93 protein-coding genes are annotated in these 110,953 nt (G+C 42.6%); 40 read left to right on the top strand and 53 right to left on the bottom strand.

Annotation, left to right across the window (positions count from 1 at the left end; translation table 11 throughout):
• Positions 1–186 precede the first annotated feature (186 nt).
• Genes glmS through EIP89_RS05585 form a run of 3 tightly spaced genes read right to left on the bottom strand, consistent with a single transcriptional unit; the run spans position 187 to position 4,181 of the window.
• Complete coding sequence (glmS, locus tag EIP89_RS05575) at positions 187–2,031, bottom strand: glutamine--fructose-6-phosphate transaminase (isomerizing) (protein ID WP_124397681.1); 1,845 nt, start codon at positions 2,029–2,031, stop codon at positions 187–189.
• A 6-nt stretch (positions 2,032–2,037) separates the two neighbouring features.
• The gene (locus EIP89_RS05580; protein WP_124397682.1) at positions 2,038–3,354 is read right to left on the bottom strand and encodes a DUF4270 family protein; all 1,317 of its coding nucleotides are present in this window, start codon (positions 3,352–3,354) and stop codon (positions 2,038–2,040) included.
• On the bottom strand, positions 3,354–4,181 hold the full coding sequence (locus EIP89_RS05585) for a glycogen/starch synthase (RefSeq protein WP_124397683.1): 828 nt from the start codon (positions 4,179–4,181) through the stop codon (positions 3,354–3,356). The genes EIP89_RS05580 and EIP89_RS05585 overlap by 1 nt, the downstream gene beginning before the upstream one ends.
• A 122-nt stretch (positions 4,182–4,303) precedes the next feature.
• Here EIP89_RS05585 and panC point away from each other — a divergent pair, with 122 nt between their 5' ends.
• From panC to EIP89_RS05600, 3 genes are read left to right on the top strand one after another with little or no spacing between them, the layout of a single operon-like run.
• Positions 4,304–5,167, top strand: coding sequence for a pantoate--beta-alanine ligase (gene panC, locus EIP89_RS05590; protein ID WP_124397684.1), 864 nt, complete (start codon positions 4,304–4,306; stop codon positions 5,165–5,167).
• 11 nt (positions 5,168–5,178) lie between these two features.
• Positions 5,179–5,529: an aspartate 1-decarboxylase gene (gene panD / locus EIP89_RS05595; protein ID WP_124397685.1), complete on the top strand. Its 351-nt coding sequence runs from the start codon at positions 5,179–5,181 to the stop codon at positions 5,527–5,529.
• An 18-nt stretch (positions 5,530–5,547) separates the two neighbouring features.
• Positions 5,548–6,561, top strand: coding sequence for a lysylphosphatidylglycerol synthase transmembrane domain-containing protein (locus tag EIP89_RS05600; protein WP_218019333.1), 1,014 nt, complete (start codon positions 5,548–5,550; stop codon positions 6,559–6,561).
• 10 nt (positions 6,562–6,571) lie between these two features.
• Here the strand turns inward: EIP89_RS05600 and EIP89_RS05605 are convergent, their stop codons facing one another.
• The 5 genes from EIP89_RS05605 to EIP89_RS11695 form a co-directional block, all read right to left on the bottom strand.
• Positions 6,572–7,252 (bottom strand): SDR family NAD(P)-dependent oxidoreductase, encoded by a 681-nt coding sequence (locus EIP89_RS05605; RefSeq protein WP_124397687.1) that lies wholly within the window; start codon positions 7,250–7,252, stop codon positions 6,572–6,574.
• A 66-nt stretch (positions 7,253–7,318) separates the two neighbouring features.
• Positions 7,319–10,471, bottom strand: a complete 3,153-nt coding sequence (locus EIP89_RS05610) for a T9SS type A sorting domain-containing protein (protein WP_160160531.1) — start codon at positions 10,469–10,471, stop codon at positions 7,319–7,321.
• 71 nt (positions 10,472–10,542) lie between these two features.
• Positions 10,543–11,445 carry a lipoyl synthase gene (lipA, locus tag EIP89_RS05615; RefSeq protein WP_124397689.1) on the bottom strand — a complete coding sequence of 301 codons (903 nt, stop codon included), beginning with the start codon at positions 11,443–11,445 and terminating at the stop codon, positions 10,543–10,545.
• Positions 11,436–12,185, bottom strand: a complete 750-nt coding sequence (locus tag EIP89_RS05620) for a hypothetical protein (RefSeq protein ID WP_124397690.1) — start codon at positions 12,183–12,185, stop codon at positions 11,436–11,438. The genes lipA and EIP89_RS05620 overlap by 10 nt, the downstream gene beginning before the upstream one ends.
• Positions 12,182–12,307, bottom strand: a complete 126-nt coding sequence (locus EIP89_RS11695; RefSeq protein WP_262607415.1) for a hypothetical protein — start codon at positions 12,305–12,307, stop codon at positions 12,182–12,184. The genes EIP89_RS05620 and EIP89_RS11695 overlap by 4 nt, the downstream gene beginning before the upstream one ends.
• 72 nt (positions 12,308–12,379) lie before the next feature.
• Between EIP89_RS11695 and ung the strand changes: the two genes are divergently transcribed.
• Positions 12,380–13,060, top strand: coding sequence for a uracil-DNA glycosylase (ung, locus tag EIP89_RS05625; protein ID WP_174706046.1), 681 nt, complete (start codon positions 12,380–12,382; stop codon positions 13,058–13,060).
• The gene (locus EIP89_RS05630) at positions 13,048–14,649 is read left to right on the top strand and encodes a BamA/TamA family outer membrane protein (RefSeq protein WP_124397691.1); all 1,602 of its coding nucleotides are present in this window, start codon (positions 13,048–13,050) and stop codon (positions 14,647–14,649) included. Before ung ends, EIP89_RS05630 begins: the two co-directional genes overlap by 13 nt.
• Here EIP89_RS05630 and EIP89_RS05635 read toward each other — a convergent pair.
• Positions 14,646–15,335: a TrmH family RNA methyltransferase gene (locus tag EIP89_RS05635; RefSeq protein WP_124397692.1), complete on the bottom strand. Its 690-nt coding sequence runs from the start codon at positions 15,333–15,335 to the stop codon at positions 14,646–14,648. The two genes, EIP89_RS05630 and EIP89_RS05635, sit on opposite strands and share 4 nt — an antisense overlap.
• 74 nt (positions 15,336–15,409) lie before the next feature.
• Between EIP89_RS05635 and EIP89_RS05640 the strand changes: the two genes are divergently transcribed.
• Positions 15,410–15,928, top strand: a complete 519-nt coding sequence (locus tag EIP89_RS05640) for a DUF2892 domain-containing protein (RefSeq protein WP_124397693.1) — start codon at positions 15,410–15,412, stop codon at positions 15,926–15,928.
• Here the strand turns inward: EIP89_RS05640 and EIP89_RS05645 are convergent.
• The 8 genes from EIP89_RS05645 to cyoE are packed head-to-tail and all read right to left on the bottom strand — an operon-like array spanning position 15,925 to position 21,007.
• Positions 15,925–16,557, bottom strand: coding sequence for a YqaA family protein (locus EIP89_RS05645; protein ID WP_124397694.1), 633 nt, complete (start codon positions 16,555–16,557; stop codon positions 15,925–15,927). The two genes, EIP89_RS05640 and EIP89_RS05645, sit on opposite strands and share 4 nt — an antisense overlap.
• A gap of 23 nt (positions 16,558–16,580) precedes the next feature.
• Positions 16,581–16,832 (bottom strand): CAMCR motif-containing small membrane protein, encoded by a 252-nt coding sequence (locus tag EIP89_RS05650; protein WP_245966104.1) that lies wholly within the window; start codon positions 16,830–16,832, stop codon positions 16,581–16,583.
• Complete coding sequence (locus EIP89_RS05655; protein ID WP_124397696.1) at positions 16,829–17,380, bottom strand: DUF420 domain-containing protein; 552 nt, start codon at positions 17,378–17,380, stop codon at positions 16,829–16,831. Before EIP89_RS05655 ends, EIP89_RS05650 begins: the two co-directional genes overlap by 4 nt.
• Before the next feature lies 1 nt (position 17,381).
• Positions 17,382–18,140, bottom strand: coding sequence for an SCO family protein (locus EIP89_RS05660; protein ID WP_124397697.1), 759 nt, complete (start codon positions 18,138–18,140; stop codon positions 17,382–17,384).
• A 52-nt stretch (positions 18,141–18,192) separates the two neighbouring features.
• Complete coding sequence (locus EIP89_RS05665) at positions 18,193–18,495, bottom strand: cytochrome C oxidase subunit IV family protein (RefSeq protein ID WP_245966105.1); 303 nt, start codon at positions 18,493–18,495, stop codon at positions 18,193–18,195.
• A 43-nt stretch (positions 18,496–18,538) separates the two neighbouring features.
• Complete coding sequence (locus EIP89_RS05670; RefSeq protein ID WP_124397699.1) at positions 18,539–19,459, bottom strand: cytochrome c oxidase subunit 3; 921 nt, start codon at positions 19,457–19,459, stop codon at positions 18,539–18,541.
• Between the two features lie 34 nt (positions 19,460–19,493).
• Positions 19,494–20,114 carry a cytochrome c oxidase subunit 3 gene (locus EIP89_RS05675; RefSeq protein WP_124397700.1) on the bottom strand — a complete coding sequence of 207 codons (621 nt, stop codon included), beginning with the start codon at positions 20,112–20,114 and terminating at the stop codon, positions 19,494–19,496.
• Positions 20,111–21,007: a heme o synthase gene (cyoE, locus tag EIP89_RS05680; RefSeq protein WP_124397701.1), complete on the bottom strand. Its 897-nt coding sequence runs from the start codon at positions 21,005–21,007 to the stop codon at positions 20,111–20,113. Before cyoE ends, EIP89_RS05675 begins: the two co-directional genes overlap by 4 nt.
• Before the next feature lie 179 nt (positions 21,008–21,186).
• On the opposite strand from cyoE, the gene porU reads away from it, so the two are divergent.
• The 4 genes from porU (at position 21,187) to lon (ending at position 30,180) form a co-directional block, all read left to right on the top strand.
• Entirely contained in the window at positions 21,187–25,032 is a 3,846-nt protein-coding gene (porU, locus tag EIP89_RS05685) for a type IX secretion system sortase PorU (protein WP_124397702.1), read from the top strand.
• Positions 25,033–25,058: 26 nt separating this feature from the next.
• Positions 25,059–26,231 carry a type IX secretion system outer membrane channel protein PorV gene (gene porV, locus EIP89_RS05690; protein ID WP_124397703.1) on the top strand — a complete coding sequence of 391 codons (1,173 nt, stop codon included), beginning with the start codon at positions 25,059–25,061 and terminating at the stop codon, positions 26,229–26,231.
• A gap of 239 nt (positions 26,232–26,470) precedes the next feature.
• Complete coding sequence (locus EIP89_RS05695) at positions 26,471–27,640, top strand: GlmU family protein (RefSeq protein WP_124397704.1); 1,170 nt, start codon at positions 26,471–26,473, stop codon at positions 27,638–27,640.
• A 56-nt stretch (positions 27,641–27,696) separates the two neighbouring features.
• A complete protein-coding gene (gene lon, locus EIP89_RS05700) occupies positions 27,697–30,180 on the top strand; it encodes an endopeptidase La (protein WP_124397705.1) in 2,484 nt (827 codons plus the stop codon).
• Between the two features lie 27 nt (positions 30,181–30,207).
• Here lon and metG read toward each other — a convergent pair whose 3' ends face one another.
• The gene (gene metG, locus EIP89_RS05705) at positions 30,208–32,250 is read right to left on the bottom strand and encodes a methionine--tRNA ligase (protein ID WP_124397706.1); all 2,043 of its coding nucleotides are present in this window, start codon (positions 32,248–32,250) and stop codon (positions 30,208–30,210) included.
• Between the two features lie 186 nt (positions 32,251–32,436).
• On the bottom strand, positions 32,437–32,631 hold the full coding sequence (locus EIP89_RS05710; protein WP_124397707.1) for a hypothetical protein: 195 nt from the start codon (positions 32,629–32,631) through the stop codon (positions 32,437–32,439).
• A 136-nt stretch (positions 32,632–32,767) separates the two neighbouring features.
• Here EIP89_RS05710 and EIP89_RS05715 point away from each other — a divergent pair, with 136 nt between their 5' ends.
• Complete coding sequence (locus EIP89_RS05715) at positions 32,768–33,460, top strand: response regulator transcription factor (protein ID WP_124397708.1); 693 nt, start codon at positions 32,768–32,770, stop codon at positions 33,458–33,460.
• Between the two features lie 9 nt (positions 33,461–33,469).
• Here the strand turns inward: EIP89_RS05715 and EIP89_RS05720 are convergent, their stop codons facing one another.
• The 12 genes from EIP89_RS05720 to EIP89_RS05780 form a co-directional block, all read right to left on the bottom strand.
• The gene (locus EIP89_RS05720) at positions 33,470–34,246 is read right to left on the bottom strand and encodes a DUF4294 domain-containing protein (RefSeq protein WP_245966106.1); all 777 of its coding nucleotides are present in this window, start codon (positions 34,244–34,246) and stop codon (positions 33,470–33,472) included.
• Entirely contained in the window at positions 34,185–35,684 is a 1,500-nt protein-coding gene (gene accC, locus EIP89_RS05725; RefSeq protein ID WP_124397710.1) for an acetyl-CoA carboxylase biotin carboxylase subunit, read from the bottom strand. The genes EIP89_RS05720 and accC overlap by 62 nt, the downstream gene beginning before the upstream one ends.
• Before the next feature lie 9 nt (positions 35,685–35,693).
• Positions 35,694–36,515 (bottom strand): prohibitin family protein, encoded by an 822-nt coding sequence (locus EIP89_RS05730; RefSeq protein ID WP_124397711.1) that lies wholly within the window; start codon positions 36,513–36,515, stop codon positions 35,694–35,696.
• A 19-nt stretch (positions 36,516–36,534) separates the two neighbouring features.
• On the bottom strand, positions 36,535–38,577 hold the full coding sequence (locus EIP89_RS05735; RefSeq protein WP_124397712.1) for a hypothetical protein: 2,043 nt from the start codon (positions 38,575–38,577) through the stop codon (positions 36,535–36,537).
• A 23-nt stretch (positions 38,578–38,600) separates the two neighbouring features.
• Positions 38,601–39,347: a 3-oxoacyl-[acyl-carrier-protein] reductase gene (gene fabG / locus EIP89_RS05740; RefSeq protein ID WP_124397713.1), complete on the bottom strand. Its 747-nt coding sequence runs from the start codon at positions 39,345–39,347 to the stop codon at positions 38,601–38,603.
• A 210-nt stretch (positions 39,348–39,557) separates the two neighbouring features.
• The gene (gene murB / locus EIP89_RS05745) at positions 39,558–40,592 is read right to left on the bottom strand and encodes a UDP-N-acetylmuramate dehydrogenase (protein ID WP_124397714.1); all 1,035 of its coding nucleotides are present in this window, start codon (positions 40,590–40,592) and stop codon (positions 39,558–39,560) included.
• On the bottom strand, positions 40,592–41,788 hold the full coding sequence (locus EIP89_RS05750) for a pyridoxal phosphate-dependent aminotransferase (protein WP_124397715.1): 1,197 nt from the start codon (positions 41,786–41,788) through the stop codon (positions 40,592–40,594). Before EIP89_RS05750 ends, murB begins: the two co-directional genes overlap by 1 nt.
• A gap of 453 nt (positions 41,789–42,241) precedes the next feature.
• Positions 42,242–42,685: a DUF1573 domain-containing protein gene (locus EIP89_RS05760; RefSeq protein WP_124397717.1), complete on the bottom strand. Its 444-nt coding sequence runs from the start codon at positions 42,683–42,685 to the stop codon at positions 42,242–42,244.
• An 81-nt stretch (positions 42,686–42,766) separates the two neighbouring features.
• A complete protein-coding gene (locus EIP89_RS05765) occupies positions 42,767–44,881 on the bottom strand; it encodes a prolyl oligopeptidase family serine peptidase (protein WP_124397718.1) in 2,115 nt (704 codons plus the stop codon).
• Positions 44,882–44,943: 62 nt separating this feature from the next.
• Positions 44,944–46,596 (bottom strand): TolC family protein, encoded by a 1,653-nt coding sequence (locus tag EIP89_RS05770; RefSeq protein WP_124397719.1) that lies wholly within the window; start codon positions 46,594–46,596, stop codon positions 44,944–44,946.
• 4 nt (positions 46,597–46,600) lie between these two features.
• Positions 46,601–49,723 (bottom strand): efflux RND transporter permease subunit, encoded by a 3,123-nt coding sequence (locus tag EIP89_RS05775; RefSeq protein ID WP_124397720.1) that lies wholly within the window; start codon positions 49,721–49,723, stop codon positions 46,601–46,603.
• A gap of 15 nt (positions 49,724–49,738) precedes the next feature.
• Complete coding sequence (locus EIP89_RS05780) at positions 49,739–50,821, bottom strand: efflux RND transporter periplasmic adaptor subunit (protein ID WP_160160533.1); 1,083 nt, start codon at positions 50,819–50,821, stop codon at positions 49,739–49,741.
• Positions 50,822–50,922: 101 nt separating this feature from the next.
• Between EIP89_RS05780 and EIP89_RS05785 the strand changes: the two genes are divergently transcribed.
• Positions 50,923–53,238: a PAS domain-containing protein gene (locus EIP89_RS05785; protein WP_124397722.1), complete on the top strand. Its 2,316-nt coding sequence runs from the start codon at positions 50,923–50,925 to the stop codon at positions 53,236–53,238.
• Positions 53,238–53,639 (top strand): response regulator, encoded by a 402-nt coding sequence (locus EIP89_RS05790; RefSeq protein WP_124397723.1) that lies wholly within the window; start codon positions 53,238–53,240, stop codon positions 53,637–53,639. The genes EIP89_RS05785 and EIP89_RS05790 overlap by 1 nt, the downstream gene beginning before the upstream one ends.
• Here EIP89_RS05790 and EIP89_RS05795 read toward each other — a convergent pair.
• The 3 genes from EIP89_RS05795 to EIP89_RS05805 are packed head-to-tail and all read right to left on the bottom strand — an operon-like array spanning position 53,598 to position 56,868.
• Entirely contained in the window at positions 53,598–54,281 is a 684-nt protein-coding gene (locus EIP89_RS05795) for a uroporphyrinogen-III synthase (RefSeq protein ID WP_124397724.1), read from the bottom strand. The genes EIP89_RS05790 and EIP89_RS05795 overlap by 42 nt on opposite strands.
• Before the next feature lie 2 nt (positions 54,282–54,283).
• Positions 54,284–56,260 carry a TonB-dependent receptor plug domain-containing protein gene (locus tag EIP89_RS05800; RefSeq protein ID WP_160160534.1) on the bottom strand — a complete coding sequence of 659 codons (1,977 nt, stop codon included), beginning with the start codon at positions 56,258–56,260 and terminating at the stop codon, positions 54,284–54,286.
• Positions 56,257–56,868, bottom strand: a complete 612-nt coding sequence (locus EIP89_RS05805) for a 4'-phosphopantetheinyl transferase superfamily protein (protein ID WP_124397726.1) — start codon at positions 56,866–56,868, stop codon at positions 56,257–56,259. The genes EIP89_RS05800 and EIP89_RS05805 overlap by 4 nt, the downstream gene beginning before the upstream one ends.
• A 188-nt stretch (positions 56,869–57,056) precedes the next feature.
• Between EIP89_RS05805 and EIP89_RS05810 the strand changes: the two genes are divergently transcribed.
• The 3 genes from EIP89_RS05810 (at position 57,057) to EIP89_RS05820 (ending at position 62,138) form a co-directional block, all read left to right on the top strand.
• Positions 57,057–59,522, top strand: coding sequence for a lamin tail domain-containing protein (locus tag EIP89_RS05810; protein WP_218019334.1), 2,466 nt, complete (start codon positions 57,057–57,059; stop codon positions 59,520–59,522).
• 6 nt (positions 59,523–59,528) lie between these two features.
• Complete coding sequence (locus EIP89_RS05815) at positions 59,529–60,530, top strand: agmatinase family protein (RefSeq protein WP_124397728.1); 1,002 nt, start codon at positions 59,529–59,531, stop codon at positions 60,528–60,530.
• Between the two features lie 204 nt (positions 60,531–60,734).
• A complete protein-coding gene (locus EIP89_RS05820; RefSeq protein ID WP_124397729.1) occupies positions 60,735–62,138 on the top strand; it encodes an OmpA family protein in 1,404 nt (467 codons plus the stop codon).
• A gap of 49 nt (positions 62,139–62,187) precedes the next feature.
• Here EIP89_RS05820 and EIP89_RS05825 read toward each other — a convergent pair whose 3' ends face one another.
• The 7 genes from EIP89_RS05825 to EIP89_RS05855 all read right to left on the bottom strand — a co-directional run bounded on the left by EIP89_RS05825 (position 62,188) and on the right by EIP89_RS05855 (position 70,397).
• Positions 62,188–62,631, bottom strand: coding sequence for an Hsp20/alpha crystallin family protein (locus EIP89_RS05825; protein ID WP_245966107.1), 444 nt, complete (start codon positions 62,629–62,631; stop codon positions 62,188–62,190).
• A gap of 173 nt (positions 62,632–62,804) precedes the next feature.
• Entirely contained in the window at positions 62,805–63,746 is a 942-nt protein-coding gene (locus tag EIP89_RS05830) for an NAD-dependent epimerase/dehydratase family protein (RefSeq protein ID WP_124397731.1), read from the bottom strand.
• A gap of 53 nt (positions 63,747–63,799) precedes the next feature.
• Positions 63,800–64,816, bottom strand: a complete 1,017-nt coding sequence (locus EIP89_RS05835) for an NAD-dependent epimerase/dehydratase family protein (RefSeq protein ID WP_124397732.1) — start codon at positions 64,814–64,816, stop codon at positions 63,800–63,802.
• A 7-nt stretch (positions 64,817–64,823) separates the two neighbouring features.
• Positions 64,824–67,859, bottom strand: a complete 3,036-nt coding sequence (gene infB, locus EIP89_RS05840) for a translation initiation factor IF-2 (RefSeq protein ID WP_124397733.1) — start codon at positions 67,857–67,859, stop codon at positions 64,824–64,826.
• A 33-nt stretch (positions 67,860–67,892) separates the two neighbouring features.
• On the bottom strand, positions 67,893–69,128 hold the full coding sequence (gene nusA, locus EIP89_RS05845) for a transcription termination factor NusA (RefSeq protein WP_124397734.1): 1,236 nt from the start codon (positions 69,126–69,128) through the stop codon (positions 67,893–67,895).
• 11 nt (positions 69,129–69,139) lie between these two features.
• The gene (locus EIP89_RS05850; protein ID WP_124397735.1) at positions 69,140–69,604 is read right to left on the bottom strand and encodes an LSm family protein; all 465 of its coding nucleotides are present in this window, start codon (positions 69,602–69,604) and stop codon (positions 69,140–69,142) included.
• 115 nt (positions 69,605–69,719) lie between these two features.
• On the bottom strand, positions 69,720–70,397 hold the full coding sequence (locus EIP89_RS05855; protein WP_218019335.1) for an SIR2 family NAD-dependent protein deacylase: 678 nt from the start codon (positions 70,395–70,397) through the stop codon (positions 69,720–69,722).
• 159 nt (positions 70,398–70,556) lie between these two features.
• Here EIP89_RS05855 and EIP89_RS05860 point away from each other — a divergent pair, with 159 nt between their 5' ends.
• From EIP89_RS05860 to EIP89_RS05875, 4 genes are read left to right on the top strand one after another with little or no spacing between them, the layout of a single operon-like run.
• On the top strand, positions 70,557–70,925 hold the full coding sequence (locus EIP89_RS05860; protein ID WP_124397737.1) for a response regulator transcription factor: 369 nt from the start codon (positions 70,557–70,559) through the stop codon (positions 70,923–70,925).
• A gap of 7 nt (positions 70,926–70,932) precedes the next feature.
• Positions 70,933–72,174, top strand: coding sequence for a YaiO family outer membrane beta-barrel protein (locus tag EIP89_RS05865; protein ID WP_124397738.1), 1,242 nt, complete (start codon positions 70,933–70,935; stop codon positions 72,172–72,174).
• Positions 72,174–73,280, top strand: a complete 1,107-nt coding sequence (locus EIP89_RS05870) for a hypothetical protein (protein ID WP_124397739.1) — start codon at positions 72,174–72,176, stop codon at positions 73,278–73,280. The genes EIP89_RS05865 and EIP89_RS05870 overlap by 1 nt, the downstream gene beginning before the upstream one ends.
• Entirely contained in the window at positions 73,267–74,769 is a 1,503-nt protein-coding gene (locus tag EIP89_RS05875; RefSeq protein ID WP_124397740.1) for a glycosyltransferase family 2 protein, read from the top strand. The genes EIP89_RS05870 and EIP89_RS05875 overlap by 14 nt, the downstream gene beginning before the upstream one ends.
• On the opposite strand, the gene EIP89_RS05880 is transcribed toward EIP89_RS05875, so the two are convergent.
• The 4 genes from EIP89_RS05880 to EIP89_RS05895 form a co-directional block, all read right to left on the bottom strand.
• On the bottom strand, positions 74,766–76,772 hold the full coding sequence (locus EIP89_RS05880) for an alpha-ketoacid dehydrogenase subunit alpha/beta (RefSeq protein WP_245966108.1): 2,007 nt from the start codon (positions 76,770–76,772) through the stop codon (positions 74,766–74,768). The two genes, EIP89_RS05875 and EIP89_RS05880, sit on opposite strands and share 4 nt — an antisense overlap.
• 442 nt (positions 76,773–77,214) lie before the next feature.
• The gene (locus EIP89_RS05885; RefSeq protein WP_160160536.1) at positions 77,215–78,687 is read right to left on the bottom strand and encodes a tetratricopeptide repeat protein; all 1,473 of its coding nucleotides are present in this window, start codon (positions 78,685–78,687) and stop codon (positions 77,215–77,217) included.
• 38 nt (positions 78,688–78,725) lie between these two features.
• Positions 78,726–79,502 (bottom strand): zinc ribbon domain-containing protein, encoded by a 777-nt coding sequence (locus EIP89_RS05890; protein WP_124397743.1) that lies wholly within the window; start codon positions 79,500–79,502, stop codon positions 78,726–78,728.
• Between the two features lie 6 nt (positions 79,503–79,508).
• Entirely contained in the window at positions 79,509–80,606 is a 1,098-nt protein-coding gene (locus tag EIP89_RS05895) for a Nif3-like dinuclear metal center hexameric protein (RefSeq protein WP_124397744.1), read from the bottom strand.
• 145 nt (positions 80,607–80,751) lie between these two features.
• Between EIP89_RS05895 and EIP89_RS05900 the strand changes: the two genes are divergently transcribed.
• Positions 80,752–81,258: a hypothetical protein gene (locus EIP89_RS05900; protein WP_124397745.1), complete on the top strand. Its 507-nt coding sequence runs from the start codon at positions 80,752–80,754 to the stop codon at positions 81,256–81,258.
• Position 81,259: 1 nt separating this feature from the next.
• Here EIP89_RS05900 and EIP89_RS05905 read toward each other — a convergent pair whose 3' ends face one another.
• The 7 genes from EIP89_RS05905 to hemA all read right to left on the bottom strand — a co-directional run bounded on the left by EIP89_RS05905 (position 81,260) and on the right by hemA (position 88,932).
• Positions 81,260–82,519, bottom strand: coding sequence for an aspartate kinase (locus EIP89_RS05905; RefSeq protein WP_124397746.1), 1,260 nt, complete (start codon positions 82,517–82,519; stop codon positions 81,260–81,262).
• Complete coding sequence (locus tag EIP89_RS05910) at positions 82,516–82,992, bottom strand: GNAT family N-acetyltransferase (RefSeq protein ID WP_124397747.1); 477 nt, start codon at positions 82,990–82,992, stop codon at positions 82,516–82,518. Before EIP89_RS05910 ends, EIP89_RS05905 begins: the two co-directional genes overlap by 4 nt.
• 12 nt (positions 82,993–83,004) lie before the next feature.
• Complete coding sequence (lysA, locus tag EIP89_RS05915; RefSeq protein WP_124397748.1) at positions 83,005–84,240, bottom strand: diaminopimelate decarboxylase; 1,236 nt, start codon at positions 84,238–84,240, stop codon at positions 83,005–83,007.
• 96 nt (positions 84,241–84,336) lie between these two features.
• Positions 84,337–84,744 (bottom strand): hypothetical protein, encoded by a 408-nt coding sequence (locus EIP89_RS05920; RefSeq protein WP_124397749.1) that lies wholly within the window; start codon positions 84,742–84,744, stop codon positions 84,337–84,339.
• A 34-nt stretch (positions 84,745–84,778) separates the two neighbouring features.
• The gene (locus EIP89_RS05925; RefSeq protein ID WP_124397750.1) at positions 84,779–85,402 is read right to left on the bottom strand and encodes an OmpH/Skp family outer membrane protein; all 624 of its coding nucleotides are present in this window, start codon (positions 85,400–85,402) and stop codon (positions 84,779–84,781) included.
• Between the two features lie 63 nt (positions 85,403–85,465).
• Entirely contained in the window at positions 85,466–87,121 is a 1,656-nt protein-coding gene (pgi, locus tag EIP89_RS05930; RefSeq protein WP_124397751.1) for a glucose-6-phosphate isomerase, read from the bottom strand.
• 611 nt (positions 87,122–87,732) lie between these two features.
• Complete coding sequence (gene hemA / locus EIP89_RS05935; RefSeq protein ID WP_218019336.1) at positions 87,733–88,932, bottom strand: glutamyl-tRNA reductase; 1,200 nt, start codon at positions 88,930–88,932, stop codon at positions 87,733–87,735.
• Between the two features lie 192 nt (positions 88,933–89,124).
• Between hemA and EIP89_RS05940 the strand changes: the two genes are divergently transcribed.
• From EIP89_RS05940 to EIP89_RS05950, 3 genes are read left to right on the top strand one after another with little or no spacing between them, the layout of a single operon-like run.
• On the top strand, positions 89,125–89,904 hold the full coding sequence (locus tag EIP89_RS05940) for an alpha/beta fold hydrolase (RefSeq protein ID WP_124397753.1): 780 nt from the start codon (positions 89,125–89,127) through the stop codon (positions 89,902–89,904).
• Positions 89,891–90,508 carry a ribosome biogenesis GTP-binding protein YihA/YsxC gene (yihA, locus tag EIP89_RS05945; RefSeq protein WP_124397754.1) on the top strand — a complete coding sequence of 206 codons (618 nt, stop codon included), beginning with the start codon at positions 89,891–89,893 and terminating at the stop codon, positions 90,506–90,508. Before EIP89_RS05940 ends, yihA begins: the two co-directional genes overlap by 14 nt.
• Positions 90,505–91,263 (top strand): LamG domain-containing protein, encoded by a 759-nt coding sequence (locus EIP89_RS05950; protein ID WP_124397755.1) that lies wholly within the window; start codon positions 90,505–90,507, stop codon positions 91,261–91,263. Before yihA ends, EIP89_RS05950 begins: the two co-directional genes overlap by 4 nt.
• Here EIP89_RS05950 and EIP89_RS05955 read toward each other — a convergent pair.
• The gene (locus EIP89_RS05955) at positions 91,235–92,269 is read right to left on the bottom strand and encodes a ligase-associated DNA damage response exonuclease (RefSeq protein WP_218019337.1); all 1,035 of its coding nucleotides are present in this window, start codon (positions 92,267–92,269) and stop codon (positions 91,235–91,237) included. The two genes, EIP89_RS05950 and EIP89_RS05955, sit on opposite strands and share 29 nt — an antisense overlap.
• Before the next feature lie 143 nt (positions 92,270–92,412).
• Between EIP89_RS05955 and porW the strand changes: the two genes are divergently transcribed.
• From porW to EIP89_RS06035, 16 genes are all read left to right on the top strand, one after another.
• On the top strand, positions 92,413–95,073 hold the full coding sequence (gene porW / locus EIP89_RS05960) for a type IX secretion system periplasmic lipoprotein PorW/SprE (RefSeq protein WP_124397757.1): 2,661 nt from the start codon (positions 92,413–92,415) through the stop codon (positions 95,071–95,073).
• Positions 95,073–95,456: a bactofilin family protein gene (locus tag EIP89_RS05965; protein ID WP_124397758.1), complete on the top strand. Its 384-nt coding sequence runs from the start codon at positions 95,073–95,075 to the stop codon at positions 95,454–95,456. Before porW ends, EIP89_RS05965 begins: the two co-directional genes overlap by 1 nt.
• Positions 95,453–95,644 carry an AtpZ/AtpI family protein gene (locus EIP89_RS05970; RefSeq protein ID WP_245966109.1) on the top strand — a complete coding sequence of 64 codons (192 nt, stop codon included), beginning with the start codon at positions 95,453–95,455 and terminating at the stop codon, positions 95,642–95,644. Before EIP89_RS05965 ends, EIP89_RS05970 begins: the two co-directional genes overlap by 4 nt.
• The gene (locus EIP89_RS05975) at positions 95,641–96,009 is read left to right on the top strand and encodes a hypothetical protein (protein WP_124397759.1); all 369 of its coding nucleotides are present in this window, start codon (positions 95,641–95,643) and stop codon (positions 96,007–96,009) included. Before EIP89_RS05970 ends, EIP89_RS05975 begins: the two co-directional genes overlap by 4 nt.
• 91 nt (positions 96,010–96,100) lie before the next feature.
• The gene (gene atpB, locus EIP89_RS05980; RefSeq protein WP_124397760.1) at positions 96,101–97,237 is read left to right on the top strand and encodes a F0F1 ATP synthase subunit A; all 1,137 of its coding nucleotides are present in this window, start codon (positions 96,101–96,103) and stop codon (positions 97,235–97,237) included.
• 33 nt (positions 97,238–97,270) lie between these two features.
• Positions 97,271–97,486: an ATP synthase F0 subunit C gene (locus EIP89_RS05985; protein WP_124397761.1), complete on the top strand. Its 216-nt coding sequence runs from the start codon at positions 97,271–97,273 to the stop codon at positions 97,484–97,486.
• Between the two features lie 77 nt (positions 97,487–97,563).
• Positions 97,564–98,058 (top strand): F0F1 ATP synthase subunit B, encoded by a 495-nt coding sequence (locus EIP89_RS05990; protein ID WP_124397762.1) that lies wholly within the window; start codon positions 97,564–97,566, stop codon positions 98,056–98,058.
• A 15-nt stretch (positions 98,059–98,073) separates the two neighbouring features.
• Positions 98,074–98,628, top strand: a complete 555-nt coding sequence (atpH, locus tag EIP89_RS05995; protein ID WP_124397763.1) for an ATP synthase F1 subunit delta — start codon at positions 98,074–98,076, stop codon at positions 98,626–98,628.
• Between the two features lie 17 nt (positions 98,629–98,645).
• A complete protein-coding gene (gene atpA, locus EIP89_RS06000) occupies positions 98,646–100,220 on the top strand; it encodes a F0F1 ATP synthase subunit alpha (RefSeq protein ID WP_124397764.1) in 1,575 nt (524 codons plus the stop codon).
• A 27-nt stretch (positions 100,221–100,247) separates the two neighbouring features.
• A complete protein-coding gene (gene atpG, locus EIP89_RS06005) occupies positions 100,248–101,111 on the top strand; it encodes an ATP synthase F1 subunit gamma (RefSeq protein ID WP_124397765.1) in 864 nt (287 codons plus the stop codon).
• A 149-nt stretch (positions 101,112–101,260) separates the two neighbouring features.
• Positions 101,261–102,091, top strand: coding sequence for an OmpA/MotB family protein (locus EIP89_RS06010; RefSeq protein WP_124397766.1), 831 nt, complete (start codon positions 101,261–101,263; stop codon positions 102,089–102,091).
• Between the two features lie 156 nt (positions 102,092–102,247).
• Positions 102,248–105,523, top strand: a complete 3,276-nt coding sequence (locus EIP89_RS06015; RefSeq protein WP_124397767.1) for a VPS10 domain-containing protein — start codon at positions 102,248–102,250, stop codon at positions 105,521–105,523.
• A 542-nt stretch (positions 105,524–106,065) separates the two neighbouring features.
• Complete coding sequence (aspS, locus tag EIP89_RS06020; protein ID WP_124397768.1) at positions 106,066–107,817, top strand: aspartate--tRNA ligase; 1,752 nt, start codon at positions 106,066–106,068, stop codon at positions 107,815–107,817.
• Positions 107,814–108,542: a DUF4197 domain-containing protein gene (locus EIP89_RS06025; RefSeq protein WP_124397769.1), complete on the top strand. Its 729-nt coding sequence runs from the start codon at positions 107,814–107,816 to the stop codon at positions 108,540–108,542. Before aspS ends, EIP89_RS06025 begins: the two co-directional genes overlap by 4 nt.
• The gene (locus tag EIP89_RS06030; RefSeq protein WP_124397770.1) at positions 108,526–109,305 is read left to right on the top strand and encodes a lysophospholipid acyltransferase family protein; all 780 of its coding nucleotides are present in this window, start codon (positions 108,526–108,528) and stop codon (positions 109,303–109,305) included. The genes EIP89_RS06025 and EIP89_RS06030 overlap by 17 nt, the downstream gene beginning before the upstream one ends.
• Positions 109,306–109,450: 145 nt before the next feature.
• Positions 109,451–110,824: a pyridoxal-phosphate dependent enzyme gene (locus EIP89_RS06035; RefSeq protein WP_124397771.1), complete on the top strand. Its 1,374-nt coding sequence runs from the start codon at positions 109,451–109,453 to the stop codon at positions 110,822–110,824.
• Positions 110,825–110,953 lie beyond the last annotated feature (129 nt).

Here is a 110,953-nt window from a genome sequence, read left to right on the forward strand (position 1 = left end):
AAATTTTTGCCTCTAAATAAAATTAACACCCAAAATGACGAAAATGGATTTTATAAATCATTGTATAACAAATATTTATAATTACAACTAAGCAAAAAATAAAAAATCTGCGGAAGTCAGGAAAAAATAAAAAACCTGGCGATCAATGCCAGGTTTTAAATCCACTTTAATTCAATCAAATCCGAATTATTCCACTGTAACAGACTTAGCCAGATTTCTCGGTTGATCTACATTACAACCCCTTAGCAAGGCGATGTGGTAAGACAGTAGTTGCAATGGAATTGTATTGATTATGGGAGAGAAGATGTTTTCAGTTTCAGGTACTTCAATGATGTGATCGGCTATAGATGCGATATCTTCATCATCGTGATTTACAATGGCCAAGATTTTTCCTTTTCGAGCCTTTACTTCTTGAACGTTTGAGAAAATCTTATCGTATTGATCGCTCTTAGGCGCAATCACAATTACAGGCATGTTTTCATCGATCAATGCGATGGGTCCATGCTTCATTTCTGCAGCCGGATAACCTTCAGCATGGATGTAGGAGATTTCTTTGAGTTTAAGAGCTCCCTCGAGCGCCACAGGGAAATTGTAACCCCGACCCAAATAAAGAGCGTTGTTTGAATCTTTATAAATCTCGGCCAAATATCTGGTAATCGGGTCACACTTAAGCGTTTCCTCTACTTTTTCAGGTATAGAGTTTAGCTCTATCAATAAACGCATGTAACGCGATTCACTTAAGGTTCCTTTCATGTAGCCGAGCTTCAAAGCCATGAGGGCAAGTACGGTTATCTGCGCTGTAAATGCTTTGGTAGATGCTACTCCAATCTCTGGGCCTGCATGTGTGTAGGCACCTGCGTGAGTTTCGCGGGCGATTGATGAACCAACGACATTACAAATTCCAAAAATCGTTGCCCCCATTGATTTGGCCAGCTTTACTGCTGCCAAGGTGTCGGCTGTTTCACCACTTTGGCTTATAGCAATTACCACATCTTTTTCATTAATAAGCGGATTGCGGTATCTGAATTCAGAGGCGTATTCTACTTCAACGGGTATTCGAACCAAATCTTCGATCATGTACTCGCCAACAAGGCCTGCATGCCACGAAGTGCCACAGCCGACGATGATGATACGGTTGGCGTTAAGAAACTTTTCTTTATACTCGTCAATACCGCGCATGTTAATAAGGCCTTGCTCAGGCAAGAGACGGCCTCTAAGAGTATCTCGAATAGAGCGCGGCTGCTCATAGATTTCTTTTAGCATGAAGTGTTCAAAACCACCTTTCTCGATCTGCTCGATATCCATTTGAAGTTGTTGGATATATGGGTTGATCGGAAGGTTTGTTGAAATTTCTTTGATTACCAGAGGTGCACCTTTTTTAATTAAAGCCATTTCTCCATCTTGTAAATACACCACCTTTTTGGTGTACTCTAAAAATGGGGTTGCATCGCTGGCAATGAAGTATTCGTCAGGTGCAAGCCCTATTACCAGAGGGCTTCCCATTTTTGCTACCACAATTTCATTTGGATTTCGCTTGTCGAAGACACAAATTGCATAGGCACCGATCACTTGATTTAAGGCTTGGCGTACAGCCATCTCCAGGGAGCAATCTTCAGCTTGTTGAATGTCTTCGATGAGATTTACGAGTACTTCTGTATCGGTTTCGCTGTAAAATTTGAATCCCCTGCTTAGCAAGGCTTCTTTAATGGAATGAAAATTTTCGATAATACCGTTGTGGATCAGAAATAAATTGCCCGATTGAGAAGTATGAGGGTGTGAATTCGTATCGCTCGGTTCACCATGTGTAGCCCAACGAGTGTGAGCAATGCCCATTTTGCCATCGTGGGGGGCAACGTCCGATATGCTTTCGAGATCCGATACTTTTCCTTTTTTCTTGTAGTAATGAATTTCTTTACCGTTGTGAATGGCAATACCGGCAGAGTCATATCCTCGATATTCCAATCTTTTGAGACCTTTTATCAGGATGGGATAAGCGTCTCGATAACCTAAGTAACCGACTATTCCACACATAGGTCTTCAGAATTTTGTGTAATACACTTTAATAATAGGTTTGAGGTCAGGGTTAGCATTGCCCACAATCGCAGTTCGATTTGCTGTCGAAATGCCGTTTTGAGCTTTAATCGCGATTTTCAATGTTGAGGTGCTTTTTAAAATGGATTCAGACACTTGTCGTGTCAAAGTAATGGTGTAAGAAGCATATCGGAAGCGCCCTCTTGTTAAAACTCCTGAAAATTCAGGTGAAGTAAACGATTCGTCTTTGATCACCGTTTGTTTTCCTGTGCTATCAATGACTAAGGCTGAAACTCGAGGGGGCGATATGTGGTTGCCCTCTATACCCGGTTTAATAGGAAGAACAATTTCAAATTTATTGAGGACTACACCTGGCTGCCTCAGCAGTGAGAAATCGGTAAATTTCACAACGGTATATGGACCGTTCATTGCAGCTATGTAGGTGGTGGCTTCACCGTTTATTGTGTCCTGATTGAGTCTTATTTGACTACCTGAGTAATCGTTGCTAAATACATTAACGACTGCATTGATGGGCACAGGTGAATTGTCGCCTTGTAATCTAAAAGTTCTGAAAATGGTGTTGGTATCACTGTCTCTGAAGTACAATCGGATAGCCGTAGCTATTTGAAAGGGGTTGAAATACAATATAGAATTGCCGCTTAGCGCTTCCACATATATGCCTTTAAAGTAATTCATAAAGGCATCTTGGTTGGCAAAGTCAGAAGCATTCGTACGGGAATGGTCGATAATTGCAGTTTTGAAGAAGTCTTTGTCAAGCTTTATGATCAAGAGAGGGCTGATGGTGTCATTACCTCTCGGTACACGTGTATTCGGACGAGGCACTATGGTAGCTTCTCCTAAAAGCTGCCCTTTAGTAAACATGTGATTTGAATAATAGGTGGAGTCTAAGTAAAGGCGATCTTCCAGTTTGTACACTTTAATGTGCATAGGAACACTTGTATCGCCATAGTGGCCTAAATATCGAAGCGTAAGCTCGACAGAGTCTAATACAGCATTGGCAGGGAAAGTAGGGTTAATCTGTTCCAGTAAAAAATTTGTGGCAAATGCACTTTTTGATTCTCCAAACTCTGAACTGTACAAGCGCCCAAGTAGCAATCTGCCAGTTAGGGAAGTTGGAATGGAATCGTCAAAACCGGTGTATGTTACAAACGGAATGGAGTCAGTAAACAGAAAATCAGCCTTTTGATCTTGAATCTGATCTAATCCCAGAGAGCCAAGATCTTTTTCACAGCTGAAAAATAAAAAAGGACACATGATGATGAGTGTCCTTTGCAGCAATTGTGCTTTGCGAATGTTTTTCATCAACTTTCTACACTTTCTAATTTGTGTATTTGATCGTAATGTTCTTTAAAAAAAGACTCAAGGTCGGTTATATTATATAATTCGTACACATTAGCTTCTGGATTGATGCGGTCTTTAAGCTCTAATCCAGGAGGAGGTGGATTGAGATAGGTATAAGTATCACAATAAGGCGCTGCCATGGCATAGAACTTTTCTACGTCGATCGGTTTATCTGCCGGAAAATCGATCGAAAGACCGTCGAAAGCTAAGATTTCAGCAAGTTGATTCGGCGTTTTTAGCACTTGCTGGTAGGGGAAAGTATATCGAGTGTAAACGATTTTGCTTTCTGCAAACAGAGGTTCGTTGTTGTAATACTTTTTGATGTACATAGGTATGAGTGCTGGCAGCCAGCCTGATATATGAATGATGTCAGGCGACCAGGCAAGTTTTTTTACTGTTTCAATTACTCCTTTGCAAAAGAAAACAAAGCGCTCGTCGTTGTCGTCAAAAGGTTGACCTTCATCGTTGAAAAAAGTGTATTTTCTTTTGAAAAATTCGTCATTGTCAATAAAGTACACTTGCATGCGCGCATGTGGCACACTTGCCACCTTGATGATAAGGGGCATGTCCATATCATTTACCACGATGTTGATTCCACTGAGTCGAATGACTTCGTGTAGTTGGTGCTTTCTCTCATTAATGACCCCAAAACGCGGCATAAAAATCCGCACTTCATTACCGGCATCTATCATTTTTTTTGGGAGGCTGAGCGAAAGCTTAGAGAGTGGGTTTTCGGGTAAAAAAGGGGTGATCTCTTGTGAAATGTACAAGATGCGCTTTTTACTCATACAAAGTACATTGGAAGTTTGAAAGAAAAGTACAGTATAACATAGATTGTGCAAAGGTACGAAGTATAGGTTACATAAAAAAACGAACGCGTAGATTTGTTCCGCATTTTCAATTTGTTTGAATGATCTTAGCAAATACCTCAAAGCAGCTTAATGAGGCACTGAGCTCAGGAAGAAAACAGGGATTAAAAATTGGATTTGTACCCACGATGGGGGCACTTCATCAGGGGCACGTTTCATTGATTGATAAGGCAAGACAGTCAACTGATGTGGTAGTTGTAAGTGTTTTCGTAAATCCAACGCAGTTTAACAATCCAGAGGACTTACAAAAGTATCCCCGCACGGTAGATGCTGATATTTCACTTTGCAAAACTTCAGGATGTGATGTGATGTTTTTGCCTGATGTATCAGAAATTTATCCCGAGGGTTTACAGCTAACGAAAGTCGATCTTCCACTCGGAAATCTCGGCAAGGTGATGGAAGCGGCATACCGTCCGGGGCATTTCGAGGGGGTAATATCAGTAGTATATAGATTGTTTTCAATCGTTCGGCCGGATGTGGCTTTTTTTGGTGAAAAAGACTATCAGCAACTTTTGATTGTCACTGAACTGGCAAAAAAATATTTTCCCAATATTGTTATTCATCCAGTTGAAACTGTTCGACTTACAGATGGGCTCGCTTTAAGCTCCAGAAATCTGCGACTGGATGAACAGTCTCGCGCTCAAGCATCTCATATTTATCAAGGCTTCTTAAAGGTTAGAGATTTTCTCAATGACAATCTTTCATGGAATCAGGAAAATTGTTTTAAAATTTTTGAAAATCACTTAAATAGGCATGCTCCTATTTTAAAAATTGAATACTTTTTGATAGCAGATCAGCGCAATCTCTTTCCTGCATCACCCACCACACCAAAAGAAGAACTTAGAGCATTTGCCGCTGTTTATGCTAATAACATTCGATTAATTGACAATATGAAATTGTTTTAGAACTTTGCGCCATGCAAATACAAGTAGTTAAATCAAAGATACATAGGGTACGTGTTACAGGTGCTGACCTCAATTACATCGGCAGCATCACTATTGACGAGGAACTTATGAAGGCTGCCAACATTATTGAGGGGGAAAAAGTATCTATCGTAAATATCAATAACGGAGAGCGTTTAGAAACGTATGTAATTAAGGGCGTGCCCGGCAGTGGTGAGGTTACATTAAATGGGCCTGCTGCTCGCAAAGTTCAGAAAGACGATATTATTATCATCATTTCTTACGGAATCATGGATTTTGAAGAGGCAAAGAAATTTAAGCCTATTATAATCTTCCCTGACGAGACCACCAACAGACTCCGATAACTAAGTTTTTTAATCATTGTGAGCCGAATTCTATCCGTTTTTAAACAGATTTTAAGGGTCCTTTTTTTTGTTTCTATTGGTGGATTTCTTTTGTATTTAGCATTAAAGAATATAGATCTTTCAAAGCTTTGGTATGATCTGCTGAGTGCCCGATATGAATACGTCATTATCAGCATGATTTTGGGCTATCTCGCCTTTATATCGCGAGGTATTCGCTGGAATTATTTACTCGAACCGATGGGATACCGAGTGCCCGTTTGGAAGTCAATTCATTCCATTTCGATCGGTTACTTAGCTAATGCAGCCATGCCTCGTGCCGGTGAAGTAATCCGTTGCACAGCTTTGCATCAGGCGACAAAAGTTCCAATCAATCGCCTTGTGGGCACAGTAGTGGCAGAGCGAGTGGTCGATATGTTAATGCTTATATTGAGTTTGTTACTGTCTTTGATATTTAATGTTGGAAAAATAGTTGCTTTCTACAACCAGACTTTTAAGACAGATGCTTCACCAAAGGATGCTTCGCTTAGTCCCAAATGGTTTGTGTTTGGAAGTATCCTTTTACTTGGCATAATAGTTTTTGCCTTCAAAAATAAACTCAAAGCTCTACCTATGATGAGTAAAATCAGAGAGCTGTGGGCTGGGTTCAGAGAAGGTATTTTTTCTGTAATGAATACCCCGAAACGTATTCCATTTATATTACATACTTTGTTTATCTGGTTTTGCTACTATTTAATGGTTCATATTGTGGTATTTGCATTACCAGCTACTGCGCATTTATCACTTTCAGATTCGCTGTTTATTATGATAGTTGCTGGCCTTGGCATGCTGGTTCCTGCTCCTGCAGGTATTGGATCTTATCATTATGCAGTAGTTACAGGCATGGGTATTCTGGGCATAGCTGCCGATACAGGAATGGCGTTTGCCACCTTGGTACACACAGGTCAATTTATTATGACCCTTGTTGCTGGTTTTGTCAGTTTGATTGGCATGTACGTGTGGAAGAGCAAGAAATCTGTAGTTGCTGATTTTTAAAACCTGTAGCTCAAGGATTCGAAAGACTTACCGGAAGAATTTTACCCTTAAAGAATTTATGCCCGTTTAAGAGAAACCATGTGACGAATTCAGCCATTTCAGCTGCAGATATGGGTGCCTTATAGCCTGGAAATGCTTCGCTGAGCATCTCTGTTTGTACAGCTCCAAAGGCAAGACCATTAAAGGTGTAACCAGTATCTTGAAATTCAGCTTGGAGACATTCAGTCAGAATAGTAACTGCTCCTTTGCTCGATGAATAAGCAGAAAGTCCGGGAAATTTCTGGCTACCATGTAGTCCTCCAATACTGCTTACGTTTACGATGTGTGCCTTGGGAGATAAATATTTTAGTGCTGTTTGTACGATTTGTACTATTGAAAACACATTGATTTGAAACACATCTGAAAAGTCCTGTTTATTCAGTAATGCGAACGGTTTATTGATTAAAAATCCTGCATTATTGAAGATTACATCTATTGAGCTGAGTTGAGAAAAAGCATCCTCGAGCTTAGTAATATCAGGATTTTTTAGATCGAAAGGAATATGTGTAAAATTTCCTGTAATAATATAAATTTCATCTATTTCAGGCGTTTTTCTCGATAAATTAAGTACACGATGTCCTTTTTTGAGCAAGAGGTGAATGGTTTTTAATCCAATTCCTCTTGATCCGCCTGTTACTACGATTGTTTTCATATCACTCAATAAATAAAAAAGCCGCACCAAAAGTAGGTGCGGCTTAAAAGTTTTTTGTTTATGCGGTTATTTTACAATTACGAGTTTGGAGCTGCCATTTAGTTGGGTATTTATATAAAGCTCCACGATGTATGTACCTGCTTTAAGATCAAATACATCGATTTTGAGTGACTTGACTTCAGGATTTACTTGATCGAAGCGCATTCTCTTCACTGTTTTACCAGTCAAGTCTCTAGCCACAATTTCCACAGTTGATGGCTGTTGTAGAGTCAAGTCAACACTTGTATAGCCATTTGCAGGGTTTGGATAGAGCGATAGAGATTGTTTTTGATTTTTTAGTGGTTCTTCGTTTGGCTCTTTTACGCTGATAGTTGCAAGGTTATCTGTGCGCATTATACCACGGCCATGTGTACCTGCATAAATGCGGCCAGAGAGCCAATTTCCTGTTTTCTTGTCAATGCCTACTTGCTGCTGACGGAGCATAAATACGGGCACATTGCCCATTCCGTCATTTTCACGTGTCCAAACGACGTTTGTGGCAGTGATATCTGCAGTAGAATACACACCGTATTCAGTACCAACGATTACCTGATTTGGGTTTTGGAAGTTTATTACACTGGCATACACTGGAAATTTAGGCATGTTTCCACCTTTAGCAGTGAATGTAGGCGATGCAGATAGTGCATTGTTGGAGTAGAAAATGTAATCCTGGTTTCCGTAGTTTCCGAGTGTAACTACCACTCTATTGGGGTTGTTAGGGTTGATCGAAATAGAGGTGATATATCTACCCGGGAAGGTGCGAATAGTACTTTGCTGAAGTGCGCGGTTTGTATTGGCGAAATCTGCAGTCACACTGTCACGAGCATTTTTGAGGTTTGTGAATCGAATTAGTTGACCGTTGTTAGTACCTACATATAGCACATCTCCATCATTAGATACTGCTAATGCTGAAACTTGAGTGCCAGCTCCAAAGTGTGCAAGACGCACCCAACGAGGAGTTTTTGTGAAGTCAAGAGCCTCGCGGGTCATAAACAATCCACCCACTAAGTTGGCTTGTGAATTTAAACCTACAAAGAACATAGATTGTACAGGGTCCTGAATTTTTATCGAATCCAGTGGTTCGAGATTTTGTGTTAAAGTGTAGGTGAACTTCTGTTGCAATGTTTTGGATTCTACTTCAAGCTTTGAACCACTGTTGTAGCGCACATTACACATGGCAACTATTTCTGGTGTTACACCCTGTTTAAAGCGTACAGTAAACTCTCCGGTTTGTGCATTGAAGTTTCCACTTTCGATTAATGGGCTTGAGAGCACACCTTGTGCGTTCGATTTAATTGTGTCGAAGGCAACTATGATTTTAAAGGTATTAGCTACAAAGATTGATGTTGCTTGAGGTCTTGGAAGCACTCCAGAGAAATCTCTTTTGTTTTGACCAAAACCAAGAGAAAGAACAGAAGGATTAGCCACAAACCAAACAGAATCCCAGCTAAAGGGGTCATTTCTGTTTTCCCAAAGCATAAAAGGTGTAACAAATGGAGCGAAGGCCGGGCTCAGAGTTGAACTTTGGTTATTGGGGTCCATCTTGGGGAAATCGTAGAACTCAAAGAAGGTGAGCCCACCTGTATTCGAACGACCTAAGATACCATATTGCATGGCTTTAAACTGCACATTCTTGTCGAGCTGTGAAATTTCTGTATAACCCCCATCTCCATCGCGATTTGAGCCGCGGAATTCGATGCTGGTAGTTCTATAGCCTGACTTAGGTGTATTTCCTTCTAAGTTCACGTAAATAGTACCATTGTCTTGGGTACCACCCATTACTTCACCGTCAAAAGAGTAAGAAACTGAGTAAAATTGGGTTGTAATATAACCGATATTTACCTCTGTCCAGGTAAAGCCATCGTCTGTTGAGCGGAAGACGCCACCGTCATTGGTGGCGTAAACGATTGTACCGTTAAGGCGATTGCCCACCAGCCTGTGTTGATCTACGTGTACGTAATAAGGGTTATTTGGTGATTTAAATGAAGAAGAGATTTGAGACCATCCACCGGTGAGAGACCACTCCCATAGATGTAATCCACCGACGAAAATTTTATCTCTGTTAACGGGTGAGACGGAAAGCATCATAGCAAACTGACCCTGATCGATGGGATTAAAAGTCGTAGAGCGCTGGCCAATAACTGTCCAGGTTTGGCCCTTGTTTGTACTCCGATATGCCCTTTGAAAGTTGCGCTGGACATCACAAGTGATCACGTAAACATAGTTGGGATCTTGTGGTGATACAGCCACAATTGATCTTTCGCCATTATCTACGGGAAGATCATTCGGGCCAGCTTGATTGGAGGGCTTTGAAATCTCCGTCCAGTTGTTTATTCCATCGGGTGAATAGAAGGTACGCATACCGATGCTAGCCCATACTCCTCCATCTTTGTCTTGTGAGAGGTCAGTACAACGAATTGTACCTGTAGGTCCTGATATGGGGTTTGTCCAAGTTTGGCCTCCATCGGTTGAATATCTCAAACCTCTATTTGTTCCTACCAAAATTCCATCGGGATATCCTTTGAGCGGAACCATAGCACCTACTGCTACCCAGTCTGCTCCAGTGCTATTAGGTGTAGGTACAGTGGATGGTAGCTGAGTAAAAGTAAGTCCGCGATCGGTTGATTTAAAAATCCCCTGTCCAAGAATACCACCAGCCCCTGTACCAAAGGGTGAGTAATACATGCTCTCGCCGGTGCCGTAGTAAATGTTTCCGTTTTCAGTCTGACAAATGGATACAACGGCCAGATTTTCTTGCATGATGTTGACAGGAGTCCAACTTACACCTGCATTGGTTGAACGATAGAGACCTCCACTTACTCCTCCGGCAAACATTAGGCTTGCATTGTCTTTATCTTGTAAGAATGCCCTTGTACGACCACCTATGTTATCAGGTCCCATTTCTACCCAAGTTAGGCCAAGAGATGTTGTCCTCTGCATGAATTTTTGATGCTCGAGCATGGCTTGAATTTCATCAGCTGGATTTACCTCACCGGTAATCTGATTTGCACGGATCTGATGTAGCCATTGGGCAGCACCCAAGGCATTGTCAACACCTGTAGTCTTTACTCTTGGCTGATACTTGATGGTCGAATTGGCATCATGTAACACATTGATCATCAATATTCCACCCATCATCAATGCTCCACCGAGAGCACCGAGCCACATTTTCCTATTCATATCCCTGTAGTTTTTTTCCATGTTGAAAAATCGATTTTTCAAAAATATTAAAATTTTTCGTTTTAAAAGTTTTAGACCAAATGTTTTTCAGCGTGATATGATGAGCGTACCAGCGGACCACTCTCCACGTATATGAAGCCCATTTTCAGACCCTCTTCTTTGAGGTATTCGAATTCCTCTGGGGGCACAAATCGAGCTACTGGAAGGTGCTTTTTAGTAGGCTGTAAGTATTGGCCAAGGGTTATTACGTCTACATTGGCTGACTTTAAATCGCGCATAGTTTCCAACACCTCTTCAATAGTTTCACCTAACCCAAGCATGATGCCCGATTTTGTTCTTCTCTGGCCTTGCTCTTTGATGTATCTCAAGACTTCAAGGCTTCTGTCGTACTGGGCTTGGATGCGCACTTTTCGAGTAAGTCTGCGCACGGTCTCCATGTTATGGCTAATAATTTCTGGGGCAGCTTCGATTACGCGGTCGATGTTGCGCCTTTCTCCTTTGAAATCGGGTATTAAGGTTTCCATGGTAGTGCCTGGGCTTATTCGCCTGATGGCCCTGATGGTTTCAGCCCAAATAATGCTTCCTCCATCGGGTAGGTCGTCGCGGTCTACTGATGTAATAACGGCGTGCTTTACTTTCATTAGCTTTACTGACCGGGCCACTCGTTCAGGCTCATCCCAATCCACCGAATCGGGTCTGCCGGTGGCTACTGCACAGAAACCACATGATCTCGTACATACATTTCCGAGAATCATAAATGTAGCAGTGCCGGCACCCCAGCACTCTCCCATGTTCGGACAGTTTCCGCTCTCACAAATGGTGTGAAGTTTATAATTATCAACCAGTTTGCGAACTTTTTTGTACTGGTCGCCTGTCGGAAGCTTTACGCGTAACCATTTTGGTTTGTGAATCTTTTCATTACTTGCCTTCGGCTCAATAGTTACTGTTGATTCACTCACCTCGATCAATTCCATCTTTTGCCGAAATTAATGTTAATAAATAACTGAAAAAAGACTGAGGGGTTTACATAGTCATACAAAATTGGTATCTGACGCCTGAAAGCATCAGCTATCAATCCGATTTCAATAGATTTAATGACGTCATCAGTGCCGAAGTAATCGAATATAAAGGATGATTTAAGGTAAACTCCCGGTTCGATTGCTGTTTCGCCAAGGCCTTGAAAAAAACTTGCTTGTCCTAAAATATTTTGTTGAGGTTCGGCAGGGTTGTACCGCCTAATTAAAATTTTATCCGGCCCAAAAGTAGTTTCAGGATTTTCGACCTCGATGTACACCGGCTTCAGAAAACCAATCGATACACCACCAGCTATCAGCCACGATACGATTATTCCATTTTGATCGTAGCGGTCGTAAAGGATTTTTTCGCGAAAGTAGCCTGTTCTCAGTACGTAGAAACTGTTGATTTTATTCATTACGAAGCCCCTAGAATTACCAGGTAAAATGCCATAGGATTTTACTTCTTTTTCGTGTCGAAGATTAACTAAATCGGCTTCCAAACCATATTTTTTGAAATTCGTAGGGTAATAACTTCTCCTGAAACTTATTCCATATCCTCGTGTGTGTAATTGGAGGCCAACAGTGAAATCGTTGTCGTACACCAATCTTTTATAGTCAGCACTGTTGCTTTGCTGAGCTACAGATGCAATACTTGTCCATGCAAGTAAAATGACTGATGTACATCGGAGAAATTTCACACGTTGGCTTCAGATTTAATGGTGATTTGTGAATAGGCCGGACATTTTTCTTTCGATCTGCAAGAGGACAGGAGCAGTAGTATTGCTGAAACGAAGATCAAAGTGGCTAAGTGGCGCTTCATGTGGTTCGACTTTTTGCTTACTTAAATCAACCTACAAACATAGTACTTTTGTTTTCATTCATCAAACTGAAAGTGAAAAACCCATCTTTACAGATCTTACAAGAGTTGTATCCTGACTATTTCACCGACGAGGTAATACAAGCTGAATATTTTCAGAAGCTTGCGGAATTTGTGGCCGAAGAACGTAAGAAATACATTATTTATCCTGAAAAGAAAAACGTATTCAATGCACTTAAAGTGCCGCCTTCAGAGGTAAAGGTTGTAATTCTGGGACAAGACCCTTATCACGCGCCCGGTCAAGCGAATGGCTATTGTTTTTCAGTGCCCAAAGGCATTCCACTTCCTCCCTCACTGATTAATATTTTTAAAGAATTAAAAGATGATTTGGGAATTGATCGGGGAAATAATGGTGATTTGACTGGCTGGGCTCAGCAAGGGGTAATGTTGCTCAATGCCGTATTGACAGTGCGTCAAGGTCAACCTGGCAGCCATGCCAATAGGGGTTGGGAAATCTTCACCGATCATGTGATCAAGACAGTGCAGCGCAGTACAAAGAATGTGATTTTTGTGCTTTGGGGCGCTTATGCCAAGAAGAAACAAGCTTTGATTGACCCGTCGCGTCATTTTGTAATCACTGGCGCACATCCGTCGCCACTGAGTGCTTATCAAGGATTTTTCGGTGGAAAATACTTTTCTAGAATCAATGCGTTACTAATAGAAAAAGGAAAAATTCCCATTGATTGGAGCCGTTGATTGGAGCTTTTATGCTGTTTCGAATTTTGCTTGCTGATTCATGTTGCTTTGTTTCGGCTCAAGATTCTATATCTTACAGAGTGCTTGATGCGTTGAGCGACTCTGTATTTTCCAGTCGAGGTGTATTTTTCTCTAAAATTGACTCACTTTTTTTGCTTTACAACCATCCTTTTTACACATTCAAAGAAGTAAAAAGAGATTCTTGTGTTGTTTTCTACTTGAATTCTGGTATTGGCTTAACTGATTCTGTAATAGTGACTGAAAGTGGGTTGTTTATGCCCAATGAGAAGATTTCAATTACACAACTTAAAAATAAGTCCCGAGAAGTTGTACAAAAATGTACCAACAATGGGTATCCATTTGCTCGGGTAGTTCCGAGAGTTTTGTACTACAACACCAACATCCCGGTAATAAAAGTCGAAGTTGATTCAGGTCCACTTATAAAAATTGATAGTCTTATTATTAAATCTGAGAAATCGATCAACATTACTGTCATAAAAAGGATTTCTGGATTGCGTATTCCGATGGCTTATAGTCAAAAAAAAATAGATGAGGCACTAGAGCGAATTTCCGCATCAGGGTTTTTAGAGTTTAGCGCCCCTTCATCGGTTCTTTTTACCGAGGAAGGAAGTATTCTGTATTTGTATGCTAAACAAAAACAATCTGTTTTTGGCGATCTAATTATTGGTTTGAATTCTGACAATCAACAACGAACTGTTATAACAGGCGAAGCTCAGTTATCCCTCAGTAATTTATTTGGAAGTGCTGAAAAAATTTCTATTCAATGGCGAGCGCCGGCTACTTTTCAACAGTTTCTCCACCTCCGTGGGGATTTTCCCTTTTTATTTCATACGCCCATCGGTCTTAGTTTTGACTTTCAGGTATTTCGACAAGATTCAACGTTTGCCCGTTTTAGCTCACGCATTGGAGCCGCCTATTATTTTTCATCGACAGTGAGTGCCGGTCTTGGTTGGATGCGTGAAAGATCTTCATCTGTAAACTTGGTTGAAGTTGGTTTCATGCCCTTTTCGTCTACCTATCAGCTTGTTCACGTGCAATACAATGGTAAGAGGGGCAAAGGCTCAAGTAAAAAAGGGCTTCGAAATGTACTTGAAGTTGGGATTGGCACGATTAGAAAAAGTGAAACTCTGGAGAACCGCCTTAGATTGCTGTGGGAGGCAGATGCAGATTTGCCAATTTCAAAAAATCACAAAATTTTTGGATCATTTTTTTTAAAAAGCATTAACGGCCCGGGGATTTTGCTCAACGAATCTTACCGTACGGGAGGTTTCGGCAGCATTCGCGGTTTTAACGAATGGTCGTTTTTCGTCACTTCTGCCGCATTAGGTGTTTTGGAATACAGGATTTATTTGGACTACAATTCCTACATTAAAATGTTTTACGATGCGGGTTGGCAATCGATTACCGGCGGAAGCAAAGGGTATTATCAAGGTTTTGGTGCAGGGTTGGCACTACCGGTGTCGGTAGGCATGTTTCATGTTGATGTAGCTGTTGGAAAATTTCCCAATATGCCCATGGATTTTCGAAATACTCGTCTTCACATAGGTTTTAGGTCTGGGTTAGATTAGGAATTTTTAGCTTTTTCTTCAAACCATCGCTTTATCATTTTTTGAGCATTAGGCACTGTTTTTAAGGCCCATTCAAAAAGTTGTTCCTTTTCTTGTTCTGGGGTGAGTTGCCAAGGGATGTTTTCTTCTATGAGGCGTTTTCTGAGCCGGTACATCAGTATCCCTGCAGTCACTGACACATTGAGGCTTTCTGTAAAACCTACCATTGGAATCATCACAAATCCATCGGCCTGTTGAATGATTTCTGGGTGAAGTCCATGCCGCTCAGAGCCAAGAGCTATGCAAAGAGGTGTAGATAAGTCAAGGTCTTCTAAGGTATTTCCGCTGGCATGAGGGCTGGCAGCGATAATTCGGTAGCCTTTTGATTTAATGATTTTTAGAGCGCTTTCATATTTCCCATTTTCGGCGTGTAGAGCCTTTGGGCGAACCCATTTCTGTGCGCCCATAGCGATCTCCTCGTTTACCTTGTAACGATATTTGTCTTCCAAAACGTAAATCTCGCTAAATCCGAAGCAATCAGCTGAGCGAATAATGGCACTGGCATTTTGCTCGTGATAGAGGTTATCTGCCAGCCAAGAGATTCGGCGAGTACGTTCTTTTACAAGTTTTGAAAATAGTTGTTTTTTGTGATCGGTGAGTAAATCGTACAAACGGTCAAAGAATTCTATTCCTTCGATCTCTTGCATCTAAGCGTTAGTATTAGCAATGTGTTAGAAAAATCTTTCGTCTATTTTAGCGCGCAAATTTAGAAGCTCTGTTTATGTGGAATAAAATTGTACGAATTGCCTTAACTGTAGGGTTATTTCTTGCAAGTATCTGGCAGTTCGTTTTGGTAAATATTGGCAATGGAATTTTTTTATTGTTGCTGAGCGGAATTGTGCTGTTGTCATACTTCAGAAACGAAAATATGATAATGGCGCTCTGGTACCTGCGCACTCAAAAATTTGACAAAGTAAAAAAGTGGCTGTCGAGAATTAAGAATCCAGAAAAATCGCTAATTAAGTCGCAGGCTGCATATTACTATTTGCTCCAAGGGCTTGTAAGTGGACAGGAACAAAATCTGAATGAGGCTGAGAAAAACATCAAGCGCGCAATGGCTTTGGGCTTAAGAATGAAGACCGATGAAGCTATGGCGTGCCTCCAGATGGCAGGTATTGCCTTAGCACGTCGCCGTAAGACTGAAGCAACTATGTGGCTCAATAAAGCCAAACAACTTGATGAAAAGAAATTACTGGCTGACCAGATAAAACAAGTGAAGACTCTGCTGAATAAATTTTAACAAGGTCCGGAGTTTTTTACTACCAGATACAAAAACCAGGCGTATCCGTAAAATCGAAGATAGCGTGTAGTTGCCAGAAGTAAATAACTTTTAAAGGGATAGCGCACTGCACCGGTCACTACACTCGTAGGTGAAAATGGCAGGGGAGCTAAAGCTGAAACTACAATGAGCACTCCTCCAAATTTTTTGAGAAGCCGAAATTGTTGTTGAAACTTTTCGTCGATCCAATACTTAACTACCGGAATGTTGTAAAGGAGCCTTCCATAGCTATAGCTAATCACTCCACCTATGTAACTCAGTGAGGCGAGGATAAAGACAATTCTGTAAGGATGCTCAAAACTTTTAGCCCATACGATGAATACGTCAGGCGATAATATTCCGGTAAAGCTTTCTGATAAAAACAGAATACCCATGATAAGCCATGCAGGGTATTGATTGAGATGGGTGCATACAAAGTGATTGAAATCAAAAACATAATGCGTAAGCACCCAAAAGATGCCCATGAAAATGGCAATAGTGATGATCAGTTTCCAAATGTTTTGGCTAAGAAAAGTGTAAAAGCCCTTTTTTTTATTTACATAATGGAATAACTCAAGGTATTTTGAGAGATTTCGTTTTCTTCTCTTCAAGGAATTTGTTGAATGGCCTTTTGTCACTGTCCTTGTGCTGATTTCCTCGACGACTTATAGTGGCGGTACATGGCGTATGCTATGACAGATACAAGCAAATATGGAATTGACATCAAAAACAGTATGCCAAAATTCAAGTTTTTAGCCGCCACATTTCCGCTTGACGACTCTGCCACAGCTTTACACATAGCACATTGAGCATGCGTATCAGCCATGTTCAGAAGTATGCTTGTAGAAAGAAATACAAGAAACAAAAAAATCTTTCTCTTCATCATGCCGGATAATATGGCGACATAAAAACATAAACTAAGACTCCTGTAATAGCCACGTACAGCCAAATGGGGTAGGTGTATTTCACCAGTGCTTTGTGTTTAGCGATCTCCATCGTACTGCCTCTGTAAATAGAAAGCATAGCCAAAGGTAGTACAGGCACAGATAGGGTAATGTGACTAATCAAGATGAAAAAATAAAGCGTTCTCATCCAACCTTCACCGCCGTAAGGTGTTGGTGGGTTTGACAGTTTTGAAATCACATATGACACTAAGAAGAGTGCAGAAAGTACAAATGCACCCATCATCACAGCTCTGTGTAGCTGAATGTTTTTTTTCGAAATGAAAATGCCACCAAGAATCAGCAGCACAGCGGTAGTACCGTTTAGGATAGCATGAAATGCCGGCAGCTTCTTAGCTTGAGGAAAGGAGTGTTGCAGGCTAAAGAACTCCGGATAAATCATCAGCAACGCTACGGCAATCGGTATTAAAATAGAAAGAGCTGTAATTAAAGGAATGATAATGCGGTCGTTTTTTTGAAGTGTAAGTGGCATATTACTTCGATTTTTTTTGTTTTTTACGCTTGAGTGACTCCAATTTTTCGTATTCGGCTATGAGTACCGATATGTCTTCCTGAATCTCTTTCAGTGCCATTTGATCTAAACTGCTGTAAGCACCGATGATGTTTCCTTGGTCATCGCGTCTAGAACGCAGGCGACCCTCCCAATCGACGAGTACAATCAGCTCTGAGTGTAAAAATCCGCCTGGTGCTGTTTCGTCTTCCATGGCGTTTAGAAAAACAGCCTTAGCCAAGTCGTAGATGCTGTCTTTATCGCCCGTTACAAATTTCCATACTGTTCTACCATTTACGTCCGCAGCACCTATTTGTCGAGCATAAGCTTCGAGTACCTCTACTGTGTCGTGAAGGGGATCGACGGTAAATGACAATATTTGAAAATTGTCAAAACCTTTAAAACGGTCGTAAATGCGCTCTTTGATGTGGAAGTTCATCGGCCCGCAAATGCTTGGGCAAGTGGTAAAAAAGAAGTTAATGGCTGTAATTTTACCTTTCAGAGAGTCTGAAGTGATTATTTCTCCTTTATGGGTTATACCTCTAAAATAAGGCACTGTGTAGCGAATGGTGTCATAAATTGTATTTCCCTTGTCATCAGTTTTAGTAACCACTTCTGATGGGCCGAAGTAGTCCAGCGTTTGAAAAAAGACTTCGCGAGCTGAATACACAAAAACAAGATAAAGTAAAACGGGCACTATCAGTATCGATACCAATAATGCCCGCTTGTAAATTCTTTTCATCAGCTTCTAACCTTTTGCACTAAAAAAAGAACAGACCCTTACACAAAATGGTTTAAAAACCTATTTTGTACATGTAAGAACCTTCAGTAAGTACTATAAAGGTAATGTATGGAATTAAAATGAAGGTAGGCAACGCTAAAGTCCAAACCAGATTTTTCTTTTCATACTTCACATGCATGAAGTAGGCTACTATGTAGTATGCCTTAAGGAGAGTAAGAATGATGAAGATGTGGTTGAGCAAGCGTGTGCCCATCACTTCTACCATCAGTGGCTCAGGATGAATGATACCTAATGCTACTTCAACTGCAGTGACGATGAGAAGTATGAAAAACACAGTCCAAATTGTACGGACCATTTTTTTGCTGTCGTGTTCGTGTGCCATCTCTACTCAAATTTTATTACACAAGATAAAAGAATGTGAAAACAAATACCCAAACAAGGTCAACGAAGTGCCAGTACAGTCCAACTTTTTCCACCATTTCATAGTGACCTCTGCGCTCGTAAGTGCCTAGGAGTACATTGGCAAAAATCACAATGTTTAAAACTACACCTGAGAAAACGTGGAAGCCGTGGAAGCCTGTAATGAAGAAGAAGAAGTTAGCAAATAAGGTGTGCCCGTATTCATTTTGCTTCATGTTGGCTCCTTGTACCACTTCAGCTTTTTTGATCATAGATTCAGATTCAGAGCGCGAGTAGATTTTACCCACTTTTCCTGGATCCATCAGGCGGGCTTCTTTATTAGCCATAAAGCCTGCACGCACTTGTTCAGCTGTAAATTTTTCATGGTGCTCACCGTGGGCATTGTGTTCTTTACCATGCACAACTTCAGCCAGCGAAATTCTGTGGCCTTTTTCGTCGGCTATGTAGTAAACCGTATTTTCTACCTTTACAGAGCCGTGCTCACCCATGATGAAGTGATACCACTCCCATGCTTGGGAACCCAAGAAAATAAAACCACCAACTATGGTCAAAAATAACCAAAGAGCTACCTTATCCTTCTTCTTTTGATGGCCGGCATTTACAGCTAATACCATCGTCACTGAGCTCATGATGAGGATGAAGGTCATAAGAGCAACATATAGCAATGGATGGTCGCCCTCTAAATATGGAAAATGTGTGAAAACACTTTCTGGAACGGGCCATGTATCAGAATATCGGAATCTAATTAAACCATAAGCCGTAAGAAATCCTGTAAAAGTCAGCGCATCAGAAATGAGGAAGAACCACATCATCAGCTTGCCATAGCTGGCAGCAAATGGCTCATTTCCACCGCCCCAAACATTTTCGTTGTTCTCTGAAGTCACACTATGCGTAGCCATGTAGGTAAACTGTTTAAAAATTTTGGCTGCAATTTTAGCGATAAAAAGTTAAAAAGGTGTACAAAAAAATCCACACAAAGCCCAAAAAGTGCCAAAAGATAGAGGCTAAGGTGTAACCCAAATGGTCATCTTCAGTGTAGCTGTGGCGGGCAGCCTTTACCGAAGCCACCGAAAGCGCTATCAAACCTCCGAATATGTGCAGTAAATGCAAAAAGGAAATGGCATATATCCAGCTGCCAGACGTAAAGGAACCGGGCCCTGTAAAATAGATGTTGCGGCTGATTAGGTTTTGATATGCTGCTATTTGAAAATAGCAGAATAGCGCTCCGAGCACCAATGCAGTCACCATATACCAGCCAGCTCTTTCGATGTTTTTTTTGGCTTGTGATTGTCCAATAAATAATACAATCGAGGAAAGTACAATTATTATAGTGCTGTAAATAAATTGATTTGGCAGCTTAAACTCTACCCACTGACCCTTCTCTAGCAGAAATCCTCGGCTCACGATGTAGCCACTCACCAAACCAGCAAAAGCCATAAAGATGCTGCCCATAGATACCCAAAGGAGGGGTTTGGCTGCGCGTTTGCGCTGCTGCTTGAGCAAAAGCTTATCGTCTTGCATCCTCTGTGTGCCAAAATCGTTATATTGTTTCATTGCAATAGGTATTTATCCATTACATAAATCACTTGCATTAATGTGAGGTAGATAATGCTTGTTCGCATCACCTTGCGAGCATTGTACTTCGTGGGCTTTTTGTGCAGCTCAAAAGCAGACCGAACGAAATAAAAGCCAATTACAAGTATCCCAACTGTGGAATAAACAGATAAATGGAGTTTACCAGTAAAATGAAAGACGGGTAAAACGCTTGCAATCACAACTGCGATCGAATACATGAGTATTTGAAAAGAACTCCTTGCATCCGGATTGCCGCTTGGCAAGAGGATGTAATTCACTTTCAGATAGTCGTCGTGCAAAATCCAGGCAATCGCCCAGAAATGAGCAAACTGCCATAAAAATTGAATGGCAAACAAGGTTCCAGGTTCAATTCCAAATCGTCCGGTGGCAGCTACCCATCCAAGCATAAAAGGCATTGCTCCTGGTATGGCACCTACAAAAACTGCAAAAGGTGTTACACCCTTTAAAGGAGTGTAGGCGAAAACATATAGCAACAATGAAGCTACTCCAAAAGCAGCTGTCAATGAATTGACTTTAAATAGATAAAAAACTCCTGCCAGTGATAATAAAATGGCAGCCAAGTAAGCTTCAGCCAATGTGAGTCGGCCTGCTGGCAGTGGCCGATGGCTGGTGCGCGCCATTCGGGCATCGATGTCTTTTTCTATGATTTGATTAAAAGCATTGGCAGCCATTGTTATCAGCAAACCGCCAAGTACTAAGCTTAAAAAGGTTTTCCACTCGAAAGCTGAAGTTGCTACCAGATATCCTGCACCAGCTGAAAATACTACGCTGAACGACAGGCGTACTTTACCTAAAAGCAGCAAGTCTTTCCACTTCGATAGCGTGAGGTAACTCTGTAAAAGTGCCGACATTAACTATACTCAGAAAAAAGTGCACAAAAGTAAGACGTTTTAAGCTGGATGTTGTTTGCTTGAAACTCAGATTTTTGGAGATTTTTGGAATCGTTTAAGACCTTAATTTTTACCTAACCATTTTGCATTTGTTCGTTCAGTACCTTTGTTTGTAATCGATTTATACTTTTTGTCTTTGAATGTACGTTGAAGATTTGATGAATACTGTGAGAGGCCGTCGTTGGATCAAAACTTTACTCTTTGCATTTACTGGCTTAGCGGCTTACAGCCAAACCAGATTTACAAAAGACATAAACATCGAATGGATTTTTAAACAAGAGCGATTTGGCAGTGAGATAACCGTTTCGTTCCCTTTTACTGCCGAAAAAAACGTTTTTTACAATGAGCAAAGATTGCCGTATTACAAACTTTCTCTTCAAAATTCTTCAGCTGATGTGGATACTGTAATACTTACCCGCGATGTGTGGGTCGAATGGAAAGAGCCTCTCATCGCTGAAAACGTTCTAAATGTCGAAAGATCGCGCACGACTTCCATACTGATTCAAAAGAATGGCACATCTGAGCTCGTGGTAACAATACCACTATTTAAACTTTCAAATGGAAAAGTCTTCCTGCTCAAATCTGGCCACATAGAGCTTACTACCACATCCATGGCAGCAAGTGCGCAGCGCAAACGAACTGCTCAGTTTGCCAATACATCTGTTCTAAGTTCAGGAAGATGGCTAAAGGTGTCGGTTGATAAAGATGGTATTTACAAGATTACTCCACAATTTCTTTCGTCGAATGGAGTGACTGGTGAAATACGCATCAATGAAATAGCAGTCTATGGCAATGCCGAAGGACTATTGCCCGAGACTGCCGGTGCTCGCAAAACAGATGACTTACTTGAAAATGCAGTACTGGCCGTAGATGCGAACAATGACGGTATTTTTAACGGAAACGATTACATACTCTTTTATGCTAAAGCAGCTCATCGATGGGATTACAATGCATCTACAGGAACTTTTCAGCACGTGTATCACTGGTATGCAGATCGCGGAGTTTATTTCATTCGGATCGATAAACCTAATGCACTGCGAATCACTACGCAACCGGAAGCTACCGGCACCCAAACACACCTTTGTACGTCGTTTGACGATTATGCTTTTATCGAAGAAAATAAGTATAATCTGCTGCGCACGGGTCGTCAATGGTTTGGCGATGTATTTGACTTCCGGCTGTCGTATCTGTACTCCTTCAATTTTCCGAACCCTGTGCCAAGTGAGCCATATACGCTTACCGTAAGGGCAATAGCGCGCTCCACCATTCCGGGCACTTTTATGGAAGCGCGCAGCGGAACCACCCCAGTAGTACAGCTCAACTTTCCGGCGGTGGCACAAGGCGACTTTTCGGATAGATACACTGTGGTAACACAATCTGGCAACCTGAATCCGGGCAATGGCGCTATATCTGTCAATTTGGTATTCAACAACTCTGCAAATCCTGGAGCAACAGCCTGGCTTGATTGGATACGCATAACAGGTCGCCGGCAGCTTATTATGTCAGGTAATCAGTTACTATTTAGAGATCTAAGAACAGTTGGATCGGGATATGTGACGCGCTTTCAGATTCAGAATGCTACACCTGGTCTTATGGTTTGGGATGTAACACATCCAACCAATTACCATGCTTTAACGGGTAGTATTACTGGGAATGTTTGGCAATCGCTGCAACACACCGATACGCTAAGAGAATTTGTGGCATTTTCAGGTTCCAACTTTCCTTTACCCACCTTCATCAGTCAAGTACCTAATCAGAACTTACATGCTGAACAAACGGCTGATTACATTATCATTACACATCCTTCCTTTTTACCGGCCTCAAATAAATTAGCTGAATACCGAGCTCAAAAGAACGGATATCGAACCCTTGTGGTCACCACCGAGCAGATTTACAACGAATACAGTTCCGGCATTCAGGATATAGCAGCTATACGCGACTTTTTAAGACATCAGTACCTTAAAGCTCCAGCGGGTCAGGGGCTGAAATACGTAGCTCTAATGGGCACGGCTTCTTACGATTATCGCGATGTGCTTACAGGTAATACCAACTTTGTTCCCACTTATCAGTCCATCCCTTCCTTTAATCTTTACACTTCTTTTGTAACAGACGATTTCTTTGCACAGCTCGATGCTGGTGAAGGAGGCAATCTGATGGCTGGTGATTTAGACATAGCCATTGGCAGATTCACTGTACGTACTCCTGCTGAAGCAATGGCGGTGGTGAACAAAGTGATTCACTACGAAACTGCTCAAAGCGCAAAAGGCAGTTGGCGCAGCAATTTGCTGTGGGTCACTGACGATGTGGATGCCGCCTGGGAGCGCTCTTTTATGGAAGCTTCAGAACAAATATCTGGCGACGTAAAGGCGCGTTATCCGTTCTTTAATCATCAAAAGGTGTATGCCGATGCTTATGTGCAAGTTTCAACCAGTGGTACTCAGCTTTATCCTGAGGCACGTGAAGACATCTTCAGAAGTGTGCAGCGCGGCAATCTTATTACCAATTACATAGGCCACGGAGGCGAAGTTGGCTGGGGCTATGAACAATACCTGCGCATCGAAGACATCGAGGCGTGGAATAACTTAGACAACATGCCTCTTTTTGTCACAATTACCTGCGAGTTTACCCGTTTCGACGAAGTATGGCGAGTATCAGCCGGTGAAAAAGTGTTGACTAATCCAAAAGGTGCAGGCATAGCACTTATTTCTACTACTCGGGCTGTTGGAGCTTTTACAGGTATGCAGCTGAATGAGTTAATTTTCGATACCATTTTCACGAAAGACGCCAGTGGTTACTTGCCTTTGGGAATCGTTACGAAATACGCCAAAAATGGTACTGGCAGCAGCGACCGCTTGAGGTTTTCTTACATTGGCGATCCGGCTTTGCGTCTGCCTATACCCATCAACAATTCTACAATTACTCAAATAAATTCCATTTCAACATCGCAATTTAGCGATACACTCAGAGCTTTAGATCGCGTAAAAATTCAAGCAAAGGTCACGGGACCCGATAATCAGGTAATTTCTGATTTTACAGGTGAATCTGAAATCCGCGTATTTGACAAGCCTGTGAAACGAGTGACATTACTCAACGACGGTGCAGGACTCCCCTTTGAATTTGAAACCCAAACTGCATTGATCTACAGCGGAAGGGCTTCTGTAACAAACGGCCTCTACACTGCCGAATTTATCATACCAAAAGATATCAATCTCAGTTTTGGCAAAGGCCGATTTAGCTTATATGCCTTTAATCAAGAAGTGGAAGCTATCGGATATAACGATCAGGTAACCGTTGGAGGGCTGAATGAAAATGCTCCTGAAGATCGAGTTGGGCCACAAATTTCAATTTTTTTAAACGATGAAAACTTTGTGATGGGTGGAATTACGGGGCCCAACCCTCTACTGATCGTCAAATTAGCTGATTCCTCCGGAATTAATGCACTGGGCAACAGTATAGGCCGCGATATCGTCGCCATTCTCAATGGTCGTGAAGATCAGCCCATTGTTTTAAATGAATATTACAAAGCCGACTTGAATACTTTTAAAAGTGGAGTCGTACGCTACCCGCTCTTTAATCTCAAAGAAGGAAATTACACCTTAGCTGTACGTGCATGGGATACGTACAATAACCCAAATACTGCTTATTCTGAATTCATTGTAACATCGAGCTCAGAATTTGTAATTCGCCATTTACTCAATTACCCCAATCCATTTACCACAAGTACAAAATTTCAATTTGAACACAACCGACCAAATCACCCTCTGGAAGTAACAATTCAGATTTTCACTGTTTCGGGTCGCTTGGTTAAAACGATTCATCAATTTGTTCAATCGCCTGGTTCAAGGGTTACAGACATTCATTGGGATGGTTTGGATGATTTTGGTAACAAAATCGGAAAAGGTGTCTATATTTACCGCCTGAAGGTGCGCTCAGCACTCGATGATTCAAAAGCTGAACAATATGAAAAATTAGTTCTTTTACGTTAGTATCAAATGCAAGTTAATTTTTTAAAATGAAACGACTTATTTTTACTGTAGTATGTTCGTTATCAATAAGTATAGTGTTTGGTCAATGGCAGCGTACGAAATTTGATCGAAATGTTGTAACCTCAAGTGTGCCATTCCTAACCATAACTCCCGATTCACGTAGTGGATCTATGGGCGATGTAGGTGTATCTACCACAGTAGATGCATTTTCCATGTTTTGGAATCCTGCGAAACTCGCCTTCCTTGACGATGACGACCAGATTCTGAGCATCTCTTACAATCCCTATTTGAGCCGATTGGTCCCTGATATTAACCTGACCTATGTAACGTACAATCAAAAAATTAGCAGCAATCAGGCCTTTGGGATCGGATTTAGATATTTCACCCTCGGCGAAATACAATTTACTGACGAAAACAATCAAAACCTCTTTTTAGCTGAGCCTAATGAATTTGCTATTGACGCTGGCTATTCTCTTAAATTTAGTGAAAACCTTTCTGGAGCAATCGCCCTGAGATACATCTACTCAAACCTTACTCAAGGTCAACAATTAGCCGGCGGTATTCAAACGCAGCCTGGGCAGGCATTTGCGGCTGATGTAGCTGTGTACTACATGGGCAATGAGTTTGCAATGGAAGGGGGTCAGACAGGTCGATTCACGGCCGGAGCAAACATCTCGAACGTGGGCAATAAGATACGCTACACTGAGACCGGCAGAGCAGATTTTATACCTACCAATCTGCGCCTTGGTGGGGGCTTTATTTGGGGCTTAGACCAATACAACCAGTTGAGATTTCACCTTGAACTAAATAAACTGATGGTACCCACACCTCCCATTCGCGATAGTCTCGATCCTACAATCATCACTGCAGGCAAGGATGATGATGTAAATGTAATCCGCGGCATTTTCCAATCCTTTAACGATGCTCCGGGTGGCTTTTCAGAAGAACTCAGGGAGTATATCATTAATACCGGAGTAGAATTTTTATATGACAATACGTTTGCTTTAAGAGGTGGCTATCAATTTGAACACGAATCAAAAGGAGGCCGCAAATATTTTACTGTAGGGTTTGGTTTGAGGTATTCCTCATTAACATTTGATTTTTCGTATCTTATACCTCAATCAGCCATCGTAAGAAGTCCGCTTGAAAACACATTGAGGTTTTCGCTTGGTTTTAATTTTAATTCGAATAAGAAGTAAGCTGAATTGTAATAGCTCACTCATTAAAAACTCGACGACCTCTGTAGTTTTTAAGGTAATTATATAACCCATTACATGAGGCTGTCATCAATTTTTTTTTAAAAAACAAAATAATTTTTGTACTAAACCTTCAGGTAGCCAAGGAAACTAATTTCAGAAAACATGCTTAAACAACTTGTTTGAGTTGATTAGAGCTTTCACTCTTTCTTTGCCGATGTAAATTTGAACGTTAATGTGCCATGAACATTATTTTATTCGATGGTAATGCCTACGAGCATTTGAAGCCTTTTACTTTTACTCGACCAGTAGGCGAAATACGCGTTGGAATACTGACCATAGCTGAGAAATACACAAAGCGCAACTGTAGCGTATCTTATCATACACAGGATTATCTCTCTGTAAAATATCCTTTGAAAATCAATGAGGTGAATATAGTAGTAAATGCCTCTGTATGCCCCACGGATGCATTTGTAGATGCTCTTTCTGGTTTAAAGCCTGGGCAGGGTATAACCTTTCACGGCAGTGTAATTGCCGCCTGCCTCACAGCTGACCAGGTGAAAACCGATTTAGAATCAGTTGTAAATGAGACTACAGAATTCAAAGACCCTCTGACAAAAATTGAGCGCCTATGGCACATTTTTCAGCACAATGGCGTTGAACTGGAAAACGATTATGAACTTATAACTAAAGGTCGAACCTCAAAGACATTAAGCAACACTAACAAAATTATTGGCGACCGAATTTTTGTGGAAGATGGTGTATGGGCGGAATGCGCTGTGATTAACACTACTACTGGGCCAATCTATTTAGGCAAAGACGCAACTGTAATGGAGGGCGTACTCGTACGCGGTGCTCTGGCCGTGGGCGAGCACTCACAACTGAACATGGGCGCCAAGATTTATGGACCTACAACTTTGGGCCCATACTGTAAAGTGGGAGGAGAAGTCAATAATTCGGTGCTTTTTGGATATTCGAATAAGGGGCACGAGGGCTTTTTAGGAAATAGCGTGTTAGGCGAATGGTGTAACATAGGCGCTGATACCAACAACAGCAATTTGAAAAACAACTACGATGAAGTAAAGCTGTGGAATTATGCGGTTGGTAGTTTTGAGCGCACGGGCCTTCAGTTTTGCGGCCTATTTATGGGTGACCATTCTAAATGCGGCATCAATACAATGTTTAATACCGGCACTGTGGTAGGGGTGAGTGCCAACATTTTTGGTTCCGGATTTCCGCGAAATTTTATTCCTTCCTTTTCGTGGGGTGGGGCACAGGGTATGACCAATTATAAACTGGAAAAAGCTCTTGAAACAGCTTCGAGGGTAATGGCTCGACGCAAAAAAGAACTCGACGCAGTAGAGACCGACATTTTGACACGTGTTTACGAGCTCACCAAGGAATACAGGTAATTTGGCGTATTTCTTGCCCTCTTTTTACCCCTTAAAACGCACTGAAGCTGACAGGCATGTTTGTAGAAGATTTTAGATTTGATAATCCCTTGAACCTTAACTCGTTCGGGGGAGATGAGGCAGAATTTATCCCTCTTATGACCCCTGAAGACGAGCAGGAGTTATCAGCAGAGCAGGTGCCTGAAGACCTGCCAATTTTACCGCTTCGAAATACGGTATTATTTCCCGGCGTAGTCATTCCAATCACAGCCGGCAGAGATAAATCAATACGCCTGATAAACGATGCCTACAATGGCTCTAAAACCATTGGCGTAATTGCCCAAAAAGATAGCCACATCGAAGACCCAAAACCCAATGATCTGTACAAAGTGGGTACAGTGGCTCGCATCATCCGGATGTTTAAAATGCCGGATGGAAACATTACCATCATCATCCAAGGCAAAAAGCGCTTTGAGGTAAGCGAATGGCTTGAAACCGAGCCTTATCTGAAAGCTCGAGTAATTGCCAAAGAAGAAGTACTTCCCAAGAAGACGACGCAACGCTTTAGAGCCCTGATCGACAGCATAAAGGAAACGGCTATTAAAATCATTCAAGAGTCGCCTAACCTGCCTTCTGAGGCGGCTTTTGCCGTAAAAAACATTGAAAGCGAAACGTTTTTAGTCAACTTCATCTCTTCAAACCTCAACATAGATGCGGCTCAAAAGCAAGACATTTTGGAAGAAGTAGATCTCTCAAAACGAGCCAATATCGTATTAAAGCATCTGATCAACGAGCAGCAGATGCTCGAGATGAAGAATCAGATACAAAACAAAGTAAAAACCGAATTCGACCAGCAGCAGCGCGAGTACTTCCTCTACCAACAGATGAAGACCATACAAGAAGAGCTCGGCGGTGTAACTGCTGAAAAAGAAATAGAGGAATTTAAAGCCCGCGCTCAGAAAAAAAAATGGAGTGAGGAAGTAGCTAAACACTTTGAGAAAGAGCTCACTAAGCTACAGCGCGCCAATCCGCAAATGCCGGAGTACAGCGTTCAGCGCAACTACATCGAGCTGATGCTCGACTTGCCCTGGGGTGAAGTGTCGAAAGACAACTTCGACTTAAAGAGAGCGAGAAAAATCTTGGATCGCGACCATTATGGTCTAAATAAGGTAAAAGACCGGATCATCGAATACTTAGCTGTGCTCAAGCTCAAAGGCGACTTGAAAGCGCCTATTCTCTGCTTTTATGGGCCTCCGGGTGTAGGTAAAACATCCCTTGGTCGAAGCATAGCTGAGGCTCTTGGCCGCAAGTACAGCCGTATTTCGTTAGGTGGATTGCGCGATGAGGCTGAAATCAGAGGCCATCGAAAAACATATATCGGTGCCATGCCAGGTCGAATTATTCAAAACTTGAAAAAGGCCGGGTATGACAATCCTGTCTTTGTGCTCGATGAGATCGATAAGCTCTCTTTTGGTATGCAGGGCGACCCCTCATCAGCGATGCTCGAGGTACTTGACCCCGAACAGAACAAAGAATTCTACGACAATTACCTCGAGCTGGGCTATGACTTGTCGAAAGTACTCTTTATTGCTACAGCTAATGATCTTTCGACCATACAACCCGCCCTGCGCGACCGCATGGAGATTATCGAGCTGAATGGATATACCCTCGAAGAAAAATACGAGATAGCCCATCGCCATCTCATTCCTAAACAACTTAAAGAACACGGACTCGAAAAAAACGACTTGAAACTTTCTCGGCAGGTAATCGAAAAGATCATTGATTCGTACACCCGAGAATCTGGAGTACGCAATTTGGAAAAAACCATCGCCAAGATTGTGCGCAATGTGGCGCGCAAAAAAGCTGATCAACAGCCATACGATGTGCGCATGAGTTGGGAAACCGTTCAAGAAATTCTTGGCCCTACGCGCTATGACCGCGATATGGCCGAAGACAACAGCGTGGCCGGTGTGGTTACCGGACTGGCGTGGACACCAGTGGGTGGTGACATCCTCTTTATCGAATCGACCATTTATCCCGGTTCAGGTAAATTAACAGTTACCGGAAATTTGGGCGAGGTAATGAAAGAATCCGCGACCATCGCTCTGGCGTGGATTAAGGCTAATGCCCGAAAGTATGGTATCGATCATCGAATCTTTTCAAAATACGACATTCACATCCACGTGCCTGAGGGAGCTACACCAAAAGATGGCCCATCAGCCGGTGTGACGATGCTTACTGCGCTTACATCGCTCCTCACCCAGCGCAAGGTGCGAAAGAAGCTAGCGATGACAGGCGAAATAACTTTGAGAGGTAAAGTGCTACCGGTGGGCGGAATTAAAGAGAAAATCCTTGCTGCCAAACGCTCAGGAATCACTGACATCATTCTTTGCAAAGACAATCAGAAGGACATCAACGAAATCGAAGAAGAATACATCCAAGGCCTTACATTTCACTATGTGAGTACCATGTCAGAAGTGCTCTCGATTGCACTGACAGATGAGTACGTAGATGAGCCTATTGACTTCTCTGAAGTACTGGAATCAGAAGTAAAGGTTTAAGCCGTAGGAGCGGCAGCTCAGGAAGCTCTAAGCTACTGAGCTGCCGTTTTTTACCGGTTTAGATGGCACCATCGTTACCAAACTGCCGTCGCTGTTTTCGGCAAACAGAATCATACCATGGCTTTCTACCCCGCGGATTTTTCGGGGAGCTAAGTTGGCTAAGAGCAATATTTGTTTACCAATCAAATCTTCTGGATTGTAGTGCTGAGCTACACCCGAAACTACAGTGCGTCGATCGATGCCAGTATCAAGGGTGAGTTGCAGTAATTTGTCGGCTTTTGGCACGCGCTCAGCGGCTATCACAGTGGCTATGCGAAGATCTAACTTCTGAAAGTCATCGAAGGTGATGGTATCTTTCATGGGTGCGGCTGTAGAATTTTTGAATGGAGTTTGCTGGGCTGATTGCTGGCGAATGGCAGCGAGTTTTTGAATTTGTGGTTCGAGTTCAGCATCTTCCATTTTTCGGAAGAGCAGTTCAGGCTTGGGCAGTTGTTCGCCGGCTTGCCAATAGATGTTGTCTTTAATATTTGTAATTTTTTTCTTTCCCAGCATGTAAAGGAGTTTCTCAGCCGATTTGGGCATAAATGGCATCATGAGCTTAGCCAAATGGCCAAGAAGAAAGAGCCCGTTGTTGAGAATTTTTAGGGTTTCTTCAGGCTGAGATTTGTACAATTTCCAGGGTTCGGCATCGGTTAGGTATTTATTGCCTGCGCGGGCCAGGTCCATCCAGGCCTGAAGGGCATTTCTGAACTTGTAGTGGCGAATAGCTTCGTCGATGGCGGTATAGGCTTCTTCTATAGCTTTTTCGAGCATCGGAGCATCTGAACAACCGATGACATCGCAGGGCAGTTTGCCGTCGTAGTACTTCTGAATAAGGGTTAATATTCGGTTTGCCAAGTTACCGGGTATGGCTACCAGTTCGTTGTTGATACGCGCTTGGTAGTCGCGCCATGTGAATTCAGAATCGGAGGTTTCAGGGGCGATGGAGGTGAGCACATAGCGCAGTTCGCTTTCGCGATCGGGCATTTCAGCTAGGTACTCATGTAACCAGATGGCCCAGTTGCGCGAGGTGGAAATTTTGTCGCCTTCGAGATTGAGAAACTCATTGGCCGGTACGTTTGCGGGTAAAACGTATCCGCCGTGGGCCATGAGCATTGCTGGAAAGATAATGCAATGAAATACGATGTTGTCTTTGCCGATGAAGTGTATTAGTGCTGTTTCATCACTTTGCCAGTAGGATTGCCAGGTTTCGGGCAAGAGTTCTTTAGTGGCTGAAATATAGCCTATTGGTGCATCAAACCACACGTAGAGCACTTTTCCTTTAGCTCCTTCTAAAGGTACCGGTACCCCCCATTCGAGATCGCGGGTCATGGCTCTGGGAGCAAGGCCCTGCTGAAGCCACGATTTCACCTGGCCGTACACATTGGGTTTGAGTACGTCTTTGAGTGATTCGGTATATGCCTCGATGGCTGACTGAAACTTGTCGAGCGGTAGATACCAGTTTTTTGTTTTGCGCAATACGGGCTCAGCACCTGATAAGGCTGAGCGCGGTTGGATCAGGTCCGTGGGATTTAGCGATGAGCCACAGCTTTCGCATTGGTCGCCATAGGCATTGGCAAAACCACACTTAGGACAGGTGCCTATGATGTAGCGATCGGCTAGAAACTGACCTGCTTGCTCATCGTAGTACTGCTCTGTTTCTTCTTCAATGAAAACCCCCTTATCGTAAAGCGTTTTAAAAAATTGGGAGGCCGTGGTGTGGTGAAGTGGTGAAGAGGTACGTGAATAGATATCGAAGGAGATCCCAAAGTCGGCGAAGGCTTTTTTCATGAGCGCGTGATACTTATCGACCACTTCTTGTGGCGTGATGCCTTCTTTACGCGCTTTTATGGTGATGGGAACTCCGTGTTCGTCAGAGCCGCAGATGAATTTTACATCTTCACCAGCAAGTTTTAGGTAGCGCACGTAAATATCGGCCGGCAAGTAACACCCTGCCAAATGGCCGATATGGACCGGGCCATTGGCGTAGGGCAATGCTGCAGTTACGAGGTAACGTTTTGGTTGTTTCAAGGTGTGAAATCGCTTTTATGAAATGGCAAAGGTAGATTGTTGGAAGGGCTTGTTGATTTGAAGCAATTAATAAAGTTGATGCCAGGCGTTGATGTGCTGAAGGGTAGAGTGTTTTTTGCCTTTTAAAGATGAGAGGTTTTTGTCAGAGTAAAATATAAGAGGATGCAGGGCTGTAAGCATTTGTGCTTATCGTAGGTCAATTGTTTTTGGGTGAGTTGGCTGAAAAATGGTTGCTACATTGGCTATGATGGGATGTGGTGTCAGTAGTGCGCGTGAGGGATACGGCGGGCGCGCGAAAGCGCGGTGCGAAGGCAGGGCGCAGCCCTGACGAAGCACGGAAGCGAAGCGTACCCCAGAGTAGCCCGACCCAGGCAAAGGCACTTTTGGTGCCTAGCCTGGGGCACGCCCAAATAAAACAATAAAACATTACTTGACTGGGGTATATTACTTTTACGGGCCGAGGATTACCAGAGGATTACCAAGGGTTGGAATTTGAAAATATTCGCAGGGGCAGACAATGAATCGAAAACCGCTGATACTGATCGTAGAGGATGATGAGCGCCTGATGCAAGTACTGGCTAAGCACCTGAGGGAGAACGACTTTGAGGTGGCAATGGCATACGACGGGCAGTCGGCTGTACGCTTGTTTCAGCAATCGAATTTTGACTTGGTGATTACAGATGTGATGCTGCCGCGTTTGAGTGGTATTGAAGTGAGCAGGGCTATTCGACAGATGAGTTCGACAGTACCCATTCTGATGCTGACAGCATTGGGCACTACGGATGACAAATTAGAGGGTTTCGACGCTGGAGCTGATGACTATCTGGTCAAGCCGTTTGAGATTCGCGAACTTGTGGCTCGCATTAATGCACTTATAAAGCGTAGCAGAGCACATGTAGGGGTAAGTGAAGTGCTTAAGTATGCTGACCTTGAGATGAATGTACGCACTAAAAAGGTAACGCGAGCCAATAAGCCTTTGCAACTCACACCCAAGGAGTTTAATCTGCTGGAATATATGCTTCGCAACCCAGAGCGCGTACTCTCACGCAGTGAAATCGCTGAGAAGGTGTGGAATACGCGATTTGATACGGGAACGAATTTTATAGATGTGTATATAGCATATCTGCGGAAAAAGGTGGACAGGGATTTTGACCTAAAGTTGATTCACACACGTCCGGGCGTAGGCTTCATTCTTGCGACGAAGCCTTAAACAGATCTGCTAAAAAATCTGCCACCAGCGCTTTTTAGGTTTGGAGATGACTTCGCCGGCATCGTCAAAGTCGTCTGGATTGAAGGTCTTTTTTTGGCGCTGCTGGAGAATGCCTTCGGCAAAGGCTTTTTGGAGGATGTTTTCGATGAATTTGTCTTCCGGATCGTTGATGGGGTCGTATTGCTTTTTCAGGCTGATTTCGTAGAAGTTAGCCGTTACATTGTACATAAATGCACGCAGGCCGCCACGGTATTTGGTGATGAGTTCGTAGGCAGTCAGGCCTGTTTCGCGGTAGATGAGTTTGCAAAGGATTTGGCCTTCAGAGCGGGTGAGTCTTTTGAGTTCTTCTTCAAATTCACTTTCTAAGTAGTCTTGAAAGTCTTTGATGAAGCGCTTTTTGTCGCGATTGCGCTTCAGGAGGGAGAGTCTGAATTCGAGAGAGTCGAGCTTATCGCCGGCGATTACGGCGTAGGGATAAACTTTATACACCTTGCGTCTCAAGATGTAGTAGCGCCGGCGTGCCTCTTCGCTGTCGAAGGCCGGTGTACTGATGAAGAGCACTTCGTCGAGTATCCACACCGGTACGGTATCGCCATCGATGATCAAGGCGTGCTGGCGCTTGTCTTTGTTTTGGTAAATGTAGTTGAGTATGCTGTCTTGCGTCTGTTTATGGTCGTTCTGCCCGCTGGCAGTAAAGGACGTGAATAGGGCGAGCAGCAAGATTTTAATAGACCTGACGGCGAATTTTCCAGAGAGAGATGTCACTATGTTGGGAGGGTTGGCCATTAGGGTATAAAAGGTCGCGTGGTCTTTTTTCTTGCATGAGAGCAGCGGCAGCGAGGGCAGCAGCTTCCACTTCATCAGCTGATGGACTTGGCAAATATTCGGGTTTAAAGTGCTGTTTTACGAAGTTGGTATCGAAATCGCCACTCACAAAGGCGGGGTGCTGCATGACGAATTCTACGAATGGCAGGGTAGTGTGCACACCGCCAATTTCGTAGTCGCGGCAGGCGCGAATCATGCGCTGGATGGCTTCTTCGCGGTTATGGCCATAGGTGATGAGCTTGGCAATCATTGGGTCGTAGTAGATGGGTATGTCCATGCCTTGGCGATAGCCGTCATCTACGCGCACACCCGGTCCGGTAGGGCGGTTGTAAACGACCAGTTTTCCAATATCTGGCGAGAAGTTTTCCCATGGATTTTCGGCATAAACGCGAGCTTCGATAGCGTGGCCGTGTATGGCTAGGTCGTTTTGAGTATATCCTAGAAGTTCACCGCGGGCTATGCGTATTTGTTCGCGTACCAGGTCGAGCCCTGTGATTAGCTCAGTAACGGGGTGCTCTACCTGTAGACGGGTGTTCATCTCAAGGAAGTAGAAATTCATGTTGGCATCCACGAGAAATTCTACTGTGCCAGCACCCACATATCCACAGGCGCGAGCTACGTTTACAGCGGCTTCGCCCATGGCTCGGCGCATTTCGGGTGTCACGATAGCGCTGGGAGCTTCTTCAATCACTTTTTGGTGCCGGCGCTGAATGCTGCATTCGCGTTCAAAGAGGTAAACGATGTTGCCGTGTTTATCCGCCAATATTTGAATCTCAATATGGCGGGGCTTTTCCACAAATTTTTCGATGAAGACAGCACCGTTGCCAAAGGCTGAGGTAGCTTCGTTGATGGCCATTTGCATTTGCTCTTCGAGCAGATGGATATCTTCTACCAGGCGCATGCCCTTGCCACCTCCGCCGGCCGAAGCCTTGATAATGACTGGAAGGCCAATAGACTTGGCTACTTCTATCGCTTTGGTAAAATCGCTTACTGCACCCTCAGTACCTGGCACCAGAGGCACGTTGAATTTCTTCACGGCATTTTTAGCAGAGAGTTTATCGCCCATGATTTCCATAGCATCGGCTGACGGACCTATGAAAGTAAGCCCGCTAGCCTCTACCAGACGAGCAAAAGCTGCGTTTTCACTTAAAAATCCATAACCCGGGTGGATGGCATCAGCCCCTGTAGCAAGAGCAGCATCTACAATCGCTTGTCCGCGAAGGTAGCTCTGTGCCGAAGGTGCTGAACCGATGCACGCTGCCTCGTCGGCATAGTGTACGTGAGGGCTGTCGGCATCGGCCTCACTGTATACGGCCACTGTACTTATGCCCATATCTCGAGCGGTTTTCATGATGCGGAGAGCGATTTCCCCGCGGTTAGCTACGAGTATTTTTTTCATGAGTGAAATTTATTGTTTATTATCGCCCAGTATGATAGGCAGTCCGTTTTTTGAATTACCGATGATTACAACTTTAGAATTCGGACTTTCAGCCAATTTAAGTGTGGCCTCTATACCTTTCTCTTGAAGGATTTTGTCAGTCAGAGAGCGGTTGATGATTTCATAAGCTTCGGCTTTGCCTCGGGCTTCGATGCGCAGGCGTTCTGCTTCTTTTTGAGCGGCTTCGAGTCTAAATTCGTATTCGAGGGCTACTTGTTCTTGTTTGAGTTTTTTTTCAATGGCTTCTTGAAGTGAAGGGGGTAGGGTCACATCGCGTATCAATACATCGTCGAGCAGTATGTGCTTGTCGGCAATAGATTTGCGCGTGCGATTCATGATTTCATCTTCAATTACCTCGCGTTTTGTTGAATAAAGTTCTTCGGGAAGGTATTTGCCAATCACCTCGCGGGTGGCGGATCGAATGGCAGGATTGACAATTTTTTCGTGGTAATTGGGACCTACTTCGTCGTGTAGCAAGGGCAGCCTGTCTTCTACAGGCTTATACCAATACGAAACATCTACCTTGATGGTCAGGCCGTTTTTTGAGAGAACTTCCATCATGGTATTGTTTTCCTGAATTTTAACATCGTATTTGAAGATTTTATTCCATGGTGCAATGAAGTGAAAGCCCTGATTGAAGATTTTATTCTTATCGATACCACCACCGAATGTCCGGAAGATGACCCCTTTTTGACCAAAATCAATCGTTGTAGTCATCGACCCCCATAAAATAACGATTAGTATGACCACCAAAAAACCGCCAACCAATAAAAAAGGCAAACTACGATTCATGGGAATTTAATTTTTGGCATTAATAACTGCCCAAATATCGTCTAAGGAACCATTCGGCTGTAAGCAAGATAAGTATTATTGCAAAGAACGGCCACCATTCAATCAGTCGTATTTTTTGTGTCTTTTCTTTAATGAGAGGTAAAAAGCCTTGGGCTAAAAGATCTTTTTCTAGTTCGTCTAAGTGAGAGACCAAATAAAATTTGCCTTCGGTGTTTTGAGCAATTTTTCTCAATTTATCGTGATTGGCTACCAGGTCAGAAATTTCCAAGTCATTTTCTTCTACGATCAGAATGCCGCTTTCTGTTTGTTTCACCCCTGCCAATTCGGCTTCTGCTTTCCACCGATAGGTGCCTGGAGCGAAGTTTTGTGCCGAGGCAGTGTACACCGTGCCTTCCCTCGCAAAAGAATATTCGAATTTCCGACCGGCAGTGTCGGTAAAGGTTATGGACACTTTGGCATTGGATACGGGTAAATTCGATTGGTCGTACACGTAGGCTTTCACCAAAAGTTTGTCTTCGGGTTGAATTTTATCGGGTATGGCAATTTCCAGGGGTTTTTTCTTTTCGGAGTGAATCAACCAACGAGAAATTTTTAAGAAAAACTGGTCAAAACTGTTAGAATCACCCTCCATTTGCAACTTGTTTTTCCACTTCCAAAGTCCTTCGCCGTGGAATAACGCGATTTTCCGATCTGTCTCAAGCAGCGAAATCAAAGGCTTATTGGTGGGTATTCCGTTGATTTTTTGAAAACTCAAGACATCTTCTGCCTTCACATTCGATATGCTGTAAAAAACATCTAATGGCGGGAGAGAATAAATAGACAAAAAATTGACTGAAGAAATTTTGTAAAAGTTTTCGTTAGCGACGGGGTAGGCTTTGTCTTCTCTGCTGAATCGAGTTACGTCTCTTCCGATTAGCTCAGATAGCCCGCTAGGATCCGTTCCAAATCCACTGATGAGCAATATTGGAAGAGCTTTGTTTTTTTGTAAAAAGGCAAACGTGAGTGGATGTACAGGGCTGTGAACGACGACAAAATCAAAATTCGAGTTCAAGAATCGAAGACTGTCGGGTTTTTTGCTTACAAGTTCGTTTTGTGTGTTTTTTGAAAAATATTCTCGCAGCACACCTACATCCGGGTGTTTCACCTCGTCTATGATCAGCACTTTGCTGCGTTCGTCTATTACTTCTACGTAAAATACGTACGTATTATTTCGCGTGTTTTTTTCTTTCGAAACAGCATCGATGGTAACAGAATACCGATGAATACCGGGTTTGTTGGATTTGATAAAGGTTTTATACGATTTAGATTCTGATGCTGATGTGGCTCTGAAAGTAGCGATTTCTCCACGAGAACCCTCACCATCAAGGCGGATTTTTAATGGTATATTTTCCAAATACAGGGCTTTGGCTATGATCTCAATTTCAAATTCAGTATTTGGCAAGACCTTTTTAGGATACACTACTGAGTAAATAGAGGCATCGGGAAACTGAGTGGTATCGCCCACGGCAACTACATGAACGGGCACTTTTAATTCATGAGCAAAATATTCGGGTGAATAGCCACTATTAAAAATGCCGTCAGATACCAGGACTACTGCAGCTATTTCATTTTCAAGGCGCGTGTTTTGCAAATGCTTAATCCACGCGTACCCGTCGGTAGAGGGTTCATTGAAGTTAAAATCTGGATTTTCAGATACTTTTGAACCAAAAGAAATTACATCTACTTCGAGATTCCCTTTTACTCTGTCAGCGATCGTTCTGAGGTATGTGGGCAATTTCCTAACCTCCACAGAGTCTTTCGACATCACCATGCTCCGGGAGTGATCAATGGCCCATATCAGTTTTCTAGGTTTTTCTTCCAGCTTTCTGATATATAGTTCGGGCTTAAGCAGCAGAAAGAGTAGAAGGGCTAAGGATACAATCCTCAAAACTCTCAGTATTGCTGCGCCCTTCTTCCCAAAGATGGATTGCTGGCTCTTGTATACCCATACCACTAGCCAGGCAACTGCTAAAACAGCCATTACCCACCAGAGCAACGAAAATTCTGTGGTAAACTCGAGCATCCGCAAAGACCGTATTTAGCTGATCAGGTCAACATACCGCCACATACATTGAGCGTTTGCCCGGTGATGTATGTTGATAAGTCACTGGCTAAAAAAAGACAAGCATTAGCCACATCTTCAGGTGTACCACCACGCTTCAGAGGGATGCTGTCGCGCCAGCCTTGTACTGTTTTTTCGTCGAGCACAGCGGTCATTTCAGTTTCGATAAATCCGGGTGTGATGGCATTACAGCGAATGTTGCGAGAGCCGAGTTCGAGCGCTACAGATTTTGTAAATCCTATGACACCGGCTTTAGAGGCTGCGTAATTGGCCTGGCCTGCGTTGCCCTTTATACCCACTACGCTGCTGATGTTGATTATTGACCCACTGCGCGCTTTCATCATGGGTTTAATCACTGATTTGGTCAGATTAAAAACAGAGTTGAGATTCACTTTAATCACTTGATTAAAGTCCTCTTCGCTCATGCGGAGCAGCAGGTTGTCTTTTGTGATACCGGCATTGTTTACCAAAATGTCTACTTTGCTAAACTCAGCCAGCACATCGTTTACGAGCTTCTCAGCCTGCGCAAAGTCTGATGCATCGCTTCGATACCCTTTTACTTTTACGCCATATTGACTGAGTTCAGCCTCCAGAGCCTGGCCTTTTTCCACTGACGATAGATATGTAAAAGCTACTTGACAACCGTTTTTTACAAACACCTCAGCGATTCCGCGCCCGATGCCCTTGGATGCACCAGTGATGATAGCTACTTTATTTTCAAGAAGTTTCATAACGACTTTTAAATTACTTGATGATTAACGGGCCAAATATAGGTGCAATGAAACAGCTCTGTAGCGCAAAAGATGGGCTGCCCCTACTTACAAAGTCAAAAGTGGGAAAGCTCAAAGATTTATTATTTGTATAGCCAAACCTTTTAAATGTATGATACAGTGTTGGTTTTGACTGAAAATAAGTATTTTAAAAAAGAATCTTTCGTTTATTTATTCCACTACGTTCACTTCTGGCTGTAGTACGATACCAAATTTTTCCCGTACATCGTCCATCACCCGGCAGGCATGCGCCCAAAGCTCTGCACCTGTGGCATCTCCGTAGTTTACGAGCACCAAAGCCTGGCGCTCGTGCATGCCTACATTGCCTATTCTCTTGCCTTTCCAACTAGCTTTTTCAATTAGCCAACCGGCCGGGATTTTAACACCCTCTTTGGCCGAATAGGTCGGCATATCCGGATAACGTTGCTTTAACTCTGATGCAATATCGACAGCCACCACCGGATTTTTAAAAAAACTACCACAATTGCCCAGCACGGCCGGGTCTGGTAGTTTGCTGCTGCGTATGGCGATCACTGCACGGCTAATGTCGTGTATTGTAGGACTGATAACACCAGCTTTTTGCAATTCGTCGGCGATAGTGCCATAATGGGTGCGCAGTTGATGCTTTCTGCGCGTTAGGCGCATGGCAATGGAGGTAATGGCAAAACGACCTTTTAAATTGCGTTTAAAAACCGAATCTCTATAGCCAAAGCCACACGCATTTGTCGACAAAACCCTTTTTTCACCTGTCATCAAGTCAATGCCCTCCACATGACTGAGCACTTCACAGATTTCTACTCCATAGGCTCCAATGTTTTGTACCGGCGCTGTGCCTGCATTTCCGGGTATGAGGCTTAGATTTTCGATACCGCCAAGGTTTTGTTCTAATGCATACAGCACTGTTTGATGCCAGTTTTCGCCGGCAGCCGCGGTGAGCAGGGCATAGTCTTCGTCTATGTAGCGCACATCTCGTCCCTTTAGGTCGAGGTGTACTACTACGCCGTCAAAAAAATCATTGACAAATAGCAGATTGCTGCCTCCGCCAAGGAGCAAAAATTTATTACCCGCAGAAAAAACTCCTTGTGCCACCAAAGTCTCCAGCTGAGCCTCAGATGTTATGTGGTAATACGCTCTACAGCGCACATCCAGCCCAAAGGTGTTCAGTCCACGAAGTGAAAAATTGGGTACCGGCTTAGCTTCTTCCATCACACCCTTCCCGGATAAATGCTCAATGCTTTGCGCAGAATTTCAACTGAATGGCGCAAGTCTTCAGCCTTCAGCACATAGGCCAAACGCACTTCGTTTTCACCTTTGTGAGGGGTAGCATAGAAACCATTGGCCGGAGCGACCATCACGGTGTAGCCTTCGTGTGAAAACTCAGCCAGCAACCAGCGCGCGAAGTCTTCGGCGTTTCGCACGGGCAAGCGAGCTACGCAGTAGAAGGCACCCTTAGGTTTCGGACAATACACCCCTTCAATGCTGTTCAGCCCATCTACCAGTATGTTGCGCCTTTCGGTGTATTCGGCAATTACCTGGTCGAAGTAGCTCTGCGGGGTATCCAAGGCAGCCTCTGCAGCTACCTGCCCCAGAGTAGGTGGGCTCAAGCGCGCCTGAGCAAATTTCAGAGCGGTAGCCATCAGTTTTTTATTCCGGCTTATGAGGGCACCGATGCGCACTCCACACATCGAATACCGCTTCGATACCGAATCGATTACAATGGCGTGTTCATCCATGCCTTCCAAATTCAGAATCGACATAGGCTTTGCACCATCGTAAGCAAATTCGCGGTACACCTCATCAGCTATCAGAAAGAGGTCGTGCTTCAAGCACAGGTCGCGCAACTTGTGCAGTTCTTCGCGGCTGTAGAGGTATCCGGTGGGGTTGCCCGGATTGCATATAATAATCGCCCGCGTGCGTGGCGTGATCCAGCTCTCAAACTCTTCAATATCAGGCAATGCAAATCCCGTCTCAATGCTGCTGAACACCGGCACTACTTTCACACCGGCCGATATGGCAAATCCGTTGTAATTCGCATAGAAAGGCTCCGGCACAATCACTTCATCACCCAAATCGCAGATCGAGTTCAGCGCAAAGGTGATTGCTTCCGATCCGCCTGTAGTAATCATCAAATCGGTATATTCTATCCCAATTCCGCGCACGGCATAGTAGTCGGCCAGTTTACGGCGATACGACTCATTGCCAGCCGAGTGGCTGTACTCGATCACCTGGTGGTCAAAGTTTCGGATGGCCTGCAGCGCGATCTCAGGAGTGTGGATGTCGGGCTGCCCAATGTTCAGGTGGTACACCTTCACCCCTTTTCGTTTTGCAGCCTCAGCAAAAGGCACCAGCTTTCTGATCGGCGACTCGGGCATCTGCATCCCTTTTTTTGAAATCGAAGGCATTCTATGTGTTTTTTCAGTTATTTTTTCTTTTTTATTTTTTTGGGCGTGCCCCTCACTTCCCTCGCTTTGCTCAGTCGTTCGGGTCGGGCTATCCGCTCTTATTCGCCTTGCAGACGGGCACGGCACATAGCTCTTACCCTACTCTAAGCCTTGTTTTTTTATCTGGGCTTATCTCCTTAGTAAACCCTGGTGGCAACTGGGCTGCGTTGTCTGCCCATGGGGCCAGCCAGCCTCGCCCAGGGTGCCGATTGCCCGTCTGCTGCGGCTCATATCCGCTTCTATCCCTCACGCGAGGCTCGCTGCGCTCGCTTTTTTTGGAGCTCAAGGTTCATCAGCCATTACCTGCTGTCGATGCCACATACATCACCAAACCATATATTCGCAATGGCCGGATTGTTCCAAAAACAAAAAGCCCGCCTCGATGGGCGGGCGAAAATACGATGTAAAAGACGTTTAGCGGTTCATTACCGGACTGGTTTCCTGATTGATCGGGGCCGATTGAGCTTGAGGAGCTTGTACATCGCCCTTTACTGTAAACGACACAGTGCCATCAGGACCGTTGTTGATAGCGTTTGAGTAGATTTTTACAGTCTTACTGAAAGGACCAATTCTCGAAGTGTCGTAGTTAATTCTCAGTACAGCCTTCTTCTTAGGCATAATAGGCTCCTTTGGCCACTCAGGTACGGTACAGCCACAGCTGCCTACCGCATTCTGGATGATGAGCGGTTCGTTACCGGTGTTCACGATTACAAATTCGCGTACTCGCTCGCTGTTTTGCTGAATTTTTCCGTAGTCGAGTTCCGGCTTTTCAAAGGTGATTACAGGGCCATTCTGCTTCTGCCCGAAGGCTAATCCTGCGAAGAGCACCAATGCAAGGGTAGAGAGGATTTTCTTCATGATCTCTTGTTTATTGTGATTTATCTACAAAATTACAAATACAATGCCGATTAATACGTGATGGGGTTAATAGGAAAATCGTCAAATTTCCTTTTTACCCATGCAATACAGGGTGAATGCCAGCCGATCAGTAGCTTCTTGTAGTACCATGCGTGTAGGCTTGCCGGCTCCGTGTCCTGCATTAGTCTCAATGCGGATCAGGGTAGGGTTTGGCCCATCGTTTACCGCCTGAAGCATAGCGGCAAACTTGAAGGAGTGTGCAGGTACTACGCGGTCGTCGTGATCAGCGGTAGTGATGAGCGTTGCAGGGTAGTTCATGCCTTTGCGCAGATTGTGATAGGGTGAGTAGCCTTTTAGATACTCAAACATCTCCTTGCTGTCGTCAGCAGTGCCGTAATCGTAGGCCCAGCCAGCACCTGCGGTAAACTTATGGTAGCGCAGCATGTCGAGTACACCCACTGCTGGCAGTGCCACTTTGAAGAGCTCAGGGCGTTGTGTCATAGTAGCGCCTACGAGCAATCCTCCGTTGGAGCCACCAGATATGGCCAAAAAGTCTGGCGAGGTGTATTTGTTTTCGATCAGCCATTCAGCCGCAGCAATGAAGTCATCAAACACATTCTGTTTATTGAACTGACGGCCTGCGTCGTGCCACTTTTTGCCGTATTCACCTCCACCGCGCAAGTTGGGTACGGCATACACGCCACCCATTTCCATCCACACAAGGTTTGTCACACTGAAAGATGGCGTAAGGCTTATGTTGAATCCGCCATAGCCATACAGAATGGTCGGATTTTTACTATTGAGCTTTAGGCCTTTTTTGTGGGTGATGATCATCGGTATGCGCGTACCGTCTTTAGAGGTGTAGAAAATCTGCTTTGACTCGTAGTCTTCAGGATTAAATTTCACATCCGGTTTGCGGTAGAGCTCTGATGCTCCTGTTTTCGGGTTCAAGCGGTAAATAGTCGGCGGATACACATAGTTAGTAAAAGTGTAATAGATTAAAGTGTCTTCCCATTTAGCTGAAAAGCCCGAAGCTGTACCCAAAGCTGGTAGATCAATGCTCCTGATCTTATTTCCTTTTAAGTCATACTGCTCGATGAGCGAGGTAGCATCCTTAAGGTAAGAGGCAAAGATGTACCCTGCGCCGGTCGATACGTTCAAAGGCATATCGCTTTCCGGTATTACGTCCACCCAATTATCAGGCGTGGGATTTTTAATGGAAACCTTCACCAGCCGGCGGTTGGGGGCGTTTAAGTTAGTAAGAATGTATAGCGTGTCGTTTTCGAAATGTACGGGCGAGTGGGAATTGTCAAAGTTGTTGACTATCGCTACAAGGGGCGATTTGGGGTTTCTAAGGTCTTTGTAGTATAATTCGTTGCCTGTTGTGGTGTTTGCCGCAGTGATTACCAGCAGGCTGTTGTCTTCGGTCACGTAGCCACCCACATATCTGCGCTTAATGTCAGCGCCAAACACGGGAACATCTGTCGATTGTGGTGTGCCGAGCTTGTGGTAATAGAGCTTATGCTGGTCAGTTTTGGCTGAGAGTTGGCTGCCTTCTTTTGGCTTATCGTAGCTTGAGTAGAAGAAGCCTTCGTTTTTGTACCAGCTTAGGCCAGAGAATTTCACGTCGCGCAGCGTGTCTTCGATGATTTCTTTGGTTTCCGTATTGATCACAATAACCTTACGCCAGTCTGAGCCACCTTCAGATATCTGATACACGGCCAACTTACCGTCGTCGGTAAAAGAGATACCGGCCAGCGATGTAGTGCCATCGGGCGAAAAGGTATTTGGGTCGAGAAATACTTCGGTATTTCCAGACTTATCGGTGCGGTAGAGTACAGATTGGTTCTGAAGGCCATCGTTTTTATAGAAATAGGTGTAATCGCCTTCGGTAAAGGGTGCGCTCACCTTTTCATAGTTCCATAGTTCTTCGAGTCTTTGGAAGATTTTATCTCTGAAGGGGATTCTGTTCAGAAACTCTTGGGTTACTTCGTTTTGAGCTTTCACCCATTGTGCTGTTTTTTCGCTGAGGTCGTCCTCCAGCCAGCGATAAGGGTCAGATACCTTCACACCGAAATACTCATCTACTACATCTACCGTTTCAGTGACTGGGTACGTAACCTTTAGGTTGTTTTTTTGCTCACATCCCAAGATGGCGACGCCTACCATTGCGATAAAAAAGTAGCATTTTCCCATACTTTCGATGATTTTTCAGCAAATATTACAAGAATATTGGGGTGATTTTCACAAACTTAGTGTTAAAACCACCCACCGCCCAATGCACGGTAGAGTTTAAGACGTGCTACTTTTCGTTGTAAAGTAGCTTCTACAAAGTCGAGCTGCGTGCGAAGTACCTCCCGGCGCACTGTGAGCAGATCGAGATAAGAGGCATATCCATTAAGAAAAAGTTGCGTTGCTACGGTTTCAGCTACTTTTAGGGTGCGTGCTTCGCTTTCTTTAAGTCGTGAGATTTTCAGATACTCATCGAATGCCACGAGGTGTGTATTGATTTCATTCAAAGCATTGACTATTGTTTTGTTGTATTCGAGTTGTGCTTCTTCATAGCGTGCTTTCTGGAAGCGCAAACCGGCTTTTAACTGGTTCTGCTGAAAGATAGGTGCCACCATATGCCCCATGACACCAAAGGCAAGCGAAGCTGGATCGAAAAACAGACTGGATTTAAAGGCATTGAGGCCTACGTAGGGGTTGACCATGAGCTGTGGGAAGAAGGCATAGCGAGCGGCCATGACATCGGCACCTGCTGACTTCATCAACAATTCGGCACGCCGAATGTCGGGCCTGGAAAAGAGCAGGTTTGCAGGGGTTGTGAGTACCACTGCACTATCCATCGATTGCATGAAGAAGTCAGGTGAGCGATCCACAGGCTGGTTTGCCTGCATTTTAAGGGCATTGATGGCATTTTCGACTGCGTTGATTTCGATCAGCACTCCTCGAAGGAGGGCTTCTGTATTAAGTACCTGGGCTTCAAATTGCTTAACGGCTAATTCTGAGGTTCGGCCGGTTTCTTTTAGGATGAGGGTTTTTTCGAGGCCTTCGCGCTGCAGCTGGAGCTCTTTTTCGATGATTTCGCGTTCGTCGTCGAGTGCCTGCAGGGTGAAGTAGAGCTCGGCCATTGTAGTGACGACCATCGTAGTGGCGAGCTTATAGGCTTCTTCAGAGGCGAGGTATTCTAGCCTACGGCCCTTGCGCTGTTGACGCAGGCGTCCCCATACGTCGATTTCCCATGAGCTTTCGAGAGCGAGGTAGTATTCGGGTGTAAAGTTTTCATCCACCCGCTGCTTGTCGTCGATGCGGTCTGAGAGGTTGGTGTCGAAATTACCTACACCCGTCATTGTGTAGCGGCCGAAGCGGTCGCCCCCTGTTCGACCGCGCACTTGTAAAGAGGGCAAGAGTGCACCACCGGCGGCAGTGTAGGCAGCTTTAACTTGTCGGATGCGTGCGCTGGCCTGCAACAAGTCGGCATTTACGCGCAGGGCATCTTCGATGTGGCGGATCAGGGCAGGATCGAGAAAAAAGTCCTTCCAACTTACCCTGCCGGTGTGTCGTAGGGTGTCTATTGGATAGTTGGTTGAAAACTGATGGGGCAGTTCAGGTGTCTTGTGCTTGATAAGAGTTTCTGGGGTGCCACAAGAAGTAAGCAGCACCATTCCAGCAAAGAGCAGCCAAAGCACAGCGTTACCTGTGGTGGCACGAGAGCGGCTTACCCTCGCGTGAGGCATGCGGAAGGTGCGCGTAAGCGCAGTGCGAAGGCTGTAGTGAAGCGAAAGCCTGAGCACGGGAGCGAAGCGTACCCTGAAGCACGCCGACCCGAACGACGGAGCGCAGCGACGGAAGTGAGGGGCACGCCCAAATAAAAAGAGTATAATTCGGGAAAGTTTTTCTGACATCATCCTGCTATGGATTGTTGGATTTTTTTGTATTGGTGAAGAGTACAAACAGACCCGGGATGAGCAATACGCCAATGATGGTGCCTGTGATCATACCACCGGCGGCTGTGGTGCCTATGGTGCGGTTGCCAATGGCGCCTGCGCCTGTGGCCAATGCAAGTGGAATAAGGCCGGCTACGAAGGCAAATGAGGTCATTAAGATCGGACGCAGACGTGCGACGGCCCCTTCGATAGCTGCTTGAAGGGGCTGCTTGCCACTTTTTACGGCTTGATTGGCAAATTCGACGATGAGTATGGCGTTTTTACCAAGCAGACCGATGAGCATTACGATGGATACCTGGGCGTAGATGTTGTTTTCAAGGCCGGCCATCTTGAGGAACATAAACGATCCGAAAATACCGGCAGGCAGTGAGAGTAGTACGGGCAGTGGCAAAAGGAAACTCTCATACTGTGCTGACAGCAGCAGATACACGAAGACTACAACGAGCATGTAGATGAAGAGAGTTTGATTGCCGGCCAGAATCTCTTCGCGTGTAATGCCTGCCCATTCGATAGCGTAACCTTTGGGCAATACACGCTTGGCTTCTTCCTGTATGGCGCGGATGGCGTCGCCTGAAGAATATCCTTTGGCGGCCTCACCGTTAAACATGGCAGCGGTGTACATGTTGTAGCGGGTGAGCTGCTCAGGGCCGAACACCTTTTGTGCTTTAATGAAGGTGTTGAGCTGTACCATTTCACCGCGTTCGTTTTTTACATAGTGGCGAAGAACGTCCTCAGGTGTAGTGATGTACTCGGGTGAGGCTTGGAGCATGACTTTGTAGGTCATGCCGAAGCGAATAAAGTTGGAGGTGTAGTAGGATCCGACCAATGTTTGGAGGGTACTCATGGCATTGTCGATGGTTACGCCGTTTTTAGCGGCTAATTCCTGATCTACTACCAGGAGGTATTGTGGGAAGGTGGGGTCGAAGCCGGTGAAAATGGAGCCGATTTCGGGGCGTTGTTTTAAGGCGAAGAGGAAAGAATCGACAACGGCTTTGATGGTCATGAGGTTTTCTTCGCCGGCTTTTTCTACCAGACGGAACTCAAATCCAGCAGCATTTCCGAAGCCTGGTACGGAGGGCGGTGGTAAAAACTCGATGCGTGCATCGGTGATCTTGTCTACGTCTTTTTCGAGATCAGCGATGAGTTGAAAGATGTTTTTTTCGCGTTTATCCCAAGGCACGAGGTTGATGGTGCCCATGCCAAAGGAAGCTGCATTCGACTCGGTGATCACAGAGTACCCTGCCAGGGTGGAGAAGTTTTCGATTTCGGGGTATTTTTTGACGATTTCTGAAAGCTCTTCAAGCACAGCCTGGGTTCGGTCGATGGTAGCACCGGGAGGGGTAGTGACGTTTACGTAAATCATGCCCTGATCTTCAGTGGGGATGAAACCTGTGGGAAGAATAGAATTAAACCCCCAGGTGGCCACAAAGGAGGCTGCCAATACACCGAGCGTTATAGCTCTGCGACCGGCTATAACTCGTAGAAGCAATCTGTAACGTTGAGCTAGGCGATTGTAATAGTGGTTAAAGAGGAAAAAGAAGCGACCTAAAGGACCTTTAGGCATTGAGTGGCCAGTGTGATCGTGTGGCTTGAGCAGTAAGGCACAAAGGGCCGGCGTAAGGGTTACGGCATTGATGCCCGATAGGATGATCGAAATGGCCAGCGTAACGGAAAACTGCCGATAGAAGATACCGACGGGCCCTGACAAGAATGCAACCGGTACAAATACGGCCGTCATTACAATGGTGATGGAGATAAGCGCACCGCGTATATCGCGCATGGCTTCAAAAGTGGCCTGGCGAGCGTCGAGCTTTTTTATCTCCATGTACGAATGCACAGCCTCTACCACCACAATAGCATTGTCCACCACAATACCAATTGCAAGTACCAGAGCAAAGAGGGTTAGCAAGTTGATCGAAAAGCCCAGAATGGACATAAAAGCAAACGTTCCTACGAGCGATACCGGAACCGCTAAGGCAGGAATCAGAGTAGAGCGGAAGTCTTGCAAAAAGATGAAAACGACCAGAGATACCAGTATGAACGCTTCGATGAGCGTCTTGATAACTTCGGCTATAGATGCATCCAGGAAACGGCTAACGTCGTAGGCAACGTTGTATTGCATACCTTCAGGGAAAGTCTCAGCGCTGAGCTCTTCCATACGCTTTTTTACGTCGGTGATTACCTGGCGGGCATTTGAGCCGGGGCGCTGCTTTATCATAATAGTGGCTGATGGCCTACCGTCGGTTCTTGAGATAAGGCCATAATCGAACGCACCAAATTGAATATCGGCTAAGTCTTTGAGTCTTAGGATAGAGCCATCGGGCATGGCGCGAATAACGAGGTTTTCAAATTGCTCTGGCTGATTAAACTTTCCTGTGTATTTGAGAACGTACTCTTGCTGTTGCGGAAGTTTACCAAGCGATTGGCCGGTTTTACCCGGTGCTGCTTCAATATTTTGCGCGCGAATGATGGAGATTAGTTCGTCGGTAGAAATTTTGTAGTTGGCCAGCTTTTCTGGTTTTAGCCAGATGCGCATGGAGTAGTTTCGGTTGCCGAGAATTTCGCAAAAACCTACACCGTCAATACGCTTTAGCTCGCGGATGAGGTTGATGCCGGCGAAGTTGTATACAAATTCCTCATCCATTGTACTGTCGGTACTGAATACATTGAGAAACATCAGGATAGTATTCACCTCTTTTTCAGAGGTTACCCCGGCTTTTACCACTTCTTCGGGCAACTCGTCGAGCACTGTAGTCACGCGGTTTTGCACGTTTACGGCAGCCACATCGGGGTCGGTTCCTACCTTAAAGAATACCTGAATTAGAGTAGTACCATTGTTAGCTGTTACCGTGTTCATATAGGTCATACCGGGTACACCGTTTACTGCCCGTTCTATAGGGTTGGCTACGGCTTTGGCGCATACTTCTGCATTAGCACCGGTGTACTTGGCGGTGATTACCACCGATGGAGGTACGATGTCGGGGAACTGCGTTATTGGCAGCGTGAAGATAGCCAGAACGCCGAGTAGAACAATGAAAATATTTATGACCGCAGAGAGAATGGGTCGCTTAATGAATATGTCCAACATGGTGTCTGGTATGAATTATTTGTAAGTAACCAGTGTGTTGTTTTTGATCTTTTGGATACCTTCGATCACAATGATGTCGCCGGCTTGTAATCCGCTCTGTATCCAGTATACATTAGTGAGCCTCTTTTTTGGCACGATGGGAATCATTTTAGCCCTGTTGTTAGAGTCCACTTTAAAGACGTAGTATTTGTCTTGTAGCTCGATCACTGCCTTATGAGGCACAAAAATTCCATCTTTTACGTTTCGGTTGAAAATGATTCTACCCGATGAACCGTGTTTAAGTATTTTTTTCTTGTTCGGAAATTTCGCGCGTATTGAGATGTTGCCGGTTGATGATTCAAATTCGCTTTCCATTGTTTCGATCACGCCTTTTTCAGGATAGATAGAACCATCGACGAGCTGCAGTCCCACTTCCTGACCGATAAAATTATTATCGTTGAATTCTTTCTTGAGCTCGAGGTATTCGCGCTCAGATAGGTTAAAGTAGGCATATACATTGTCGAGCTCACTAATGGTTGTGAGCAGCGTACCCTCATCTACAAGACTACCGCGACGCTGCAAGATGCGGTCGATCGATCCAGAAAAAGGTGCTCTAACTAAAGTGTAGCTTAGGTGAACCATTGCCATATTTTCTTCAGCCTCAGCCTCTTCTACATTGGCGCGAGCTGCATTTAAGCGACTTTGAGCCAACTCGAGTTCACCTGGCGATACGATGTTGTTTTCTGCTAGTTTTTTGGTGCGCTCCAGTTCTACCAAAGCATTCTTTTCGGCAGCTATCGCGTTTTTTACCTTGGCTTTTGCCTTACTGAGGTTTAGGCGATACTCCTCGTCATTGATTTTAAAAAGCACTTGCCCTTTGGTTACTGATTTCCCCTCATCTACATAGAGATCTTCTAGATAACCCTTCAGTCGGCTTCGAATTTCTACATTTTGAAGTGCTCTGATTTCTGCAATAAAATCTTCTTTAAGAACAGTATCAATTGATTCTAAAGCTAAAACTTCGACAAATTCGGGATTTTCTACATTTTTTTCCTTGTTGCCACACGCTGCAACTAGCAAATAAGAAACTGAAATACAACTAATAAGGAATCTTTTCAACTCTGGAATTTTTTACACAAAAATATTTTTTTAGCTTGTTTTTGAAATTCTTATGGAATGGTTAATTCTATTTGATACTTTTGGTGAATAGGTTCTAAAAAGTGAAAAAAATATTTTTAATTTCTTTAACCTATCTGATTTTTAGTTCGCTGTGGATATTTTTAACAGACAGTATTGATCATAATTTTTTTGGTTTTAAAGATTACACTAGATTTCAGACTTACAAAGGCATTTTGTTTGTCGTCTTTTCTTCGTTGGTAGTTTTTTTGACGACTTACACCTTCTACATACGAGAGATCTTACAATATGAAAAAGTAAAAATACTATCTACAATTCAAGAAATCATTTTAAACAACTCTCAGTCTTTTTCATGGATTTGCAACTTGAAAACGGGTGAAGTCATTCTATATGGCTATACACCTTTTCTCTCAAAAAACAATTTTACATTAGATATAACTGAAATAAAAAGATTCTATCAGCTTTATACTGATTTTACTTTTGTACAAGATGTTATAGAAGATTTAAAAAGAAATAAGATTGAAACTTTTGAACATGAGTATAAAATTCATTTAGATAATGATATAAAATATTACAAAATATATTTTTTAAAGTATATTGGATCAAACAAAAATTCTTACATCATTGCCCACTCTAATAACATTACTGAATATCGAAAATCCCTTGAAGAAATAGAACATCAACAAAAGCTTCTGGATTCGGTAATTAAAAGTTTACCTGATATATTAATACTTATTGATAACAAAACGTATGTTGTAAAGTTTTTTTACTACAAAGATGAATCAGATATTTTGGTTCAAAAAGAGTATTTGCTAGGTAAGGATATTAGGCATTTTGTTCCTCCATTTATTTCTGAAGAATTAGAGAAGAAAATACAAGATGCTGAATACAAAAAGATTCCCTTTGTATATGCCCTGCCCATGCACAATAGAATAGAGCATTATGAAGCGAGATTTGTAGATTATGACAGTGATAATACGATGATAATTGTTCGTAATATCACCGAGCAATACGAAACCAACAGAGAGAAAGAAATTTACTTACAGCAGCTACAGAATGCAGAGAGTATTTTAAATTTTGCCTTTTGGTCCTACGATACTGAAGACAAAAAAAAGTACGTCTCTTCGAGAATTTCTACACTATTTGGCATCACTATCAATTCCATTGAAGATGCTAAAATGCTCTTTGAGTATATAGTTCCTGAAGATTTGCCTTTTGCCTATGAAAATTATAAAAACATTTTGGAAGGTAACGAATTAAAAGACGGAACTATACGTTTCAAGTTGCCAGATGGTAATGTAAAACATATTTTGCAAAAAGTAATGAATATCCGGAAAGGGAAATTTATTAAATATCAAGGTGTTTTAGTGGATATCACAAATGAAATATTAACTGCAATAAACCTAAAGCAAAAGTCCTTTTATCTAAATCTTTTATCCGAATTCACAAATGATATACTTGTATTGTATGACTTTTCAAACGAAAAAATTGAATATATTAACTCTACTGCTTTTAAATATATTATAAAAGAAGATTTTAATGATGTAAAATCTAACTTTTTTCAAGGATATTTTTATGATAAGGATTTAATTGAAATCAAAGAAAAAATCAAGATTCTGTTTAATAAAAATGATTATAAGGCAAGTGACAGTATTTGTTTAGAAACACAATTTATAAAAGAAAAACGAGTACCTATTTGGGTTGAAGTTTCTATTTACAAAATTGCAGACGAAGACTCTGATAAAATTTTATTATTAATAAAGGATATTCACGAAAAGAAAAAATATCTTGAAGAATTGGAAAACGCAAACTTACAATTTAGATATGCAGCTAAAGCCACCACCGATGCCATATGGGATTGGAATTTAGAGACAGGTACTTTTATATGGACAGAAAATTTCGAGATTTTTTTTGGACACAACATAAAAAATCTACCCAAAGATCTAAGTGGGTGGAAAGAATTTTGTCATCCTGATGATATAGACCGCGTTTTTAAAAGTATAAGATACGCAATCGATCACGGTCATGAGTTTTGGCAAGAAGAATACCGTTTGCGAGATTCATCTGGCATTTACAAAGATGTTTTAAACAAGGCTGTGCTTATCTATCATGATAACAAGGCAGTGAGAATCATTGGGGCAATTCACGATATAACCAAAGAAAAGGATGCTCTGAGAAAACTCACCATGCAAAACTTAAAACTTCGGGAAATTGCTTGGACACAATCTCATGTAGTACGTGCTCCACTTGCGAGGTTGATGGGTTTAATAGAAATGTATGATTTATTGCGCGAATCTGAATACGATGATGTTTCTTTGCGCAAATTAATTTACAACTCAGCTAAAGAGTTAGATGATACCATCCACCACATAATCAAAAAAACAGAGAATCTCGACTGATGAGTAAAATTGTTGTACTAAATGTTGACGACGATGATGTGACTTTGATGTTGCACAAAATGCTGGTGAAGGCTCTTGGTTTTTGTGATGAGGTAGAAAATTTTATTAGTGGTGAAAGCGCTTTAGAGTATTTACAAAGTGCTTCTTTTTCAGCTGAAAGTAACTACATCATTCTGCTAGATATCAATATGCCTGGTATGAGTGGATGGGATTTTTTAGATAAAATAGATCATATTGATGGACTTAAAGCGTATGTGGCATTGGTTACATCTTCTATCGACAGTCGCGATCAAGAGAAGGCTAAAAACTATAAAAAGGTGATCGATTTTTTTATTAAACCTCTACATAAAAATCATTTGTCAAGTTTTTTTCAAAAGGTCAAGCTGCTGCTTGAGCAGTAATAACATTTCTTTTTTATCAGGTTTTGTTGCAGTAATGTAATTTTTAAAACCCAATTCTTCACATTTTTTGGAAGTAGTATTTCCTATACAAATGATAGTAACTTTGTTTTTATCGACTATGGTTGTGTAAATAGATTGAAGTCCTGATGGACTAAAGGCCAGTATAAATTCAGGCTGTTCTATTTTTTCTATTTTTTTGGGTATTTTTTTATACGTGATCAACTCTTTAAATTTTACATGGCTGTTCTCTTGAAAATACTTTGAAATATGCTCTAATCTATCACTGGCACATATGTGTACAAAAGTTTTTGATGTATTGAAATTTTGAATTTTTTGTATCAGCTCTTCTGATGTATAGCCTGTAAAAAGAACTGAATAACCTCTTTCTTCAGCTAATTTTTTTGTTTTACCACCTATACAAATACAATTTATTGTATCAAAAAATTTCAAATTATCCTCTACCGAAAATACAGCATTTTGACTGGTAAAAATATAAATTTCCTCCTTGGGATTAAATGGATAATCTACTTTTAAAAACGCTATTTCGAATGGATAAATTGTCTCAAAAATAACATCGGAATAGGAAGAAAATATATTCAAATCATCATCATTAAGTTCTTTCAAAGAGATAACTCTTATCATAATTAAAAATTATGTGACCAACCCACTCTAATCCATCGTCCTGGTAATACTATTCCGCCTCTATCCATATGTATTTGATCAAACATGTTTGATATTTCGAGATAAAGGGTATTTTTGTGTAAGGTGTAAGTAGCTTTGATATTTACTAAAATAGTTTCAGGGTATGTATTAATTGAATTGTTCGAATCTCTGTAAGTTCCCTTCCGATTTAAATAAATTATTTGATGAGAAAAATCGAGATTTTTTATCAGCCGATAAGATGTTGATAGCGCAACTTTATATTTTAGAATGTCTAAAGCATAAAGGGAAGAAAAATTTTGATTAATGCGCGTAAAATCTGTGTAGGATGCATTCACCTGAATCCAGCTAATTCTCAGCGGATTTTTATTAAAAAGTTTTTTGAAAAAACCCTCCATTCCGTAAAATAATACTTGAGTGATATTAGCTGCAAATACCTGATTAGAGTCCGGATATCGAATCCAATCAATCAACTGTTTTGAATCTCTTATAAAAAATGAAATGCTACTGCTCGAAGATGGTGTAAATCTTCGCATTCCAACCTCGTAATTAAAGGAGATTTCTGGCTTAAGATTTATACTGCCTATGGCTCCACCAACGTTGTAGAACAAATCTGTATATGTTGGCATTCTAAAAGCCTTATTGAATCCAATCCAGAATGATTGTTTTTGATTTTTCTTCCATAAAATATCCAAACCGTACAGTGTATTAGAACCAAAAAAGCTATTTATATTTTTCCAAATTCCATAATTAACAGACACTTTTTTAGTAATGGGAAGATAGTGATCAATACTAAAGGAATTATTTATTCTGTTGTGATAACGTGTTAGCAATACATTTTCTTCAAAAGGCATTTTAATTGATTCCATTAGATTAAAGCCTAATCTGTTACTCCAAATCCATTCGGTACGGAATTCGTATCCTAAATTTAAATTTCCGAAAAATCCCATATCTAGTGTGCTATGCCAATCAATAGTGCTAGTGCGAGTGAGGTGGAAATTGTGTCCACGATAGTATACACCGTTTAAAAATTTTGCTGTATCCCCATTCTCTTTAATAAAATAATTTTCAGGTGAGTAACTATAAAAATTTCTACCCTCTCTAAATAGTTCGAAACGGTCGTGATGCTCTCTGTAATAAATATTCAATTTATGCGTCCATAAATCGCCATAATACGTGTAAGAAATAGCTGTTAATAAATGCTTTATAGTTTCATGCTGTTCTGGATACAAAAAGGAATAAAAATTTTGAGCTCCAAATCTGCTTGTATTGACTCCTATAATGAATGAAAATGAATTATTTTCGTTTGATTTATTTGCCTTTAAATTAAGCGAAAATCTTTCAGCATCTGTATTGAAAATATATCCATTATGTTTTAAAAAATTAACGGAATTATAAAATTTCCAAGTATTTTTTATTGTTCTATTTAATTGAAAAATACCTTCAAATAATCCATTTTGACCTGCAATAAGATCAACTTGATTTTGTTTTTCTTTCTGTGTTTTAGTTACTATATTAATGGCACCAGAAAAAGCGCCTTGGCCAAACATCCTAGAGGCCCCTCCAGGCAGTATTTCAATGCGCTCTATGTCTTCAGGCTGTATAGGTACATTCATGGCATGATGTCCTGTTTGGGGATCTAATAATTTAATCCCGTCAATCATTATCAGCGTTTGATCAAAAGTTCCTCCTCTGATTCCAACATCTGTTTGTATTCCAAAAGGGCCTCGGCTTCGTACATCTATTCCTGGTACAAGGTATAGGATGTCAGCGATCGAACGGGCTGTTGATGTTTTGATCTCCTCAGAGGATATAACATATATATTTTTTGGAGCCTCCTTTAGTGTTAAAGTCTGTCGGCTTGCATTCACTTCTACTTCTTTAAGAATGATGGAAGTATCTTTTTGAGAGAAAGCACTTATATATGCAACAGTCATAAATAAAATACTAATTTTTTTCATATCTCTACAGCTACTATACATATAAAATCTTTCTTCTCAATATTGGTTAAATGAAACGATTGCAAATATTTTAAATAATCGATAGTTCCTTCTCCGTGTTCTGTATCAAACCAGCGTATTTTAATATTCGTTTTAAATTCTAATCCTTGCATATGTCCAGCTTTGTAAACGGCCTCTTTAGCACACCAAAGTTTAATTTTGTCTGTATTTGTTTTAATATTTAAAAGTTCTTCGGAGTTAGCAAATCTTTTTAAGATGTTGTCTTTAATACTTCTGTCATGTCGCTCAATATCAATGCCTACTTTTTTTGTTTTGTGATAAACTGCAGCTGCATATCCGTTTGTGTGGGCGATGCTTAAAAATCCATATTCAGTTCTAGGCGGCTTGTTTTCGAAGCATTCAAATTCAACTTTATGCTCAGTAACTTCCCGCGCACAGGCCCTACCAGCTAAAAATTCAAGTTTTTTTTCACCGTGAGTAAACGATTGTAACCTCTTGTGATCTTGTGCATTAAGAGGATATTTTTCAAGATAAAAACTTTCATCAGGAAGTATTCGACAAATTTTTGCATTAAGTTGATTTGTAACAAGAGAAAAGACGAATTGCATGAATCACTTAAAATTAATATGTTCAAAGGTAGGCTTGGTCGATAGTTCAATATTTTTGCCTAAGCGATATGAAGCCGCATATTCTCATCTTTTTTTTGTGCATAATATCGAATGCCGTTCATTCTCAACCAGTTTGGCAAGATAATTTCTCGGACGGCAATTTTACAGTAAATCCTCCGTGGCAGGGATTGACCTCTCACTTTAGAGTGCAAAATGAAGAATTACAGCTTTATGATACCACGTTAAGTGGAACTTCTTGGTTATCTACAGGCAGCACGGCAGCGTTTAATGGATTTTGGCAGTTTAAAGTTCGGCTAGAGTTTAACCCTTCTACTCAAAATTTTGCTCAAGTGTTCATTGTATCGAATCTGGCTGATGTATCTGGAGCAGTCAATGGGTACTTTGTGCGCATTGGAGGTACTACGAATAGAAGAATTAGTCTTGTTCGCCGTAGTGGCACAACTAATACGACTTTGATAGAATCGGTTGACAATGTTGTAAATACAAATGTGGTAAACGCCCGGATACGGGTTGAAAACAACAATGGGGTATGGACGCTGATGTTTGATACTTCCGCTTCAGTTAATCCTAGTTATGTCGTTGCTGGTACTGCCTTTGATACGACTTTTAGACGTTCGTCTTTTTTCGGGGTGCTATGTCGTTTCACTTCTACGCGCTTCGATAAAATGTTTTTCGACGACTTTGTAATACAAGCCGAAGAATTTAAAGATACAGTGCCACCGGTAGTCACTTCAGTTGTGGCTTCTTCACCTACCCAGGTGGTAGTGCGGTTTAGTGAACCTGTATCAAATATTGCACTTCTTACCGGCAATTACTTCATTTCTGATGGCATAGGTGCTCCCATCACTGCCCAATTTTTACCGGGAAGCACTACAGAAGTTCTCTTATCACTTAGTGCCCCTTTACAAATTAATAAGTTGTATTCCATAAGAATAGAAGAAGTTACAGATTTGGCTGGAAATGAAATTAGCACGACGGTACTGCCGCTGGCTTACACTGTGGTAAAAGCTTTTGATGTGGTAATAAATGAAATACTTGCAGATCCAACACCAGTAGTAGGACTTCCTGATGCGGAATATATTGAACTGTACAACCGATTAAATGTACCAGTGTCTCTTGATGGCTGGCGATTAATGGTAAACAATACTTCAATTGCTTTAAACGGTGTAATACCTGCAGATTCCTTTGCTGTAATTACTCGTTCTCAGGCAGTTGCTCTATTTCCTGCAAACATTACTACAATTGGAGTTAATATGTCGAGTACCCAGCTAACGAATTCGGGAGCTCGACTTCGACTGTTTAATTCAAACAATGAACTCATCCATTCGGTCACATATTCTGATCAGTGGTATGCATCATCTGCAAAAAGAGAGGGAGGGTGGTCATTAGAGCAAGTGGATCCTACTAATTTTTGTGGTCAAGAGCGAAATTGGCGTGAGTCCGTACATCCATCTGGGGGAACCCCAGGACGAAGAAATTCAGTTAATGCTCCTAATCCCGATACCCTTCCACTACGCATTACAAATTTTTCAATACCAACACCTACTCAAATTAGGTTGATTTTCAATAAATCCCTACACCCTTCCCCTGCTGTATTTCCCGATTTTTCTATAAAACCCGATCCTGGAATTTTAGCGGTTAACTACGACTCAGTACTTGAGAATGCTTTGGTAATTGATTTAATCGACCCGCTTATTGAAGGTCTATTATATGAAATGGAGGCAACAGTTAGACCGATTGATTGTCAATTGGCGCAGGCATTATCCGAAGTTTATTATTTTGGATTACCACTTGCACCTAGGCCAGGTGATGTGATTTTAAACGAATTGCTCTTCAATCAGCCTACTAATGGGGCCAAGTTTATTGAGATAGTTAATACATCAACTAAAGTTTTAGACCTATCAAAAATCAAATTATCCAATGTAGAGGGAGGTCAATTTCAAAATATACAAGATATTACAGCAGACCCTATTTTGCTCCTTCCGGGTGCATATTTAGTGATTACAAATTCGATATCTGGAGTTCAAACTTTTTACAACACTGAATGTAATACGTGTTTTATTCAATCATCACTACCTACAATGAATATTGGGTCGGGCAATGTTGCTCTACTAAATGCTGATTTAGAAGTATTCGATTATTTCGAATACGAAGAAAAGATGCATTCGCCGATGATTCGAAATCCGAAGGGAGTCTCTTTGGAAAGAATTTCATTTTCATCTCCTCAAAATGACAGCAGGTACTGGAAGTCAGCCGCACAACAAGTAGGATTTGCCACGCCTGGCTACAAGAATTCGCAGCAAGCAGTTGAAAGTAGTACAAATCAAGAATTAGAAGTTGTTCCAAAAACGTTTTCACCAAACAATGATGGATTCAACGATTTTGTACAGATCCATTATCAGTTAGATGACAACAACTATGTAGGCACTTTACAGATTTCAGATTTGAACGGAAACCTAATAAAAACAGTAGCAGCTTCCGAATTGCTATCTGACAGCGGATATTTCGTTTGGGACGGCACGGATGAAAAGGGTAGAAAGGTTTCATTAGGCATTTATGTTGTAATCTTTGACCTATTTCATCCCGAAAGGGGTAGAAAAATTTTAAAATCATCTGTTGGACTTACATATTAAATTAAGATGATAGATTTCGATCCAAACGGACCTGCTCTTCACGACGGCATTTTCGGGCTTCCTTTTAACGAGCAAAATGCTGAGCTCATCATTTTACCGGTTCCCTGGCAAGTGACCGTAAGCTATGGCGAAGGCACAGCTGATGCCCCCGCTGCCATTAAAGAGGCATCAAAACAGGTTGATTTGTATCACCCATTGAATCCGGGAGCATGGAGAAAAGGAATTTATATGCCTGAGCCTTCGAGAGAACTCTATGAGAAAAGCTCCTTTTGGCGTGAGAAAGTGGCAGACTACCTCGATAATATAGCCACCGAAAAACCTGAAGATTCCTTTTTTAAGGCAGTCGATTCAGCTTGTGAAGAGTTGAATAAGTGGGTTCACGATCAAGCAACAAAATTTTTAAAAAAAGAAAAAAAACTCATCCTTCTCGGCGGTGATCATAGCACACCATTAGGATATATTCAGGCATTAACTGAGAAACATGAATCCTTTGGTGTACTTCAGATAGACGCCCATATGGATTTTCGAAAGGCTTATGAAGGATTTACGTATTCACATGCGTCGATCAGCTATAATTTTATGCAGCTTTCTGGAGTTTCCAAAGTCGTTCAGGTTGGGATTCGCGACTATTGCGATGAAGAATTAGAATTTGCTAAAAGTCTTGGCAATAAGGCAGAAATATTCTTTAGTTACGACATTCAAAAGAGAAAATACAGAGGTGAGAGTTGGGATGCGATTTGTCAATCGATAGTTGAAAGTTTGCCAGAAAAGATATATATTTCATTTGACATCGATGGTCTAGATCCTAAACTATGTCCAAATACGGGTACTCCGGTACCGGGAGGATTGGAATTTGAGGAAGTTCAATATCTTTTGGAAAAAATAAAAAATTCTGGAAAAAATATCATTGGTGCTGATCTGAATGAAGTTGGCGTGTATGCCACAAGCGATTGGAATCAGAACGTAGGAGCTCGTGTACTCTACATGCTCTGTAACATTATTCTGTAAAATGTTATTTTTTTAAAAAAAATGTGGCTACTTTTAGATAATTTTTTAAGTAATTCATTAAATTATTCAATTTGGTGATTTTTGTAAAGAGTTGGAAAACAATATGATAAGATTATTAAACTGAGATTTAATGATTTAAAAATTTTCCTTTTATACAATATTTAATGAAAGTATCTATAAATTTGCCAAGTAAATAAAATCAATATGAGAAAAGTTTCACTCCTTGGCTTCGCTCTACTTTCTTTACATGTTTTTGGTCAGACAAATTATTTGGATGAGTACAGAACATGGTCAATCGGAGGTGGAATAGGTCACACATACATGTTGGGTGATTTAAAAAGTTTTCAACAAGGTCGTGATCAGTATACCAGAGCTAATGCTAGAGGCGGATTTACTGTTGCTGGTTACGGTCATATTACGAAATTCATTAATCCATTTTTCGGATTACAAGCAGCATTAACTGCTGGTAGAGTTACTGGTACCCCAGGAACCCAGTCAGGTAATATTCCAGGACGCCATTTCATCGGCTCGATCATTGTACCTGAAATAAATGCTTCAATAAATTTTATTAATGCTTTTCGTATTGGAGAGGTACGACCGACAAAACACTCTTTTATTGGGTCTGTTGGATATGGTTTTGCAATTTATGATTATGAAGTTTACATAAATAATACCCCTACACCTAACTACACTGCAGGGTTTAATTGGAGACAAGCCGTAGCGGTTCCCGTGGGATTTAATTATAAATATAGACTATCGAATACCTGGGATTTTGATGCTGGAATAAAGGGATTTTTCTTTAATTCAGACCTGATTGATGGTACTGTTTATGGATCAACAAATGATCAGGTGATTTTTACTTCAGTTGGAGCGACATATAATTTTGGAACAAAAGCTGGTAAAAAAGAATCTGTAGTTTATCGCTCACCAGTTTCTGATCTTTATGAATTTACAGCATCAGTGCGCAGAGATATGGATAAAATTACAAAGGATGATGATGGCGACGGTGTTCCAAATATGTTTGATAAGGAGCCAAATACTGCAAAAGGTGCTGTAGTAGATGGTGCTGGTCGTGCGCTTGATGTAGATGGGGATGGTATTCCCGATCATTTGGATGAAGATCCATTTTCACCTAAAGGCGCTAAAGTAGATAGCAAAGGTCGTGAACTTGATTCTGATGGAGATGGAGTACCCGACTCCCGTGATTTAGAGCCGAATACTCCAAAAGGTTCTCTAGTTGATGTTAGAGGTCGTGCAATTAAATCAGTTGGAGGAGGTTTAAACGATGCCTTCATTCCGCAAGTGTATTTTGCAGTAAATTCAGCATTAGTAACTTCAGCTAACGCTGAAAGATTAGCTGTGGTAGCCAGACTACTTAATGCTAACCCGGATATGAAATTAAAAGTTATTGGTCACACAGATAAAACAGGAGGGGAAGAATACAATAGAAGACTTGGGCAAAGAAGAGCTGATGCTGTTGTTGACTATCTAGTAAGAAATTTCGGTATCGATAAGTCGCGTTTTACAACCGAATCGGCAGGAAAGTCTCAACCTCTATCACCAAGACTTCTCAATATCAATAGAAGAGTAGAGTTCATTATTCAGTAAAAATTGGATAAGAAAAGCCGGCCAAAGGCCGGCTTTTTTTTATACACTCTTATTTAATTTCAATCATTTTAGATGTAGAAACTTCAGCTTTTACTTTTTTTGGAAGTATGATGTTTAAAATACCATCTTTGTAATCTCCGCTGATCTTTTCTACATCGATTTCGTCTTCAGGTATTGTGAAAGATCTGCTGAAAGATTGATATACAAACTCTCTGCGAGTGTATTTATCCTTTTCTTCGTGTTCTTCTTTCTTTTCAAAACTTATTGTCAGAATACCTTTTTCAAGGTTTACTTTAATATCTTCTTTTTTGAGGCCTGGTATTGCCATTTCAACTTTATACTCTGTATCGTTTTCCTTGATGTTAACAGCAGGATAAGCAGGAGCTTTCGGGAAAGCTACAGGAATTCTGAAGAAATCATCGTTAAAGATTTCATCCAGAATAGAGGGGATCATTCCAAATCCCATTGCAGGTCTTTTCATCAGTGTGCTCATGGCTTTGAGGTTTTGGTTAGACTACTTCACTCTATCCAATCTCTATACCTGAGCCATTTTTAGGAATTTTTGCCAGTTTTTTAATAGTTTTTCTAAAAAAAACTGAAAAAATGACTTAATTTGAGTGTAGTTTTTGGGAGTTATTCTGTCAAAAATTCCGATTTTTACGGCTTTTACACTTTCAGTTTATTGGTCAGTTTAGAAAGCATTTCTGAAACCATCTTTTCTAGGGTAAATCTTGGATTCCAGTTCCAGTCTTGTCTTGCTTGCGTATCATCAATTGACTGAGGCCAACTATCGGCGATGTTTTGTCTGAAGTCTGGTGAATAACGAATTTGAAAATCTGGTATATGTTTCTTTATTAAGGCAGCTAATTCAGAAGGTGTAAAATCAAAAGCAGAAATATTGTACGATGTTCTGGTCTTGATCGTTTCTGCTTCAGTTGTCATTAGTCGAATGGTTGCCTCAATTGCGTCGTCTATATACATCATGGGCAAACGGGTGTCTTCTTTAAGAAAACAGGTGTATGATTTGTTTCGTAAAGCTTCATAAAAGATTTCAACCGCATAATCAGTTGTTCCCCCACCTGGTTCAGCTTTCCAGCTTATTAAGCCTGGATATCGGACGGATCGAACATCTACCTTGTGTTTTTGATAATACCATTGGCATAATAACTCCCCAGCGTATTTACTAATACCGTAGATTGTAGTTGGCTCAATTATAGTCGATTGAGGCGTATTTATTTTTGGCGTTGTAGGACCAAATATTGCGATGCTGCTCGGCCAAAAAATTTTTTTAATAAGACCCTCTTTTGCAAATTCTAAAATTGTAAAAAGTGTATCCATATTGAGCTTCCAGGCGAGTAATGGTTTTTTTTCGCCTGTGGCAGAAAGCATAGCTACAAGATGATAAACAGTGGTAATTTTCTCATGAATGATTACCTCTTTAATGGCTTCTTTATCTAATGCATCGAGCTGAAGAAATTTACATTTGGGATTTTCAGGTATTTTAAGGTCTGAAGCAATTACATTTTCAGTTCCAAAGATTTCAATTAATTTTTCAGTCAAGTCTATTCCAACCTGACCAGCTGCACCTAAGATCAGAATTTTTTCCATTGGCTTGTTGTTTTCCCGCTTGCAAACCTACACATATACGTGCATATGTGTAGTTAGCTCATTTCCTTTTTCAATAGTTCGGCATAGATTGGTATACTTTGAGCTAACGGAGTGTATTGAAAATGTGTTTTTTTCAAAATTTTAGTGCCATCGTACATGGTTCGATTCACAGCACTTTTTGCAGTTTCCTTGGTGATAAGTGGTTTAGCACCAGTGATTTTACTTCTTAAAAATTCCAGACGCCAGAAAATTTCTGAGGCAAGTTTTCCAATTTTTATGTGTGGTCTCTTTTTACCAAGTGCGTCACAAATCATATTAAAAATTTCTCTGTACGAATAATTGTTTTCTACAAGAATAAATCGTTCGCTGTACAGTTTATTTTCAGTGAGCAGTATCATGGCTTTAGCCACGTCGTTTACATCCACAAAGCCATTTACTCCTTCGGTGTAAAAAGGAAAACCTTTTAAATATGTAGTAAAAAGTTTACCGCTTCCTTCATTCCAAAATCCCGGGCCTAGGATAATTCCTGGATTGACAATACTCACTTTAAGACCTTCTTCTGCAGCCCTCCAAACAACTAATTCTGATAGAAACTTGCTAATGGCATATGGTGAATTGTTTGGGCTATCGGTCCATTGAATATCTTCATTGATGAGTGCTGTAAAATTAGTCGGCTTCCCTATGGCCGCAATAGAACTGCAATGAATTATGGGTACTTGTGCGTGTTTTTCTTTTAATACAGCTACGAGATTATTGGTTATATCTTCATTGTAACGAATAATTTTCTCAGCATCCTCGGGGTCAAAAGAGACCATAGCTGCAGTGTGAAACACTACGTCAACCCCTCTAACGACTTCTTCTATATCTTGAATGTAAAGTAAATCTCCTTTAACCCACTCAATTTTCGAAAAAAGAGAGTTGGTAGTGTCGTAATAAGAAAAAACTTTTTTTGTCAGAGCTTTTCTTTCTTGCTTTCTAAAAAGCGCTTTTACTCCGTAGCCTTTTTGAAGCAAATGAAAACACAGGTGGGAACCGACCAGGCCAGTACCACCTGTTACAAGGGCTTTCACAGTTCGATTAAATCTTTTGTTTTACGAGTGTTTCTTCGTAGGCTTCTATGATGTCGCCGACTTTAATGTCGTTGAAGTTCTTGATGCTAAGACCACATTCGTAGCCTTTTGATACTTCTTTTACATCGTCCTTGAATCTCTTAAGAGAGGCGAGCTCACCAGTATAAACTACCACACCATCTCTGATGACACGCACCTTACAACCTCGTTTGATGGTTCCATCTAATACCATACATCCAGCGATTGTACCGACTTTTGAAATTTTGAAAGTCTCCCGTACCTCCACGTTGGCGATGATGGTTTCTTTGGTTTCAGGGGCGAGCATACCCTCCATGGCTGCTTTTACATCGTCTATTGCGTCGTAAATGATGGAGTAGTGGCGAATTTCCACTTGGTCTCTTTCGGCGATTTTACGTGCGTTGGCCGAAGGACGTACGTTGAAGCCGATTACGATGGCATCGGAGGCAGCAGCAAGAAGCACGTCTGATTCGGTAATTTGTCCGACACCTTTGTGCAGTATGCGTACTTGAATTTTTTCTGTAGAAAGTTTTGAGAGTGCATCGGAGAGCGCTTCAACTGAGCCATCCACGTCGCACTTGAGGATGATGTTCAATTCCTTAAAATCGCCAAGTGCAAGGCGTCTTCCGATTTCTTCGAGGGTGATCTTTCTGTGAGCACGAGCTGAAAGCTCTCTTTGCAGCTGCTGGCGCTTGCTGGCAAGTTGTTTTGCCTCTTTTTCATCGGTCATTACTACAAATTTGTCGCCAGCGGCTGGTGCACCATCGAGCCCGAGCATAGCGGCAGGCATTGAAGGGCCAGCAGATTTAATGTTTTTACCCCTTTCATCAAGCAAAGCGCGTACTTTGCCTGCATATTGACCAGCAAGCACGATATCGCCTACTTTTAGCGTACCGTTTTGTACTAATACGGTGCTTACGTATCCTCTACCTTTGTCAAGTGAGGCCTCTATGACTGTACCGGTTGCTCTTCGGTTCGGATTAGCTTTTAGGTCGAGCAATTCAGCTTCGAGAAGTACTTTTTCGAGCAACTCGTTAACGCCTTGACCAGTTTTTGCAGAGATTTCTTGACTTTGAATTTTACCACCCCAATCTTCGACCAAAAGATTCATATTAGCCAACTGCTCTTTGATCTTGTCGGGGTTGGCGTTGGGTTTATCGATTTTGTTGATGGCAAATACGATCGGAACTCCTGCTGCTTGTGCATGAGCAATTGCCTCTTTGGTTTGAGGCATTACGTTGTCATCGGCAGCGATTACAATGATGGCCACATCGGTGATTTTTGCCCCGCGTGCTCTCATCGCTGTAAATGCTTCGTGACCAGGCGTATCGAGGAAGGTGATGTGCTGTCCGTCAGGCATTTCTACCGAATAAGCTCCAATGTGCTGAGTGATGCCACCTGCTTCACCAGCAATTACGTTGGTTTTGCGTATGTAGTCAAGCAGTGATGTTTTACCGTGGTCCACGTGGCCCATCACTGTAACTATGGGTGGTCGTTTTACGAGATCTGCTTCATCGTCTTCTTCGTCTTCGATGAGCTCTTCGGTACTCATTTCTGCATCGACAAACTGCACTTTGTATCCAAATTCGTCGGCTACGATGCTTAGCGTTTCTGCATCGAGTCGCTGGTTCATGGTAACCATTAATCCAAGCGACATACAGGTGGCAATCACTTTTGTAACGGGTACATTCATCATATTGGCCACCTCACCAACAGTAACGAACTCTGTGACCTTGAGGGTTTTGCTATCTTCTTCAGCTTGAAGCTCGTTGAGAGCCATCATCTCACGGCGCTCATCTCGCTTCAGCTTTTTAATTTTATTGAGCTTAGCCTTTTTATTACTTGTGAGCTTTTCGAGCGTTTCTTTGATTTGTTTTGAAATTTCTTCATCGCTCAGCTCTATGGGTTCAACAGGTTCTTTTTTCTGGAATTTTAGATTTTTATCTTTTTTGTCGCTTGGTTTATCAAACTTTTTCTTGTCAGATTGGGATGGAACTATTTGTGTACTTTGGGTTGATGATTTATCTTGATCTGTTTTGTCTTTTACGATGCGCTTTCTCTTCTTTGTTTTCTTGTCTTCTTTATCAATTATTTGTCCTTGGGGATTGGTAGCTATTACTTTTTTGGGCTTATCTTTTTCCTTTTTCTTTTCAAATTTTGAAAGGTCGATTTTTTCACCAGTGAGTTTTGGACCTTCAATCTTTTCAAATTTTGTTTCTATCTTGTGTGATCCGGTAGATTCTGATGGTTTGCTTTCTGAAGGTGCAGATGTTTCTTTTACTTCTACCTGGCTCTCTTCTTCTGGCTTTTGCTCAACATTTGTGGTTTCCTCAATTTGTTTTAATTCCTTAGTTTCTTCTTCTGGCTGAATAGTCCTTTTCTTGGATGTTTCTTTTTCTACTGTATCTACTTTTCCAACGATTGTTAAATTAATTTTAGGTGTTTCTTTTTCAGCTTCTTCTTGTTTTTCTTTGGTGGGTTCAGTTTTGGATTCTGTTAGATTGATTTGAGGACTTGATTCTACAGATTTTTGTGCAGTTAGTGTTTCGGTTGATTCAATTGTTTCTATAGTTTTTTGAACACTTTCAGCAGGGGTTTCTTCACTTTGTTTTTTAATTGTTTCTTGCTCTGTTTCTGTTTTTACTTTTACGGGTTCAGTTTTTTTGGATTTATCAGTTACTAATTCTATTTTGCCAATAGTTTTTGGTCCCTCGATTTTAGGAACCTCAGTTTTAATTTTATGGGTTGAAGTTTCAGAAGCCTGTTGCTTTTGTAACTGCAATTCGCGCTCTAGGCGCATGGCCTCTTTGTCTTCTTTGAGCTGCTGAATTTTAGATTCTGTCTTTTTCTTCTGAATTAAATCTTGACTAAACTTCGAGAGGAGTAATTCATATACCTCTTCTGTTATCTTAGCATTTGGGCTATCGACGTGAATATCTTTTGTAGCCAGAAATTCTTTTGCTCTGGCAAATCCAATGTTAAATTCTTCGAGAACAGCAGATAATCTTCGCTTTGTACTATTCATGTGTTTTTAATCGGTGACAAAAATATATTGAATTTATTCAAACTCGGCAGAGAGTATTTTTCTTACCTCGATAATGGTTTCCTCTTCCAGGTCGGTTCTGTTTACCAAGTCTTCAACACTGAGTGCCAAGACACTTTTAGCCGTATCACAGCCTATTTTCTTGAATTCCTCAATAATCCAGGGTTCAATTTCATCGGTAAATTCATCGAGTTCTACATCTTCGTCATCTTCATCTGATTCGCGATATACATCTATTTCATATCCAACAAGTTGACTTGCTAATTTGATGTTTTGGCCATTTTTACCAATAGCAAGGGATACTTGATCGGGCTTTAGGAACACTTCTACTCGTTTATTTTCTTCATCGATGTTCATATAGCTAATTTTTGCCGGAGCTAATGCGCGGCTTATGAGCAGCTGTGTATTTTGTGTGTAATTGATTACATCGATGTTTTCATTGCCGAGCTCTTTTACGATGCCGTGGATACGACTGCCCTTCATTCCAACGCATGCTCCAACTGGATCGATACGGTCGTCGAGCGATTCTACGGCTACCTTGGCTTTTTCGCCTGGTATGCGCACCACTTTTTTTATCAGAATCAGACCGTCAAAAACTTCGGGTATTTCTTGTTCAAAGAGTTTTTCTAAAAAGCGAGGATCTGTACGCGAAATGGTTACTAATGGCTTGTTACCTTTTACTTGAACTGAATGTACAACCGCTCTGACTGTATCGCCCTTGCGAAAATAATCGCTGGGTATTTGATGTTCTTTCGGCAAAATGAGCTCATTACCGTCGTCGTCAAGCGCTATTATGGCTCTAGGGCGCACATGATGTACTTCACCGGTTACAATCTCTCCAATGAGGTCATGATACTTTTTAAAAATCTGTGAACTTTCATGTTCCATGATTTTGGAAGCCAATGTTTGCTTGAAGGCCAAAACAAACCGGCGACCCAAATCTTGAAGTTTTACTGCTTCGGTAAATGGTTCCCCTATTTCGAAATCAGGCTGTACTTTTAGTGCATCTGAAAGGGCGATTTCTAAATTTAGGTCTTTAACCTCGTCATCAGCTACGATTGTTCGCGTTTTCCAAATTTCTAAATCTCCTTTCTCAGGGTTTACGATTATTTTGTAATTTGAATCAGTACCAAATTTCTTTTTTAATTGAGTTTTAAAAGCATCTTCTATAATACCTGCTAAGGTAGAGCGATCGATATTCTTTTCGTCTTTAAACTCGGTTAAAGATTCGATGATGTTAATATTTTCCATAGATTTCATTATTATTTAAATTCTACTTTAATTTTTGTTTGTGATATATCGGTAAAGGGTAGTGATTTTGGTGTAGTGGTTTTAGGTTTCACACCTTTTTTGACATTTTTTGGTACTTCTTCTACCAAAAGGTGAGTTTCGTTTACATCGATCAAACGCGCGGTAAGAGCACTGCCGTCTTTAAAGGTGATTTGAGCTAATCTGCCGATGTTTTTTTTGTATTGACGGAATACTTGAAGAGGCTCACCTACTCCAGGTGATGAAACCATCAAACTGTACTTTTCAGATATATCAGACGGCAATTGTTGTTCAATATTGCGAGATACTTGAACAATCTGATCTAAATTTATGCCCTCATCAGTATCTACCAAAATCTCTATGACTTCGTTATCAGTAATTTTTACTGACACGAGAAAGCCATCGATAGATACTGCTGCATCTTCAGCAATTTTCTTAATTTCTTCTATATCAAACATTGTATAATAAAATAAAATAGGGGGATACTTCCTTCCCCCTCAATTCGCGTGCAAATATATGAATATTAGCCTGTACATCAAAAATTCAATTGTTTTAAAACAGATAAAGGACTCTTTAAAGTTTCATAAGATTTTTCCATGTTTTCACACCAATGGATGCACTTTGAGATATCTTTTTAAATCCGGGCACATGCATGTTTTCTGCATTTGGGTCAATAATCCATTTTTCAGCATGTGCTGGGACATAATACAGTAAACTGGCAGCTGGATACACTAATAGAGATGTTCCAATCACAAGAAAAATATCAGCTTTACTTGCGATGTCAATTGCTGTTTCCATCAAGGGAACATCCTCACCAAACCAAACTACGTGTGGTCGAAGTTGTGAGCCCAAAGGACATAGATCGCCCAGGTCGAGCCGCCAGCCTTCGATATCAACAATCAAAGAATCATCGGCTGTACTGCGTGCTTTGCGAATTTCGCCGTGTAAGTGTACTACATTGCTGCCGGCGCGTTCATGAAGATCGTCGATGTTTTGGGTGATAATGAAAGTGGAGGGGTATAATTTCTGTAATTCTGCTAATTGGTAATGCGCCTTTGTGGGTGTGGTTTCAATCACTTGTTTGCGTCGTTGGTTGTAAAAGTCGAGTACCAATTTGGGATTTTTTTTCCAAGCCTGGGGCGTAGCCACATCTTCAATTCGGTATTTTTCCCACAGTCCGTCAGAACCTCTGAAAGTACTGATGCCTGCTTCGGCGCTTATACCCGCTCCAGTGAAGACTACAATGTTCATTTTTCCCATATTTAGAATATATTCCCAAAAACGAACTCTTTGGGTTTTGAAAGGATATTAAGTTATATGCTGATATTCAAACAAATATAATTAAAGGGATTCATAAATATTTTGATGGACTTTTTTTTGTTAAATACTAATTTAGCTAAAAAAAGTGCAATGTCGAAAGCTAAAATACTCGTAGTAGATGATGATCATTTGATACGCCAGGCAATCTCCTTTAAACTTGAAAAAGAAGGCTACACCGTAAAAGTAGCTAACGATGGAGAAAGTGCCCTAAGCATGATAGAAAACGAAAAATTTGACATTATCATTTCTGATATAATGATGCCCTATATAAGCGGATTTGAGCTTTTAAAAATTTTAAAAGAAAAAGGCTCAGAGGCTCCTATTTTAATGCTCACAGCGTTGAATTCAGAAAATGCCGTGGTAAAGGCTTTTGATCTAGGCGCTGATGATTATTTAACCAAACCCTTCAGCCCCAATGAGCTGATTATGCGCATCAAAAAATTATTGGACAAGAAATAGTCGATGAATGAAAAAAGGGCTGATTGTCTTTATGGCAATTGTAGTGTACACATATTCTTCTGCACAGGTCAAGAAAGTTGACCCAGATTCGCTATTAAAGGTATCAGCCGCTGAAGCAAGACTAAGAAACTTTAAGGTTGCTAGAAATCTTATAAGAGAAGAGGTAAAAAAGTATCCAAATTATCAAGACCTCCAGTTTGCTTTTTTAAATTACTTGTATTGGGACGGAGTGGATGATTCCACCTTTAGAATGCTCGATACTCTTCTCACAAAGTATCCTAATGAATTTCAACTCTATAAAATAGGCATCAACACCTGTTATTCAATAGATAGTACGTGTTACAATTACTACAATGCTTTAGCCATAAAGCAATTTCCAGATAGTGCTACTGCGCTCATCACAAATACTGCTAAATTTCTTTACGAAAAAAGGCGATATAAGGCTAGTGCAGAAATGGCCGACTCTGCACTGAAAATGCCCAATGCAGATTCTACTGTTTTAAACGATATTAAATTTCACTACAAAATAACGGATAATTACAAACTTGCAGGGGGCGGCTATATGTACTTCTGGATCGGAGCAGACCCTACCTGGCCTCGACATCAGTTTTATCTAGAATATCAGTCGAAATCTGATTTCGGCATCGTCATACCCCGAGCTCATCTGGCTTCGCGTTTTGGCGTTCGCTCTTGGATGGGCGAAGTGGAGTTTTATCCGAAATTTGGAAAAAATAATTATTTCTATGGATTGATAAGTTTTTCGGATGGAGTGCTTTTCCCCTATTGGCGCATAGCAGCCGAGCCATTTTTTGTGAATCAAAGAAATATCGAGCTTTCTTTAGGTTGGCGTTATGTGGATTTTGGCTCTCTTAAGTTGCACAGCTTTACAGGTTCGGCTGGGCGTTACTGGGGGAATAATTATGCAAGTGCGCGACTCATCTACACACCTTTTAGAAATATTGGGGCAAATATTTCTGGGGTGGTTTCGTACAAATACTTTTTAAATAATCCACTCCATTTTATAGACCTTAAGGTGGGATACGGAGTATCGCCTGAAAGCGAATACCTCGATTTTAATTTGGCAGGCACAATTTTCACCAGAGCTTTTCGGCTTTCTGCCGGTTATCAATTCTGGCTTGAGAAGGCTCTTTTGATACGTATTAATGGCTATTATGAGAGAGTAAATCCCTCCCCGCGCGCACCTTTTGATGTGTATGGATTTTTAGGTAGTTTGTTAATTTTACTGTAATGAATGCGGTTTTTGAATTTTTTGTTCGCCTTTACAACTATCAGCCATTAAAATACAAGTTTTTGTTACTTGCGCTTTTTCTATTAGTTGTTGTTGCATTGATTTTACTTTTTGTGGTGATTAAAACTCGTACCGAACGCGATTTGCAAGAAAGAAGATATAAACGCATAAAAGCTACTCTTGAAAACATCATTTTAGATATAATTTTTCAAACTGATCGAGAAAAGCGAAGTGAACAAATCAGTGGTCTTAAAAAACTGATTGATAATCCTAAAAGTACTGTAACTCGCGATGCGACGCGCGAGATGCTCACTTCGATGGCGTTACAACTCGACGGCGACTCACTAGCAGTAGTTACTCAAATCTACAGAGAATCTGGTTTGAAAGACTTATTGGTAAAAGAATTACACGAAGGCGATTGGGATACTAAAGCCGCTGTGATTGAAGAAATTGGAAATGTACAACTTAAAGAACTTCTCTTTGAAGTATTGAAATATACCGATTATGAAAACGAACTGGTGCGCAATAAAGCACAGGTAGTAGTGCTCAAATTGGGTGGACTTAGAGGTTTACAATTTTTAGATACTTTAAAAACGCAGTTGTCGGAATGGCAGCAAATTCAGTTGCTCAATCAGCTGCTTAAAATGCAATACAGCCATTTTACTCAAACCGAAAAATGGCTTAAGTCGTCTAACGATAGCGTGGTGCTTTTTGGTTTGAAAGTGACTCAAAACTTTATGCAATTTCAAGATAAAGACCACGTAATAAAACTACTGGACCACAGTAATACTGAAATAGTAAAAAAAGCCCTTAAAACCATTAGTCATCTCGGCTTAAAAAGTGAGCTGGATGTTGTGAAAATGCACTATCCAAACTACCCGACTGAACTGAAGGTAGAAGTGCTGAAGACGATAGGTGAGCTTGGCGATGAGTCAGACCAATTGTTTTTGATCGATTGCCTCATGTCTGATGATTATTTCATCGTAAAAGAAGCTTCGAATGCTCTTATTAAAATCGGTCAAAAAAATCTGTTGTATCAAATCAAGGATTCTTTTCCCGATTATCAACGTGAAATCATAGAACACTCTTTAGATGAAAGAATTTGATACAGCGCTAAGTACGCTCGATATTCTCCTGGGTATTTTTAATATTCTGATTTATTTATATACCATATCGGTAATGCTTTCGTATTTGATCATTGCTTTTTTTTCGATACGTTTTGCATTCCGGCATTTGAAATCGTCCAAAAGCATTAATTATCTCTCAATACTGCAGTCGCCTGAAGCTCCGATGATTAGCATTGTGGCACCTGCCTTCAACGAAGAGCGTACTATTGTGCAAAACATTCGGTCTTTGCTTTCGCTAGAATACCGCGATTACGAAGTAATCATCGTTAATGATGGTTCAACCGACAATACACTACAGCGTGTCATCGAAACCTACGATCTTGAGCCGGTGCGATTTTCAAGTCCCGATACACTTAAAACCCAACCCGTTCGAGCAATATACCGTTCAAGAAATCCTGTGCTTAAAAATTTGTTGGTAATCGACAAGGAAAATGGTGGTAAAGCCGACGCTCTCAATGCGGGAATCAACTGTGCTTCAGGAGAGTACATTATGAACATCGATGTGGACTGCATATTGGAGCGCGATTGTTTGTTAAAAATGATTCATCCCATCCTCGACGATCCGGAAAACTTCGCCATAGCATCGGGTGGGGTAGTGCGAATCGCCAACGATTGTGTGATCGACAAAGGCGTGATTAAAAAAGTAAATGTACCGAGAAACTGGCTAGCCCGCTTTCAGACCGTAGAATATCTGCGTGCATTTTTACTTGGCCGCATTGCATGGCAAAAGCTCGACGGCTTGCTTTTAATATCTGGTGCCCTCGGAATATTTAACAAAAAAATCATGATAGCTGCGGGAGGCTACTCAACCAAAACCGTGGGTGAAGATATGGAAATAGCCGTGCGCATGCGCCGATATTGCCGTGAAAATGGCATTAAGTACAAAGTGTACTTTGTGCCTGAACCTCTCGTATGGACTGAAGTACCTGAAAAAATTGGACAGTTCCTGAGGCAGCGAAACCGTTGGACGAGAGGAAGTATTGAAACCATTCTCGCCCACAGAAAGCTTTTTTTCAATCCCAAATACAAGTCTTTGGGTATGATTGCCTATCCGTACTGGGTTTTCTATGAATGGTTGGCACCTCTGATTGAATTTTTTGGATTGAGTACCCTTTTGTTGTTAGCACTTTTAGGATTATTCCAAGCTACTTATTTGTTTTTGTTTCTTAGTACGGTAATAGGCTTTGCAATTGTTTTTACCATCATCACTATTTACATTGAGGAAACAACTTATTTCCAATACAAGGACGCTAAAGGTTTAAGGCGATTGATTCTCACAGGTATTCTCGAGCCCTTGTCTTTCCACTTTCTAGTTGTTTGGTCTGCTTTTAAAGGCAACTGGGATTACTTCATAGAAGGCAAGGTTACCTGGGGTAAGCAGGTGCGCAAGGGCTTCGATGACGCACCTACTCGAGAAAAGCAGATCAGAGTATCGGGAACTACGGGTCGATTGACACCTGTAAATTAGTACTTCAGCAGTTTCTCGATTGCTGCCCTTACCTTGTTTGCATTGGGTAGCACGTAAGCTTCTAGTTCAGAGTTAAGAGGTATCGCTGGGGTTTCTATACTGCCTACTACCTGCACAGGTGCATCGAGATATTCAAAGCATTCTGCCGAAATCCTTCCTGCCAAAGCTTGAGCGAAGGAGTTGTTCACAGCCTCTTCTGTAACGACCAAACAACGGTTGTGTATTTGTACTCTTTCGCGAATTAATTCAAAATCAACCGGTACTATGCTTCTCAGATCTAAAATCTCTACCTGACCAGCAAAGGCTTTAGCCGCTTCTTTGCTCCAGTACACGCCCATTCCGTATGTAACTACTACGCAGGTGGGTGCATCGTCAGATGGTTCTATTAAATGCACCATCCGACCCTTTCCGATGGGAATTATGTAATGTTCGTCGGGTTCTACTGTTTTGGCATCTTCGGTGCCTTTTACCTTGCTCCAGTACAAGCCTTTGTGTTCGAGCACTACTACTGGGTTAGGATCGTAAAAAGCTGATTTTAGCAGTCCCTTTAAATCAGCTCCTGTAGATGGATAAACGACTTTTATGCCTCTGATGTTGGCCAAAACGCTCTCTACTGACGAGCTATGGTATGGACCACCGCTGCCATAAGCACCAATGGGCACTCGAATAACCGCACTCACAGGCCACTTGCCGTTACTTAAAAAATACGACCTCGACAGCTCAGTGAAGAGCTGATTTAATCCTGGCCAGATGTAATCGGCAAACTGTACTTCTACAATTGGCTTTAGCCCGACGGCTGACATGCCTACAGTACTTCCGATGATAAAAGCCTCTTGTATCGGCGTATTAAACACGCGCTCATCTCCAAACTGTTGTGCCAGCGTGGCTGCCTCGCGAAAGACACCGCCGAGTCGCCTTCCTACGTCTTGCCCGTAAAGCAGAGCTTCGGGATGTTTTGCCAACAATTCTCTCACAGCAAAAAGGGCACTGTCAACCATTACGACTCTTTCTTTGCCAGCAGGTGTACGTTCGCCTTCCTCTCTTGTAATGGGCGTGGGTGCATAGTAATGCCTGTGTAAGTCTTCTGGATTGGGCTCTTCGGCTTTTAATGCCTTTTCAAAAGACTCAATGACAATTTTTTTCGCAATGGAATCAATGCCAACAATTTCTTGTTCAGTAATCCCTGTAGCCATTAACAAGTTTCGCAAGTAGGGCAGGGGATCGCGCTGCTGGTGAAAATGTAGATCGTCGCGATACATTTCACGTCGAACGCCTGAGGTGTGATGTCCAAGCAGCGGAACATCTGTATGTAGTAATACAGGTCGGCGTTCATTTCGCACGATGTCTACTGCGCGCTCGACGGCTTCGAAAATTTCGTCAAATCGACTGCCGTCGGCTGTTACGCGCTCAAGGCCTTTGAAGCCTTGAGCGTATTCATAGGCATCTTGTGCGCGTGTTTCGGCCGCGGTTGCTGAGATATCCCAGCCGTTGTCCTGCACAAAATAGAGGATGGGTAGCTTTTTAAGGACGGCCATTTGCAGGGCTTCGCTCACTTCTCCTTCCGTCATCGCAGCATCGCCAATGCTGCATACTGCAATTGCGCCTTTCTCTTCATCGGTCATCATTCCCGTCACTTCCTTGTAGCGAAGTCCCATGGCGCAGCCAGTGATGGGAATGGCCTGCATACCAGTAGCTGAGCTTTGGTGGGGTATTTTTGGTTTATCCGGGTCTTTAAGGCTCGGATGGCTGTAGTAGGTGCGTCCACCAGAGAAGGGGTCGTCTTTTTTAGCAAGTAATTGCAACATTAATTCGTAGGGCGACATCCCGATGGTGAGCAGCACGCTATCGTCGCGATAATATAGGCTTAAGTAATCTTTTGGCAGTAAGTGCATGCCGAGCGCTATTTGCGCTGCCTCGTGCCCACGGCTTGTAGCGTGTACATATTTGCTTGTGATGTCGCGCTTCTCTTCAAATAGGTCGCTCATGGCTCTTGCAGTGGCCATGATCTTATATGCATTTAGCAAAACTTTTTTTGAAAGACTCATGATCGTAGTTACTCACTTCTGCCGCAAATATCCGACGTGCCTATTGCTTGATTTTACTTTATTTTTAATTTGCAAGTATTAAAAGCTAAATATTGGATAGGCTACCAGCACTGTGGTTAGTGCCCAATTTAGATACAACAATCTCAATTACTTTTCATTTTGAAATGTAAACAATTCAAAAATTGTAAGAGCGATTTTTTTAAAATCTAATAAGAAGGACTTAAATCCAGGTCCAAGCATTTTTTTGAAAAATTAAACACAAATAGTTAGTGAGAGTAATAATCTGGATAGGGTATTGAAAAGTTAAAGTTTTTCTTTTTGGTTCTATGTAATTTTTTAAGTACTCAAGGTGAAGCAACTTAAACTTTAATAGAATACATTATTGTAAAATGTATATCTGTCATTTCAAGCTATCTATTCTCTCAAGACCAGCTTTAGCCTTCTGATGTAACCCTTCCTGATACGGGAAATTCCTCATAGCCAAACATTTTTGAAAGTTGATCTTGGCCTTATCGCGTTGTCCGATTTTTTCGTAAAGCAGCGCTGCTTGTAAGGCGGCATTTGCTCTGCTAAAGCTAGATGCTGAGTTTGCTTCGACAGCTTTTTCAAAAGCATCGATGGCCAAATAGATCAAGCCTTGCTTTTGATAGATCCTACCTAATCTGTAATAATACTCTGCTTTCTCTACATCCGTCTGACAGCAGTCTAACGCAGAGTCAGCTTGCAGTACCTCTAGAGCTTCTGTCAGATATCCTCCGTCGAAGAATACTCTTGCTTTAATAAGCGTCTTGTTGAGGGGTTCATTGGCTTCGCGCTCAGCCTGTTGATCAGGGCCAATTATTGACTGACCGACGTGAGGTATTCGTCGCATCAGCGAATCGGCTTTTTCTGTTTCATCTTTCAGCAAGTAATGCCATGCTAACAATTTGTATGTAGCCTTGATATGATGTTTACCTCGATAATCTTTTAGATATGTAAAAAAGCTTTGCTCTGCTTCAGCCCTTCCAGCAGCAAGTCGTGCTTTACCCAGCAGAAAATGATAATAATGCAATTTTACCTGTCCTGCTTTAGGCTTATTGGTTTCGAGCAAGTTTAATGCGGCTTCGTTATAGCCTTGTTCCATGAGCACTTTAGCGCACACCACTGCCGTGCAAAAGTTCTCATTTGGATTTATACCTTCATTTTGAGGTAAAACATCCTCATTATCAATCAGTTGTTTAGCTGTAATCAGATAGAGCAGATTAGCTTTGGTGAGGTAAGGTTTGTATTCACGTTGTTGTACTATGGTGCGATGCGCTGATTTCATGAGTTGAAGGCCTTTTTGTACATCGCCTGTATAGCCAATAATGGATAAATACTTGCGCAACTCAGGCGGCAAACTGCCTATAGTGGCTATCATATTGCCCCAAACGAGGCGTACCACAGCGTCTTTTGGGTATTGGTTATAGGCTATTTTAGCAAGATTGTAAGCCGAGAGAAAGTCGGAGGCTGCTCTTAATCGATTGTCTAATCGCACCTGCAGCATTCCGGAGTAGATGTAAATTTCGATTCGCGCTAAAAAATGATGCACGAATTGTTCGCGATCAGATTCGATGTCCTTAAGCAGCTTTTTCAGCAGACCGATATTTTTTCTCGTTATTTCGTCCACATCAGCGGCCGTAGCTTCGGCGAAGAGCAGAGCAGCTCTAGCGGCATAAATTGCTCGATTGTCAGCTGAAGAAACAACTTCTTCGTCCAGCATCTTTCGCGCATCTCGCAAAAACAAGTTGTACGTCTGTTGCTGGGCAGTGAGCACTTGAGGGGTAAAAGCAAAACTTGCCTTCGAAAGACTGATAGATAGTGATAGTAGTAAAGAAAAAAGGGATTTCAACACGAAATCCCTGTTTTCAAAAATCATTCTTTATTGAGATTTTATCGGAACGATTCAATCAATTTGTTGATTTTCTCTTCTTCTTCCCGAGCCAATTCAGAATCTACTAAAATGCGACCACTGTGCTCGTCGATGATGATTTTTTTGCGCGACTGAATTTCGAGCTGACGCTGAGGTGGGATGGTAAAGTATGACCCCATTGATGCACCGCGTTCTACTGGCACTACAGCAAGGCCGTTTTTCATACGCTCACGGATGCGCTTGTATGCAGCTAGTAGGCGAGGCTCGATCATCTGAGCAAATTCTTCTGACTTCTTAAGGAGAATTTCCTCTTCTTTAGAAGTTTCTTCTAAAATCGACTCGAGCTCTTGTTTTTTGTACTCAAGGTGCGAGGTGAGCTCGGCTATTTTTTCTTTAGCATCTTGTATTTGAGCAGATTTACTTTCAATACGGTTTTTGGCTTCATTCATGCGCTTCTCTGCCAGTTTGATGTCGAGTTCTTGATATTCGATTTCTTTTGACAGTGTTTCGAACTCACGGTTGTTGCGCACATTTTTTTGCTGCTCTTTGTATTTGTTGATTTTGTCTAAACAGCTTTTAATGAAAATCTTTTTGGACTTTATATCGTTTTCGAGCTCTGCAATTTCTTGATTCAACTTTTCTACACGTGTGTTGAGTCCTTCGATTTCATCTTCTAAATCTTGTACTTCGAGGGGTAGATCTCCACGTATGGCTTTTATCTTGTCAATTCTTGAATCAATCAGTTGTAAATCATACAGTGCGCGAAGCTTCATTTCAACTGTAACTTCTTGGCTCATAGCGTTTTATAGGGTGATTATTGGATTTGTTTTAACATTTGAAATTTGGACTGCGAATGTATTGAATTTTTTCTTTAAAAATTCTGCAAATTCATTGATTATCATTATTTCCGTCTCGTAGTGTCCGGCGTCGATTATTCCAAATGAGCTATCAGCCAAAAAGAAGTCGTGGTATTTTACATCACCGGTTATAAATACATCTGCTCCGCTTTTTCGAGCATCTGGTATGAGGAAAGCACCTGATCCTCCGCAGAATGCCACTTTTTTTACAACTGCCGGGTGCTGCTTCGAGGATCGGATAAATTCCAGTCCTAAGGCTTGTTTCACTACGTGTGCAAAGTCCTCATAATCCATGGGTTCTGGCAATTGTCCTATGCCTCCGGCACCTGATTCAGGATCAATGTTTTGAAGGGGGATTACAAAATGAGCGACTTCTTCGTACGGGTGTGCTTCGAGCATGGCTGCTATTACTTGTCGGAGCTTTCGGCCTGGCACAATTACTTCTAAACGCCTTTCGTTAACGCGCTCTAGGCGGTGTATTTCGCCTATGGCCGGTTTAGCGTTTTCTAATGGCAAAAAGCTACCAGTGCCCGAAAGAGAATATCCGCAATGTGAGTAGTTGCCGATGTGTCCGGCGCCTGCTTCAAACATGGCTGCTTCTACGCGTTTAAAGGCTTCCTCAGGTATAAAAACTACCACGCTGTATAGGCGATCTTTACCAGGTTTTAATATTTTAAAATCTTGCAGTCCTAATTTCTTTGCCAATTGCTTGTTCACACCGTGCACAATGTTGTCAGCGTTAGTATGAAGTGCTATATGCGAAATTCCATGTCGAATGAGGTCGGCCACCAATCGCTGATCTTCTATCTGTCTGTTTATCTTTTTTAATGGCTTGAAGATGAGGGGATGATGTGTAATAATCAGTTGACAATCAAAACTTAATGCCTCTTGAATTACTTCATGAGTAATTTCAAATGCTATCAAGGCATTTTTAACCTCTTGTCCAGGATCACCTATCAACAGGCCGGTATTATCGTAATCTTCACTCAGGTCGTTAGTGGCAAAAGTTTCAAGGTATTTTGCTATGTTTCCTACCGTTTCCATCTTTTATGATAGTTTATATTTGTATATCAAAATATTACAGCTTGCTCCAGAACATTAATTATTATGCTTAACAAATAAAAAATTTTGCGAATGTTGCAGAAATCTTTTTAAAGAGTTTTCTTTGTAGCATGTAAAATTTAACAATATGTTCGTCAGAAAAAGCAAATCCGTCCTTTTTGAATACGTATTTGAAAGTTTGGCGCTTGCTTTTCTGATCATGTCATTTTTCATCGTAGCTCTTTCCTACTCAAAATTACCCGCATTTATCGAATTAAATTTTGGTTTCAAGGGTTCGTTTGAAAGAGAAGGACATAAATTGAATTTGTTCTTTTTACCATCGATTACTGCAGTTTTGTATTTCCTCTTGTCTGCCTTGCAAAAAAATCCAGATCAACTGCTTTCTGTGCTCAAAAAAGACGAGAAAAAAAATAGTGAAGATATACTGCGCATCAGCATTCGATTTTTGATACTCATTAAATTCATCATTAATCTGTCTGGATTTCTCATAACTTACCAAACTATTTACACACCCTTGCAGGACAATTTCATGCTTTCAAAATTCATGTTACCGATTGTTTTGGTAATTTTATTATTCCCGTTGGTTTTGCTTATTTATCGGTTTGCCAGCGAGCTGCGCAAGATGGTGAAATGATTCACACATCTCGCACGGCTAACTGATACACTGTGGGTGTAGTTTGCTGAAGAAGGGGGTCTTTGTTCTGCAGAAAAATTTTAATATCTGACTCTGAGTAATGCCTTATTGTATAGAGAACAAGTCCTTCAGAATAATCGATTTCAAAGGATTTACGTAGGGAGTCGAGTAACAGAGGTACGTTTACCGGATCGTGATTAATGATAAAGGTAGAGCTCGTGGCTGTGTTTTGAGCCAAATTCACTCTAATGCCATACCTGTGAAACATAGCGTAAATCTGACTTAAATGCTCTTCAACAATGAAGGCTAAGTCCGTAGTCCGCACATTGAGCAGCGCCTGATTGGTCTTTCGGATATAACAAGGTACCATCGGATCAAGTGGGCTGCCATTCTCTATCACAGTGCCAGGCGATTGTGGATCGACAAATGACTTTACCATTAAGGGAATTCCCTTGTGCTTAAGGGGCTGAATGGTTTTTGGGTGAATGACCGAGGCACCGTAATAGGCTAGCTCAATGGCCTCAGAGAAGCTAATCTTGTTCAGCAGCACGGTATTTTCAAAAACTTTTGGATCGCCATTGAGCACGCCTGGAACGTCCTTCCAGATAGTTACGCTCTCAGCATCGAGGCAGTAGGCGACTATGGCTGCAGTGTAGTCACTACCTTCACGACCGAGGGTGGTGGCATGATAATTGTCGTCGCTGCCAATGAAGCCTTGAACTACATATCTGCTCTCAGGGTTACGAATAGCTTGACGAAGCAAAATTTCTGTGAAATTCCAGTTCACTCGGGCAAATCGATAGTTTTGATCGGTTTTAATCAGCTTACGAGCATCGAGCCAGGTGTTTTCTACCCCTACATCGCTCAGATAAGCGCTTACGATACGTGTACTGATGATTTCACCATAGCTTACGATCCTATCGTATACCAGGTTGTAATCGGCTTCGGGCTTTGTCTGACAGATTAGGCGCAGTTGGTAGAAAGTATGCTCCACCTCTTCATAAACGATATGGTGAGGATTCGCAAAGAGTTCGCTCATAATGGATAGATGATACGCCCTGATTTCATCGAGCTTGGCTTGCCAATCTCCCTGTTCGTAGTAGTGCGATCTAACCACCTCTTCTAAGGCGTTGGTGGTTTTGCCCATAGCCGATACCACGATGATTAATCCATCGTTTTCAAATAACTGTATGATGCGAGCTATGTTTTTTACGCCTTGAGCATCTTTTACCGATGCTCCACCAAATTTGAATACTTTCATTTTTCTTGTTGGTTTTGATGCACGATTAATCTGCCGTTCCACCATTCTTTATCGATTTCGGCCTTCCACTTTTTGTAAAAGTTTAAGGCTGGCTCGTTCCAGGTAAGTACTTGCCAATTGATGCTATAGTATCGATTTTCTGTTGCGTACTTGACAAGTGCTTGCATGAGGGCACTGCCGGCTCCACTACGGCGATGCGATTGTTTTACTACGATGTCTTCTAGATAAAGACAGCGTCCCTTCCAGGTGCTGTAGCGATCATAGCAGAGCGCCATTCCTATGGTTTGTCCATTCAGCTGAGCCACCCAGGCTTTAAAGTAGCCGTTTTGCCAATCTTTCAGGAGCTGATCGGGAGTATTGATTACTTCATCTGCAGCGTGTTCGTATTCAGCTAGTTCGGCGATAAGTTCATAAATATCGGTTATGTCGTCTACATCGGCCATTCTCACTGTAATGTTTTTATTATCAGTCATTTTAATTTTAACTTAAAATTCCAAATCGCCTTTTACTACTGTCGCCAGCAGATCATCTAAGGTTTGTCGACGGCTGATGAGGTAATCCTGTCCGTTGTGCAGGAGGACTTCAGCAGGTCGTAATCGAGCATTGTAGTTGCTCGACATGCTGTAGAGATATGCCCCGGCATTTAAAAAGCAAAGAATGTCGCCTTCGCGTACTTCAGGCAGGGGTCTGTCCCAAGCAAAAGTATCGGTTTCGCAGATATAGCCCACCACGGTGTAGATGCGTTCTATTCCGTTGGGATTGCTCAGGTTCAGAATGTGGTGATATGCATCGTAAAGCATGGGCCGAATAAAGTGATTGAAACCTGAATTTACTCCGGCAAATACGGTAGCCGTGGTTTGTTTTACCACATTTACTCGCACTAAGAAGTACCCTGCTTCGCTTACCAGCCATTTTCCTGGCTCAAATACTAGGGATAGTTCGCGGCCATAATTCTTACAGAATTCGGCAAACATTTCACCCATTTTGTCGCCAAGTTCTTCCACATTAGTTCCCTTTTCACCAGGCTTATAGGGCACTTTAAAACCGCTTCCAAAATCGACGTATTCCAAGTCTGGAAAGTCAAATGCCAGGTCGAGCAGTATCTGCGCTCCGCGCAAGAAGACGTCAACATCTAAAATGTCGCTACCGGTGTGCATGTGCAGCCCGTTCACTTTTATGCCGTAGTGTTTTACGATACGCTGCAGATGTCGGCTCTGGTGAATGGATATTCCAAATTTCGAATCGATATGTCCGGTCGAAATCTTGTGGTGACCGCCAGCTAGTATGTGTGGATTGATGCGTATGCATACTGGAACGGAGCTTCCGTAGCGATTTCCGAATTGCTCGAGAATTGAAAGATTGTCGATGTTTACTTTCACACCTAATTCTACAGCCTGGATGATTTCATTTAAATCCACGCAATTGGGCGTAAAGAGGATGTCATCTGGCTGAAATCCAGACATGAGGCCGATGTGTACCTCTTCGATCGAGACGGTGTCAAGCCCTGCTCCGAGCGATTTGAAAAACCGAAGGATGTTGGGATTTCCAAGAGCTTTGCAGGCGTAATTAAACTTAACGTGTTGTCCCTCAAAGGCCTTGGTAAGTCGGCTATATTGCCGTTCCATCACATCGGTATCGTACACAAATACGGGAGTTCCGTATTTTTCACCTAGATGTAGAAGTTTTTCGGTGGTGGTCGATTCGAGGTTTAATTTACTCATCTTCTGATAGTTAAATTGGTTAAATAAAAACGCAATAAAAAAGCCGGAAATTCCCTAAAGGAATGTCCGGCTTTTGCCCCGTTTTTCGTCGGGGCTCTAGCGTTTCTTCAGTTCAGCGGTCACGTTGTCGATTGAGCTTCCGTCGTTTACACTAAACTGAAGGTTGATCATTGTATAGTCTGCATTGGCAGTACCGCTGCCACTTATGGTCAGGCCGGTACGCGTTTGCACGGGTATTTCCAGATTTCGTCCATTTGCTATTGCAGTTGTAATGAAGGTAGGACCTTGCGCATACAGACCTCTGATGGTCAGGTTTGAAGCAAGTTCGCCAAGGTCAATTGACACGGTGTACGATTGCGGTGCAAAGTCTCCCGTCTTTTCAGTTACATCCCAAGTGCCTATGTAGTTCAGTCGAGGATCGTTCACGTTAAAATCATCCGGTTCGCAACTGTAAACAGTTGCGATCAGCAGAGCACCTAAGAGTACGTATCCAACCTTCTTCACGTAGATTCAACTTGCGTATTGCAAAGGTATAAAACTACTTTTTACGGCTAGCAGCGTATCGATCATTTAACCTTTTCACAACCTCAGCCGTAATGTCGTAATCGGCTTTTCCGTATAAAATGGTACCAGCGGCATCGTACGTGAGCACCAGGTCGAGGCCAAATTCTTTTGCCAAATCGTCGATTACTTCGTCTAAGTCCTTTTTAATTAAGGCATTTAGCTTAGCCTCTTCAGCCAGTAGCTCCTGAGCGCGGCTATCGCGATAGCGCATTAGTTCTTGCTGTTTGGCCATGAGTTCAGCTTCAGCAGCTTGCAATTCTCTTGGACTCAGATTTTTAGCCTCTTTTTCCAGCTCTCGGTAGTTTTCTTCGAAGATTTTGGTGCGACGGGCCATATCGGCTTCCATGGATTTATACTTTTGCTCGAGTTGCTTCTTCAGCTCTTTGTGGTGCTCGTAGTTGGCTACAAGGGAATCCATGCGTACGTAGGCTATTTTCAACCCAGTGTTTACAGCTCCGTCAGCATCTTTCTTCAGTACTGCACCAGAGTTATCGGTTTTGTCTGATGTTTTCGCTGCTGATTGGGTATCTCTGAGCGCAAAGAGCAGTATAACGCCCGCAAGAGCTAAAACGCTGATTCCTTTAAACACGTTGTCCATCGTATCCTGTTTTTCGGTGGGGCGCAAACCTACTACATTTCAGTTTGGATTTTTCCAAAAATTTTAGCTTTCTCGGTTTGCCAGGTAAAAATTTATGAGTCCTAGCGTAGAGCCATCGTGTGGTTGGGTGATTTCTCCCATTTCTAGTTCTGGTAAAATTTTACTTGCCAGTTGCTTGCCGAGCTCTACTCCCCACTGGTCGTACGAGTAGATGTTCCACACCACCCCTTGGAGGAAGATTTTGTGCTCATAGACAGCTATTAAGCTGCCTAATGTTCTGGGAGTTAGCTTTGGATACAAAATGCTTGTGGTCGGTTTATTTCCTTCAAACACTTTGTATGGTGTGAGTGGCTCTGCTTCTTCTTTTGGCATACCATCTTTCATTAATTCTTCTAGAGCTTCTTCCCTTGTTTTTCCCTTCATCAGTGCTTCTGTTTGAGCAAAGAAGTTGGAAAGCAGTTTCAAGTGATGATCGGGAAAAGGAGCCACAGGTTGGATGCCGGCAATAAAATCGCACGGAATCAATCTCGTACCCTGATGGATGAGCTGATAGAAAGCGTGCTGTCCATTGGTGCCAGGCTCTCCCCAAATGATGGGCCCAGTATGGTAGGTCACGCGCTGTCCATTTCTGTCAATTGACTTGCCGTTACTTTCCATATTTCCCTGCTGAAAGTAGGCTGGAAATCGATGTAGGTATTGGTCGTACGGCAATATGGCCTCTGTTTCAGCTCCCAAAAAGTTCACATACCAAATTCCAATGGCAGCCATTAGGGCTGGAATGTTTTGGCGAAACGGTGCCTGCAGCAAGTGCTCGTCCATAAGCCACGCTCCATGCAGAAATTCCATAAAACCTTCGTAGCCAATGCTCAGCATTACAGGCAGGCCAATGGCACTCCAAACCGAATAGCGACCACCTACCCAATCCCAAAACTCAAACATATTTGCTGTATCGATGCCAAACTCTGCTACCTTCTTGGCATTGGTTGATACCGCTACGAAGTGCTTAGCCACATCAGCTGGTGTTCCGCCTTGGCTGTAAAACCACTGTCGTGCCGTCAGTGCATTGGCCATCGTCTCTTGAGTGGTGAAAGTCTTTGAAGCTATAATGAAAAGCGTCGTCTCAGCTTTCAGTTTTTTCGTCGTCTCCCAGATGTGAGCTCCATCAACATTGGATACAAAGTGAAACCGCAAGCGCTCATGTCCATACGCCTTTAGCGCCTCAGTTACCATCAGTGGCCCAAGGTCAGAACCACCAATGCCAATATTGACCACATCCGTAATCGGCTTATCCGTAAAACCCTTCCACTTGCCCGAGCGAACCTCTTCGCTGAAAATTTTCATGCGCTCCAGCACAGCACGCACATCCGCACGTACATCTTTACCGCCGGTCACCGAAGGCCGGTTGCCCCAGTGATTTCTAAGCGCTGTGTGAAATACTGCACGCTTTTCAGTGCGATTGATGAGCTCTCCGCCGAATTGCGCACTGATGGCATCTTTCCATCCCACTTCTTCGAAGAGCTGCTCCAGTAGGCTTAGTGTAGTATCAGTTATTATGTTTTTTGAGAAATCAAACAACCAGCCATTCCATTCTATGCTAAATCGTTTAAACCGCTCTGCATCATCAGTAAAAAGCTTTCGAAGATGCCACTTTTTAGCATCGGTCACATGCTGTTCCAGTGCTTTCCATGCTTGCGTGGTAGAGGGATTAATATTTTTCATATCAAGTATATAATTAGTTAATCTTCGTATTCAAAATCTCCTACAAAGAAATATTCTACCTTTCATCAGCCACTCATTTTTCACAATCGCAAACCCACCGTTCAGAAGCATTTCTTTTTTCTCTTTGGATGCATCTAACACTACAATTATGGGGCATATACTCAAATTCATTTAGCAATAGTCGGCAAATGCACTTTTTTAAATCTACACTTAAATAAAAACGAAAAAACTACGTCCACAGATTTGCGCGGATTTGGTTTTGGATTTTCTAGATGTACTGCTCTTTCAAAATCTGATGAGCGATTATCATGTGGTATTTTCCCCTCCTCTGTGCGTCAGCATGTTATTGAGAACCAATTACGTGGACAAAGAGAAATTAGCTAAAACTCAAACTCAAACGTTTTCTGTGTATTTCTTCAGGTTCTGCGGGATAATCACACCCTGTTTAATTCGTTGGATTTAGAACGATGTTAGGGGCGGTGAATACAAACAAGAATTTTTCAGATATGAGGAAAAAGACTAAGTTAGATGTCTATGGGTCTTTAATCTAAAAAACAAAAAGCCGAAGCAGCATTTCACAATACGCTCCAGCCTTTTGCATCACAATCGGATTAATTCTTCAAATATTCGTTGATGGCGCCGAGTACATGGCAACCTTTATAAGGATCTTTTTTAATGTTTACCACCAAGTGATTAAGTGCATTTTGTACTTTTTTTTCCTTCGGCACAGTTGATTCTGCACAATCTAATTCAAATAAAAGGTCTTTAACTCTATAGATCAACCAACGCTGCAAATACACCTTATGCCATTCCACGAATTCTTTGATGTGGTACTGAATGATATCTAAAGCCTTTGGCACTTCGGCTTGTCGGGCTGCAAGAGTTTTGTTGAGTATAGCTGAGATGTGATCAATGTTGTAGTATGTACAGCCGAGCTGTTGCACATCAGGCGATATACCACCGGGCACACTCATGTCGAGAAAGGCAATGCCGTTTCTCTGCACGTGCTCTGGCTTGATTAATACAGCTTCTACTGCGGCTGTATTAATCACCACGTCATATGCATTTATAACCTCGCCCACCTTTTCGAAGGGAAGGTATGAGCAGCGGTGGTGATGTGCAAACATCTCAGCCTTCATCAGTGTGCGGTTGGCTACAGTAAGTCGAGCATTTGGCAAGTAGTGTCGAATGTTTTTGCCTACATTTTCACCAAATAATCCTAAGCCGATGAGCAATATTTTAATGCTATCAGCCTGCGGGTGAATCTCTTGAATCAGCTCGATCGCAGCGTAAGAGGCCGATACAGTACCTTTAGAGAGCTGTGTTTTTGATTTGACTTCTTTTGATGCTTGCAAAGCGAAGTTTACAAGGCGCTCAGTCAGATTACTAAGTCTTCCGAACTTTTTAGAAAACTTAGCGGCTTGCTTCAGTTGTCCGGCTATTTCGAAGTCGCCGAGAATTTGTGAGTCGAGTCCAGAAGCTACTTTGAAGAGGTGGAATACAGCTGCCTTTGCCTTGAGCTTGTACCCATACTTTTCAAAGGAATCAGCAGGCTGACCGATTACTTCTGATACTTTTTGAATTACAACCTCCATATTTCCCAGTCCATACACTTCAGTGCGGTTGCAGGTACTGAGAAGGATGAGGTCAGTGGCATCAATGGTAGAGCCGGCATTTAAAATTGTTTCAGCCGTTGACGTATCTATGGCATATTTTCCTCTAATCTCTGCAGAAGCTTTGTTGTAATTTATGCCAAAAACAAAGAAATCGTTTAAACCCTGACATTCCTTCTCTTCGGCCAGATACTTCATGCTCCAATCAGGTTTCATCGCTAATTAACGCGGCAAAGCTAAAAGCCCTTCATTTTTTTATTTTCTAACATTTATCACAAAAATTGATGAAATCAACTATTTAAAATCATTCTAATTAATGCTTATCACGTGCACTACATTTTTTGATGTTCAGTCGTCTATTTTTGCAGGCTTAAAAATTAAAAACTCGAAATGTCTGTAACACTTAAGACACTAGGTAAATTTGAATATGCCGAAGGTGGCGAAGGCCACCCGCTCGTGCTGCTTCATGGACTAATGGGTGGTCTGAGCAATTTTGATGAAGTTTTTAATTATTTCAGCAAAAATGGATACAGAGTATTAATACCAAAACTGCCTCTTTATTCACTTCCGCTTATTTCAACGAATGTTACTTCTTTAGCCGAGCATGTTGTAAAGTTCATCAAGAAAGTAGGTATAGGTCCGGCTACTTTAATTGGCAATTCACTTGGGGGTCACATTAGTTTGATTATCACCAAAAATCATCCTGAGCTCGTACACTCATTAGTACTTACCGGTAGTTCAGGCCTATATGAAAATGCAATGGGCGATACCTTTCCGCGCAGAGGCGATTATGAATATGTGGCCAATAAGACCCGTGATGTTTTTTATAACAAAGAAGTGGCTACCAAAGAGCTCATCGACGAGGTTTTTGCCATTGTAAATGACAGAAACAAGGTCTTACGGACACTTTCTATTTCAAAATCAGCCATTCGCCACAATATGTCTAAAGACCTCGAGCACATGCATCTGCCGGTGTGCATCATTTGGGGCGAAAATGACCAGGTGACACCGCCCGATGTGGCGCGAAAGTTTCACGAGCTACTACCTAACAGTGAACTCCATTGGATACCTGAGTGCGGACACGCGGCTATGATGGAGCGCCCTGCCGAATTTAACAAAATACTCGACGGCTGGCTTCAGAAGGTCGTGAAAAAAGATGGAAACCACTAAAATTACATCGGCTGTCTTTGTAAAAAGCAGCGAAAGCCTCAAACAACTCCCCAAACCGGATAAGCCCGAATATGCCTTCATTGGCCGAAGCAATGTGGGTAAATCATCGCTCATCAATACCATATGCCAGCGCAAGAACCTGGCAAAAACTTCAGCTACACCAGGTAAAACGCGATTAATCAATCACTTTTTGATCAATGACAGCTGGTATCTTGTGGATTTGCCCGGCTACGGTTATGCAAGGGTATCGCATTCGATGCGCGAGAAATTCTCTGACTTTGTGCGAGAGTATTTGCTCAAGCGCGAGTCGTTGGTCAATACGTATGTCTTGATCGATTCGAGATTAAAACCGCAGAAGATCGACCTTGAATTCATGGAGTGGATGGCCTTAAATAACCTGCCATTTACGATAGTTTTCACAAAGACTGACAAGCTCAGCAACAATGAGCTAACGGCCAACCTCATCCAGTACCGCACGGCCATGTTGGCCTTCTGGGAATCAATGCCTCCGCAAGTCATTACCTCATCAGTTAGTGGCAGGGGTCGTGAGGAAATACTGACACAGATTGTTCAATACAACCAGTTTTTCAAAAGCCAGAAATGAGTATCAGAGCCGCTATAGCAACAATCTATTTGCTGCTGCTGGCTCAGGGTGCAAAACCTGTTTTGATTACAAAATACCAATCGGGCCTTTTAATACATTGGGCAGGCTATGAGTGGCAAGTTAAGATAAAAGAACTACTGGCAGGCCCTGGACCTAATTATTTCGGACTACATGCCGAAAATGTTTTAATTACTAAATCAAACGCTCTACAACTGACAGTAGCTCCTGTCTCTGATTCTTGGAGCTGTGCAGAGCTCTTTACAACTCAACTTTTGAGAAATGGGCTTTATCTCTTTGAAATAGAGGGCAGTGTGCGCTATCTCTATCCACAACTGGTAGCAGGCATGTTTACCTACAACGAAGCGCGCGATCATCACTACAACGAATCCGATGTAGAAATTTCGCAATGGGGCGATGTGTCGAATCTTAATGCGCAATTTGCACATTATGCTGTGAATGAAGAGCCAGAGGTACATCGATTTGCCCTGTCAGAAACAAGCCGTGTGCATACCTTTATTCTTCACAAGACCCGTGGCGAGGTTGCCTTTTACTATTTAGACCGGAAATTTTCACCGAAAATTCCTCCGATTCAGCAAGTACGAGCATTTCAGCGCTTTTCTAACATCACCCATCAGCCAGACTACTTTCGAGTTCACATTAACTTGTGGCTTTTTAGAGGTCAAGCACCTCTACTAAGAACAGCTGCCGATCGATTTTCTTTTACTATCAATCGCTTTGAGTATCTTCCTGAGTAACGGTTAAATCAATTTCTTCAGCTTCGCCTGTAAAGCGCGTTTCCACTTGGTGTGCATCGTAACCCAGTTCGCACAAAAAGCGAGCGAAAATGTCGGAGTAGCCATGCGTCACGTAGATTCGATGTGCTCCAGTCTCTCGGATGGTACTTAAAAGGCCCGACCAATCAGCGTGATCAGAGAGCACAAATCCCACATCAGCCGCTCTGCGTCGCCGTATTCCCCTTATGGCCATCCAGCCCGAAGCAATTCCTATTGAAAACGGCTGAAATCTCCTTAACCAAGGAGTGCCAATAGCCGACGGAGGTGCTACTACCAGCACACCCTTTAAATCTTTTTTATTGCTGACTTCAGAGATGCGTTCGCCGAGCGGCACCTGGACTCCTGCCTCATTAAGTGCATGGTTCATCGAATACACCGCTCCGTGCACAATGATTCTTCCATGTGCCGATAGGGGTTTAATAAGTCGCTGTGCTTTTCCAAGTGCGTAGGCAATAAGTACGCTGTTTTTTTGAACTTCTGCATTAGTCCTCCACCATTTTAGTATGTCTTGAAGCACATTTTCTTGAGCTGCCCATCGAAAACTTGGCAATCCAAAGGTGCTCTCCGTTACAAATTCATGACAACGCACTGGCTCGATAGGTGTGGAGATGCCATCAGCCTGAACTTTATAATCTCCACTTACTACCGACACAAAGCCATTTTTCTCGATTCGCACCTGTGCACTGCCAGGTATATGTCCTGCAGGATGTAAGCTTATACGTACTCCATTAATTGAGATGGGCTCTCCATATTCCAATGCATGTACTTCTATGTCATTAGAGATACGCGCACGCATCAGCGCAGCGGTGATGGGTGTGCTGATGTAGCTGGCCATGCCTCGGCGTGCATGGTCGCTGTGCGCGTGAGTGATGATGGCTTTATCAACTGGCCACCACGGATCGATGAAGAAATCGCCCTCTGGGCAATAAATACCTTTAGAGGTGAATTGCAATATGTTTTTTTCCAACTTAGAGATAGGCATTAGATGCAAATAAAAACAGCACAAAAATTACATTGTTGAAACCGCCTTTCATCTGCTGTGATACTACGGCTGTACGTTAAAACGTTTCTTTACTGGGTCATCTATCTATTTTTGACAAAAATTTTTAGTTGGGCAAGTTCAGATCGAATTATCTTATAATTTTACTAAGCGGTGTAGTGCTTTTGGCGGCATGCAGCCGTACGCGCGATACTTGGGCAAGTAGAACCTACCATCAAATTACAGCTAAATACAACCCGCTCTTTAACGCCGAACAAGCATTGCTGAAAGCTAAAACCACCGTAAAGCAGCAAAGCAAACTATCGTTTGATACGCTTGTGCCTCTCTATCTGGTTACTCCAGAGCAAATGGTTTCGATGATTGATGCGGATATCAAACGCGCTAACGAAAAAGCTACCAAAACCATTCGCGAACACACAATGGTAATAGCTGGCAAACAAAAGAATAAGACTATAAAAAATGCTTATTTCGTACTTGGGGAGGCTTACTACACTTCAAGAGATTTTTACAAAGCTATTGAAATTTTCAACTTCATCGCTCGTGAATACGCCGATCATCCCATAGTAATCGATGCAGAAATTTATTCAATTAAATCACAAACACAGCTGGGCAACTACTACGCGGCTCGAGAAATAGCAAATAAATACTACAAATCGAAAAACCTGAAAAAAAAGCAACAAATCGAACTGCTCAAGGCAATGGCTGCCAATGAAATACCAGATAAAAAATACGAACTGGCTCGCCGATATCTGCAAGAGGCCCTCACGTTAAAACCGTCGATGACCGAACGCATTAACTTGATGTACTTGATAGCTCAGCTCTATGAATTAGAAGGCAATTATTTCGAAGCAAACAAAATGTTTCGGAAGATTATCAAAAGCAGCCCCCCCTACATCTACCAAATCAATGCCTACCTGCGAATGGCTGCCAATTACGATCCCAATCTAATGCAATCGGCCGAGATGCTCTCTGACTTATATAAGCTTACTAAAAAAGACAAAAACCGCGACTACCTCGATGCCATATATTATCAGATCGCTGACATCTACATAAAAGACGAAAATTTTGACAAAGCTTTTGAAGCCCTTCAAAAATCCATAAATTACAGTACAGAAAACAATATACAAAAAGGTCTTAGCTACATCCGAAGGGGTGATTTGCACTTCGACTTTCGCGAATACGTGCCGGCTGAAGCTAATTACGACAGTGCATTGATTGTTTTGCCCAAGACACATTTTCGATATTCAGCCATTGAAAAAAAGAAAAATAGCCTGACTGAGTTGGTGCAGCACCTCAATGTAATAGCGTATGAAGATTCCGTACTCAGACTCGCTGCACTAGACAAAAGAGAACTTGATAAAGTAATTGACCGCATAATCCAGCAAGCGAAAAAAGCAGATGAAGAAGCTCAGCGAGAACGCCAGGTAGAGCGCGATCAGCCCAGTATGGCCGGAAGAAATACTCCACCTGCCACTCCTACACCTGCTGCAGGCGGCATGATGGGATTAAACGCACCAGGTGCTCCACCAACATTTTATTTTTATAATCAAGCCCTTGTAGCTCAGGGTTTTACTGAGTTCACAAACCGATGGGGAAATCGAAAACTCGAAGACGATTGGCGTAGGAAAAACAAAGAAATTACCTCCACGGGCCAGTCCACAGCCTCCGGCGATGGGAGCTCGGAGGGAAATACTCAAGGGTCTGATGATATAAAAGAAAGCGATAACCCTAAGTACAAGCGAGAGTATTACTATGCCAGGATACCAAGCACATCTGACTCGTTAGAAGCAGCTCACAAGCGCATCAGAAATGCGCATGAGGCAGCTGCACGCATTTACAAGGATGTGCTGAACGATCCGAAAGAGGCAATTAAGATGCTTGAAAATCTGCTGAAGCGATATCCAGATTGCGACTGTACACCACGAGTGTATTACACACTTTGTTTAATAGCACAAAATCAAAGTCTTACCTTAAAAAAAGAAGCCTATTGCGATGGGCTGATCAAGAAATTTCCTGAATCATCGTATGCAGCTCTGCTCACTGGAAAAGGACAAGATACCTTATATGCTCAAAAAACTAATGTACAAGAGCTTCAGGAGTACAAAGCTGCCTATCAAGCCTACAAATCATCAAAATATTCTGCCGCAGCGCAGCTCGTCAAGGAGGCTATCAAAAAGTATCCGAATTCTGAAATGACCCCTAAATGGAGGTTGCTTGACGCTTTGGTCAGTGCCAAAACGGACTCTAAAGACTCCTTAAAAGCTAAATTGGAAAGCATCGTAGCTACATATCCCCAAAGTCCGGAAGCTACAGAAGCACAAAATATTTTGAAACACCTATCGGGTGAGGGTTCGGCTGCAATTGGCTCATCTGCAGCTGCATCTGAATTCATAGATGCAAAATCGGCACCACATCAGTACATGCTGGTGCTTGAGAATAAAGGAATTGACCTTAACACCATCCGAAGCACGATTAGCAATTTTAACACTTCAAAATTTCCCAATAGCCGCTTGCAGCTTCGAAACATACTGATGGGGCGCGAGTACCAGCTCATTTTAGTATCCGGATTCAACAACCAGGCAGAAGCATTACAGTATTTGCAAGAGATCAACAAAGACATGGACTTTATTGCATACATTCCCAAGCCCAATCATCAGGTAGTCATTACATCAGACAATTTCAGGAAGTTTTACCAAAAACAATTGTTGAAAGAATACATCGCATTTTACGAAAAATACATTAATTTGCCATCAAATCCCGAGAAAAAGTGATGTTCAAGAAAGAATCACAACCTATTACCATAAGCAACAGAATTCTGCAAGGTACTGTAGTAAGGGGTAATATCGAATCGGAAGGTGACCTGAGAATAGATGGAGAAATTCTGGGCGACATTACCATAAAAGGAAAAATGGTGATCGGGGCAGATGGAAAAATAGTTGGCAACATTAAATGTGCTTCAGCCAAAATCGAAGGCAAACTAATCGGCGATATTGAGGCAGATGATGCAGTACATCTGTTGTCACAATGTTTTGTGGAAGGCAACATACACACGCGTCGACTTATTGTGGAGGAAGGTGGGGTTTTCAACGGTAGTTGTTTTATGACAAACGAAAAAGTCAGCAGCCCCCAAGAATCTGAAAATGTGTCTGTGTGAATACGTATTTGAAATTCTCGACGCTGGCTTTTCAAATGGCCGCTGTAATAGGACTATTGACATATGCCGGAGTAAAACTTGATAAACGCATAGAAAATCCGTACAGTTTATTTACTATCCTCGGGGCTTTACTCGGTATAGCCATATCATTTTACTTCGTCTTTAAAGAGCTAAAAAATTTAAAATGAAAGAACGAACTGCTCTTTTATATCTATCTGTTTTTACAGCATTGTTACTGCTTGTCCACTTTGCATTGTCTTATACCTTCAATAGTTCATATCCAAAATTTTTGATGTATTCTTATTTATTGATTTTTTCCATATCGTTTTTCGAAATACTCTCCCTGCGAGTGCGAAATACTTCTTATTCTAACACGGTACCTTATGTGGTACTCGGCATGTCGCTGGTCAAAATGCTCTTAAGTATTCTTTGGATATTTTTAGCCATCAGTAAAGGGTGGATTCCTACCGGCGCTGTGATGGTTCATTTTTTCATTCCTTATTTTTTAATGTTGGCTATTACTTCCTGGTTAATGATTCGCATGATGCGGTGAATTTTTTGATTTTACAACTTCTTTAAAAAACTTTTGTGCCTACTTTTGCCCGACCGTAAAAGTTGATTAGCACATCATCTCTAACCTTCCGATGAAAGTTGAAGCCACTTATCGCAATCTTCTGATTTCCGCTCTTTTAAGTATAGCTTGTATCTCTACCTCTAATGCTTCGGATCCTCATCAAGAGCGCGCAACTCATGAACATCATGCAGTTGAAGAGCAAGAGGAAAATCTGAACGACGTGATTATGCATCACATTTCAGATGCGCATGATTTTCACATTTTAGATTGGAAAGGTCATCCTGTATCAGTTCCTCTTCCGGTCATTTTGTACACCGAAAAGGGATTAGTCGCATTCATGTCGTCAGCGTTTCATCACGACGATCACGGTAAGATTAAAGTGGAAGTCAGTGAACAGGCCTTTACGCGTTATCACGGTAAAATTTATTATGCTAACGCTGAGGCTGATGAACACGGGCGATATGTGATTGTAGGCGAAGATGGTGCAGTGCTCAACAAAAAGCCCTTGGACTTCAGCATCACTAAAAACGTCTTCTCTTTATTCCTATCAGCTTTGTTATTGATTTTCATAGGTTTTAAAACCTCTTCCTTTTACAAATCAGGCTTTGCAGCTCCAAAAGGTTTAGCTTCGTTTATTGAGCCCATTATTTTATTTATTCGCGATGAAATTGCGCAGCCAAACATTGGCGATAAGTATTATCAGCGTTTTGTGCCCTATTTGATTACCTTGTTCTTTTTTATCTGGATCGCCAATATGCTCGGGCTGGTGCCAGTTTTTCCGGGGGGAGCTAATTTGAGCGGCAATATTGCCTTCACAATGGCTCTTGCAGTGCTCACGCTCATTCTCATGATTGTGAATGCTTCAAAAGATTTCTGGAAGCACACCTTCTGGATGCCAGGTGTACCAGTACCTATGAAACTTCTCTTGGCTCCCATCGAACTCATCGGGATTTTCACTAAGCCCTTTGCACTCATGATTCGTCTTTTTGCCAACATGACAGCAGGGCATATCGTGATACTCAGCCTTATCGGTTTGATCTTTATCATTAAGTCCATAGCCGTAGCACCTGCATCCATATTACTCACTCTCTTTATTTATTTGATTAAAGTATTTATTTCGCTTTTACAGGCTTACATTTTTACACTGTTGTCAGCTCTATTCATAGGGCAAACAATGGCAACACATGAACACGATGAACATCATTAATTCGAAACGTTTAATTTCTAATCTATATACGCTATGGTAGGTAGTATCGCTGCTATCGGGGCCGGATTGGCCGTTTTGGGAGTTGGTTTAGGTATTGGTCGTATCGGTGACTCAGCTATGGAGGCCATCGCTCGCCAGCCTGAAGCCTCAGGAAAAATTCAAACAGCTATGCTTATCGCAGCTGCCTTCATCGAAGGTGTTGGTCTGTTTGGTATCGTAGCTGCAATCCTTGGCAACAATCCCAAGTAATTCTTTCTTAAAAGGACCAAACGGTGGGTTTGGTCCTTTTTAATTACAATTGTAGTATATAGAAAAACCGTTTAAATATGGAATTAGTTACCCCGGGTTTAGGTTTATTTTTCTGGACACTTGTCACCTTCTTGCTTTTGGTATTTATCCTCGGCAAATTTGCTTGGAAACCCATTTTGAATAGCGTAAAAGAGCGCGAAAAAAATATTGAAGAGTCGCTGAAGGCGGCTGAGCGCGCAAAAGAAGAAATGCGCAATTTGACCTCTGAAAACGAAAAACTTCTAAAAGAAGCTCGGGCGGAAAGAGATGCTATACTCAAAGAAGCGCGCGAACTCAAAGAAAAAATTCTGGCTGAAGCGCGTGAAGCTGCAAAAGCTCAAGGCGAAAAAATTGTAGCCGATGCTCGCCTTCAGATTGAAAACGAAAAAATGGCGGCCATCAATGAATTGAAAAATCAAGTCGCCTCATTGTCTATTGAAATTGCCGAGAAGATTCTGCAAAAGGAGTTAGAAGATGCTAAAAAGCATGAAGAGTACGCTGCAAGTGTCATTGAAAGAGTGATGCTTAACTAATCAAGCCTGCATCGAATGAAGATTCCGAAATTAGCTAATAGATATGCCAAAGCACTGCTCGAGCTTGCCCATGAGCGCAACGCTGTGGAGCAGGTGAAAGACGATATGAAATTCTTGCTTGATACTATCTCTAATAGCCCAGAATTACAGATCGTGCTGAAAAGTCCGGTGATCAAATCTGACCAGAAAAAGAAGGTAATGGGTGAGATAGGCAAGCACCTGCACGAAGTCACTGCGTCTTTCATACGCCTGCTCATTCATCATCGCCGTGAAAATAGCATTCACGACATTGCATACGAGTTTCTGCAACAATATCGCGCCTTTAAAGGCATTCACCTGGTGCAGGTCATCACAGCTCGCCCATTATCAGCTGCTTTGAGAGACAATTTGGTAAAAAAATTAAAATCCTACATCGGAGGCACTATTGAATTAGAAGAAACTGTGTCTCCTGATCTGATTGGAGGCTTGATCATTCGAATCAATGACAAAGAATACAACGCCTCCGTCAAACACCAACTCAACGAATTCAAAAAGTCCTTTACTACCAATCTTTACAAACCCTCTTTCTAATTTAAAATTTTTTCAAAATGGCAGATATTAAACCATCTGAAGTAACAGCGATATTAAGACAACAGCTTGCCGGGGTAAGTACCGAAGCTGAGCTTCAGGAAGTAGGTACTGTAATACAAGTAGGTGACGGTATTGCCCGTGCTTATGGCCTCACCGGTGTTCAAGCAGGTGAGCTCGTAGAATTTGAAAACGGCATCAAAGGAATTGTACTGAACCTCGAGGAGGACAATGTAGGTATCGTGTTGCTTGGTGCTTCGACAAAAATTAAGGAAGGTTCTATCGTTAAAAGAACCCGCCGTATTGCTTCTATTAAGGTGGGTGAAGGCATGCTTGGACGCGTAGTAAATACTCTTGGAGAGCCAATCGATGGTAAAGGTCCAATCAGTGGTGAACTCTTTGAAATGCCGCTTGAGCGCAAGGCTCCAGGTGTAATCTATCGCCAGCCGGTAAACGAACCTCTGCAAACAGGTATAAAAGCCATCGACGCTATGATTCCCATTGGTCGCGGACAGCGTGAGCTTATCATCGGTGACCGTCAGACCGGCAAAACTTCCGTAGCGATCGATACTATAATTAATCAAAAAGAATACTTCGACGCTGGTAACCCAGTGTACTGTATTTATGTAGCCGTTGGTCAAAAGGGTAGTACTGTGGCGCAAATTGTTAAAACCCTCGAAGACCGCGGTGCTATGCAATACTCTATCGTAGTAGCGGCTAATGCCTCTGATCCTGCACCTATGCAGTTTTATGCGCCCTTTGCAGGTGCAGCTATCGGTGAGTACTTCAGAGATACCGGCCGCCCAGCGTTGATCATCTACGACGACCTCTCAAAGCAAGCTGTTGCATATCGCGAGGTATCGCTTTTGCTCCGTCGTCCTCCAGGTCGCGAAGCATATCCGGGTGATATCTTCTACCTGCACTCTCGCCTTCTCGAGCGCGCTGCTAAAATCATCAACGACGACAAGGTTGCGGCTCAAATGAACGACCTGCCTGAATCGCTCAAAGGCAGAGTAAAAGGTGGAGGTTCACTCACAGCTCTTCCAATCATCGAAACGCAAGCAGGCGACGTTTCAGCATACATTCCCACAAACGTAATCTCAATTACCGACGGCCAGATCTTCCTTGAAGCTGACCTTTTTAACTCTGGCGTACGCCCGGCCATCAACGTAGGTATTTCTGTATCGCGCGTGGGTGGTAACGCTCAGATTAAATCTATGAAAAAAGTAGCTGGTACGCTCAAGCTCGACCAAGCTCAATACCGCGAGCTCGAAGCTTTTGCTAAGTTTGGTTCTGACCTCGATGCTGCCACAATGGCTGTAATCAACAAAGGCCGTAGAAACGTTGAAATTCTGAAGCAAAACGTGAACAGCCCTGTACCAGTAGAAAAGCAAATTGCTATCATCTACGCAGGTACTAAAAACCTCTTAGCTAAGGTTCCAGTAGAAAAAGTAAAAGAATTTGAAGCAGAATATCTCGACTACCTCGACAATAAGCACAGAGATGTGCTCGACAAACTGAAGGCCGGACAGCTTACCGATGAAATTACTTCAGTGCTCGAGAAGGTAGCCCTCGAACTGGCAGCCAAGTACTAATCTCTAACCACTCAAGTATCAGGAGCAATGGCAAACCTGAAAGAACTCAGAAAACGCATTCAGTCAGTATCGAGTACCATGCAGATTACCTCGGCTATGAAGATGGTATCTGCCGCTAAGCTTAAAAAGGCTCAAGACAGCATTATCCAGATGCGTCCGTATGCTAATAAGCTTAAAGAAATACTGCAGAATCTGAATGCTACTTTAGAAAGCAGCGAGGGTGCATATTCATCCAGAGCAGAAGTAAAGAATATTCTGCTCGTCGTATTTTCCTCCAATAGAGGCTTGTGCGGAGCATTTAATTCAAACATCAACAAACTTGCCCGAAAAACTGCTGATGAATTTGCCGCTGCCGGAAAAAAAGTTTTTATTCTATGTGTAGGTAAAAAAGCATACGATTATTTCAAGCGACTTGATTATCCGATTGTTGGCAACGAAGGGCATATTTTCGATCAAATAAAATATGCCACCGTTGAGGCACTTGCCGAGCGCCTTATGGACCAATTCCGAAACAGCGAATACGACGAAATACACTTGATTTACAATCAGTTTAAAAACGCTGCTGTTCAATACAGCATTGTCGAGCAATTTCTTCCGGTTCAGAAACCTGAGTTAAAAGAGGTTTCGTCAATCGACTATATCTACGAACCTCAAAAAGAAGAACTCGTGCAACTCCTGATTCCTAAATCTCTTAAAATTCAAATCTATAAAGCCGTACTCGACTCTAATGCCAGTGAACACGGTGCTCGTATGACAGCTATGCACAAGGCTACCGACAATGCAAAAGAGCTACAGCGTACCCTAAAGCTGGAATACAATAAAGCTCGTCAGGCTTCTATTACAAACGAAATCCTCGAAATTGTATCAGGTGCTGCTGCATTGAACGGATAATCCTCTATAATTTTGTGTGAAATCTCTTAAAAAAACCGGTTTAAGCACTTAAGCCGGTTTTTTTAGTTTTGATTAACATACTAAAGGCCATTTTTATTTTTTTAAGAGAAAAATGCCTGAATAATTTTGCCAAAAATTTAAAAAAAGTCATGAAACGTACACTTTTGTTTGTGAGCCTAATATGGATAGGTGCTGCTTGTGGTTCAAAGAAAAAGTACGCTGAACTACTTGAAAAATACAACAAGCTCGATAACGAACTTGGCAAAACACGACTGGAACTCGCTGCTTGCCTTGATGAACGCAAGAAAACATCAAGCGAAGTAGAGTACCTAAGAAGTGTAAATTACAAACTCCTCAACAACATTGGCGAACTAAGCACGCTCTCTAAGAAAGAAGCTGAAAACCTCGAGCGTTCGCTTGAGACTTTGAAAGAACGCGATCTGCAAATTCGTACACTTCGCGATGCATTGACCAAAAAAGACAGCGTGCTCCTTGCACTTGTAACTTCGGTGAAAGGTGCCATTGGAAATATGGATGACGAAGACATCCAGATCAACGTTGAAAAAGGTGCGGTATTTATTTCAATATCTGACCGTTTCCTGTTTAAGAGTGGCTCCTATGAGCTCAATCAGAAAGCTAAAGAAGTCTTAGCTAAAGTTGCTAAAATCGCAAATGCTCGTCCTGAACTGGAGCTCATGGTAGAAGGACATACAGATAATGTTCCATTCAGAAGAGGACTTCTGCTCGACAACTGGGATCTTTCTGTGAAGCGCGCTACTGAAATTGTAAGAGTACTTCAGAACGAACACGGCATAAATCCTGCACGCATCACAGCAGCCGGACGCGGAGAATACATCCCTGTAGCTACTAATGAAACAGCAGAAGGTCGTGCTGCTAACCGCCGTACAAGAATTATCCTCCTTCCGAAGATCGATCAGTTTTACAACATGATCGAAGAAGGTATGAAAGCTTTGAAATAATTAGAATCCTTTATTCAACGCTAAGCCGCTGGACTCCTCAGCGGCTTTTTTATTTTTTTCAATTTTTTCTAAAGTTGCATTTTACTCTTTTCAGTTGTCAGTAAAATTCCAATTTCTGGCCGAATATTGCATTATAAACCTCAAAGTCGCTTAGAGATGAACTTAAACATGCGCTGTGCACTCTTTGCTTTGTTTCTTCTACCAGCTTTTGCAGGCTACAGTCAAAAAAAGTCAAACCAGAACACTTCGACTGCTTCCGAAAAAAAGGAAAATAGTCTCTCCCTGTCCGGTTTAAAGTGGCGTTCTATCGGCCCAGCCACCTTCGGCGGACGCATTGCTGACATTGCCGTTAATCCGAATGATTTTAATGAATATTATTTGGCCATTGCTTCGGGCGGAATCTTTAAAACTTCCAACGGCGGAGTCACCTTTTCTCCCGTCTTCGAAAATCAAACCTCCTACTCTATAGGCTGCTTAGCCATCGATCCCAAAAATCCGAAAACCATTTGGGCTGGCTCAGGCGAAAACAACAATCAGCGCTCCGTGGGCTATGGCGACGGAGTATATCGCTCTGACGACGGAGGACGCACCTGGCGAAATGTAGGCCTAAAGACCAGCGAACACATTGGAATGATTGCCATTGACCCTCGCAATAGTGACCATGTGTATGTAGCTGCCTATGGCCCTCTCTGGTCAAAGGGCGGTGAGCGCGGCATATATAAAACGACAGACGGCGGCCGAACTTGGCAAAGACTGCTACACGTGAGCGACCATACGGGTTTTAATGAAATTCACATTGACCGCAGCAATCCTAACCGCCTATATGCTACAGCACACCAACGTCGCAGACATACCTTTACTTACATCTCGGGCGGCCCTGAAAGTGCCCTTTACGTTAGCAACGACGCCGGTCGTACCTGGGATAAAGTGACCAATGGACTTCCTAAAGATGCAGACCTCGGCCGTATTTCACTGGCTCAAAGTCCTGCCAATCCGCAGCGCATCTATTTGATGGTCGAAGGTCATGGCATTTACGTTTCTGCTGACCGGGGCAATTCCTTTCAAAAAACCAACGACTACTATACCTCGGGTAATTACTATGTAAAACTCATCGCACATCCCGCTGACGAGATGGTGTGCTTCAGTATGGATACCTACACCCACATCACTCGCGATGGGGGCAAAACTTGGGTGCGCTGGACCGAAGACAAAAAACACGTAGACAACCATGCCCTTTGGATTAATCCGAAGAATCCCCTCCACATGCTTAACGGAAATGACGGAGGCCTTTATGAAACCTACGATGCTGGTCAATCATGGCGCTTCATCGATAACCTCCCTATACTTCAGCTCTACCGCGTAAGCGTCGATAATGAAGGACCTTTTTACAACGTGTATGGCGGTACGCAAGACAATAGCTCCATCGGTGGCCCATCACGTACTCGTTACGTACAGGGCATCACAAATGCCGATTGGTTTGTAACACAGGGCGGTGACGGTTTTAAAACCCAAATCGACCCACAAAATCCCAACATTGTCTATGCACAATACCAATATGGCGGATTAGCTCGCTATGACCGCGCCACCGGTGAACGCGTAATGATACGTCCTATTGAGGAACCGGATAGCCCCGCCTATCGCTTCAATTGGGATGCACCCCTAATTTTGAGCCATCATCAGCCCGGTACGCTCTACTTTGCTGCTCAGAAAGTTCTCAAATCAACCGACTACGGAAGCTCTTGGCAAGAGATCAGTCCAGACCTGAGCCGCCAGATCGACCGTAATACCTTGAAGGTGATGGACCGCTACTGGGGCGTGGATGCAATAGCCCGTCACCGCAGCACGACGCCATATGGCAACATCCTTCAGCTCACCGAAGCACCACTCAAAAGCGGTCGTCTGGCCGCCGGCACCGACGATGGCCTCATTCACATCACCGATGACGATGGCCGTACCTGGCGACGGGCAGCTGCTTTGCCTGGCGTGCCAGAGCGTGCTTTCATCAGTGCTCTTCTTTGGTCAGCCCACAGCGAAAATACCCTTTATGCAGCTGCAAACAATCATCAGGAAGGTGACTTCCGCCCCTACCTATTCCGCTCAACCGATGCCGGCCGCACTTGGCAAGCTATTACCACAGGTCTGCCTGATCGAGGTTCCGTATGGTGCATCGCCGAAGATCCGGAAGAGCCTAATCTCCTATTTACCGGCACTGAATTTTCCATATACACTTCACTCAATGGCGGTCGTCAATGGCTACCTCTCAATGGGGGCTTACCTACCATACCCGTGCGAGATATCGCCATTCAGTCCACTCACCACGACCTGGTGATTGCCACCTTTGGTCGAGGCTTTTATGTGCTTGACGACTACTCAGTGCTGCGCGAAATGGCCCGTCGCGACTGGAGCCAACTGCCTTTTGCCGTGGCCTCTGATCGTCCGGGACTCCTCTATCAAGAAGCCAATAAATACGGTTACAGCCGCGCTGGATTTTTGGGTGATGGCTTCATTATGGCCGATAATCCGCCTATCGGTAAAACTTTTACTTTTTATTTGAAAGAAGCACCTAAAACCCTGCGTGATCTTCGTAAAGAAAAGGAAAAGAAAGCCAATCCGGCTACCGATCCGCTCCCAAATCCCACCCTTGCCGAGTTAAGAGCTGAAAAAGAAGAGGAAAAACCCTATCTCATCTTCGCTATCTCCGACCAAGCAGGCCAAGAGGTAGCTCGCTTCACCACAGATGCTTCTGCAGGTTTGAGACGCGTCACCTGGGATGGTCGCTACACCGCACGTCACACTTTTCCCACAGGCCAGCACACCGATCTAAAAGCCTCAGCCCACAAGGCACCTGCTGGTCGCTATAGTCTATCAGTCTTTTTACATACCCGCGATACCCTTCAAACACTTGTCAGCAATCATTCTTTTGAACTAATGACCCTCGATGCCGAAGTGTTCCCCGCCAAAGATCAGAGCTCGCTACTGGTACATCGCCGGCGCGCTGAAGACCTTCGCCGTCAACTCACCGCTGCAGGCAATCAGCTCGATGAGCTCACCGCCGAAGTCCGCTCTGTCAAGAACGCCTTGCGCATTTTGCCGGGTTCAGATCCTCAGCGATTGAAGGAGGCAACCGACATCGAGCGACAACTCGGTGACGTCTCCATTGCCCTGCGCGGTAATAAAATTCTAGGCAACGACGAAATACCCATGCCCACGCCATTAATCGATCGTCTCAACAACGCCATTTATACCCTCTACTATTATTCAGGCGAACCTACTGGTACAGCCTTGCGACAACTTGACATCGTAACCGATCAACTACCTGCGGTACTACGTCAACTTCGGGATGCCCGCCAGCGCATCGACTTCCTCACCACTTACCTCATCGACATTGGTGGCCCCTATTGGAAGAGCAGACTACCTGAACATCAGAGATAAAAATTTGCTCTGGTGGGGCTGTAAGCGCTGAAAGTTCTTGAATATGCGCTTCGACCCCAAGATCTGGCATCGCGAAGTGCTGCTTGTTAATCGCTCTAAAGTGTATCATCCATATCTTTTGTAAAGCGGCCCTTTTGGCCGCTTTGTTTTAAAAACTTTAACTTTAACGGAAACCGAAACTTAGAACACAGATTTGTGCTGATTTAGTTGTGGTTTTTCGATGATGTATAATTACTCAGCTTATTCGAATGACAAAACAACCTTGACCATTACTTTAACTAAAAACCCAAACTCAAATTCAAATCCCTTATGCGCCAATCTGCGAGTTCTGCGGGAAAAATGGATTAATAGGAAAAAACTTTGCTTGAATTTTATCGAAAGCAAAAAAAGATTTTAACTCGAATTACTACCTCTAATATTTGCTTCTCCTTCGTACCAAGTCAAAACCAATTTTTAACCAAATCTTTTTGTCTCTCACGTTCTATCTCTTAATTCAGCCTATCAGATTTTTCTACTTTTGCTCGCCTATCAATTTTTTTTACATGTATAGAACACACACCTGTGGAGAGCTGCGTTTACATCACCAAGGTCAGCAAGTGACATTAGCCGGTTGGGTACAGCGCATTCGCAAGCTTGGCGCAATCACTTTTGTAGATGTTCGTGATCGCTTCGGCATCACTCAACTCGCTTTTTACGAAGACTCGGATAAAGAAAATTTCGACAAAGCCAATGAGTTAGGCAGAGAATACGTCATTCAAGTCACTGGCATTGTTCGCGAACGAGACAGCAAGAATCCAAATCTGCCAACAGGCGATATCGAAGTGGTTCCCCACACACTGCGCATACTAAATGCCAGCAAAACCCCACCTTTCACCATCGAAGACGAAACAGACGGGGGCGACGAGCTGCGTATGAAGTATCGTTACCTCGACCTGCGTCGCAATCCGCTGAAAAACAACCTAATGCTGCGCTATCGCATTGGCATGGAGGTGCGCAGGTATCTCGATTCCCTTGGATTTATCGACATCGAGACCCCCTTTCTCATCAAATCCACACCCGAAGGTGCTCGCGACTTTGTGGTGCCCTCGCGCATCCATCCCGGTCATTTTTACGCCCTTCCTCAAAGTCCACAGACCTTCAAACAACTCTTGATGGTAGCAGGCTTCGATCGCTACTATCAAATTGTTCGCTGCTTTCGAGACGAAGATTTACGCGCTGACCGTCAGCCTGAGTTTACTCAAATTGACTGTGAAATGGCCTTCGTCGAACAGGAAGATATCCTTCAAACGTTCGAAGGCCTTGTGCGTCACTTGCTAAAAGAGATTAAGGGCATTGAGGTCGGACCTTTCCCAAGAATGAGCTATGCTGATGCTATGCGCCTCTACGGCTGTGACAAGCCCGACATTCGATTCGGCATGCAGTTCGTCGAATTAAATGACATAGCTAAGGGCTTTGGCTTTAAAGTTTTTGACGAAGCCGAATTGGTTGTAGCTATCAACGCTCAGGGCTGTGCCCACTACAGCCGCAAGCAGATCGACGAACTCATGGAGTATGTCCGTCGTCCACAGATCGGTGCCGGCGGCCTTGCCTGGATGAAAAGAGATGAAAATGGGTTAAAGTCATCGTTTGACAAGTTTTACACTCCCTCACAACTCGAGGCCATTGCCGAAAAAGCCAAGGTAACCAATGGCGACCTTTTGCTCATCTTAGCCGGTCCTGAAGCAAAAACTCGCAAAGCCTTACACGAACTGCGCATGTATATGGGTGAAAAACTCGGCTTGCGCAAGCCCGATGAGTTTGCCCCTCTTTGGGTGCTTGACTTTCCACTGCTCGAGTGGGATGAAGAGACTGGCCGTTGGCATGCCATGCATCATCCATTTACCTCGCCTAAACCCGAAGATATCCACCTTCTTGACTCAGACCCCGGAAGCGTGCGCGCCAATGCCTACGATATGGTACTCAATGGCAATGAAATTGGCGGTGGCTCTATTCGAATCTTCGATCGCCAGCTTCAGAAGAAGATGTTTCAACTGTTGGGCTTCAGCGACGAAAAAGCACAGGAACAGTTTGGTTTTCTGATGAATGCTTTTGAATACGGCGCACCACCTCACGGAGGTATTGCTTTTGGATTTGATAGATTGGTCGCCTTGCTTGGCGGTCATGAGACTATACGCGAATTCATCGCCTTTCCAAAAAACAATGCAGGTCGTGACCTAATGATCGATGCTCCCTCGCCCATTGATGAGGAGCAGCTCCAAGAATTGCATATTTCTACGATAAACCCACAGGTATGAAAATAATAAAGCTTTTCCTTCTACTACCTGTCCTTCTCCTTTTAAATGGATGCGATGTACTCACCCAAGTGGGTGGTTTACCCGGAATCAACCCCCTACCACCGAGTGAGGCTGAAGTAACTTCAGGTCTTAAAAGTGCCCTTGAAGTCGGCATAACGAATGCAGTGAAGCAAACCTCTGAGAATGGCGGATTTTTGAACAACAGCTTAATTCGAATTCCCTTTCCGCCGGAAGCCGCACGTATGGAACGCACCCTTCGAGACATCGGTCTAGGGGCTCAGGTCGATCAGTTTGTGCGCACCATGAATGCAGCAGCTGAAGAAGCCTCCAAAAAAGCTACTCCTATTTTCGTTAATGCCATTCGCCAAATGTCCTTTACAGACGTAATGAACATTTGGAGGGGCGATAGCACAGCAGCCACGCAATATCTTAAGCGCACTACATCTGATCAGTTGAGACAGGCTTTTACACCTGTTATCAAAGAAGCAATTGAAAAGGTCGAACTCACCGCACTTTGGAATCCCCTTGCATCAGCCTATAACAGCATTCCTTTTGTAACACCAGTAAATCCCAATCTCGAAAACTTTATCACCGATCGCGCACTCGAAGGGCTATTTGCAATGGTAGCTCGCGAAGAGGCCGCCATTCGTCGCGACCCTGCTGCTCGAGTCAATGACATCTTAAAGCGCGTCTTTGGCTGGCTCGACAATGAGAGAAAACAATAATTCTTCGAAAAAGCTGGCTCACAATGGGTGGAAGTGGTTTTGGCTGCCCTTTCGCCTGTTGTGGCGCGCTTGGTTTTATACCACCATTTTTATAGCGATTGTATTAGTATTTCCCTTTATCACTGTACTGTCTCTGCGGCCGGAATGGTACAGATATTTTTTCTGGTTTGAGCGCATTTGGGCATATGTGGTCACCTTCTTAACAGGTTTTATTCCCGTTATAAAAAACAGACATTATATCGATCGAAACAAACAGTACATCATTACGGCCAATCACACCAGCATGATGGACATAATGATGACCCTCATTGCAGTGCCTAATACATTTTTGTTTATTGGAAAAAAAGAACTAGCTAAATACCCCCTTTTTGGGTATTACTATAGGCGCACTAATATTTTGGTCGATCGCCAAAGCTTGAGCAGTAAAAAGAATGTGTATTGGAAAGCCGCTGAAAAAATCGCTCAAGGATACTCGGTGTGCATATATCCTGAAGGCGGTGTACCAGATGAGTCTATTGAGCTCGCTCCTTTTAAAATGGGAGCTTTTAAACTCGCGGTTGAAACTTCTACCGATATTTTGCCAATAAGCTTTCCTCGAACCAAAAGACATTTTCCTTACAGTGTTTTCAAAGGCCGGCCGGGTATTCTTACGGCTATCGTACATCCGCCCATCGAAGTATCAAAACTTCGATACGTTGAAGAAACCGATTTGCGCGATAAAACATTTCAAATCATTCTCTCCGGGCTGCGAAGCGAGTCATGAACTGTTTTTTTAAAAAAAGGAAAAATCGTTATTTATCAAAGGCACTAAAAACAAATTTCAACCAGCAATTTCTTAAAACACACTCCCCGCTTTTAACTAGCCCTACAAGTGATTACTCCTTTACTTTGCAACATAATATTTCTTTATGACCCGCGAAAAAAGAGTTTACAACAGTATAATCGAAGCCATAGGCAATACGCCCTTAATACGCCTGAATAGAATTGCACAAGACATTCCGTGTCCGGTTTACGCTAAAGTAGAATATTTTAATCCAGGCCATAGCACAAAAGACCGCATGGCACTTAAGATGATCGAAGACGCCGAACGCGACGGCCGTTTGAAGCCCGGTGGAACCATCATAGAGTGTACTAGTGGAAATACAGGTATGGGCCTGGCCCTCGCTGCCGCTGTGAAAGGCTACAAGCTCATCTGCACGATGAACGACAAGCAAAGCAAAGAGAAAATGGACATTCTCCGAGCTATGGGGGCAGAGGTGTACGTATGCCCAACCAATGTAGCCCCAGACCATCCTGATTCATATTACTCTGTAGCTCGTCGATTAAATCAAGAGATTCCCAACTCCTTTTTTCCCAATCAATACGATAACCTTTCAAATCGTCAAGCGCACTACGAAACCACTGGCCCAGAGATTTGGGAACAAACTGAAGGACGCATTACTCACTTCGTAGTAGGTGTGGGTACCGGTGGTACCATTTCGGGCGTAGCGCGCTATTTGAAAGAAAAAAATCCCAACATCCAAATCTGGGGAGCTGATACTTACGGATCTGTATTTAAAAAATACCACGAGACTGGCATTTTCGACGAAAACGAAATTTACTCTTACATCACCGAAGGCATTGGCGAGGACATTCTGCCCGCTAACGTGGATTTCTCTCTTATCGATCGCTTTGAAAAAGTTACCGATAAAGACGGTGCGCTCATCGCACGTGAATTAGCCAAGAAGGAAGGACTCTTTCTCGGATACTCTGCCGGCAGTGCCTTTGGTGTGGTGCGCCAGCTCAAACACTTGCTCAAGCCAACTGATTTCGTAGTGGTGCTATTCCACGACCACGGCAGTCGATATGTAGGCAAAATTTACAACGACGATTGGATGCGTGAACGCGGCTTTTTGCCACAGAACAACAAAGTGGCGAAAGACTTTGTGGACAAGCACAGCCGCTTGCCGCTTTTGCACATAGGAGTAGGGGAGCCTGTAAGCAACGCCATTCGCCTGATGCGCAAACATTCTATCTCACAGCTACCTGTTACACGTGATGGCCAATTTGTCGGCTCACTCGACGAACGCACCCTATTTAATGCCGTAATTGAAGATCCCACAGCTGTAAATAAACTCGCCGGCGAACTGATGAAAGAACCCTTCCCTATCGTAGAGGCCACTACACCGGTAGAAGAATTCAAGCACTACTTTACAGCTGACGTGGGGGCTGTACTCGTTCGTTTGGGGGGCAATGATTACCACATCATCACGCGCAACGATCTTATAGCGCTTCTCGGCTGAACAATTAAAGAAGGTGTCCAAAAAGTAAAGGACGCCTTCTTTTTTATTTTGATAAAACCCTTAATTGAAGTAAATTAGAGCCATCATAGACATTTTAAGTGAGGCGAGTAGTCTTTAAACAGCAACCCG

This window comes from Thermaurantimonas aggregans (assembly GCF_003851885.1).
In the GTDB taxonomy this organism is placed as follows: Bacteria; Bacteroidota; Bacteroidia; order Flavobacteriales; family Schleiferiaceae; genus Thermaurantimonas; species Thermaurantimonas aggregans.

What these genes read in the sequence shown, in the direction of transcription:
- infB (WP_124397733.1), bottom strand. Translation starts at nt 67,859, where the DNA reads ATGAATAGTACAAAGCGAAGATTATCTGCTGTTCTCGAAGAATTTAAC.
- EIP89_RS05640 (WP_124397693.1), top strand. Translation starts at nt 15,410, where the DNA reads ATGTGGAATAAAATTGTACGAATTGCCTTAACTGTAGGGTTATTTCTT.
- EIP89_RS05815 (WP_124397728.1), top strand. Translation starts at nt 59,529, where the DNA reads ATGATAGATTTCGATCCAAACGGACCTGCTCTTCACGACGGCATTTTC.
- panD (WP_124397685.1), top strand. Translation starts at nt 5,179, where the DNA reads ATGCAAATACAAGTAGTTAAATCAAAGATACATAGGGTACGTGTTACA.
- yihA (WP_124397754.1), top strand. Translation starts at nt 89,891, where the DNA reads ATGGAAACCACTAAAATTACATCGGCTGTCTTTGTAAAAAGCAGCGAA.
- EIP89_RS06015 (WP_124397767.1), top strand. Translation starts at nt 102,248, where the DNA reads ATGAACTTAAACATGCGCTGTGCACTCTTTGCTTTGTTTCTTCTACCA.
- atpH (WP_124397763.1), top strand. Translation starts at nt 98,074, where the DNA reads ATGAAGATTCCGAAATTAGCTAATAGATATGCCAAAGCACTGCTCGAG.
- EIP89_RS05655 (WP_124397696.1), bottom strand. Translation starts at nt 17,380, where the DNA reads ATGCCACTTACACTTCAAAAAAACGACCGCATTATCATTCCTTTAATT.
- EIP89_RS05650 (WP_245966104.1), bottom strand. Translation starts at nt 16,832, where the DNA reads ATGATGAAGAGAAAGATTTTTTTGTTTCTTGTATTTCTTTCTACAAGC.
- EIP89_RS05875 (WP_124397740.1), top strand. Translation starts at nt 73,267, where the DNA reads ATGAAAGAATTTGATACAGCGCTAAGTACGCTCGATATTCTCCTGGGT.
- EIP89_RS05670 (WP_124397699.1), bottom strand. Translation starts at nt 19,459, where the DNA reads ATGGCTACGCATAGTGTGACTTCAGAGAACAACGAAAATGTTTGGGGC.
- lipA (WP_124397689.1), bottom strand. Translation starts at nt 11,445, where the DNA reads ATGGAATTGATCGAGGTGAGTGAATCAACAGTAACTATTGAGCCGAAG.
- nusA (WP_124397734.1), bottom strand. Translation starts at nt 69,128, where the DNA reads ATGGAAAATATTAACATCATCGAATCTTTAACCGAGTTTAAAGACGAA.
- EIP89_RS05965 (WP_124397758.1), top strand. Translation starts at nt 95,073, where the DNA reads ATGTTCAAGAAAGAATCACAACCTATTACCATAAGCAACAGAATTCTG.
- atpB (WP_124397760.1), top strand. Translation starts at nt 96,101, where the DNA reads ATGAAAGTTGAAGCCACTTATCGCAATCTTCTGATTTCCGCTCTTTTA.
- EIP89_RS05660 (WP_124397697.1), bottom strand. Translation starts at nt 18,140, where the DNA reads ATGAAAAGAATTTACAAGCGGGCATTATTGGTATCGATACTGATAGTG.
- EIP89_RS05900 (WP_124397745.1), top strand. Translation starts at nt 80,752, where the DNA reads ATGTTCGTCAGAAAAAGCAAATCCGTCCTTTTTGAATACGTATTTGAA.
- EIP89_RS05860 (WP_124397737.1), top strand. Translation starts at nt 70,557, where the DNA reads ATGTCGAAAGCTAAAATACTCGTAGTAGATGATGATCATTTGATACGC.
- accC (WP_124397710.1), bottom strand. Translation starts at nt 35,684, where the DNA reads ATGAAAAAAATACTCGTAGCTAACCGCGGGGAAATCGCTCTCCGCATC.
- lysA (WP_124397748.1), bottom strand. Translation starts at nt 84,240, where the DNA reads ATGAGTAAATTAAACCTCGAATCGACCACCACCGAAAAACTTCTACAT.
- EIP89_RS05720 (WP_245966106.1), bottom strand. Translation starts at nt 34,246, where the DNA reads ATGGCCAACCCTCCCAACATAGTGACATCTCTCTCTGGAAAATTCGCC.
- EIP89_RS05940 (WP_124397753.1), top strand. Translation starts at nt 89,125, where the DNA reads ATGTCTGTAACACTTAAGACACTAGGTAAATTTGAATATGCCGAAGGT.
- EIP89_RS05610 (WP_160160531.1), bottom strand. Translation starts at nt 10,471, where the DNA reads ATGAATAGGAAAATGTGGCTCGGTGCTCTCGGTGGAGCATTGATGATG.
- hemA (WP_218019336.1), bottom strand. Translation starts at nt 88,932, where the DNA reads ATGAAGTATCTGGCCGAAGAGAAGGAATGTCAGGGTTTAAACGATTTC.
- EIP89_RS05870 (WP_124397739.1), top strand. Translation starts at nt 72,174, where the DNA reads ATGAATGCGGTTTTTGAATTTTTTGTTCGCCTTTACAACTATCAGCCA.
- EIP89_RS05850 (WP_124397735.1), bottom strand. Translation starts at nt 69,604, where the DNA reads ATGTTTGATATAGAAGAAATTAAGAAAATTGCTGAAGATGCAGCAGTA.
- EIP89_RS05975 (WP_124397759.1), top strand. Translation starts at nt 95,641, where the DNA reads ATGAAAGAACGAACTGCTCTTTTATATCTATCTGTTTTTACAGCATTG.
- EIP89_RS05825 (WP_245966107.1), bottom strand. Translation starts at nt 62,631, where the DNA reads ATGAGCACACTGATGAAAAGACCTGCAATGGGATTTGGAATGATCCCC.
- EIP89_RS05820 (WP_124397729.1), top strand. Translation starts at nt 60,735, where the DNA reads ATGAGAAAAGTTTCACTCCTTGGCTTCGCTCTACTTTCTTTACATGTT.
- pgi (WP_124397751.1), bottom strand. Translation starts at nt 87,121, where the DNA reads ATGAAAAATATTAATCCCTCTACCACGCAAGCATGGAAAGCACTGGAA.
- EIP89_RS05605 (WP_124397687.1), bottom strand. Translation starts at nt 7,252, where the DNA reads ATGAAAACAATCGTAGTAACAGGCGGATCAAGAGGAATTGGATTAAAA.
- EIP89_RS05880 (WP_245966108.1), bottom strand. Translation starts at nt 76,772, where the DNA reads ATGGCCACTGCAAGAGCCATGAGCGACCTATTTGAAGAGAAGCGCGAC.
- atpG (WP_124397765.1), top strand. Translation starts at nt 100,248, where the DNA reads ATGGCAAACCTGAAAGAACTCAGAAAACGCATTCAGTCAGTATCGAGT.
- EIP89_RS05990 (WP_124397762.1), top strand. Translation starts at nt 97,564, where the DNA reads ATGGAATTAGTTACCCCGGGTTTAGGTTTATTTTTCTGGACACTTGTC.
- EIP89_RS05895 (WP_124397744.1), bottom strand. Translation starts at nt 80,606, where the DNA reads ATGGAAACGGTAGGAAACATAGCAAAATACCTTGAAACTTTTGCCACT.
- EIP89_RS05795 (WP_124397724.1), bottom strand. Translation starts at nt 54,281, where the DNA reads ATGATAAGAGTTATCTCTTTGAAAGAACTTAATGATGATGATTTGAAT.
- murB (WP_124397714.1), bottom strand. Translation starts at nt 40,592, where the DNA reads ATGGAAGAAGCTAAGCCGGTACCCAATTTTTCACTTCGTGGACTGAAC.
- EIP89_RS05760 (WP_124397717.1), bottom strand. Translation starts at nt 42,685, where the DNA reads ATGAAGAAAATCCTCTCTACCCTTGCATTGGTGCTCTTCGCAGGATTA.
- EIP89_RS05580 (WP_124397682.1), bottom strand. Translation starts at nt 3,354, where the DNA reads ATGAAAAACATTCGCAAAGCACAATTGCTGCAAAGGACACTCATCATC.
- atpA (WP_124397764.1), top strand. Translation starts at nt 98,646, where the DNA reads ATGGCAGATATTAAACCATCTGAAGTAACAGCGATATTAAGACAACAG.
- EIP89_RS05910 (WP_124397747.1), bottom strand. Translation starts at nt 82,992, where the DNA reads ATGACTGATAATAAAAACATTACAGTGAGAATGGCCGATGTAGACGAC.
- EIP89_RS05830 (WP_124397731.1), bottom strand. Translation starts at nt 63,746, where the DNA reads ATGGAAAAAATTCTGATCTTAGGTGCAGCTGGTCAGGTTGGAATAGAC.
- EIP89_RS05715 (WP_124397708.1), top strand. Translation starts at nt 32,768, where the DNA reads ATGAATCGAAAACCGCTGATACTGATCGTAGAGGATGATGAGCGCCTG.
- EIP89_RS05890 (WP_124397743.1), bottom strand. Translation starts at nt 79,502, where the DNA reads ATGAGCCAAGAAGTTACAGTTGAAATGAAGCTTCGCGCACTGTATGAT.
- EIP89_RS05695 (WP_124397704.1), top strand. Translation starts at nt 26,471, where the DNA reads ATGAACATTATTTTATTCGATGGTAATGCCTACGAGCATTTGAAGCCT.
- EIP89_RS05950 (WP_124397755.1), top strand. Translation starts at nt 90,505, where the DNA reads ATGAGTATCAGAGCCGCTATAGCAACAATCTATTTGCTGCTGCTGGCT.
- EIP89_RS05805 (WP_124397726.1), bottom strand. Translation starts at nt 56,868, where the DNA reads ATGCAATTCGTCTTTTCTCTTGTTACAAATCAACTTAATGCAAAAATT.
- EIP89_RS05585 (WP_124397683.1), bottom strand. Translation starts at nt 4,181, where the DNA reads ATGAGTAAAAAGCGCATCTTGTACATTTCACAAGAGATCACCCCTTTT.
- fabG (WP_124397713.1), bottom strand. Translation starts at nt 39,347, where the DNA reads ATGAAACTTCTTGAAAATAAAGTAGCTATCATCACTGGTGCATCCAAG.
- EIP89_RS05790 (WP_124397723.1), top strand. Translation starts at nt 53,238, where the DNA reads ATGAGTAAAATTGTTGTACTAAATGTTGACGACGATGATGTGACTTTG.
- EIP89_RS05735 (WP_124397712.1), bottom strand. Translation starts at nt 38,577, where the DNA reads ATGCTCGAGTTTACCACAGAATTTTCGTTGCTCTGGTGGGTAATGGCT.
- EIP89_RS05775 (WP_124397720.1), bottom strand. Translation starts at nt 49,723, where the DNA reads ATGTTGGACATATTCATTAAGCGACCCATTCTCTCTGCGGTCATAAAT.
- porV (WP_124397703.1), top strand. Translation starts at nt 25,059, where the DNA reads ATGAAACGACTTATTTTTACTGTAGTATGTTCGTTATCAATAAGTATA.
- EIP89_RS05865 (WP_124397738.1), top strand. Translation starts at nt 70,933, where the DNA reads ATGAAAAAAGGGCTGATTGTCTTTATGGCAATTGTAGTGTACACATAT.
- glmS (WP_124397681.1), bottom strand. Translation starts at nt 2,031, where the DNA reads ATGTGTGGAATAGTCGGTTACTTAGGTTATCGAGACGCTTATCCCATC.
- EIP89_RS11695 (WP_262607415.1), bottom strand. Translation starts at nt 12,307, where the DNA reads ATGAAGCGCCACTTAGCCACTTTGATCTTCGTTTCAGCAATACTACTG.
- EIP89_RS05905 (WP_124397746.1), bottom strand. Translation starts at nt 82,519, where the DNA reads ATGAAAGTATTCAAATTTGGTGGAGCATCGGTAAAAGATGCTCAAGGC.
- EIP89_RS05925 (WP_124397750.1), bottom strand. Translation starts at nt 85,402, where the DNA reads ATGGACAACGTGTTTAAAGGAATCAGCGTTTTAGCTCTTGCGGGCGTT.
- EIP89_RS05985 (WP_124397761.1), top strand. Translation starts at nt 97,271, where the DNA reads ATGGTAGGTAGTATCGCTGCTATCGGGGCCGGATTGGCCGTTTTGGGA.
- EIP89_RS05665 (WP_245966105.1), bottom strand. Translation starts at nt 18,495, where the DNA reads ATGGTCCGTACAATTTGGACTGTGTTTTTCATACTTCTCATCGTCACT.
- panC (WP_124397684.1), top strand. Translation starts at nt 4,304, where the DNA reads ATGATCTTAGCAAATACCTCAAAGCAGCTTAATGAGGCACTGAGCTCA.
- EIP89_RS06030 (WP_124397770.1), top strand. Translation starts at nt 108,526, where the DNA reads ATGAGAGAAAACAATAATTCTTCGAAAAAGCTGGCTCACAATGGGTGG.
- EIP89_RS06035 (WP_124397771.1), top strand. Translation starts at nt 109,451, where the DNA reads ATGACCCGCGAAAAAAGAGTTTACAACAGTATAATCGAAGCCATAGGC.
- EIP89_RS06025 (WP_124397769.1), top strand. Translation starts at nt 107,814, where the DNA reads ATGAAAATAATAAAGCTTTTCCTTCTACTACCTGTCCTTCTCCTTTTA.
- EIP89_RS05800 (WP_160160534.1), bottom strand. Translation starts at nt 56,260, where the DNA reads ATGAAAAAAATTAGTATTTTATTTATGACTGTTGCATATATAAGTGCT.
- EIP89_RS05675 (WP_124397700.1), bottom strand. Translation starts at nt 20,114, where the DNA reads ATGAAACAATATAACGATTTTGGCACACAGAGGATGCAAGACGATAAG.
- cyoE (WP_124397701.1), bottom strand. Translation starts at nt 21,007, where the DNA reads ATGTCGGCACTTTTACAGAGTTACCTCACGCTATCGAAGTGGAAAGAC.
- porU (WP_124397702.1), top strand. Translation starts at nt 21,187, where the DNA reads ATGTACGTTGAAGATTTGATGAATACTGTGAGAGGCCGTCGTTGGATC.
- aspS (WP_124397768.1), top strand. Translation starts at nt 106,066, where the DNA reads ATGTATAGAACACACACCTGTGGAGAGCTGCGTTTACATCACCAAGGT.
- EIP89_RS05765 (WP_124397718.1), bottom strand. Translation starts at nt 44,881, where the DNA reads ATGGGAAAATGCTACTTTTTTATCGCAATGGTAGGCGTCGCCATCTTG.
- EIP89_RS05855 (WP_218019335.1), bottom strand. Translation starts at nt 70,397, where the DNA reads ATGAACATTGTAGTCTTCACTGGAGCGGGTATAAGCGCCGAAGCAGGC.
- EIP89_RS05770 (WP_124397719.1), bottom strand. Translation starts at nt 46,596, where the DNA reads ATGATGTCAGAAAAACTTTCCCGAATTATACTCTTTTTATTTGGGCGT.
- EIP89_RS05750 (WP_124397715.1), bottom strand. Translation starts at nt 41,788, where the DNA reads ATGCCTTCGATTTCAAAAAAAGGGATGCAGATGCCCGAGTCGCCGATC.
- EIP89_RS05730 (WP_124397711.1), bottom strand. Translation starts at nt 36,515, where the DNA reads ATGAATCGTAGTTTGCCTTTTTTATTGGTTGGCGGTTTTTTGGTGGTC.
- lon (WP_124397705.1), top strand. Translation starts at nt 27,697, where the DNA reads ATGTTTGTAGAAGATTTTAGATTTGATAATCCCTTGAACCTTAACTCG.
- EIP89_RS05635 (WP_124397692.1), bottom strand. Translation starts at nt 15,335, where the DNA reads ATGCAAGAGATCGAAGGAATAGAATTCTTTGACCGTTTGTACGATTTA.
- EIP89_RS06010 (WP_124397766.1), top strand. Translation starts at nt 101,261, where the DNA reads ATGAAACGTACACTTTTGTTTGTGAGCCTAATATGGATAGGTGCTGCT.